Here is a 115,343-nt window from a genome sequence, read left to right as displayed (position 1 = left end):
CCGGAAATATATTTCACTTTCTGCGGTTTGCTGGTGAGCCTCCTCAGGCCTACAGGATTTAGGTTACGAAGGCGTTAAGGACGTATTAGTCGGGTTTGGCGGCGCTGGTCACAGGACGTGACCGTGTAGCCCACTTAACGCTGGAACCTAACTAAAATGCATTGTTTGTTTTGGAATTTAGCATTTTAGTTAGGTTCCAGCTTCTTTTTTTGAAAGTAAGAAAAGAGTCAGTTTGTTTACGTATATATTTTAAACTAAGGTATTCGATATCAAGCATAAGGCGTCATCGACGCTAGGACGACTTGATTTTTTATGACAATATAAAAGCATGGGTGCATGATATCCTTGAATAAGACATAATGTACACGATTACAGAGGGTTTTTCTAGAGGGTGTTGAATTGTATTCAGTTTCTAGAGGATTCAAACAAAATTACATTAATGAGGCTTGACTTTAGTATTGATGAAAGGGACAAACTCTAAATAAAGGTTTTTTATACTAAATATAGTATATAATAAATAAGCCGTTTTTCTTACAATAAAAATGAATGCGCTTACTAAATAAGAATAATCTATTATGCAAACGTTATCATACTGATGTATAAAAGACAGAAAGGGAGGGGATTGATCATAAATTTATATTACTAAAAAGTCATATGTCTTTGTTAAAGTGTGGTCAAGGAGTTGGCAAAAAAACGACTACCACATAATGCCTGAATTGCATGTTTACACTAAGTCTTTTTTAATCACCATCTACTGCGTGTTTTGTAAAATACTTGTTTGTTTCTTTTACCGCATAGCTATTGAAATGATTATGAAGAGGGGGATATGCCAATGAGAAAGTCTTGGTGCATTATTATTCTATTTATCGTTTCAGTTACCATGTTTGTTGGTTGCTCAATTAATAGTAATCCTCAAAAAACAGATAGTGAGGAAGGAAATGGTGAAACTGATCGTAACATTGGAAAACTTTTTGAAATAAGTCCAGATATTGAGGGAGAGATCAATTTTTGGACATGGACGCCTGATATATATGAGAAGGTAGTAGAAGCCTTCAATAAAGATTATCCAGACATCAAAGTGAATGTGATTGAAGTGGAATTTGGAGAATTACACGATAAGTTACAAACAACTTTAGCTGCAGGGAAAGGTTCTCCAGATGTATCACAAGTAGAACAAGGGCAATTTGCCAGATACTCAACTGGAGATTTATTAGAGGACTTGTTACAAGCTCCATATGATGCAGGGCAATATCAAGAACTTGTCTCTGATTATAATTGGGAACGCTGGAAATCAGTGGATGGGAAAAGACTTGTCGGAATGCCTTGGGATATTACGCCTGGGATTTTTTATTATCGAGAAGATATTTATGAACAAATGGGACTGCCAAGTGATCCCGAAGAGTTGGGGGAATATTTACGAGATAAGGACAATTTATTAAATGCAGCGCAAACTTTAGCAGCAAATGATATTTATATGTATGATTGGCAGGATCTACCAGCAGTTCAATATGGCGATTCAATCGGATATTTTGATTCTGATTATAACTGGGTCCGAAATAATGACAAGATGGTTGAACTATTCGATATTGTCAAACAAGGAATTCAAATTGGTTGGGCGCCACAGCTATCAGGACTTTTTTCAGATGAGGGAAAACAATTAATGAAACAAGGGAAAATTGCTTCCATTGCTATGGGGAGTTTTGGTGCTCGTGATTTGGAAGCAATTTTGCCTGAACAAGCTGGAAAATGGCGGGCAGCGAGAATGCCATTGGATGTGAATGTGGGACTTGGCGGGTCTTCATTTGTGATTCCTTCCCAAGGCGAAAATAAAGATGCATCATGGGCGTTTGTAGAATGGATCACGCTCTCAGAAGAATCATGGAAAGAATTTGTTGAACACTCGGTACAACCCTCTTTTTCACATATCATATCCTTGCCATGGTATCAGGAACATACAAATGAGTTTCTAGGTGATCAGGAAGATTATAAACTTTATAGTTCCATTGATGAAAATATCCCTGTTAGACGATTAACTCCTCTTGATGGGGCCGCGTGGGGTCATTATATTGATGGTCTTAATGAATCCATTGAAAATAACATTGACTCGAAAACGAGCTTAGACCAAATCGAAGAAAATGCCATGAAAGAGTTAGCGAGTGAGATTGATAAACTAAAAGAGGAAATGGAGAAAGCAGAATAATAGAAATAATACGGAGATGGAGGACTCTCGCTTTCACGGAGACCTCCATTTTATCGTTAACTATAATCCAGGTCCAAAAAAATCTGAAGCTGTTTTAATAGAACCTATTCATTAACACTTATTCCGAAAGAAGCCAGACCCTTCAAATAATCCGCAAGAGGGATAAGTGATAGTAGCTTACGCCATTCATAAGGGCCTCTTAACTTCACTTCCCCTCGTTATCTGATGTTCAATTTCTGTGTTTGTCGATTTCCAGCTTATTTATCCCGCGTTAACTGGCTGTAAGACCCCCACTTCAAGAATTCGTGGAAAACCTAGAATTGTAAGTGGGGGTCTTACAGCCAGTAAAAGCCCGATTTGTTCAACTACCAATCAGTGGGGGATGAAAGAAAACCCCCACTGATTGAAGTTTCACTTTATAGAAAACGGATAAAAACATTATTATAAACGTTATCCTTCCTCACAAACATAAAAAACTTGAATAGGAATGGAGAATTGAATAAAATGGATTAGATAGATGGCAATCAATTGAGGAATCACTAGTTCATCAACTATAATAATCGAATATGTAACCGATAACATATATTTTGCGGAATTAAGAGGAGACGATGGTATGCATAAAGTAACAATCAAAGATATAGCACGAGAATCGGGAGTTTCGACAGCAACTGTTTCTAGAGTACTCAGCAATAGAGGATATGCAAGCGAAGAAATAAAAGAAAAAGTACGTTCTGTAGCCGATCAATTAAATTATCAGCCTAATGCTATTGCAAGAAGTTTAAAGATGGATCGAACCAATACCATTGGAATTGTCATTCCAGATATATCAAACTCGTATTTTATGAAGATTTCCCGTGGAATTGAGGATACCTTAGCTGAAATAGGTTATAGCTTATTATTTGTTAGTGGTGATGAAAACTCGAATAAAGAGCAGAAAGTAATGAAAGTTTTACTGGAAAAACGCGTTGATGCCATTGTTCTAGCAACTTCCGGTGAAAACGAAGAAATTATTAAAAAAATTAACTATTCAGGTGTGCCGGTTATCCTTATCGATAGGAAATTGGAAAGTGATGAATTGGAATTAGATTTAATTGAAGAGGATAATGTTGAAGGAGCGTACCAGCTAACAAAATATTTAATCGACCAAGGCCATAAGAAAATAGGTATCGTCAACGGTTCTTTGGATGTTAGCACTGGCCGAGAAAGATATGTGGGATACAAAAAGGCGTTGATGGAATATAATTTGGAATTAGACAAAAATATGGTATTCAATGGCACTTTTACTGAAGAAGACGGTTCTAATGCCGTTTCCCATTTTCTACATAAATTGGAAAAACCGACAGCGATCCTATCGGTTAATAACACGATGACTTTTGGCGTGCTCTTGCAGTTAACAAAAATGGGATATACAATTCCAAATGATATGGTTGTTGCTTCATATGGTGAAGTGGAGGCAGCCCAGTTGTTAAGACCATCAGGGATAATTTATGTAAAACAACAACCTTATGAAATGGGTGTTCGAACTGGGGAAATTCTGATCGAACGATTATTAAATAAAAGACAAATTCCAACTCATAAAAAATTTAATCCAAAATTAATTATCACATAATTGGCAATGTATAATATTGCTCCCTTTTTTCATAGTAACGAAACGGAAAAGGGACCAAAGCTTTTTTAAAAAAAGAGCTTGATTTAAGATGTAGGGAACTTATTATGTGGTGAAGTTTCAAAGGCAGATTCCTATTTCTAAAACAATCATTGGCCAAAACCTCTCCTATTCGTAAAGAAAACAGGCGTTTTATCGTAACAGCGTGAAAGAGGGTTGACGGTGGAAGTAAGAAAGTTTACCGTGTGTGTAAACGATTACCATGAAAATCTATGAATATAATCTAATAATTTGCCATATTTATAATGATTAAGGGATCGATTTTTTTTGGTTAGAGACAGGAAAAATATCATAGGTAAACAGAAATTGTAAAAAGTAAATAAATGACTTGAAAAGGAGGATGATGTATAATATGATGGTGTAAACGATTACATAAACTCTTGTTTTTGAAAATGTTGATACACATTGATACAGAATTCTATGACTGGATTGTTTTCTAAATGATTTTTTTAAAAGAATCAAATTGAGAAATAGAATCGTAGTATATTGACTCGATCGTTTAGATAAAATATGACAGTTGAAACATTTTCTTGTAAATGTAATCGCTTTTTTAAAGACTAAAATATGATAATGGAGGAATGAAACCATGAGTGAATTTAATGGATTAGGGATGGGACTTGGTAATCTATCAAGAGTGTCAAAAGCGAAAACACGCTCTATCAGTGCAGAAAACTTTACTGGCGAAAAAGGGAAGGGAGCGATGGCTACAGAAGGAACAGGTGCTGGGCCGGCGCGAGAGCTTGGAAAAGGTTGGAAGGTATCCCCCTCAATAATGCTTCAACCAGGTAACACCGTGACATTGGCAGAAATTGAAGGACCTGGTGTGATTCAAAGCATGTGGATGACCTGCTTTCCCGCGCATTGGCGAAATACGATCATCCGTATGTATTGGGATGGAGAAGAAACACCTTCAGTCGAGGTACCATATGGGGACTTTTTCTGTAATGGCTGGTGTGAGCGAATCAATATCAATTCCTTGCCTATTTCCGTCAATCCAGCAGGTGGAATGAATGCCTATTGGGAGATGCCTTTTAGAAAATCGGCAAAAATCACCATTGAAAATAGAGATCACGTTGAATATCCGTTATATTACCAAATTAACTACGCTTTAACCGATATTCCTGAAGATATGGCTTATTTTCATGCTCAATGGAGAAGAAGTAATCCTGTTCAATATGAAGATGTTCATACATTAGTAGATGGTATTAAGGGCATAGGCCATTATGTAGGAACTTATCTTGCTTGGCAAGTGAATAGTAATGGTTGGTGGGGAGAGGGAGAAATCAAGTTTTATATGGACGGAGATAAAGAGTACCCGACCATAGTTAGCACTGGGACGGAGGATTACTTTGGAGGTGCTTGGAACTTTGAGCATCCCCAAGGTGAATACGGAACATTTTCAACGCCATTCCTTGGGTTACCGCAAGTCATCAAACCTGATGGCCTGTATCGTAGTCAACAGCGATTTGGGATGTACAGATGGCATATTATGGACCCAATTCGTTTTGAAGATGAGTTGAAAGTGACAATTCAAGCTTTAGGATGGCGCTCTGAAGGAAGATACCTTCCATTGCAGGATGATATTGCCTCAACCACCTTTTGGTATCAATTAGAGCCTCACGTGGAGTTTCCTAAACTTCCAAATAAGGATGAATTGGAAGTGATTTAAGTATAGAGAGAAAATAGAAATGTTGAAGATACTTAGTAGCTGGTTCACTCTTCAAAAAGAAAGCAATGGGGGCGGAACCTTCCCATTCGCCCTCACGAAGAATTCATCAACAAGCAATCTCAAAAGATAGGTAAGAGTCTTGCAAAAATAAAGTGTGGATATGATAAAAATAAGGATGGTGAATCCCTTCGAAACTTTACATAAAGTGTAAACGATTGCATATTTTGTTTGCATGTACTAAATAATAGACAAAGGACGTAGATGAATTGGATATACTTGTGATCGGTAGTTTTATGATGGATTTAGTTGTTCGCACTCCAAGAGTTCCAGAAAACGGTGAAACAATAATAGGAAAATCATTTTCTAGGTTTCCGGGAGGAAAAGGTGCCAATCAAGCTGTTTCCGCTGCTAGACTTGGCGGTAAAGTGACAATGGCTGGGAAATTAGGGGTCGATTTATTTGGAGATGAAGCGATCAAGACATTGAAAAAAGAAGATATCGATACGTCCTATATTCTTCGTGATGATGAACATCCTACAGGAGTCGGCTCAGTCACATTGGAGGAAAACGGACATAATCGAATTATTGTTGTTCCAGGGGCGAATTTAGCTTATGGAATTGAAGATTTGAACAAAATTCGCGAGCTTATTCGCAGATCAAAAGTTTTGGTTGTTCAATTGGAAATGGAACTAGAAATGATTCATAGAGCTATTTCCTATGCATATGAATATGAGATTCCGGTTATTTTAAACCCGGCACCTGCACAAAAACTAAGTGATGAATTGCTGAGAAAAGTCACCTATCTTACACCAAATGAAACAGAAATCGAGATCCTTACAGATATTAAAGTAACTACAAAAGAGGATGCCGAAAAAGCTGGGAAAGCTCTCTTAGAAAAAGGGGTTCAAACTACTATTATTACATTGGGTGAGCGTGGGGCATTTGTTGTAAGTCAAGATGGTTCATTTCATGTTTCGGGATTTCCAATGAAAGCATATGATACTGTTGCAGCAGGAGATGCTTTTAATGGAGCTCTTGCAGTTGGAGTGGCGCAGGGAAAGCCCATCCTTGAAGTTGTGAAACAGGCGAATGCAGCTGGTGCGTTAACAGTGACACGGGCAGGAGCAATACCTTCCTTACCTACTTTAAAAGAAATTGAGGCTTTTTCTAAGGAATTTCAATCGAGAACTTCCTAACTTTCTTTCAAAGGAAATAAATTAATGTAGAAAAAGAGTCCTTATTCTATAAGACAAAATTGTAAACAAAAATCTTGCTAGTGGGTTAGTTGGATTTCAGATCTTGGGACTAATTTTGCAGGCAGTGAAAAATAGTTGCAAATTGGTGGAATAAAGGAGGAGGTTGAAGAGTGGAATATCCAAAGTGGCTTCAAAAATGGGTTGCTTTCAATGAGGTACCATGCACTGTATGTATCACGGAAGAAGAAAGGGCTGGCCAACAAATTGCTCTATTGGAAGCAAAATGGGAACACCCTTCACAAGAGGTTCAGCGCATGCAAATCGATATGGTCGTAAACGACCCTAGAATAAACTGTGTTTGGAAGCCTCATTTATCCCCAGAAAAAAATATGGTAATTGGTGACTATGTGTTTCGCTCCCCTGCGATTATTTTTGAAAAGCTAAATAAACGGTTTGCTTTAATTCCAGATCTTGACTTTTTGGATACACAACGCAGAACTCCACACATAATGGATTTTGTTCAATCAGATAGAATGTTAACATATGGATTGGGACATTATGAAAAAACAAAGCATGTTTATCACACACGCATTGATCAGCCGATTAAGTTGGAAGAAGATCAGCTCTTGTTCCGTTTTTATTTGATAGAGTGGGAGGAGAGGGAAGGAAAGAGAAATGTTCAACCGGTTGTTGATTTTATCTGGGAAAAGTTCGGGGAAAAAAGGATGCGACAAAAGGACGGGGAATTTGATCGTTTACAAGAGCTGGAGGTTTTCGTAAAGCATACCTATGATTGGGCGTTTAAACGATGGGAAAAGATTGTTTGGCAGGAGTTTACATTCAATCAAACAAAGGTTGGTGGCTGTGTTTTTATCGTACGAGCTACTCAATCGCCCGGTCTTGGACAAGAAGAAAATTGGCGTGAAAGAAAGAGTTTGTGGAATCAAGCTTGGTTTTCAAGCTTAAGAAGTGCATATGGTTATAGGGTTTGGGGTGAAAAGTGGAATAATCAGGAGATGATTCAGAGAGCAGAAAAGGCGAAGAACTTTGCGCTTGCAGCTCCACAGACCGATGGACTGTTTCCATCTGTTTATTGGGCAGATGAAAATGGTAGTTTTGTACATGGGGTATGGGGACATTCTGATAGAAGACCTGAAAGCCATGATCACTATGGGCATTTATTGGATATGTCTTGGACATGTTTATGGATGTTAAAATGGTATTCTGATATTGAAAAAGACCCAAAACTCCTGAGCTATACAAAACGTTATGTTGAAAGATTATTGACATTGCAAAATTCGGATGGTAGTTTTCCAGCATGGGTTCATGAAGAAACGGGGTCAATCTCCCCATACTTGATCGACAGCCCAGAAACCTCTATGCATGTATGGCTTTTGACGAAATTGTATCGTATTACGATGGATGATAGGTATATAGAAGCTGCTAAAAAAGGAATGGCGTTTGTTATTAAACAAGTACTTTCGGAGGGGCGTTGGGAAGATTTCGAGTTGTATTGGTCATGTGCCAGGCAGTGGGATGGAAAAAGATATGGTGAAAAAGATCCTCGCAGTGGTTTATACAATCAATGTAGCTTTTCGATATATTGGACAGCTGAAGCGCTGAAAGAATTGTATAAGGTGACGAATGAACAACGATATTTACAAGTAGGAGAGAACGTGTTAGCTGAACTTTCTCTTTATCAGGCGATTTGGAATCCGAAATATTTGGATATACCAATGCTCGGTGGATTCGGTGTGATGACTTCCGATGATGAATGGAATGATGCTCGCCAAAGTTTATTTGCCCTTACGTATTTGGATTATTATGAGCTGACTGGAAAGCAAGCATACCAACTTAGGGGAATCTGGGCAATGAGAGCGTCGTTCTATTTAATGTATTGTCCGGAAAATCCACGCGTTATGAAGCAATATGAACAGACATTTCCTCATTTCGGTGAACAGGACTACGGCTTTGAAATGGAAAATGCCCATCATGGTGAAAATGATCAATTTCAACCAGGGGAATTTACGATATTTGATTGGGGAAATGGATCTGCCTCCGCCTCATTGGCCGAAATATTATTAAGGTAGATTTCCATTTTAGCAGGAAAGCTTAGCTATGCTTTGCTTTTGAATCTTGAAAGAGGGAGATGTTCAAGCTATGGATAACAGTGCTTATGTAACTGAAACAAGAGAAGAGATTGCAGAGAAATTTTTCCGCTTTACTTATAAAGGAATGCCTTATCGGTTATATGTACCTGAAAATTATCGGGAAAACCAATCCTACCCATTAGTATTATTTTTGCATGGCGGTGGAGAGAGAGGCAATGATAATGAATCCCATATTCTCTCGTCTGATGGAGCAGTGGTATGGGCAACAGCAGAAAATCAAGCGAAGTATAGCGCATTTGTCTTAGCCCCGCAATCCCGTAATCTGCCACATGGTGGTTTTGGTATAACGCGCAATCATCACAATCAAATAAATTTGAGCCGGCTTTTTGAACCAAGTGATGACTTGCTGATGGCGCATGAAATTTTACAATCTATTCGAGGGGAATTTTCAATTGATCCCAATCGTTTATACTGTACAGGGCTTTCTCAAGGCGGTTTCGGAACATATAATTTAAATATTCTTTTTCCAAAATTATTTGCTGCTATGGTGCCCATTGCTGGTGGAGGAGATCCGGAAAAGGCAAATGTGCTAGCTAAAAAGCCCCTATGGAATTTCCATGCAGAAGATGATGAGATTATACCCGTCTCTTATTCTAGGGAAATCATCGCAAGTATAAAAAGAGCGGGTGGAAATCCTCGTTACACCGAATATCCCGCACAACTTGGATATGGACACGGATCCTGGGTACCGACTTATGCTAGTAAAAAGATGGTGGAATGGATGTTTCAACAAGTGAAGATTGATGGATAGATGATAGAATATACCGTATTTTTGCCGTTTTATACTAAAAATAGTATATTAATAAGTTTATTCATTGAATATCATATTTTTTGTAAGTGATTACATTCCGGTCCTTAATGATCAGGCGTAAAAGGAGATGAATTAAAATGGTCCATCATAATCAAAAATCTGTATTAATTTATACAAACCCAGTAGGTGGAATGACTAATATTGGAGACCCTTATATTCTGAAGACAGATGATATGTATTATATGTATGCGACTTCCCAACCTGATGTTGGATTTAAGGTGTGGCAATCACCTAACTTAGTTGATTGGGAGGAAAAAGGGTTAGCCTATTCAATGGATGAGCAATCAGAAAAATGGGCAACTGGTGATTTTTGGGCGCCAGAAGTTATTCATTATGATAACCAGTATTATATGACGTATAGTGCTCGTAGTCTTGAAGGGTCCTTGAGAATTTCCATTGCTCGGAGTCCCCATCCTTTAGGACCTTTTATTGATATCAAGATAGATCTCATAAAATGGGCAGGTTCCTATATCGATGGACATCTATTTATTGAAGAGGATGGAACACCCTATTTTTATTATGTGAAAGACTGTTCAGAAAATATTATAAACGGAAAGCATATAAGCCAAATTTACGTTCAGCAGTTGAGCCGATCTTTAACTGAATGTTCAGGGGATGCAAAGCTAATACTTGAACCAGATAAGGAGTGGGAAGGGATCGATGACCATTTCCAGTGGAATGAAGGTCCTTTTTTATTAAAACATCAGGGCAAATATTATTTAATGTATTCAGCCCAATGTTTTGCCAGTCTAAATTATGCTATTGGCTATGCTGTGGCAGAGCATCCAATGGGACCATTCTATAAGGCAGATGAGAACCCTATTCTGGCAAAAGATTTAGCGAAGGGCGTTTCAGGACCAGGGCATAATAGTGTCACAATCGGTCCAGACGGTAAGACACTTTATATTGTATATCATATTCATACGGATGTTGAAAAACCGAGTGGAAATCGGCAAATGTGTATTGATCGCTTATTTTTTGTAGACGGAAAATTAAAAATAGACGGACCAACAGTTGATCAGCAACAGATTCAACTATAATAAGTCAAACGCGATAATAAGAAAAAGATGATCCACCGACAAGAGTATCCTCGACCACTTCTGAACGGAAAATTCATGCTCCTTTTACTTTCAAACAGATTTAAGTAGTATTCATGACTAATTCTTTTTGTGCTCATGTTTTGTATCAAAGAGTATTTTTCGTTCATGAAAATTGAGCAAACAAGGCCAATATTCTATATTATGGTCTGTTGATCGGCAATCTTGGGTCTAACATAAACGGTCATTTTGTCGGGGGGATACACTTGGTGATTATTTCTGTCTCATGAAAGCTGTATATGGATCTAATATTTTCACATGGATAACTGCTGAAATCAATGAATTATGAATTCGACAGAATTAATCGAGTCATCATGATAAGCTTTTAAAGTTATAAATGGCAAGATATTGCAAAAGAACTAGGTCCTTAAGCTAGGATGAGGCAAAACACAAGTAAGAAAATAAAAAATAATCAAAAAAGCATTGCTTTGGATATTCATATACGCTAATATAATAATAAATATATGTGTAAACGATTACAGTAATAAGTAAATTAAAAAATGAATTTAATTTTGCTTTATATAGGGGAGGTTAGTTTACTGTTTGTCTCTTTAATAAGGTAAAAGAAATCTATAATCTCGTAATTCAAGATGGAAATGGAGGGATTACGTGTTACAGCTACTTCGTAAGTATGCCATTAGCTTAACAGTCATTGTTCTACTTACGGCTACGGTCATCTATTGGATACAAACAAAAGGTTACAACGATACTGTGATGGAGGCAGTTGCTGAATATAATGATATTGAGGAACGATCGATTTTAGCTGAAGAGGATATTTCAGAATTATTAGAACCATCCGTTTATGAATATTATAAAGCGGCTGGAATAGAAGGGATCACGGATACGGAAGGTTTTGACTTGCGGATTCCCTCCAAAGAGTATTCTGATATGAGCAACGAGGGAGTCGAGATGATGAGTGATCTCGGAGAACCATTTGATAAAGCTGTTGCAATTATGGATGAAGAGGGATGGGTGGAATACCGTTTTAGTGTTCCAGAAGATGGTTACTATCAAATGGGCATGGATTATTATGCATTGCCAGGAAAGCGCTCCAATGTAGTAAGAAGTTTACAAGTAGATGGAGAATATCCTACTTTTCAAGCGAAGAAGTTAACATTTCAACGCATGTGGCAAGAAGAAGGTGAATCTTGGTATGACAATCAAGGCAATGAATTTAACCCTGCCCGAAAAGAACGATCAGGCTGGCAATATAAAGAGTTTAGAGATTCGGAAGCAAAAGTTGCAGAACCTCTTCGGTTTTACCTTACAAAGGGTGAGCATGTGATCCGGATTGAAGGGGTGCGTGAACCCGCTGCTATGGGAAATATTCATATTTTCTCACCCATCCATTACCCTACATATGAGGATGTCAAGGAAGAGTATGCAGAAAGAGGCTATCAGGAAACAAAAGGCGTTCAAATTAAATTGCAAGCGGAGGATTCAACGTTACGTTCTGATCCGACTTTAAAACGTGTCGAAGATCGGGAACCATCAACGGAGCCATTTGTTCAACATGCAATTGCCTTAAATACCTTTGGAGGGGATGGCTGGAGAAATGGAGAGCAATGGGCCGAGTGGAATTTTGAAATTGATGAAAGCGGTTTATATAATATCGGAACTCGGTTTGGCCAACACTTTTTAAACGGCATGCCGACAGAAAGGAAAATAACGATTGATGGTCAGTTACCATTTCAAGAGATGAACAGTGTTTTATTCCCATATAAAGCTGGCTGGCAAATGGAAGGCATAGGAACAGAAGAGGAGGATTATCTTTATTATTTCGAAGAGGGGTCACATACGATTCGCATGGAAGTACAGGTAGGGAGTATCGGTCCAATGCTTGAAGATATTCGCATAGTGACGAACAAGCTCTCTTTGTTGTATCGGGAAGTGATTCGGGTAACAGGTACAAGTCCAGATCCAAATATTGATTGGAACTTAGAGGACAGTGTTCCTAATTTAGTTCCACGTTTACATATTATGGCGCGAAATATCCATGATGTTGTGCAATCGTTCTACGATTTGGGAGTAGAAGAAGGCAGCTCCGATATTAGTACATTATTAGAAGTTCGTGACACGCTGATTGCGATGGCAGATAAACCTTCATCTATTCCAGGAAAATTAGAATCTATTAATGACATGCAATCACAATTAGGAACTTGGATTAATGGCTTGAGCTCCCAGAGTTTACTGCTTGATTATATTTTAATACAGTCACCGGATCAAGAGTGGCCAAAGGCCACCGCACCGTGGTATACAAAAATGAAAACGAGTACATTCGATTTAGCCGATTCATTTGTTCGGGACTACAACGGTGTAGGAAATGTATATGAGGATGAAAAAGTTTTAGATGTGTGGATTGCTCGCGGTCGGGATTGGGTGCAAATTATAAAACAAATGATTGATGAAGATTTTACAACTGAAACCGGGATTAAAGTAAATGTAAACTTAGTTCCATCGGGACAAATGGAAGTCTTGTTGCTTGCTAATACTTCGGGACTGACCCCTGACGTTGCATTAGGTGTAGAAGGGGAAACACCTATTGATTTTGCTGTGAGGAATGCCCTAGTGAATTTAAATGAATTTCCAGACTATGAGGAAGTCGCTGATCGATTTAGGCCTGGAGCACTGATTCCTTATAAATATAATGGCGGAGACTACGCCGTCCCGGAAAATCAAAACTTTAATATGCTTTTTTACCGCAAAGATATCATGATGGAATTAGGCATTTCGGAGGATGAAATACCAGATACATGGGAAGAAGTGATGGAATTAATCCCGCTTTTACAGCAAAACGGAATGGATTTTTATTATCCACATGCCCCTAATGATCCGAATGTGGCGGTTAATGAATTTGCACCATTTTTATTTCAACATAATGGAGATCTATATGATGAAGAAGGAATGAAATCAAAACTCGATTCTCCAGAAGCGTTAAAGGCCATGGAGATGTGGACAGAACTATTCACAAACTACAAGATTGAAAAGCAAGCTGATTTTTATAATCGTTTTCGTTCTGGAGAAATGCCGATTGGGGTAGCGGATTATTCTACTTATATTTTGCTTTCAACAGCCGCGCCTGAATTAACGGGCTGGTGGGATATGAAACCGCATCCAGGAATCGAGCAACCAGATGGTCAAATTAATCGTTCCACTGGAGGGTTAGGTCAAACTGGTATCATCTTTAAAGATTCTGAGATGAAAGAAGAGGCATGGGAATTTTTAAAATGGTGGACAAGTGCTGATGCCCAAGAAAGATTTGGGTCTGAACTAGAAGCATTACTTGGTGTGGAAGCACGCTGGAACACGGCGAATGTAGAGGCTTTAAGAAGACTTCCATGGGAACAAACTGATTTAGACGCGATTTTGGAGCAGTGGGAATGGTTTAGAGAAAGAGAAGTAGTGGTCGGTGGATATTTTACGACTCGTCATATCGCTAATATGTGGAATGAGATTGTCTTAAATGGAAAAATGGCGCGAGAAGCAGTAGAAGAAGGAGTGAGAGAAATCAATAAAGAACTCCGGAAAAAACGTGAAGAATTTGGATTGGAAACACCCCAACCTGAAAGTCACGATGAATAGGAGGGAAAGGAAAAATGCCTATGGATTCAGCGACAGCTAAAACAAATGGTGTTTCGATTGTAAAAGAACGATCGAATCATCAGCTTCCAATGGGAAAATGGCGAAAAACATGGCTAGAGATGAAAAGAAATAAAATTTCGTATTTTCTTTTAGCGCCTTTCCTTATATTCTTTACAACTTTTACGATTGTTCCAATTTTCACTTCGATTGGTCTTAGCTTTTCTTACTATAATATTGTGGAAAGCCCTAACTTTGTAGGATTGTCTAATTATCGCCTTCTCTTTGTAGATGATGATATATTTTTAAAAGCGATCGGAGTGACCTTTACTTTAGCCTTTGTAACAGGGCCAGTTGGATATATTATGTCCTTCTTTTTGGCTTGGCTTATTTCACAAGTGAAGCAAAAGTTTCGGTTCTTCTATACATTATGTTTCTATACTCCGTCGGTCACCAGTGCCGTTGCGATTTCTGTTGTCTGGTTATATTTCTTTGCCGGAGATCGAAAGGGGTTACTAAATCATACTTTAATCAAATTGGGAATTTTGAATGAACCGTATTTATTTTTACAAAACGTGGAATCGATTATTCCGGTGATTATCTTTGTGTCTTTGTGGATGAGTATGGGAATTGGTTTTCTTGCTTTCCTGGCTGGTTTGCAAAATGTTCCGAGAGAGTTATATGAGGCTGGGAAAATGGACGGGGTAAAATACCGTTGGCAAGAATTGTGGTATATTACCCTCCCGTCTGTCAAACCACAATTACTATTTGGTGCTGTGATGCAAGTGGTTAGCTCGCTGCAAATATTCGATGTGAGCACGCAATTGGTTGGTTTTCCTAGTCCATTGTATGCCGGGCATACAATCTTATCTCACTTACATGATTACGCTTTTATACGTTTTGAAATGGGGTATGCTTCAGCGATAGCAGTTGTATTATTCCTGATCATGCTTGGTCTAAATCGATTGATTTTTAGAACTCTAGGAGGGGAGGATTAAACGGATGAAAACAACCATTAAGCGAAAGGGAATAGACTGGGGCGGAATTTTCTTATATACATTTTTGACGATAGGCGGTTTGTTGTTTCTTTCGCCACTTGTTTATATGGCATCAACATCAGTAAAGCCGATTAGTGAATTATTTTTATTTCCGCCTAGATTTTTCCCGATTAATCCCACTTTAGTGAATTTCAGAGATCTATTTTTTATTACGGGGACTACAACTGTTCCCTTTTCACGATATATTTTCAATAGTGTACTTGTGACATCCGCTGTTGTGTTCTTCGGGGTTATTATTTCCGCCATGGCGGCCTATCCATTGGCGAAACACACGATGCCTTTTAAGAGTATGGTATTCAGCCTAATTGTTACGGCGTTAATGTTCTCTCCCGTAGTATTGCAGATCCCACAATATTTAATTATCAGCCGGTCTGGCATGATGAATACGTATTGGGCAATGATTTTACCAGGTTTAGCTGCTCCAGTAGGTATATTTCTAATGATTCAGTTTTTAAAGCAGATTCCCGATTCCCTTTTAGAGGCTGCCCGAATGGAGGGGGCTTCGGAATGGCGGATTCTTTGGACCATTGTTTTTCCTTTATTAAAACCAGCTGTAGCGACATTTGCGTTATTTAGTTTTATTCAGGCATGGAATGATCCCTATGCTTCGACGATGTATGCAACAAAAGACCAGCTTAAGACCATTCCATTTGCGATTACTTCCATCAGTGGGGGTGCTGGAGTCATTGCCCGTGTAGGGACATTGGCTGCTGCAAGCTTCTTAATGATTATTCCAACCATCTTCGTGTTTATTATCACCCAGCGAATGGTTTTGCAAACGATGGCTCATTCAGGGATGAAAGAGTAGGGGGTGGAGTTATTGAAATTTTCTTTATCCAAATGGATTTGCATCATTCCAGCTCTTGTTGCGATGTTCCTTTTTCCACTTGAAGGCTGGGCTCAAGAGGCATATGAAGGGTATATTTGGGATACTGAGGAGAGGGATGTCAGATCTATTAATGGTTATTTGCATGATGGCTCGATTGATGGAGCCTATCTACCTACAGGTTCATTCAATAGTCCTGAGGATATATTCATTGCTCCGGATGACTCCATCTATATAACCGATACTGGGAATAATCGCATTATCCACCTTGATGAGGAGAATGAATTGATCAAGGTGATTGGCGATATAGAGGGAGAAGGGATGTTAAATGGACCGAAAGGAGTCTTTGTGAAAGAAGATGGAATGGTATATGTAGCAGATACGAAAAACCAGAGGATTGCAATTTTTGACAAAAATGGAGAATTCCTAAAAGAACTAACAGCTCCAAGCAGCCCGCTACTTGGTGCAAAATTTTCCTATTCTCCTTCAAAATTGATCGTTGATAAAAGGGAGTATCTCTATGTTGTAAGTGAGGGGAATACCAAAGGACTTATGCAGATCGATAGCATGGGTGAATTTAAAGGTTTTTTTGGCTCCAATGATGTTCCATTTAGTTTGAAGAATTTAATTGTGAGACTGATTGCCACGGATGAACAAAAAGCAAAGTTACCTTCCGTTCGAGCGCTAGCTTATTCAAATTTAGCACAAGATAGTGAGGGATTCATTTATACAACAACTCTGGGGACTGATATTAATCAAATTAAAAGGCTATCTCCAGTTGGTGTTGATACACTAAATCAGGCAAATAACACTTATGGAGACTTAACAAGTTATGAAGGACCATTTAAAGTATCTTCCTTTGTTGATGTATCCATTAATGAAGATGGCCTTATAACGGCATTGAACTTAACATCAAGTCGAGTCTATCAATATGACAAGCTAGGGAATCTTTTATTCGTTTTTGGAGGGAATGGTGCACAGAATGGTGTGTTTACGACACCATCTAGTTTAGCGGAAAATTCAGAAGGAATTATTTACGTTGTCGATAAGGGACGAAATCGTGTCGATTTGTTTCGAACAACTCCTTTTGCCGATCGCGTTCATAAAGCGTCAAAATTATATGTCGATGGTCATTATGAAGAGGCAAAGGATATTTGGGAAGAAGTTATCCAATTAAATGGTAATTTTGATATTGCTTATCATGCTATTGGCAAAGCATTGTATAAAAATGAAGATTATAAGGATGCGATGTATTATTTTAAAATGGCGAACGCAAGAGAAGATTATTCTGAAGCATTTCGACTTTATCGAATTGAATTTGTTCGGGAACATTTTGCTTGGTTTTTCTCAGGTCTGATTGTCTTATTCATAGTTCTTCGTTATGGTATTCCAGCGATGATCCGACTGGTTAAGAAAAAAAACAACCCCAAAAGTAGAACAGAATCAGCGATGAAAGGGGAGGGGAGAGTATCATGACGACAGTAATTATGATGAAGCAGATTTTAATCCATCCATTAGATTTTTTTCATGATATTCAAGAGCCCAATCGTCTAAAGTGGTCCCAAGGCATTCTATTGATTTTTCTAACATTCCTAGCTAGGATGGGGTCTCTTTTATTAATAGGTTATCATTTCGAAACGCGGGAAGCGTATGAAATCTCTTATGGGCATGAATTGATCTGGATCGTTGTCCCTTGGCTCACATGGTGTATTGCGAATTGGAGTGTGAGTACGATTCTGGATGGGGAAGGGAAGTTCAAAGAACTCTTAATTGGGAGTGCATTTTGTCTGTCACCCTATATCCTCTTTATTATTCCGCTTACCCTTTTGACTAATATTTTAGCTCTTAGCGAAGATGCTGTTTATCTTGTCATGACAATGTTCATCTTTGCTTGGAGCGGCTTACTCATTTTAATCAAACTTAAGGTTCTTCATGACTTTGAAGTTGGTAAACTCATCTTTATTACATTTATTACCATATTAGCTGTTGGGATTATTTGGTTTCTAGGCATTCTACTATATGGATTACTAAGCCAGTTCGTGATCTTTTTCTTTGATATATTCAAAGAAATTCGCTTCAGAGTATAGGAGGTTTACATTTTGATTAAGGAACAGTTTGTAAGAGCATATCGAAAAAACATTATTTTGTTTATTGGTTGCATCATCATGATCAGTTTCTATCCTTTGAGCAGTTTAGCCGAAGTGGGGATCAATGAAAAGGAAGAGAACGAGGCAAGTACTGAGCTTACGGAAGAAGCCCAATCAAATGAGGAGAATGATTCGAATGCCGAAATGGGAAATTCTGAAGAGATGGTCAGTGAAGAGGAAGATTTTGATCAAATCGAGTGGCTTCCCAGCACTGCAAAGAAACAAGTGGCGGAAAATGAGAAATGGGAAATGTATATCGATGAAGGGAGTGGAAATATTCGCGTTGTAAATAAAGATTCAAATTATGAATGGTTTGGCGGACCACGAAAGTCAAAAAAGACTTTACCGAACAATATTGCGTATATGGATTCGCCTGTCTATATCTCATATACAGAAGGTTCAAGTATAACGAATACATATACGTTAAAAGAAAGTTCTACAACAATGGATATTACCATGATAGAGGATGGAGCGCGTGTGGACTTTGGCCTCGAAGACATCGATATTTTCTTCTCTGTTGAATACAAACTGACAGTTGATGGATTTGAAGCCTCTATTCCAGATGATTCAGTTAGAGAAGAAGGTGTGATTCGCCTGATAAGCTTAGAGCTCCTGCCTTTTTTTGGTGCGGCTTATGAAGGATTAGATGAAGGCGCTGTTTTTCTTCCAGATGGATCTGGTGGGCTAATGCAGGTAAGAAAAGAACATCCTCAATACTTTAGTGGCTATTCGGAACCGGTTTATGGTCCTGACCAAGCTTTTAATGAAGACAGTGGCGAAGTGCTAGCAAGCGGGTTAATCATCGCAGATGCGCCAAAGGAGAAAGTGGCTCTACCTGTTTACGGCATTTATCAAGCAGACAAAGGGTTTTTAGCGATAATTACGGAAGGGGAAGAAACCGCCAATATTAATGCAACGCCTGCCGGTATTCGAAATATTAATATGTACCGGGCTGGGGCAGAATTCTTTTATCGTAATCAAGATACAGTATTCATTGGTTCTTCAGGGGGTATTCCTTTATTCCAAGGAGAAAGAAACAAAGCTGACAGAACGATAAAATATGTTTTATTAGAAGACGAAGAAGCTGATTATGTTGGAATGGCAAAGGCATACCGTAATCATTTAATTGAGGAAGATGTACTGCAAAAACAAGAAGAAGATCAAATTCGACCCCTTTCGATTACCCTTGTAGGGGGAATTATGCGAGATGAGATTGTAGGATCCACCTTTATTGATATGACCACTTTTGAGCAGGTGAAAGAGATCATCGGTACATATGTTGATCAAGGGATTGATTCATTGAAGATTACATTGAAAGGCTGGTCTCAAAAAGGTATTTATGGAAATCAACCCAAACACTTTCCGGTTGAACGTAAGTTAGGGGGAAAGAAAAAATTAACTGATTTAGTTCAGTATGCTGAGAGTGTAGGTATTGATCTCTATCTCAATACAAACTATATAAGGCCCTATGCTAAAAGTAAAGGAGTATCTGCCTCGAAAGATGCCATCAGGGGGATTGACCGTGAAATAATGGAGAATTCAAATTACCATGTATCGAGTAGGGTGAGTAATTCTGATGAAATATTTTATTTAATGAACCCTGATAAAGCTATAGAAAATGCTAAGGGAGAAATAAAAAAATATCAAGATATAGGTATAACAGGAATTCACTTAGACCATATAGGAGAGCTATTATATTCAGATCAAGATCGAAATAAATTGACTAGTAGAAAAGACACGAAAGAAGTTTGGACCAATCTTTTGGATCAATTTGCGGATTCGATCGGAAAGGTTTCTGTTGATTATGGGTTTGCCTATGTGCTAGGACATGTAGATGGGATTCAGAAAATTCCGATGGACTCAAGTCATTTTGTTAATCTGGATGAAACGGTCCCTTTTTATCAAATGGTTATTCATGGATATATTCCTTATACTGGGAAGCCATCAAATTTACGAAATGATGAGCGTGTTGATTTATTACGAGCGATCGAATACGGGGCTAGTCCCAATTTTGAATTAACCTATAAATCTACAGATCATTTAAAAAGAACAATGGAAGACCGGTTATTTAGTTCGAGCTTCCACTTCTGGTTTGACCGCTCTATGGAAGAATATGATCGTTTTTTACAAGTAACTCAAGAAACCGCCGGGCAAATAATGATTGGACATGAAGAATTGGCTCGAAACGTCTATAAAACAACCTATGAAAATGGCACCGAAGTAATAGTGAATTATAATCGCAAGGCGAAAGAAATAGACGGGGTATTAATAGAGGGGCTTGACTATTTGGTGCAAAAAGGAAGGAGAAGTGAATCGTGAAACTCTCAATGAAGACTAGACATATACTTGAAGGCTATTCCTTTGTCTCTTTATGGATTGTTGGATTTTTTCTCTTTATGGCTGTCCCACTAGGACGATCCCTCTTTTATACATTTAATGATTTAAAACCGACAAAAGAAGGACTAGCAGCTACTTTTGTTGGCTTAAAAAATTATCGCCAAGCCTTTACAACCGATGTGCATTTTGTTCCCTTATTAACGGAAACAATGCAAGATCTTGTGACACATGTACCGTTGATTCTTATATTTTCTATGTTTAGTGCAGTCTTATTGAATCGCCAGACATTTGGCAGAACTTTTTTTAGAGGAGTTTTCTTTTTACCAGTCATTATTGCTTCAGGGGAGGCACTTCGAAAGTTGTTACAACAAGGTTCAGCTAATCTCCCAATCTTTACGAATTGGTCATTGTATCGCCAGCTGAATCATTTTATTCCGGAAGGCATCCTGGAACCACTTCTCAAGTATGCCGATTCCCTGACGCTTGTGATGTGGGATTCCGGCGTACAAATTTTAATTTTCCTAGCGGCATTACAAACCGTTTCCCCAGCCCTATATGAAGCAGCAAAGATGGATGGAGCGACAAGTTGGGAAACCTTTTGGAAAATTACCTTTCCCATGTTAATCCCGATGATTTTTGTGAATACATTGTTCACAATTGTGAATTCTTTTACCAATCCTGATAACGGAATTATGAATCATTTGTTACATACTGTCTTTGTATCGAATGATTATGCGTATGGATCTACCATTGGTTGGCTGTATTTTATCTTTATTTTTATCGTATTGGGAGTCGTGTTCCTGATATTCCGTAAAGGTTTGGCTGATAATTAAGGGAAGGGAGTGTCGTCTAATGAATATTCCGATTGTAGGTTCCATCCAACAATCCATACATGGGAAAATAACAGATGATAAAAAAGCTCTATATCTAAGAAGAACGAGAACATTTATAGGAAATATATTTTATTATTTATTGCTATTCAGTTTATCGTTTGTTTTTATTTATCCACTTATCTATATGATTTCTCAATCATTAATGCGGCCATCAGATGTAGCCGATGCAACTGTACAGTGGATTCCTAAGACTCTTGAATGGAATAATTATGTAGAAGCCTTTAAAGCAATCAATTATTGGAATGGCTTACTAAATAGTAGTTTAATTTCACTAGGTAGTGCTATCCTTCAGATTATAAGCTGTTCTTTTATTGGTTATGGGTTTGCCCGGTACAAATTTCCGTTAAAAGGTTTGTGGATGGGCTTACTGATCTTTACATTTCTAGTTCCGCCCACAACGCTTGTAGTGCCCCTCTATATTTTTTATAGTGATTTGGGCTGGATTGATACATTAATGCCATTTATTTTTCCTTCTGCGATGGGATTTGGATTAAAAGGCTCATTATTCGTGCTAATTTTTATTCAGTTTTATCGGGGGTTGCCAAAAGTTATGGAGGAAGCGGCTAGGATTGATGGTGCAGGGGCATTTCGTACCTACTGGACGATTATGTTTCCCTTGGCCAAGCCAGCCATGATTGTTGTATTTCTATTCTCGGTTGTCTGGCATTGGAATGATGTATTTCAACCGAATATGTATTTGTTGCTGCCAGATTTCTTTAATTTAGCACAGAACCTGGCGACATTTAATGGGAACGCAAACGCAGATGGCCTAGATGCTGTTGCTAGTCAAATTCAACAGAGCGAGGCGATAGGACTTGCTCCGACCTTAATGAATCAGATAATGGCGGCAGTAATGCTGACAATCTTGCCAATCCTGATTTTGTATTTATTTGTTCAACGTGCCTTTGTTCATGGGATAGAAAGATCAGGGATTGCTGGAGAGTAAACTTGCTAGAATGGAGGTGGTTTTTAAAAGTAAAAAATGTTTGGTCCAATGAGAAGGATGAACGAGGATTCTTCTACATTCATTCTTCTCCAATTGAAATATTTGAAGAGGTGGGGGAGAATCTTAACTTTTCAATTTTTTGAAATAATCGGTCGCAAAGCAAAAAGTTCATATAGGCACCACAACTAAAAATAATTAAAGCGAATGGTGGAATAAAGAACAGCACAGTTAATAATATAGTTCCCATTCCTATTAATACAAATGTAGTCGGAAAATAGACAAGTGAGACAATAAAGGAATTCTTTAGTATATCTCTGATTCTTACTTGATAATGTACCATAACTGGAAATAGATATATCGACATGAAGAGGTAGATTAATGAGATAAGAAATATGGGAATTAATGTGAATACGGCAATTCCCTTTTGGGTCTGCACAATGAGCAAATAATTAAAATAAAGTAATACACCAAAGGGGATCCAAAGTAATCCGACGATGAAGCTATCTTTAAAATTTCTTTTAAAATGAATAAAAAATGGTCGTATCACGGTTGTTTCATCCTTACGTTTCCATTGCCGAATGACACTGAACATCGCAGCGGTTGCTGGAAAAAAGGTAATAATAGGAATGCAAGTAATCACCCACAGGCTATTAAGAATAAACAAATTAGAGACTCGATCTAAAAAAAGATATATTTTATTATTGAATAACTTCAATGTTCATCACCTGACCTTATAGTGATATCATTATATAAATAGGGTATTTCCTTTTATCCCGCGTTAACTGGCTGTAAGACCCCCCACTTCAGGAATTCGTGGAAAACCTAGAATTGTAAGTGGGGGATCAACAGCCAGTAAAAGCCCGATTTGTTCAACTACCAATCAGTGGGGGATGAAAGAAAACCCCCACTGATTGAAGTTTCACTTTATCGAGAATAATGAAGGAGAAGGGAAAATTCGAGAAGATATGATATATGTGTAAACGATATCACAGTAATGTAAGCGGAGTCAATAGGGTGGAGAGGGACTTTTATATAGATTTTTTATTTTTGTGTTAGTCAGGGAAGTTCTTAAGGAGGTGTAGCCTGTCAATCGGTATTTCATTTATCTCGGTGTAGTCCGTCATAAAACTATCATTTCAAGACTATGAATCTTCAAAGAAGTCTGGATGGAGATAGTGGGCGCTAGCACTCCGATAAGTCTCATTAACTATCAGTTGGGGGTGAAAAAACTCTCACTGAAGCAGTCTCGCTTCAAAGGCTATCTATAAAAACAAAGGGGGAAATAGGTGTGAGTAAGAAGATTGGTATATTGATGTTTCTATTGTCTCTAACCTTGATTATTGCGGGGTGTTCGATCGGGAGCGGTTTGCCAACAGAAGAGGAAAATGAAAATAATGTAGATAATAGAGAAGAAGAAGCTGATACTTCAGAAATTACGTATACTCATGACACAGATTTGGAAGGAGAAATCGAATTTTGGTCATGGGATGAAATGTTTGAAGAAGTGATTGAAGAGTTTAATAAAGTGTATCCCAATATCAAGGTGAATTTAACTAATCTTGAATTGGGGGAATTACATGATAAATTGCATACAACCATTTCAGCCGGACGAGGTGCTCCTGATGCTGTGCATGTTGAACAAGCACAATTTCCAAGATTTCAATCTGAAGGGCTATTTGAAGATTTCTTACAACCGGAATACAATATTCAACGTTATCAGGATCTACAATCTGAATATAATTGGGAAAGATGGAAGTCTCCGGATGGAGAACGTCTATTAGGATTTCCTTGGGATCTTACAGCCGGTGTATTCTATTATCGAGAAGATATATATGAACAGATGGGACTGCCGACTGATCCTGAAGAGTTAGGAGAATGGCTTCAAGATCCTGAAAATGTATTGAACGCGGCTCAAACGTTAAAGGCAAATGATATTTATATGTATGAATTTAGAGATTCTCCAGCGATTCAATATGGAGATGAGACAGGATATTTTGACAGTGAACTGAATTATATGCGGAATGATGAAAGAATGATTGAACTTTTAGATTTTGTGAAACAAGGTGTTCAAATTGGCTGGGCCCCACAAATGTCTTTAATATTCAGTGATGAAGGACAACAACTTGTGAAACAAGGAAAGGCAGCTTCCTTTCCAGCAGGTACAAATGGTTCTCGTCATTTAGAAGATGCATTTCCAGAACAAGCAGGAAAGTGGAGAGTAACGAGAATGCCGATGGGTGTAAATGTAGGATTAGGTGGCTCTACGTTCTCGATCCCTTCACAAAGTGAAAACAAAGAAGCCGCTTGGGCATTCCTGGAATTTGCAAACTTCTCTGAAGAGGCATGGAAGGTTTATGTGGAGCATGCTGTGCAGCCAGGTTGGAAACATATTACCGCCCTTCCGTGGTATATAGAGCATACGAATGAATATTTAGGTGGACAACAAGACTATGCATTTTATGAAACCATTGTGGATGATATTCCTGTTCGCCGGTTAACACCTATAGATGCTCCTGCCTGGCCATTATATATTGATGATATTAATGAATCGATTGATAAGAACATTGATTCCAGAACAATTCTGGAACAGATTGAAGAAAATACCTTAAAACAACTTGCCCCAGAAATTAAGAAATTAAAAGAAGAATATGGGATAGAGTAAACCGTATTTAAAGCGACAATCCCTAAAGTTGAAAATCGCCAAAAAGGCTTCCTCGCCGCGTGGGTCTGGGTCTACTTGGACTTAAATCATGCAGGTATTGCGCCGGGACGGCGCTAACTAAGCCATTGATCCTTCCTGTGAGAGGCTTCGGCTGATGCTATTCGTGTCACCGGTTTTGGTGATTTTCATAGCCCTTATAGGACAACACCTTTTTTAGATTCTTTTATCTAAATATAAGGAAATCAAACAAGCAAAGTAACATAGATTTTTAAAAGGTTATTGAGCTTAATAGAAAAATTGTTATAATGCATATGGGTAAACGATTACACACAATAATATATTACAGGTTGAATGAGAGAGTGGTCTGGCTCTTAACTTTCATTCACTTGTATATCATTTAGTTAAAGGAGATAGGCTTATGTCTGCTTTATATGAAATTAAGAAAACGATTGCGATAGAAGCGTTAGCTCTTAGAGAACTATCAGAAAAGTTGGATAGTAATGTTGATGAAGCTTTTCGTCTCATTCAAAATTGTGGAGGAAAGGTGGTTGTAACTGGTGTCGGTAAATCTGGACATATTGGCAAGAAAGTTGCTGCAACTCTTGCAAGTACAGGAACACCCGCTTTTTTTGTCCACAGTACAGAAGGAGTACATGGCGATCTAGGTATGGTTGAGAGAAGTGATATCGTTCTCATGATTTCAAATAGCGGGGAAACAGAAGAAGTGCTAAGCTTGCTACCTTCACTAGAAAAAATGCAAGTAAAAAAAATAGCGATTACTAAAAACAAAGAATCTACATTGTCGAAGGCTTGTGATGTTGCATTGACTTATCAGTACGAAGCCGAAGCCGATCACCTCGGTTTAGCCCCAACGATCAGTACAACTCTTGTCCTCGTTATGATGGATGCACTAGCGGTTTCGCTCTGTAAAAATCGTAATTTTAAAAAAGAGGATTTTCATTTATACCATCCTGGGGGAAGTTTAGGCAAACAATTAAGCAAATGAACGATTGGTTTGACTTGATGAATATTATATAAAAAGGAGTAGAGATTATGAGTTTTATAGGAATATCTTTAAGAGATTTATATCGTGGGCGAGATGACAAGCGACAAAGACATTCTACCTATAATATAAAATGAAAAAAATGATTTGGATCTGGGCAAGCTTGTTGATTTCAATTGGGGCTATCCTTCTACTTGTGAACAAGGATATGCTTCCAGGTATCACACACTACAGGAAGCACCGGAAATGAATGAATAAGGAGGAAAGCACGGTCCAAGTCCCAAATCTGGGCCGTGCTTCTTGTCTAATGTCTGCATCAGCCAAAGATTAAGATGATCAGAAAATAGAGAACCATTGCGGCTAGTCCAATTGGAACACCAAATCGTGCCCATTCACGGCTTGTTATATTTAGTTTTCCCGCAGAGATAATATTCGGGATGTTTCCAGGAATGAGCATACCTCCACTAATCATAAGTCCAAGCAAAATCGCTTTAATGGTCGGCGGCTCCATAAGTGGGCTAATTTCTGCCGCGGCTAATGTCGCATTATCGAGGACAGCTGAAATCATATTAATCCAATAAAGCAGTAGCGGACTAAGGCCAAGTAAATACTTTTCGATAAAAGGTTCGAATCCAGCCCCAAGCAGGGTCAGACCCATAACAAAAAGGTAAATTTTAATTGCGCGGATAATGATTTCTCCATAACTTTCTACCTCAAGAGAACTAGAAAGTCCAGTTTGATCCTTGGCCGGCTTGACTAGCACAGCTGCAAGAATTCCAAAAATCAATACGGCAGGGATCACATTCGTTCCAATCAGTCGCATCAAGAAAAAGAAATCCTCACCAAGCTTGTTTGTCGCAATCGTGGATAAAGGTTCCCCCAATGGAGTTAAGGCGGACCCTAATCCGATGGAAAAGCAGGCTAACACGACAAGGCGAATTTCTGATTGGCGATCGAGACGGATTACACTTACGATAACAACGAGTACGATAGCGGCGATAATCGCTGTGATGATACTTGAAACCAAGCCAAGGATGATAACAATGATAGCTAGAAACAATCGGCTTGGAATTGCTCGGCTTAAGCCTAAAATTCCCTTCTCAATCGGTGACTGTAACCAACGAAATAATAAGCCGGCAATGAAAACAGCTAAAGTAATATGGATGGGATCTTCTAAAGCCTTAAAAAACAACGGACCATCAAGAACTTTACTAATAAACGCCGCTGCTAGTCCCATCAAAAATAAAAAGGCCTCCAAATTTTCCTCAACAGCTTTTACAGTAAACGGCAAAAACAAAACAAGCATTAATACAACAGTTAAACCAATAATAGTCACATTCAAAACTTTCAACCTTCTTTCGACAAATTCCGGGGTGTGCCAGGCACCTATATAAACAAATGATGTAAAAGCCTTTCTTTGTCATCAAAGAATTGCTTGAATAAAAGGTAGTGATTAGTATCCTCTAAGGTGGTTTCTTTGATTCCATCCTCTGAAAACTCGTAGATTGTAGAGTGAGGATAGGCCATGAGTAAGGGGGAATGAGTGGCAATGATAAATTGGGAATCTTGTTCCACTAATTCATGCATGCGTGATAACATCGATAATTGCCGTAAGGGAGATAAGGCTGCCTCAGGCTCGTCTAAAAGATAAATGCCTTGTCCTCTAAAGCGATTCAGAAATGTGGCGAAGAAGGATTCTCCATGTGATTGTTCATGCAGGGAAACACCACCGAACTGATTGATTATCTTAGGACCGGCAGTTGGATCGAGATCCAACTCTTCGATATTAGATGCTACGTTATAATAGCTTTCAGCTCTTAAGAAAAATCCATCCTTTGGTTTATGAACGCCCTTGATTAAACGTAAATATTGTTCAAGTGGTGAATGAGAGTCATAGGTGGAAAAATTAAAATTGAAGCTTCCACCTTCAGGATTAAATCCATAGGCGATTGCAATCGCCTCTATTAGAGTTGATTTCCCCATTCCGTTTTCACCAATTAGATAAGTGACTTGGGGGTGGAAAGGGAGCTCATTCAGTGCTTGAACAATAGGCAAATCAAAAGGGTATTTAGAATAAGATGGAATTTGCTCTTTCAGAATCTTAATTCTTTTTATGTACTGCGTAGATTTATTTAATAGCATCTTATCCACTCCCAAACTAAAAGATTTCACTTTTCTCTATTCTAACGAAAGAGAGGGGGGATTGTCATCTTTGCCAGTAGTTATATAGAACTCGGCCCGATTATTGGCATTCTGCGCCCGATTAGGGTCAGAGTTGGCCCGATAACGACCACCTTCCGCCCATTCATGATAATAAAATTCTTCCTAAAATAAAGGACTTTTCCATCTTTTGTCGAAATTTGTATTGAAATGATTTCTTAAGAAGGTGATATTTTGAGTATCATTAAAAAGAGAAGAGGAGATTCGGTCGAAAAAGAGAAGCTTACGGCTTTATTGCGGCGATTGCTAAAAAGTCATCCTAGTTGGTATCAAGTGGAAGCCAAGTTGGCCCGTTGCAATGCCGGCATTTATGGTGAACAGTCACTTGATTATTACATCTCTCACATCCTTCATGAAGACCTCTTTGTTTTTCAAAGTCTTCGTTTACCACTGCCAGACGGTTCCTACTATCAAATTGATTTTTTGCTTTTATCTCCTGAGACGATTATTCTTTTAGAAGCTAAAAATTTAAAAGGTCGTATTTTAATTGAAGAAAATCAATTGATAAGGAAGCTACCGGACCTCACTGAATCATTTTCTAATCCCATTCAGCAGGTATGTAACCAGCTCTTTCAATTAATGAGATTGCTTCACTGTTTTTCGTTTCCGATTCCCCCGACTGCTTCATTCGTAGTATTCACCCATCAATCATCCATTATTTTACCTAATCCCCATTATCCCGCTGTCGCAAAACAAGTTATTCGCCCGGATGCCATTAGACAAAGGGTTGATAATTTTTATCGACAGCATCTGAAAATAATTTTTACTAAGAGAGAAATGCTTCAACTATCGCGGGTGCTGATAAAGCTCCATACACCCGACAATCCAGACGTTATGAAAAAATATAAGGTGGATAAAGCTGAGCTTTTATCAGGGGTTTATTGTGAAGGATGCAGGAGCTTTTCTATTGTGAAAAAAAGGGTATGGATATGTCAAAGGTGTAAAAAAATCGATGATACCGCTCCTATTCACGCATTAATTGATTATTATTACTTAATTGGACCCGAAATTACAAATAGGGAATGTCGAAAATTTTTACAGATACCATCCAGTTCCATTGTTAAAAAATTTCTATCCACATTAGGCTTCAAAGTCTTAGGTAAAGGGAGAAATGCAAGATATCGACTTTGTATTAAAACATTAAAAGGACGGATATGAAGAAGATGTTATCATGGCCCAATTATCGGAATTCTTCGCCCGATAATCACCAAATTCCGCCCGATTACCTTCAACATTAGCCCGATTAACATTGCGCTAAAGATAAAGTTAGGGCATGGATAAATCAAAAAGGAATACGATGAAGAGAGAAGCAAACAATGAAAGGGGTACAGAGTATGGATATAAGAAATCCATTGAAAGCGGGAGATAAAATTGGACTTACTGCTCCTGCGGGTCCGACAGATGAAGAAAAGTTAAACAAGGGGATTTCTATTCTAAAAAGGCTCGGTTTTCAAGTGAGCGTTGGCTTGACATGCTATCAAAATGAGGGTGGATATTTAGCGGGGCCCGCCGCTATGCGTGCAAATGAATTAAATCAAATGTTTGCTGACCCTGATATCGATGCGATATTTTGCCTGCGCGGTGGGTATGGAGCCATGCAAATTCTTCCCTTTCTAAATTTTGAGATGATTGCCGATCATCCAAAGCTGCTGATTGGTTACAGTGATATCACGGCTCTACATATTGCCTTACAACAGAAAAGTAATCTTGTAACCATTCATGGTCCGATGCCTGCATCTGACCTGATTTCCGCATCCGAGTTTACGATTGAATCCATGCTTGCTGTTTTAACTAGTTCCCAATCTGTCGGGCGACTTGAAAATCCTCCTGGAGAAAAAGTCGAATGCCTTGTACCTGGAAACGCAACGGGAATGTTAACAGGAGGAAATTTAGCCTTAATTACCAGCTTACTTGGGACTCCATTTGAAATCAACACAAGGGGAAAGATACTGTTTTTAGAAGATGTAGGGGAGGAGCCTTATCGAATTGATCGTATGCTCACACAATTAGCGCTAGCAGGAAAATTTGCTGAAGCAGGAGGGATTATATTAGGAAGCTGGACCGATTGCCAATCAAGCAATCCCGACAGTTTTCAAGTAAAAGATTTATTTCGAAAAATAATTGCCCCATTTGGAAAACCAACTGTAATGAATGTAAGGGCAGGACATTGCGAGCCAACGGTTACGCTGCCACTTGGGATACCAGTTGTTTTACACGCACAAGAAGGAAAGCTTTCTTATTACCAATGATAAACTTGGTTATGAATTGAATATTGTGGGAATATACTATGGAGGATCAAACCCTACTTAGGAAAGGAGGCATCTCATGAATACCTTGTGGGTGATAGTAAATATTATCGTATTCCTACTTTTAATTGGGCTTTTATTTTATATGCAAAAAAGGCATTTTTCTTTTTCAAAGCGTGTTTTTTCTGCATTAGGTTTAGGTATTGTTCTTGGACTTTATATTCATCTTGTATTTGGGACGGATTCAAGTGTGACGGAACATTCGGTTGAGTGGTTTGATGTTGTTGGGAGCGGGTATATCTCCTTTTTGAAAATGATTGTTATGCCGCTTGTGTTTATTTCGATTGTGTCTGCTTTTACAAAATTAAAGCTGACAAGTAACTTAGGGAAAATTAGTGCCCTAGTGATCGGAATTTTGATCGGGACAACGGCCATTGCGGCAGCGATTGGGATTGCGACATCTTTAGGCTTCCAATTGGAAGGCATTGAGCTTGAAGCCGGAGAAGCAGAAGCGCAAAGAAATACACAGCTAGAACAAACGGTGGGGGATGTAGAAGGTATGACGATCCCGCAACAAATTGTTAGCTTGTTTCCACAAAACCCTTTTATGGAGTTAACAGGAGCAAGGCCAACCTCGACCATCGCTGTGGTAATTTTTGCGGCTATTATTGGGATAGCCTATTTAGGTGTAAAAAGAAAAGAACCAGAGCATGCTGATTTTTTCGCTAAAATTGTTGAAACGATCTACACGATTGTCATGAGAGTGGTCACATTAATCCTTCGTTTAACGCCTTATGGTGTTTTGGCGCTGATGGCAAAAGTAACCGCAACAAGTGATTATTCAGCAATTGTAAAGCTAGGGAAATTTGTGGCGGCTTCGTATGTGGCGATTATTGTTATGTTTATCGTCCATTTGCTTTTACTCCTATTGGCCGGTAAAAACCCGATCACCTATATTAAAAAGGTGATCCCTGTGTTGACCTTTGCTTTTACTTCTCGTTCAAGTGCAGGGACATTACCACTTAATATAAAAACACAGCATCAGGAATTGGGGGTTTCGGAGGGAATATCTAACTTTGCCGGTTCCTTCGGATTATCGATTGGACAAAATGGTTGCGCAGGTATTTATCCTGCTATGTTAGCAATTATGGTAGCCCCCACAGCAGGCGTCAATCCTCTTGATCCAGTGTTTCTTGGTACATTGGTGTTAATTGTGGCAATTAGCTCATTTGGAGTAGCAGGCGTCGGAGGAGGAGCGACTTTTGCTGCATTACTCGTCCTTTCGGCTCTAGATTTACCAATCGGAATCGTCGGTCTTTTAATTTCGGTTGAGCCACTAATTGATATGGGAAGAACAGCATTAAATGTAAGTGGAAGTATGACAGCGGGAGTATTGACAGGTAAAATAACCGGTGAATTAGATGACGATGTCTATAATCAACCAAAACAAAGCTTGCAAATATAAAGAAAAGCGCAAGGCGGTAGGAGCTAGATGCAAAATTCCCTGGATTCTCACGATTGAGAGCCAGGGAATTTTTTAAAAAGATAAGAAAGTATAAACTTTTCTTTAGGATTTGCTTTGGGACCGAGTGTTGGAGTTGTCCAGCTCCAGGCGCCATCGGCTCGAGGCTCGCAGGAGCGAGTCCATCGGCATTGCGCCAGGACGGCGCGAACTTAGCCGATGTTCTGCAAAATAACCTGAGCCAATAAAAGTCAAAACCGGACTTTTCTTGTCTCAGAACATTTGCTTGTCGGGGCTGAGCAAGGCGCTTGCGCTTTTCTTATTTCAGTTGTTTATCCATCCAAGAAGCATTGATGAGTCCCCCTATTAATAACACTGCAGCGGTAAAATAAAACCAAATCATCAACACAATCATATTGGCCATATAGCCATAAAGCTTTGTATAGCTGGCAAAATAGCTAACATAATAAGAGAAGCCAATCGTGACTGTTTGCCACCCCACTGTGGAGAAAATGGCCCCAGGCAGAGCATGAACAAAGCGAATTTTAGAACTTGGAACTGCTTTGTATAAAAGAAGAAAAAAGAAAAATAAATAGATAGAGCCTGTTCCCCATTTTACGAGTGTCCACCAATGATAAAAAGACGTTGGGAGATAGATATGGGCGACTAAGAAAACCCGACCAATTTCTTCTCCAATTGGAATCAATAGAGATACGGTCAAGGTAACCATCAGCCCCGCCGTTAAAATAAGATCCTTTCCTAAGGCGAGGAAAAAGGATTCTCCACGAACGACTCGATAGGCCTCATTCATTGATCGGACAAGCGCTTGAACAGCCATAGAAGCGATCCAAAAAGCTGCAAGTAAGCTAAAAGAAGCAAGTTTTGTCTGATTTCTACCGATAATGCCCATAATGTTATCTTCGATTAAAGTAAAGCTACCTTTTGGAATATAAGGCTCTAATATGGTGAGTACATCTTCCGACTGAACAGGAAACAGGCTTATAATCGCAAAGGAAAAGACCAAGAAAGGAAAAATGGCCAGCATAAAGTAGTATGCCATTAATGCAGATTGATCATGGAATCGTTCGATAAAGAATCGCTTAAATACAGATAAAACTACTTTCATTTCCTATCATCCCTCTGTTCATATCTCCTATTAGCTTTAGCTATTGAAGATCTTTCAAAACATAGGAGGCATAAAAAGACGTCGCTGAAGCCGATGATAATGAGGCCAACTATAAATTCTGCAAGTCGACTAAGCGTTGACTCGCAGAACAATCTTCCCCGCATTTTTATTCTGTTCCATATGCGCATGCGCTTTATTGGCGTCTGCCCAATCCCAAGTGGAATCGAGAATCGGTTTAATATCTCCAGAGGCAATTTTGGCGAAAGCGAAGCTGGATAAGTCTTGTGTTAATTGGATTTTCTTTTCCGGTGGTTGAGTTCGTAAGGCTGTCCCGATGACTTGAAGTCTTTTAGCCAAGAGTTTTCCGAGATCGACTTCTTTCACCTTTGATCCTCCCATTGTTCCGATAATAATCAGCTTTCCATCGAATCGCAAAGAGCGAATATTTTCCTCCCAATAATCTGCCCCAATAAAATCAAAGATAAGATCAACACCTTTATCCTCCGTAGCGGTTTTTACCTTTTCGGAGAAGGGGCCTTCCTTATAATCAATCGCATAATCAGCACCTAATGAAAGGCATAACTCTCTTTTTTCAGGTGTCCCAGCTGTTCCGATAATGTTTGCACCTTTCTCTTTTGCAAGTTGAATGGCAGCTGTTCCTACTCCGCTCGCCCCAGCATGAATTAGAATCGTTTGCCCTTTCTGCAAGTTACCAAGCCAAAACATATTTAAATAAGCAGTAAGAAAGACTTCTGGGATAGCGGCTGCTTGTTCAAAGGAAAGCCGTTCAGGAACTCGCATGCCCATATCTGCAGGGATAGAAACGTACTCTGCATAGCCCCCGCCAGGAAGTAAAGCGCAAACTCGATCTCCCTTTTTCCAATCAGTTACTTCAGCACCAAGTTCTTCGACAATCCCGCTCATTTCAAGGCCTAAAATAGGGGAAGCACCATGTGGAGGCGGATATAACCCGCGTTTTTGTAATAGATCTGCTCGATTCAAGGCAGTTGCTTTTACTTTCACAAGTATTTCATTGGGACCGATTTTAGGTTTCTCAAAATCCCCAATATATAATGATTGATCTTTCTCTTCGACTAAAATAGCCTTCATCATGATCACCTCAATCAATTATCTTCTCTCCATTATTCAAAAATAAACCTCGTCTATGTTATCGTATAAGAATGGATCTTTACTTACAAATATTTAATCTTTGCTAAAATTGTTTTAATAAAGTGGATTGCAAGTGAAGGACTTGCATTTTTTGAAGGTTTTACAGCCAGTTAATGCGAGATAAAGAAAGAGGTTTTGTTGAAATGAACCATAAGAACTTGGGGCGAGAATCTTCTATGCAAAGTTTATTGTTGATTCTCGGCATTGTTTTTATAGCTTTTAACTTGCGGCCGGCGATTACATCAGTCGGTCCCTTGATTGGGACGATCCGCGCCGATTTTGACATTTCCAATGGGGGTGCCGGAATGATTACAACTTTGCCTCTACTTGCATTTGCCTTGTTTTCGATCCTAGCGCCAATTATAGGAAAGAAGTGGGGGAATGAAACCACTATTTTTCTGAGCTTACTTGTGCTATTAATCGGAGTGCTTATTCGTTCTTCTGGAAATTTAAATCTTCTTTTTCTCGGTACAGCTTTTATTGGAGTTGGAATCGCAATCTGTAATGTTTTATTACCTGCGATCGTCAAGCACCGCTATCCTTATAAGGTAGGAATTATGACGAGTATTTATTCCACCTCGATGGGATTTTGTGCGGCAACAGCATCAGGATTAAGCATCCCATTAGCAAGAGGACTTGGTCTTGGCTGGCATAAAGCTTTACTTGTTTGGGGAATAATGGCCCTCATGGCTGCTATCATTTGGTTTCCCCAAGTATTAAAATTTGCTGGAAGACATGGGCGACAACCGGCCGGATTATCAATTACAAATATGTTTCGTTCTTCTATAGCATGGCAAGTTACTCTGTTTCTAGGCCTTCAATCGATCCTATTTTACGGACCCATCACGTGGCTCCCAGAAATATTAGTGAATAAGGGATTTAGTATTGCCGCATCAGGGTGGATGTTAAGCTTTATGCAATTTTGTAGTTTACCCGCCAATTTTATAACGCCTGTTTTGGCAGGGAAAATGAAAAATCAGCGCCCAATTGTCATGGTTGTCGGGGTATTTTACTTGGCTAGTCTTAGTGGACTGTTAATAGGCGGTAGTCCAGTCTTTCTTTCTATTTGTGTATTGCTTCTAGGGGTTGCCCAAGGTTCATGCATCAGTCTGGCCCTTACTTTATTTAGTTTGCGTGCTGCTGATTCGACACAGGCAGCACAACTATCAGGACTGGCGCAGTCGGTTGGCTATTTATTAGCCGCTATTAGCCCGATATTGATTGGCCTCTTATTTGATTATACCCATTCATGGACCATCCCATTATCTTTCCTTCTTATCATCGCTGTTGGAACCATTGTTGCGGGATTTGGAGCAGGGCGAGATGTATATGTGGGAGAAACCAGGCATGTATCAGATTAAATAAAGCGAAAATGTCATTAGGCTTTTCTGGATGATTGGGTCGGGATAAAAATTTACGATTATGTTAAAATGCCTCTAAGAGGAGAAGGTGATCATGTGAATAAAAGGGAAATTCTTTATAAAATTGAGGATTTAAAGGCGGATTATGTACGGTTGCAGCATGATTTAGAAAAACTTGAGTATGTGAAAGGGAACCTACACCCTTTGGAAAAGCAACTCGCTGAAATAGAAGTAGCGTTGCAAGAGTGGAATAAAAAATTGGATGAAGTGGAATAGGAATCATAGGGAGCTGACCTAAAGGCAACGGGATTCACTTATATTTTAGTAGTAATTTCACAACAATAATTACAAACGCTGTTGAGGTTAACCTTCAACAGCGTTTTCTAATGGTTTCCAATTAGGATCTTTTATTTCTCTGGAAAGTACTCGAAATAATGAAAGTAGTGTATGTATCAGTGAACCAATCCTTCAGTGATATTACAATACTAGCCATTTTTCGAAGCCATATTTAGAGGGATTTATTAGAAAGTGTCGAATAGTATTTCTATCTTGAAATTGAGGGGGTAATGTCCATGAAAAGTAGAATGAGTTTATTTGGGCACACATATAAGGGGATAACACGTGATTAGCCTCATTAAAACGTGTATCCCTTAAAAGCGAAAGGTTAAGCATTTTAAAAGGGAGCACGGAATGATCATCTTCCGTGGTTATAAATTGATTACACGGAGTGGAAAAAGATGGAAATGGATAAAAATATATCTAATGTCTTTGACTATAATGGTGATTATTATAAAGAAATTGGTGATTTTCTCCGGGGAAATTATTTGAAGTATGGCTATACTCAAGGGACAAAACAGGAAGTCGACTTTTTAGTTGAAATAATGGAGGTTCCGAGAAATGCTAGTATTCTGGATATTGGTTGTGGTCCGGGGCGCCATTGCTTAGAATTGGCCCGTCGGGGATACAATACAGTTGGGGTTGATATTTCTTCAGGATTTATCAATTATGCGAATAAAGTTGCAAAGAAACAACAGTTAAATTCAGAGTTTTTTGTTGCGGATGCTCGCGAGTTACATTACAATCAGCAGTTTGAAGGGGCTATATGTCTTTGTGAAGGTGCTTTCGGATTAGCTGGTAATGAAGAAAATCACCGTAAAATACTGAAAGGTGTTTATAATGCGTTAACTCCGAATGGGATTTTCGTTTTAACTGTTATTAATGCATTGAGTGCTGCTAGAAATCTAACTGATAACTGTGAATTTGATACGTATACTTGTACTAAAATTGATAAGGAAAAAATAATTAGTCCTGAAGGTGAAATGAAAGAGGTTCCAGTTTACACAACAGCTTTTACTTTTCGCGAATTAAAATATTTATTGGGAAGTGAAGGGTTTGAGGTAGATGCTGCATACGGTTGTTCAGCAGGGAATTTCAGCAAAAAGTCTTTAACAATCAATGATATCGAGATAATGATAATAGCACATCGGAAATAAGGCGAAACATACCGAGGTGTTAGCTTCCGTAATCCCCACTTCAAAGGTTATAGTCTTTGAAGTGGGGCATACGGACGATTGTATCCAGATAAAGTAGCTTTCAAAGTTTGGGGATTTTTCATCTCGCTTCTTTTATACAAAAGGCTTTTGTAACAGTATAGGAAAGTATAAATTTTGGTTAGTGCTTGATCCAGTTCCAGGCGCCATCGGCTCGAGGTCAAATAACCTGAGACAAAGAAAGGCAAAGAACGCCTTTCTTTGTCTCAGAACATTTGCTTGTCGCCGATAGGCGGGCGCCTTGCGCTTTTCTTGTTAAAGACTTTTTAAACTTGAAACGACTAAATTTCCGAAACTTTGAATATCCTTTATATGGTCAAAATCTTTATTTTCATATGGATATAAGCTATTGTACATCCTGACAGCGACTGCATTTAATTTAGGAATAACGGTGCAAGAACAACCCGAGGCTCCTAAAATTTGGTACGAACCCTCTGGTAAATCTGAACCTAATTCATCAAATTCACAGGAGACTGCGCTATCTTTTATCCACCAAAGAAAACCAAACTTTGGAAGTTGCTTGGGTAAAGTTTTAGGACTTTGAATGGATGTAGCAAGATCAAAAACTTCTCCCGCCAAAATCTGCCTTCCATCACTTAGCCCTTTGTTTAAATGAAAATTCCCCCATAACGCTAATTCTCTAGCACTTACGTATAAATTTCTTTCATCGCCAATATTTGATCCAATTCTTAATACTGGGTAGCTGTCAGGTGAATTTATATCGCACACTAAATTACTTTTACCTTCAGTAATCCATTCCGTATTTGTCCAATTTAAAGGTTTAAACACTCGATCTGTCAGTATTTCATTGACTGTTTTACCAGTAGCTTTGTGCAATATTTCTGCTAATAAATCTGGTCTTTTTCCCTCAATATTAGTTCCTAACTCAAACTTACGTTGCATGTTATCATTTTTAATTGTTAAACCCGTACAACGTGTCAATAGATGCCTAATAGTTGTTTCTCCAAGGATTTTTTTATCAAGTTTATCAAAATAGTCGCCTACTTTATCTTCAAGATGTAAGTAGCCTTCGTACACAGCTATTGCCATTGCTAAGCCAACATAAGTTACTCTTGTCGAATAAACATTAAACTGTGAAGAGTAATCTACTTTTTTTGCTCCTTTTTCAAAATGATGAGTGCCTGAATACCATTCATGTACAATCCTATTATCTTTCATAATTATCAATGCAGACCCGGATGCGTATATGTCTTGTTTTACTGTCTTGGTGTAGGCTGTTATATTTTTAAAAATATCTTTGTTTTGAACTAGCTCCATCGCTTATCGTTCCTTTCTTTATCCGAAGAACCTATAGTATAACTTCGTGAAATGCTCAAAATGACCTTCAATGTTATTTACTAAATGCTCGTATACTCGTAATTACGGTTGATATATTAAGATAATCATATTAAAATAGAATTAAAATTAAATTTCGATAATATGATTATATTAATAAAATTATAATTCGTACTTGAAGGGGGATGTGCATGACCTACATAATTGGCATTGATGCAGGTGGGACAAAAACAAGCGCGGTAATTTTGGATAAACAAAAGAATATTGTGTTTACAGTAGAAACAGGCTTCGGTAATCCGCAAGTTGATTATGAGCGGGCCTCCATTCATATATGGGAAGCCGTATCTGCTTGTCTGCAAAGTGAATTTGGGCACAAATGTAAGCAGATTGTGGCAGGTATTGCAGGAATTGAAGCGAAACATCATCGTGCTAAGCTTGAAAAGTTTTTTAAAAAAAGAACATCATTACCGGTCATTCTTGTCAACGATGCTGTTTTGGCATACCATGCCATGTTAGGAGAGGAAGATGGCATCTTAACAATTGCAGGTACTGGTTCAATTTCTTATGGACGGAACAAAGACAAGGAAGGTTATACCGGTGGCTGGGGACATCTTCTTGGTGATGGTGGAAGCGCTTATAACGTCGTAATTCAAGCCTTACACAGGATAACCTTGGAGGTGGATCAAGGATTGTCACATTCATCATTATCACAGACATTATTGCAGGAGATTGGCGTACAAGAGGCGGAAGGGATGAAAGAGTTCATCTATCAGGCTGCGAAAGGAGACATCGCCGCATTGTCGTTGACGATATTTAATGAAGCGGTGAATGGAGACAAGGAGGCTAAACAATATTTTTATCAGGCTGGCCAGCAATTAGCAGAGCAAACTGCTTATTTGCATAAACGATTAGCATTAGGCCGCCCATTAAAAATAGCTTGTAAAGGCTCATTACTAGAAAAAAATCACTATGTACAAACCGAATTTAAGGCCGGACTTTCAACAATTGTGGGGGATATAGAGTGGATCAGAAATGATAGCCCCTCTGCTACTGGTGCCGTGTCAGTTGCTTCTAAATACGGATATGAGAGGAAGTGAGATATGGTGACTCGATTAGCTGTAGGATTAATGTCAGGCACATCCATTGATGGGATTGATGCCGCGCTTGTAGAAATCAATGGCTCAGGACATGAAACTGAAATTGAATTACTGGATTTTATTACGATGCCCTATTCCAACAAAGATAGAGAGGATATTTTTCGCTGTATGGATCTCGAACATTCAGATGTTGCGTTAGTTTGCCATTTGAATTTTAGGCTAGGCTATTTATTCGCACAAGCTGTAAAAGAAGTCTGTACTCAAGCGGATGTTTCATTAACAGAAATAGATTTTATCGCTTCACATGGTCAAACTGTTTATCATCTCCCTCATAAAGATGGGGCTTATGAACGATCGACGTTGCAAATTGGCGAGCCAGCAGTGATTGCTTATGAAACAGGAATAACGGTGATCTCCAATTTTCGCTCCATGGATATGGCAGCTGGTGGAGAAGGAGCCCCTCTTGTTCCTTATACGGATTATCTTCTATATCAAAGTGATCAAAAGGGAGTTGCCTTACAAAATATTGGTGGGATAGGAAATGTGACGGCCATTCCAAAAGGAGGAAGGGTGGAAGATTTATTAGCATTTGATACAGGTCCTGGGAACATGGTTATTGATCAGATTTGCCAAATTGTAAAGGCTCAACCATTTGACGAAGGGGGGAAGTGGGCTGCTTCTGGCCAAGTAGATCATTCACTCGTGAATACTTGGATGGAGATGGACTTCTTTATGAAGCCACCTCCTAAGTCGACAGGACGGGAGCTATTTGGCCACACCTTTGTTGAAAAAATAATTCAAGAACACCAGCAGATGGAACCAAATGATCTGATTGCAACGGCAACCTATTTTACAGCCAGGTCGATTGCTGCTGCTTATCAAAAATTTATTCTTTCACAGTTTTCCATTAATGAAATGATTGTTGGCGGTGGAGGCAGTTTCAATAAAACTTTGCTTGCTTTTCTCCAGGGACTTTTACCAGGAATCGCCGTTCGTACCCAGGAAGAGCTTGGCTTTTCATCAGCAGCAAAAGAAGCGATTGCTTTTGCTATTCTTGGCAATGAAACGCTAAATCGTCAGCCTGCAAATGTACCTAAAGCCACAGGTGCTTCTCAATCTGTTGTTTTAGGCTCCATCACTTGGGGGAAATGAGAATAGGTTTGAAATAAATATACATTATATTTAAAATTATATTGAATTATGATTTCATTAATGATATTGTAAGATTCATAGAATTCAATCGATTGAATGGAACTAGTCGATCTTTAGTCGAAATAAGGTTACAAAACTAAGCATTACAGGAAGGCATTAACAACCTGATGACATAGGAGAGGCGTGTTGAAATGGAGATAAAGCTTTCGGAATTAATAACAGAACAGGTAAATGAAAATTCAAAAGATATTGACCAAATGTCTACTTTGCAAATGATACAACTTATGAATGATGAAGACAGGAAAATCATTACAGCAATCCAATCTGTAATGCCTGCAATCGCTGAAGCAACAGATCAGATTTACAATGCCTTGCAAAACGATGGGCGACTGTTCTATATAGGAGCAGGTAGTAGTGGAAGGTTGGGAGTTTTAGATGCAGCAGAGTGTCCGCCAACGTTTTATACCCAACCAGAAATGGTGCAAGGTATTATCGCAGGTGGCAATCAGGCAATGTTTGTAGCGGTTGAGGGAGCAGAAGATGATCTAGAAGGAGGAGCGCAAGATTTAAAGCAAAAAAATCTAACTTCTAAGGATATTGTAGTGGGTATTGCAGCAAGTGGCAGGACGCCTTATGTTATTGGCGCCCTCGAATATGCTCGATCTATTGGTGCCAAGACAATCGGCCTTACTTGTAATCATGGTGCACCCATCGGCACAATAGCTGACTATTCTATCGAAGTCATTGTCGGTCCTGAAGTGTTGACAGGTTCCACAAGATTAAAGGCCGCTACCGCCCATAAAATGGTCTTGAATATGTTCACAACCATTTCCATGATTAAAATGGGAAAAGCTTATGAGAACCTAATGATTGATGTTCAGCCAACAAACAGTAAATTAGTGGATAGAGCCAGGACCATCTTGATGACTATTACTGGGAAACCGTTTGAGGAAGCGACAAAGGCTTTGGAAGAAACAAATTTAAAAGTAAAACCAGCCATTGTCATGTTAGAGGCCGACGTTTCTAGCGAAGAAGCATTTCAATATATTGAGAAAGCAAATGGTTTTGTCAGGGAGGCGATTCAACTTGCTAAACGAAAACAAGCATTATGATAGAAATGGCTTATTAAGAGAAAAGGTGATCGATTTTCTCGAAGGAGAAATTGTAAATGAATATATCCCGGGGGCTGCGGTGTATATTGCAAAAGAAGGTCAAATGTTGGTCCAAGAAAGAGTTGGTGCAAGAACCTTGCATCCTTCTCCAAAACCGGTGGAAGAGGCAACGATTTATGATCTTGCTTCTCTAACAAAGATTTTGACAACGCTTCCATTGATGCTGAAACTTTTAGAAGAAGGAGCATTTCATTTACATGATCGGGTCTCACGTTTCATCCCCGACTTCGAAAAAAGGGGAAAGGGGGATGTCACGATTCAACATTTATTGACACATACCTCTGGATTACCAGCCCATCGGCCCTTTTATTTAGAATCACTTGATCCTAGGGGAGTGATCGAACGAATCTGTAACGAAAGCTTAGTTGAGGAAACTGGAAAAACAGTCATTTATAGTGATTTAGGATTTATTTTACTATCAGGAATTATTGAAACCATCACAGAACAATCATTTGTAAGTTTTGCCGAGCAATCGTTATTTCGCCCGTTAGAAATGCATGAAACGGGTTTTAATCTGCCTTTTGAAAAAGAGAGATTTGCGGCGACGGAGTATTCAGATAAATGCGAGGATTATAAATATGGAGTTGTCCATGATGAGAATGCAGAAGCGATGGGGGGAGTGAGTGGTCATGCCGGCTTATTCTCTACTCTCAATGATTTAATTAAATGGGCGACGATGATTGAAAACGATGGTGTATACAAGAAAAAGAGAATCATAACAAGTTCTGTCTTACGTTTAGCGAGGAAGAATTTTACCCCATTTGATCAGGAAGCGAGAGGGCTTGGATGGCAAATGCAGAGTGCAGGAACATTAGCCAGTGGTGATCTCTTATCCGACTATTCCTATGGGCATACGGGATATACTGGAACGAGTATTTGGTTTGATCCTGAAATAAAGCTAACAGTAATTTTATTAACAAATCGAGTGCATTCGAAAAATAAAAACGGAATTCTTCGGCTTAGACCAAGGCTGCATAATTTAATTGTATCCCATTTAGACAAGGAATTTGCTTAAGGTATGAGAGCATTATCGACTACTAAGCTTGGTTTAAATCTTATTTAAACAATAGAATCATTCAATATTTGAGGAGGGAAGTACATGTTTCAAAAGAAGTGGTGGGGGTTAGGGCTCGTTTTTCTACTTTTCGGCCTACTTATGGCTTGTAGCAACAAGGAAAGCGGGACGGGAGAAACAGATAATGGGAAGGGTGATGAGCAAGCTCAAGCGCAGGAACCAGAAGAGGTGACACTGACATTTGCTTATGGTTGGGGAGAAGATGCTTTTATTGAGCATTATAAGGACCCGGTAGAAAAGGCTTTGCCCCATATTAAGTTGGAGTGGGTAGATGCGAATGTTGGTCTTGTGGAACAAGTGGAGGAATTGCTGGCAAAAGGCACTGTTCCTGATATGTGGGTTGGTTCAGGTGCAGCGCAATTAAGAATTATGCAGAAATATGAGATGGATTATGCACTCGATGAATTATTTGCAAGTCATGACTATGATTGGGGACGAATAGATCCGAAAATAGAACAATTTGTTCGAAATCAAGTACATGATAAACAAATGTATATGATTCCTCTTTATCAAGGGGCTGACAGTCTCTATTACAACAAGGATATTTTTGATTTATTTGGAGTGAACTATCCGACAGACAATATGACATGGGATGAGGTACGGGAACTAGCAGCAAAGGTTACGGGAGAAAAGAATGGAAAAATGTACCGTGGTTTTGATATTAATTCACCACAAATGATGCTAGACCAACGGCAGGTGACCCATGTTGATCCGGAAACAAATGAAGTGTTGTTTTTAGAAGAACCGATTTACGCTGAATATGTAAAGTACTTGGAAAGCTTGTGGTCCATCCCAGATATATTACCTGAAGAAGATCCTGGGGATTATTTATATCAATGGGGAGCAAATTTCTTCGGTGATCATGATGTGGCAATGACGATTGCTTGGGACCGTTTTCCAAATGCGAAAGCCTATGAAGAACAAGGGTTAAATTGGGATATGGTGACAATGCCAGTTTGGGAGGATCAACCAACTATTATAACTCCCCCTGATGCCTATTACGTCTTCCCTTCTGAAACAACGGAACATCAAGAGGCTGTCTATGAAGTGTTAGAGTATTTCTTATCTGATGATTACCAAGAGTGGGCATCACGAAACCTAGGACGGACAACAGTGTTAGACAATCCGGATATTCAAGCAACACTTGCTTCTGAAATCGAAGGATTAGAGGATAAAAACTTGGAATCCATCTTTATTATGGATCGAAATCCTGGTCTTCCAGTAGAGGAAATAAGTCCATACGCTGGTTTAGACTATAATGCTTTGTATCGAGGTGTGCAAGATTTTGCTTCACTGGATACAGATGTTAACACCTTTTTAAGAGAAATGACAGAAAAAACAGAGGAAAATATCAGAAAAGCAATGGAGACTGAATAAATCTATGATTTTCCCCCGAATTGCGATCAATTTGCAAGCGGGGGATCCATTTTTTAACTAAACGAGGAATTTGGATTGATCAGATAGATTTAAGAAGCCAAGCTTAATTAAGGCAAGGAGGAATAAGGAATTGAAATTGGGCGTTGAAGTACTTTTAACAGATGAACGAAAGCGGCTGGAGGGAAAACGAATTGGCTTAGTGACCAATCCAACTGGTATTGATCAACAGCTTCGATCAACGATTGACCGTTTGCATGAAGAATTTGAATTACGCGCACTATTTGCTCCTGAGCATGGCATACGGGGAGATGAAGATGAAGGGAAGCCGATTGATACGTTTATTGATGTGCGGACCGGTCTCTCTGTGTATAGTTTATACGGAAAGGAGAGAAAGCCATCATCCGAAATCCTTAACGAACTTGATGTTATGGTTCTAGATCTGCAAGATATTGGGTCGCGATATTATACGTATATTTATACAATGGCTCATGTGATGGAAGCATGTGGAGAAGCCGGCATTCCCATGCTTGTTTTGGATCGCCCCAACCCGATTGGAGGCAAGCAGGTAGAAGGAAATTACCTCAATTTAAAGGGATCTTCCACGTTTGTCGATCAACTTCGAATTCCCAATCGCCATGGCCTAACAATTGGAGAACTTGCGCTGCTTTTTGCACATGAGTATGGTCTAATATGTGATGTTGAAGTAGTGCCCATGGAGGGGTGGAAGCGAGATATGTATTTTGATGATACAGGTTATATTTGGGTTCCACCATCTCCGAATACAACAGGCTTAAATATGTGTTTGTTATACCCGGGGACATGTTTGATCGAGGGGTTAAATCTTTCAGAGGGAAGAGGAACGGCATTTCCATTCGAATACATCGGTGCTCCCTTTTTAGATGCAGCACAGTTAGCAAACGAATTTAATTCTCGTTCATTACCAGGAGTGATTGCCCGCCCAACGACATTCATCCCTGCCAAACAAAAGCATGCTGGGAAGTTATGTTCAGGTGTGCAATTACATGTGATCGATCGGCATATTTTTGAACCTCTTTACGCTGGACTTGTCCTGATTGAGCAGATTGTGAAGCTAGCTTCGAAGGATGTGCAATTTTTACAAAATGCAAACAGGTATGCACTCGATAATCTATCCCGGACAGATCAGGTACGGAAACATGTGCTAAATGAAACCGTTCATAGCCTTTGGGGAGAATTTCAGCAGGAAGCAGAAGCGTTTCAAAAACTAAGTACCCGTTATCATTTGTATTCTTAAGTGATTTCCCCCGAATTAACTCGTAGTAAGCCCCCCACTTCCAGAATTGTAAGTGGGGGATGAAAAAACACTTTATTTTGCTGATTTTCGATTGAGAAATTTAGTGTAGCAAGCAAGAGAGAACACTAAATTCATATATTCGAGGCCTATTCAAAAAACCTCTTTTTATCCTCCTCTCTTACTTTTCATGTATATCTACCAAAATATTCGGAAAATCCACTCGTTTTCTAAAACTATTAATGAAACCGCAATATAAATTCGATGTTTTAATGTTTATTCGTGTTTTTCTAAAAATATAAATCATCATCTATCGAAAAATTTAATTGTAGCAAAGTATTTTTTGAATAATTGTTTCAATGTATGATATTAAAAAACAACAAAATATATTAAAATATAAAATTATATTTCATTTTCTGCCTAATTATGCTATTCTTTAATAAGAGATGTAATGGGCTAGCATAGTTAGTTCCTTTTTGTTTTTATGTAAGCGTATAATCCGCTGGGCCTGAAATAAGAAGGAGATGATTTCTAAATTTTATCGGCGATAGGTTATTTGGAGAATAGGTGTTAGTTAGCTTGTTATTTAAATATGAAGTTAGTCTTTACAGTATCAAGGAGGTTTCTCATGAAAATCAAAATCTTTTTATTTGGATGGGTCGTTTTGCTGGTGTTACTAGCTTCATGCAGCAATAACGTTGAAAAGGACAATGGGAAAGTGGATGAAGAAGCGCTCAAAAATGTGAACGAAACAGGTTTTCCGATTGTGGAGGAACCGATCACTTTAAAAATGTTTACAGGTAAATCTGCGCAAAATGCTAACTCAGATTGGAATGATATTTTAATTTGGAACAAGTATTCCGAAATGACCAATATCGAGCTTAATTGGGAACAGCAGATTCAAACCGATTCCCTGGAAGAAAAGCGTAATCTTGCACTAGCCGGAGGTAATTTGCCGGATGTATTCTTCCTTTCCTCCATGCCAACATTGGATCTTTATAAATATGGAAAACAAGGGACTTTTGTAAAACTGAATGATTTAATTGATCAATATGCCCCAAATCTGAACAAGCTTATGGAAGAGAATCCTGAAATTAAAAAAGGGATCACATTCCCTGACGGCAATATCTATTCGCTTCCATCCTTGGTTTCACCAGACTTTTTATCTGTTCGTGTCGCAAGCAGACCTTGGTTTAGCAAAGAAGTCCTTAATGATGTAGGAATGGAAGTTCCGGAAACGACAGATGAATTCTATCAATTCTTAAAAGATGCTAAAGAAAAAACTGATAAAGTTCCTTACGGTGGAACAAGTATGGACGAATTGGTTGGGTGGCTAGAAGGCTCATTTGGAGTAGCGAATAGAGGAGTTAGAAATGAAAATATTGATGTAGACCCAAATGATCCCGATAAAGTCAGGTTTTACACGACATCTGATGATTACAAAGCGTTGCTCGAATATATGCATACATTGTACAGCGAAAAATTGATCGAACAAAATATTTTTTCCATCGAATGGGGGCAATATTTGGGGAATGCAGCAGAGAAAAAATATGCTAGCACGGTATTTTACGATCCTGTAGAACTTTTCGGCAAAGAAGTCGGCAGTGATTACGACAGTGCTGCTGCCTTAAAAGGTCCTAACGGAAATCAGTCGTTTACTAAAGTGGCACCAATGGTCTCCAGTATTGGAAGTTTTGTTATTACTAAAGAAAATCCAAATCCTGCCGCTACTGTGAGATGGATGGATTATTTCTACAGTGATGAAGGAGCAAGACTTTATTATATGGGAGTTGAAGGTGAAACGTACGAAAAAACAGCAGATGGCAAGTATGAATACGTCGATAAAATCAAAAATCCAGCTGAAGGTTTAACGATGGAACAAGAAATTGCTAAACATCTCACCTGGTTGGGCGGTGTACAAGGGATCATTAAGGAAGATTATTTTCAAGGATCGGAGAACGCGCCAGCCTCCCTTGAAGCAGCTAAGAAAATTGAACCATATGTTGCAGACGAAATCTGGCCAGCATTTTTGTATACAGAGGAAGAAAACAAATTTCTAGCATCTGCCGGAACAGATATTAGCAAATATGTTACGGAAATGACGGACAAATTTATCTCTGGTGATGAACCACTTTCAAAATGGGATGAGTATGTCAAAACAATTGAAACCATGGGGCTGGATAAATATATGGAGATTCAACAAGCAGCCTATGATCGATATAAGAAAGAATAATTTAGTCCTTATTCAAATGTAAAAAAGGGTAATCCAAAGAGGGGGATTCTCGGATAAAGCGAGATTACCTTAAAGGGTGCTTGCGGGCTGTTGCACCTGAAGTATGAATATAAAAAAGAAAGGAGTTGTCAATAATCAGATGAACCAACAGCACCGTTTGCATGGAAATGACATGACAACTATAGGCTCAAATCAAAAGAAAAGCGGATTAAAGCGAAGAAAAATTAAAAGAAATTGGCAATTGTACGTTTTATTAGCTCCAGCTTTAGTATATTTTCTTGTTTTTAAGTATTATCCGATGTATGGATTGCAAATCGCTTTTAAAAAATTTGTCGCATCAAAAGGGATATTAGGTAGTGAGTGGGTTGGATTGGAGCATTTTACGAGATTTTTCCAGTCACATTATTTTTGGGATCTTATTAAGAACACATTAGGTATTAGTCTATACCAATTATTGTTATTTCCAATTTCGATCATTGTCGCCTTATCTTTAAATGAACTCCGAGATGGCAGATTTAAAAAAATAGCACAAACGGTTACGTATGCACCACATTTCATATCAGTCGTTGTTTTTGTTGGCATGATTATTGCCTTTCTCAACCCGATCACTGGAATCGTAAACAATATTATCCAGTTTTTCGGATTTGCACCGATTAATTTTATGACAGAACCATCATGGTTTAAAACCATTTTCGTTTTTTCTAATGAATGGCAAAATCTTGGGTGGGGAGCAATCATTTATTTGGCAGCGCTCGCAGGTGTGGATACAGAACTACATGAAGCAGCGAAGGTAGATGGTGCATCTAGGCTGCAACGAATATGGCATATTAATATTCCATGGATTTTACCAACGATTATTATTCTACTAATTTTAAATATGGGTAACTTTATGTCCGTTGGTTTTGAAAAAATCCTATTAATGCAAAATCCACTAAATCTGGAATCTTCCCAAGTAATTCAAACCTATGTGTATGAAGCGGGTTTATTAAACGGCCAGTATAGTTATTCAACAGCAGTTGGTTTATTTAATTCAGTTATTAATTTTGCTATTCTCATAACCTTTAATAGGCTGGCTAGAAGAACGGGGACAAGCCTATGGTAAAGGAGCATCGATATGGAAATTAAACAAGCAAAGACGGATCGGATTTTTGATATTTGTAATAAAATCCTAGTTTGGTTTTTCATTATCATTATAATGTATCCGCTTATATACATTGTAAGTGCCTCTATCAGTGACCCTTCTTTTGTAAACTCAGGCCAAATGTGGTTATGGCCAAAAGGGATTACTTTTGAAGGCTTTCAGCGTGTATTTCAAAATACCGACATTTGGATCGGGTATCGCAACACCATTTTCTATACATTGCTAGGCACCTTTATTAATTTAGCCGTTACATTACCGGCAGCATATGCACTTTCTAGGCAAGAATTGATTGGAAAAAAGGTTATCATGGCATTGTTTGTGTTTACTATGTTTTTTGAAGGTGGGTTAATTCCTACTTACTTGCTTGTCAGGGATTTAAGCATGGTCAACACGATTTGGGCGTTAGTCATTCCGAGTGCAGCCGCGATGTGGAATATTATCGTCACTATGACTTTCTTTAAGGTGACAATTCCAAAAGGATTGGAAGAAGCGGCTGAAATGGATGGGGCTTCCCAATTCAGGACATTCTTTCAAATCGTTTTACCATTATCAGCACCAATTATTGCTGTAATGGCATTGTTTTATGGGGTTGGGCATTGGAATCAATATTTTGGTGCAATGATCTACCTTTCTGATGAAAAGTTATTTCCATTGCAATTATTTTTAAGGAAGATTTTGATTCAGCAACAAATGACGGCAGATATGATGATGCAAAGTGGGAGTGCAGAAGCCTTAAGTGAGCATGCAAGGATTGCAGATATTATTAAATACGCTGTCATGATTGTATCAGCTGCTCCATTATTAATCGTGTATCCTTTCCTACAACGTTTTTTCTTAAAAGGTGTTCTAATAGGCTCCATAAAAGGATAACGAAGGGGGTGAACGAATACATTTCAAAAGCTGCCATCAGTGTGTGGGGCTTATGGACGATATAGCACACTGAGATAAATTATTACGGGGGGAAATTGAATGAAGAAAAAGGCATTATTTTTCCTGACGGTACTTTTAATTAGTACGGTCTTCATAGTAGGGTGTGCCAAAAATGAAACAAAGAAGGATGCGGACAACGACGAAAATTTCAATGAAACAGGTTATCCCATTGTTAAGGAACCTATTACACTAACGATGATGGGGCAAAGTTCACCTGTTCAACCTGACTGGAAAGACATGGGTTTTTTCAAAGAAATGAATGAGATGACGAATATTGATTTTGAATTTAAAACCTCGCCTGCAGATGATTATAAACAAAAGAAACAGCTGGCCTTTGCTAGTATGGAATTACCAGATGTATTTTATGGAGCTGAGTTGACTTCAGCGGAAGAAGTGAGTTATGGAACTCAAGAAATGTTAATTCCGTTAGAGGATTTGATTGATCAATACGCTCCAAACTTAAAAAAGGTGATGGAGGAGCATCCAGATATTAAGCCATCGATTACGGCACCTGATGGACATATTTATGCATTGCCTGGATTGGACACAACAACCCAATCGAAAACGCCGATTATGTGGATGAATCAACCATGGATGAAGGAGATTGACGCGAAAACTCCAGAGACAGTTGATGATTTATACAAACTGTTAAAGGATTTTAAAGAAAAAGATCCTGGGGATGTAGGAGAAGCTATTCCATTAACGGCCAATTCACCAGCAGATCTGCGGGTTGGAATTCTTCCTAACTTTGGTGTTATCCAGACAGATGGGATTTTTCAAAAAGATGGTAAGGTCGATTATGCATTTACACAAGAAGGGTTTAAAGAATATATCAGCTTTATGAATAAGCTGTATAACGAAAAATTATTAGATAATGATATGTTTTCCCATACATGGGAGCAATTTGTTGCAAAAGGCCCTAAGGTGGGCATCTACTCGACGTGGCCGATTGTGATGCTTGGATTTGAGGATCCTTCGGAAGCGTTGAAGTATCCACCATTACCTCCATTGACAAGTGCGGTCAATGATAAAAAACTTACGATTGAAATGCCGGAAGTTCGCAGGGGAAGAGCAGCGATTACAAGTGAGAATAAATATCCTGAGGCGACAATGCGCTGGTTGGATTATGCATACTCAGAGGAAGGTTCCATTCTTTCAAGACTTGGGATTGAGGGCGAATCTTATGAATGGAATGAGGATAAAACAAAATGGACGTTATTATCAAAGGACGGTTTAAGTACAACGGAAACAAACTCTCAATATGCTCCTGGGGTAGGAACGAATGTCCCAATGGTGTTAAGCGAAGAAATCTTTGGTAAGGAAGACAATCCAACGATTCACGAAATTAATAAAAATCTGGCAAATGAACTTTTGCCTCATGCTGAAATGCCGTATCCGCTTGTATATTTTACGGAAGACGAGCAGGACAGGATCAATACATTAAAGCCAGATATTGATACGTATTTTGAACAGATGGAGGCAAAATTCATCACTGGGGCAGAATCGATTGAAACGGGCTGGGATAAATATATCGAAACACTTGAAGGACTAGGCATCGATGAGTATGTAAAAATTCATCAAGATGCATACGATCGTTGGGCAGAAGAGAAGTAAGGACCGCTCAACTATGTTCTATGGGACTTAAAAGGAGGAAATGAATGATGTTGACATACCGACATTATCAATCAGGTGATGAAAAAGGGATTGTAAAATTATGGAATGAAAGTTTATGGAAAGATCCTATCACCCCCAAACGCTTTCGCAATCTCGTACTCTTGGATGCAAATTTTGATCCAAAAGGCATGTTGCTAGCATTTGAAAATGATCAATTAATTGGATGCGTATATACTGTAAGGAGATTACTGCCAATGTTTGGCACTGATTTGGAAGCAGATAATGGCTGGATCCCATTCTTTTTTGTCGATAAGGATTCTCGTAAATCCGGTGTGGGGACAAAGTTGATGGAAGAGGCTTTTAACTTTTTGAAAAAAAACGAGCGGAAAACTGTATTTTTCGCTTCTTATGCACCGAACTACATTATGCCTGGTATTGATGAAGAGGCTTACCCTGAGGCGTATCAGTTTTTGCAAGCAGAAGGATTTACGAAACTGTATTCCCCGGTTGCGATGGATCGCAATCTCGTTGATTTTAAAATCTCAGAAAATATCAAAGAGCTTATTAAACAAAGAGAGAATGAAGGCTATTCCTTTTCGCTTGCTGAAGATAAAGACTTGTATGAAGTCATTCAGTTTGCAAACTTGAAGTTCAATCCAGATTGGGGGCGTGCAATCAGAGAAGGTGTCTTGCAAGGTCTACCAATGGAACATATCCTTGTTGCTAGAAATGGCGAAAAAGTAGTAGGATTTTGTATTTTTGGTGGCTATGAAGGTGTGCCAGATCGATTTGGTCCATTTGGCGTGGATCCAGATGAACAAGGAAAAGGGCTGGGGAAAATACTCTTAAATCTGTGTTTAAAACAAATGAAAGCGCAAAGCTTGCATGGTGCTTGGTTCCTTTGGACTGGAGAGAAAAGCGCAGCCGGTTATCTTTATAAGAAAACAGGATTCGAAATCACTCGTACCTTTCATGTTATGAAAAAAGATATTAACTAAACTCTTATTTATATTATCTTAAGGAGGAAACATTTATGAAACTAGCGTTAGTAGGAGCCCATTGTGGAGATGTAGAACTGCAGGCGGGTGCAATTGCCCATAAGTATGCAAAGGCGGGTCATGAAGTTACTTTTGTTCATTTAACAGCAGGAGAAAAGGGAAATCCACCTCATATTTCGGTTGAAGAATACCGTAAACAAAAAATAAAAGAATCTGAAAAGGTTGCGGAAATTCTTGGGGTACAGACGATCACACTGGATTATAAGGACGCAGAGCTTACTTTTAATGACGAGATTGTGACACATGTGGCAACCTTATTAAGAAAGATCAAACCGAATGTAGTGATTACCCATTGGGAAAATAGCATCCATTCCGATCATTCTCTTTGTTATAAAATTGTCCAAGCAGCACAATTAAAAGCTGGCCTTCCCGGGTTTGACCTTGATGGATTAGCCCCCCATTATTACGGAATTTATCACAGTGAGAATTGGGAAGATATGGAGGGATATGTACCTGATATTTATGTCGATGTTTCAGAGGAATTCGACACTTATTTAGAAGCGCTGACTCACTATTGGTTTATTATGAATTCCTCCTCTTTCCGCTATCATGATTATTACAAAGCATTAGGAACAGTACGAGGGTGTGTCAATCGGACACAGTATGCGCAAACGCTAAAATTCCCTACTGGGTCTAACGTTCGAAAAGGTGGCAGTATCCCAGGATATGAACTTTAAGAATAGGATTAAGCAAAAGAGGATGGTGAGAGAATGAAAATCGGCTTAGATGTATTTTTAGAAAAAGAATATCAAGCTTTTAAAGAGAAGCGAATGGGCTTATTAACGAATTTAACAGGAGTAAATGAGAAGCTTGTTCCTGCCATTGACTTGTTTCATGACCACCAAGACATTCAGTTGACGGCTTTGTATGGCCCTGAACATGGGATACGTGGAGATGCAAAAGAAGGAGAAGAAGTAGAATCCTCCATCGATCCATACACAGGTCTACCTGTATACAGCTTATACGGGGCATCGAAAAAGCCAAGTAAGGAGATGCTTGACCCTGTCGATGTTATTGTATTTGATCTCCAAGATATTGGGTCAAGGTATTACACATATATTTACTCGATGGCCTATGTCATGGAAGCGTGTGCTGAATATGGTAATGAATTTGTTGTTCTCGATCGTCCGAATCCTATTTCAGGTACTTCCATTGAAGGGAATTTAGTGGAGGAAGATGTGCGCTCATTTGTTGGACTTTATCCTATACCGAATCGACATGGGCTAACGGTCGGTGAAATCGCACAATTTTATAAGCATGAAATGGGGATTGATTGTGAAGTAACTGTTATAGAAATGGAAGGATGGAAGAGGCAATTTTACTATGATGAAACCGACTTATTTTGGGTGCCATCTTCACCGAATACAACTGGACTTGATATGACAATTCTTTATCCAGGTACATGCTTAATTGAGGGAACCAATATCTCGGAAGGAAGAGGCACAACAAAGCCGTTTGAATATATAGGAGCTCCTTATATTGATGGTTATCAATTGGCAAAAGCCTTCAATCAGAAACAACTACCAGGTGTTTTAGCTCGTCCAGTTTCCTATGTACCGAATGTACAAAAATATCAAGGCGAAGTTTGTGAAGGGGTACAATTGCATATCGTTGATCGTAAATCCCTATTTTCTTTGCAAGCAGGCTTAACGATTATAGAGCTGATTGCGGAAATGTATCCACATGATTTTCAATTCAGACATCAAAATGGTAAGTGTTTTTTCGATCTACTAGCTGGAACCAAAAAGCTGCGTGATATTATTATGCAGGGGAAAACAAAAGAGTTTCTCGAAGGATGCCAAGTTCAAGTAGAACAGTTCCAAAAGCAAAGAGAACCATATCTTCTGTATAAATAAGAACTTTCATCTGGTGGGGGAACGGGGGGAGACACTCAAGCAAATCGTAGTTGCCAGAAAAGGAGAGAAAATGGTAGGATCTTGTATATACAGTCTTTGCGAGGAAAAAAATTGAGTTAGGGTTGAATGCCATGTCATATGCAACAGGTGGATTAGTAATGCTTTCTGAAATGCTTGCAAAATTGCCCCCTTCAGAAAGAAAAATTGCTTCATATATGTTGGAAAATCCTAGAGAGTCCATTTCTTTGACAGCAAGTGAATTAGGGAAGAGGAGTTCTACTAGTAGTGCAGCGGTGATTCGGTTATGTAAATCCCTCGATTTAACAGGATTACAAGAATTAAAGTTACGCATAGCTGGAGATTTACAGAAAGAGCCAACTTCAGAATTCCGGGACATCGAACCGAATGAATCTATGTACTCAATTATTGAAAAAATGACATCAAATAGTATCCAAACACTAAAAGAAACAGCTGAACTGTTAAGTCCAGAAGAACTATCTAAAGCAATCAAAGCCATTGAGAACGCATCGACAATTCATCTTTTTGGTGTAGGTGCTTCCTTTATAAGTGCAGAGGATGCTCAACAGAAATTTCTAAGGATTAATAAAAATGCTCTTGCTTTTAATGATCTGCATATGGCCGCTACCGTTGTAGCCAATGCGGGAAAAAACGATGTTGTCATAGGTATTTCTTTTTCAGGTGGTACCCATGAAGTGGCAAAAATTCTTGAATTGGCAAATAAACAAGGGGCAACAACCATTAGTTTGACAAAATATGGTTCATCGATTGTCTCAGAACAGGCAGATATACGCCTGTACATTTCAGCAACAAAGGAGCCTACTTTTCGAAGTGGCGCTACCTCATCTCGAATTGCCCAGCTCCATGCAATCGATATCTTATTTATGTGTGTCGCTTCCCAGCAATATAAAGAAGCGATCGCCTCTATTGATGAAACAAGGGAAGCAATTGATTTTATAAAAAAAGGTCAACCATCCCGCACGCGGAAGAGAGAAGAATAAAGGCATCACTGGAAAGCACAAAGTCAAAACGGATCTTGGTGTTGAACCTATCGCTAGTGTCTAACCTCTCGAGACCCAATAACCTCAAATCTGAGAAGAAATAGATCGCCCTTCGCAGATTTGGGGTTATTTGCATATCAAGAAAGCACAAAAGTTGGTTTGTAGAGAGGGCTATAAGCACAAAATCAGATCGAAACGCGGAAAAGTGATACATAGGAGGGTTCTATGGACACAAAACTAGGTTGAAACGCGAAAAAATGGTACATAGAGGGGTTCTATGAACACAAAATCAGATTGAAATGCAGAAAACTGGTGCGTAGAGAGTTCTACAAACACAAAATCAGGTTGAAACGCGGAAAACTGGTACGTAGAGGGTTCTACGCGCACAAAATCAGGATGAAAAGCAGGAAACTGGTACGTAGAAGGTTCTATGGACACAAATCAGGATGAAATGAAGAAAAGGAGTTCATGGATTAGATTTCAGTACCAAACAAACTTTGCTTTCTCAAATTACGTAACTCATCATTTATTCGTTTCCCAAGTCTCTAACTAAGGACAGTGGAGAACGGGGCTCGCAGCAGTGAAGTCCAATGGCGTGTTTTACGAGGTTGTGTCCTTTACTGAGTCACAATAGTTTGATAATCACCTTCTGTTTTTTCCCTATGATCTATCACTAATTTGTCGGCTGATGGGAAAAAGTTCTAAGGTGAATGTCAGAATTACATTTTATTGCATAGGCTAGAGTGGAGGAAGCTCATCAGAAGGAGATGATGAAATGAGCGGAAATATTTTGCGCTATTTTGCAGGAGGGAATACAGCCAAGGGTTTCTACAGTCTATACGATTCAAATTTGGCGAATGTCGAGAGGGTTTTATTATTGACTGGGAAATCACAAAATGAAAAATCGGCGATAATGGAACAGCTTGTAAATAAATGGAAAGATCAAGCAAGTTTGATTGAGATCATTCACCGAGCAAACCATCCTGATCAGGTCGAAGGTTTTATTATTCGTGAGGAAGGCTTTGCGATAATTGATGCAGATCCGCCTCGTATAATAGGTGAAGAGTGTGTTGGGCCTCAATGGGAAACCATTGATCTTGAGCAAGAAGAGAGTACATTAAAATTAGAAGAGAACCAAGAAATAATAGATTCCTTACAAGAAAAAATAAGTGAACAATATGCAAAAACATATGCGGCATATGAAAAAGCCCTTCGTATACATGATGATTGGGAAGACATTTACATTGGAAAAATGGACTTCACTAAAGCTAATCAAGTAACAAAAGATCTTCTAACCACTCTATTTCAAGATGCGAAAAATACAACCACTAAAAAAACGACGATATTACGGCGTTTCTTAGGAGCAGCAACACCAGTAGGAGCTGTTGATTTTGTAGATAATATTACCGCAGGTTTGCAAAAACGCTATTTTCTGAAAGGAAGAGCGGGAACAGGAAAATCAACTTTACTAAAAAAAGTTGTCGCAGAAGCTGAAAACCGTGGGTATGATATAGAGATTTATCAATGTGGGTTTGATCCAGAAAGCCTTGATATGGTCTTGATTCGGGAACTAAGTTGGGCGGTTTTTGATAGTACGGCCCCGCATGAATATTTTCCTGATCGTCCCGGAGACTCCATTATTGATATGTATGAGCTTACGATCGCACCGGGAACAGATGAGACTTTTGCAGGGGAAATTGCCCATATTGAAGGAAAGTATCGGGAACAAATGCAGCGAGGGAAAAGTCACTTGGCAGAAGCAAAGGAATTACAAGATCAGTTAGAAGATTTATATGCCAAATGCATCGATCGTTCACGCAGCAATAATATTTACCACGAATTAGAACAAACTCTATCATTATAGTGAAATGGAAAAGGGGCGTTTTGACTATGCAACAGAGTCAAAACGCCCTTATTTTGTATTCAACCTCTCTGCCACCGAAGTCCCCACTGATGACAGTATCGCTTTATACAAAGCATTACTGTATTAATAATAACAAGTCTTCAGTTGCATCAGCAATTTGCTCCTCTTTTAAATCATGTAAATCAACACTGACAATATAGTGTACATCATCGATTGTCGCAATATGCAAGCTGATATCTTGAAAGTGATAACCAAAATAAAGGGAAATCTTCTCCTCTATCTTTTTTGTCCATTTTATCCCGCATTAACGGGCAGTAATACCCCCACTCTCAAGGCTTTAGAGAATACGGAGAAGCATAGGTGGGGGATATACTGCCGTAAAAGCCCGATTGGTTCAACTAACAATCAGTGGGAGATGAAAGCAGACTAAGTACGCGACATCCTGTCGCAACGTCTGCACTAGCACGTCCTGTGCGTCGAAAAACCCCCACTGATTGAAGGTTCACTTTATAAATGGAGTAGGGATTATAATAAATGCCTTACCATACCTGTTGTTCAAAAAGGAATATTTTCTAATTAGCTGGTTTAGAAATAAACTTGACTTGATTGGAATCCTTTTGGTTGTGCTTATTTTTTTAGATTGGAGATATCCAGATTTTGGCTTTTTTGTTATTAGAATTTCTTGTTGTTCCAAGTAATTAATAATATGGATATATGAATCATCCAAAAGTTTATTCTCATAATTATAATCAAATTCTTGCAAAATTGTCTTTTTCAAATTGAATAATTCTAAAAAGAACTCTCCATTTTCCTGCTTTGTTAAGTGCACTTCTTCAAACAGTTGCTCAAAATAGCCGAAATCAAATTGAGCAGCTTCTTTTTCATTCATAAGGTAGCTTATATTGAAATGATAAACATAGTCACTTCTGTTAATATTGTATCTTTGCTGTAAGTACAATTGAAACATATCGTTTAACAGCAAGGGTTTGTAATCTTTCACCATTATATCTCTCCTCGTGTAATATGTTCTGGAGGCTAGGATATCTCATTTTCAGTGTGTGAGCGTGTTTTCCGATATTGACTGGGTGTTAAGCCCGTATGCTTTTTAAACATCCTGTTAAATGAATTCAGGTTTTGGTAGCCTACTTTACGAGCAATTTCGTTGATCCTCCAATCAGTCTCCACTAAATGAATCATCGCCTTTTCGATCCGAACTTGATTGACATAATCTAAAAAATTAATTGCCGTTTTTTCTTTAAAATAGGTGGATAAATATCCGCCGGAGATATTCATTTGCTTTGCTACGGTGTCTAAGGTTAACTCACTGGCATAATTTATTTGAATATAGTTTTTGACACTCGCGATTACATCATGTTGTTCATTCTTAGATTGTTTTATTTGATCGCAGGCCTCATGGATAAGTTGATGAAAATAGTCTTTTAATTTCTGCACAGAATAGATAAATGAATCCTCTTTTGCACGTAAAGCATCTGCATGAAGATGAAGACTTTGTATAATTTGAATGGTTTCTTGAAAAACCGCTTCTTTAAACATCATATAACTAACCGTTGGGGCTGCTTTTTTCTCCATCTTTTCAATCATCTGATCTAGTAAACGCGTGACCTCCTCAGCATTCCCTTCCATCAAATGGGTATGAAGTTGCTTTCTATAGGAAGGTGATGGGGAATAATCTTTTGGAAGTTGCCCCGTTTCATAGCAAAGGGTGGTTTCACTATAGAATGGGCGATATTTAGAAACCTCTTGCACCTTTTCATAGGCAGTGGTAAGCTCGGCTGCTTGAGTATGAAGTGAACTCACTGTCATCGTAAGGAAATAATAATCTTTGTCTCCTTGAGCAGCCTGCTGAATAGTCTCCAATATCTCACTTAGCCTATTTTCATGCTCATAAAAATAAATAATCGAAAGAATCTCATTTCTTTCAATTTGAAAGGTGTAGACAGACTTTTGAAAAGCATTTGTCATCATGATCTTTACATATTCCATTAAGTGTTGAATCGTCTTATCCTCATCTAGCTTTTCCTTGAAAAACCGTTCCTTAAAGGTTGGTTGTATAAGGACAATGCGATAAGGTTGTTTCTTTTCTTCGAGCTCCTTCAATTCTTGAAAATCCGCGTGCATTTTTTTCATCATATTAATATAGGCATAATACCGAAGTAATGTTCTTTTTTCTGTTAAGTCCTCGTGTATTTCTTTATTGGCCTCTAATAATAACTGGACATGCTCCTGAATAAGCTCAAACTCGTTTATATGTTTTAACGATAAACTGCTTTCATTTGATGGTTTCATTAATTCAAAGATTCGCCTTACTGGATTATTAAACTTTTTGGTAAAGAAGTAAGAGACACTAATCGCGATCAGTAAAGTCACAAATAAAATGATCGTTAATGTAATATTCATCTTTGATATATGAGAGAGAATATTTGCCGCAGGTATGACGTTCACATAGGTGAACTCATGCTCCAAACCTTTCGAATAAAAATAATAGTTCTTGTCCGTTTTAACCCAATCCTTGTCAGCTGGAAGGGAGGGAATGGACCCATCTTGAATGGATGAAGAAGTAAATAAAGGGACCCCTTCATCATCAAGAATAAGGAAATGATGATTGATCGATTGGTGGAAGTCATCAATCATTCTGTCAATGTCTAGGAAGCCAATCATAATGATATCTGGCATCAGCTTGTTTTTTACAACGATCGGCATAACGTTTTTGCTTTTACGAAAAACGGGATCATCCTTTGTAAAAGTAGCAGTCTGATAAAATTTAGTCCCATTTAAATCCTTGAACTGTGTTTTCCAGAATTCATAAGGATAGGCATCACTAGAATAGAAGTCAGCAAAGACTTTATTAGGTGAGGCTCCCCGGTCTTGGCCAAATACCATGTTATGATTCCGGTCCCATAATAATAGATTGTCAAAGTATAATGAGTCATCTGTTTGGAGATTGAATAAATCCTTAATTATTTGGTTGGCCGCTGCGTAGTCTAAATCCTCGTTAGACAATGCTTTTAAATCATCTTGTAAATAAAAGCGGGTCATGCTGTTGTACGCTTTATTAAAATGATGTTCAAAGTCTTTTGTGGTGCGAATTAAATTATTCGTATTATAGACAATGATTTCCTGTTGAATCGCTCTCTTAAAATAACTAAAAGAGAGAAGCGTAAAGGAGATAAATAATAATATGACCACCATAAAGCTGGAGAATAATTTAAAAAAGATAGACTTTCTATTAAACCTCTGCAAGTAACGTTGCAATAGCGTTTCCCCCTATACTAGTCAATTTTACATAAACTTCACTATTTTTCAGATATATAGAAATGCGTGAACCTTTCTAAAAAGAGCCGATTGACGAAAGCTCGTCCTAATCATTACTATTTGTGTAAATATTCGACAAGCTTTTGAAAATTGTCGAAATTGAAAGATCAAATGCTCAACCAATTAAAAAGGAAGTGACATAAGTAAATGGAGAGTATTGAAAAAACAAGCTCAGAATCAATCGCCAAGCCTGAATTTATGGGAAGGCCACCTCAAAAAAACGTTTGGAAAAGAATCTGGAAAGAACGGTACCTCACCTTGCTCCTTCTTCCAGGCCTCATTTATTTTATCGTGTATAAGTATATACCGATGGCTGGAAATATCATAGCCTTTCAAGATTATAGTGCCTTTAAGGGTTTTTGGGATAGTGAGTGGGTAGGCTTACAGCATTTTAAAACGATCTTTGCTGATAAAGAAGTGATACGGGTCCTATGGAATACAATCTATCTATCATTCCTACAAATTGTTTTTGCATTTCCCATCTCTATTGTTTTGGCTTTGATGCTGAATGAAGTTCGAAGTAGTGTTTTTAAAAGGGTTGTACAATCCATCGTCTATCTCCCCCATTTTTTATCCTGGGTTGTCGTGATCGGAATTGTAACCGTTGTACTAAAGTCAAATGGTATTGTGAATTCCTTTTTAGGAAGCGTTTTCGGTATGGAGCCGATCGGATTTTTGCAAGAACCAGCTTGGTTTATGCCGCTTATTGTATTAGAGGTGATTTGGAAGGAGTCTGGCTGGGGGACGATTATTTTCTTAGCTGCTTTATCAGGCATAAGCCCAACATTATATGAGGCCGCATCTGTTGATGGAGCAGGGCGATTACGGAAAATCTGGCATATTACATTACCGGCACTAAAAAGTACGATCATTATTTTGCTTATTTTACGACTGGGCAGTGTGTTGGATGTTGGATTTGAACAAATCTATCTTATGCTTACTCCATTCACAATGGAAGTAGGAAATGTTTTAGATACGTTTGTGTATTATAAGGGGATTCAAAACTCTGACTTTAGCTTTGCTACAGCAGTTGGTTTATTTAAATCGGTTGTTGGCTTTATTCTTATCGTTGGTGCCAACCGTCTAGCGAAGCGATTTGGTGAAGAAGGCGTTTACTAGAAAGGAAGTGATTACATGGAAGATCGTACACTATTAAGCAGAATTGGCGACGGGATAAACATCTTTTTCCTTATTCTCATTGCAGCAGCCATGCTATTTCCGTTTTATTATATGTTTGTTGTGTCATTTGCCACTTATGAAGAGTTTGTCAATACAGATTTATTACTTTTTCCAAAAGAATGGGTGTTAGATGCCTACGAATATATTTTGAGCTCGAAGGAATTTATGCGCTCTTTATGGGTGACCATTTATGTGACTGTCATTGGTACCTTTGTAAGCTTATTGATTACAGCCATGATGGCTTATGCCCTTTCTCGGAATATATTGGGGCAGAAGGTTTATTTGTTTCTAATTCTCTTTACCTTTGTGTTTAGTGCTGGAATGATTCCAAACTATATGATTGTTCAAGCCACGGGTTTAATGGATTCTTTATGGGCTTTAATTATTCCGACAGCGATCAATGCGTTTAATTTAATCGTGATGCGGCAGTTTTTCCTTAACTTACCGAATGACCTAACAGAGGCAGCAATTATTGATGGAGCCAATGATCTGCAAATTTTTATCAAGCTCATGCTGCCATTATCGAAGCCTGCTTTAGCTGCATTTGGATTATTCTATGCTGTTGGTTTGTGGAACTCATATTTTACGGCCTTACTTTATTTAAGTGAACCTGCTAAATGGACGGTACAAGTGGTATTAAGACAGATTGTGATTTTGAATCAAGCAAGTAATATTTTAGATCCTGCCATGAATGTAGGAGATGGAAAAAATCCTCCTCCAGCAGAAACTATTGGCATGGCAGCAATCTTAATTTCAACAATCCCAATACTATTAGTCTATCCATTTCTACAAAAACATTTTGCAAAAGGGGTGATGCTCGGATCAGTCAAAGAATAGTGCAAGGAAATGGATGACAATGAAAACATAAGGAGGAAGATGTGCATGAAAAAATATCTATTTATTTTCATTTCAGTATTGCTTTTAGCAGGTGTCTTAAGTGCTTGTTCATCAGGAAAAAAGGAAACGGGTTCTTCCGCAAGTAAAGATGGGGAAGTGGCGATTTCTTGGTTTGATGGTACATGGGAAAGACCAGTGCCTGAACCAGATAGTGAAGGTGTAAAAAAGTTAAATGAAAAGTTTGCTGTGAATTTCAAACCACAATACATTCCTTGGGATACATATGAAGAAAAATTATCTGTTAAAATGGCTTCCGGTGATATCCCTGATGTAGTAGGAACAGAAGGACCAGATGTGAATTTTATGAAATGGGCAGGTCAAGGGGCGTTCCTCCCGTTAAATGATTATATTGACAAGTATGAAAGACTTTCTGTCATTCCTGAGCAAGTATGGGATGCGGTAAGCTTAGACGGAAATATTTATGGTATTCCAGTGTGGTTTCCGCCAAATGGTGGCAAGAAACCACTTATTCGTCAAGACTGGTTAGATAATCTTGGGCTTGAGATGCCGACCAATTACGAAGAGCTAAAAGAGGTCGCGATCGCCTTTGCAACAGAGGACCCAGATGGGAATGGAAAAGATGATACAGTCGGACTTGGATTGGCGAAGGATATCGTGTACGATCCAGCGATGGGAACATATTGGAGTTCAAGCAGCTGGTATCATAAAAATGACGAGGGCCAATTAATTCCTGGGTGGATTTCTGAAGGGAATAAAGACAAAATTACCTTTTTACATGAGCTTTCTAAAGCGGGAGCGCTTGATAAGGATTGGGCAGTCAAACCTTATAGTGATGTTTTCAAAGATTTTAATGCCAATAAAGTAGGCATTTGGTATGAACAGCCTGGAATTGAAAAAGGAGCACAACCGATTAATTTAGATATTCCGACGCTGAGAAAGACCGCACCAGAAGCTGAAGTGGTGCCGATTCCAGCCTTTGAGGCACCTGATGGAAGTCGAGGAATTTCCTCTGCCTCTCCATTTTATCGAATGTGGTCCATAAGTGCAGATTTAAAAGATGATCCAGAAAAGGTTGAAAAAATATTGGAAATGATCGATTATATGCAAATATATGTAGCAGCTGAAGACCAGACGCCTGATAACGAATACTTTGACTGGAGCTGGGGTGGAGAAGGAAAAGGCTACGAAATAGTCGATGGTGTCCCGCAGAAAACAGAAGAGTATCCTAAATATGCTCCACTCGCTTATATTCCTAAAGAAAGTGGATGGACAGAAGACAATAAATCAATGGAAGAGTATGCTACACACTCGAAAGCTGAGGAAGCAAAGGAATTCAATAAAAAGTTAGTTGAGGTGTTAAACGAAACAGATCTATATGTAAGTCCAATGAATCGAATTCATTCTGATGTCTACAATAATAAAATGTCTGAATTAAATGAGTTTGCAACAAATGAATTAACAAAAATGATCGTAGGTCAAAGGCCGGTTGCTGATTGGGACCAATTTGTAGAGGAATATTTGGCACGTGGTGGACAAGAGGTCATTGATGATGTGAACACAATAATAGATGAAGCAGGTATCGAAGGAGAATGGGAAAAGGCAAATAAGGAATAAAGTGAAACTTCAATCAGTGGGGGTTTTCCTTCATCCCCCGCTGATTAGTAAGGATCAAAGGCTAAATTCGCAACATCCTGTTGCAACGCCTTTGTGACCTGCGTCCTGCAGGCCTGAACAAATCGGGCTTTTACTGGCTGTTGATCCCCCACTTACAATTCTATGTTTTTCCACGAATTCTTGAAATGGGGGTCTTACAGCCAGTTAATGCGGGATAAAAATACATCATTTAAGATACCCCTACCCAATAGGAAATCATCGAGGTAGGGGATCTTTGTTTCACAACTAAAACTTAAAAAACAAATATATATGTTCCCCTATTATTATTCTTCATAACATGTTAAAATAAACTAACTGGTAATGACCACGTGATGTGGTACAATGAAGGAGAATCATAATGCAGAAAGACAATCGATTGCCCTTATATTATCAATTAATGGATATCCTTGTAGGAAAGATTGAGTCAGGTGATTTAAAAGAACATGATCGCCTTCCGTCAGAGCGAGAACTATGCGAGATGTATGATGTTAGTCGTACAACGGTTAGGCAAGCTATGCAGGAGCTAGAGAAGGAACATTTCATTTATAAACAGCATGGAAAAGGGACGTTTGTTTCTCCAAAAATTATCGATCAAAGCCTGGTCAAGTTTTACAGCTTTACCGAAGAAATGAAAAAGATTAATAAAGTCCCCTCTACAAAAGTTTTGGCCTTTGAAAAGGTTGATTGTGAGGGGAAGTTGGCAATCAAGATGAGGTTGCCAGAAGGGGAGAAAATCTATAAAGTTACACGTCTTAGATTAGCAGATGATATCCCCATGCTTTATGAAATCTCTTATCTCCCAGTAAGTAAGTTCCCAGATTTACAAGAAGAAACATTGAAAAAACAACCTATGTATACCATTTTCCGCGATTTATATCATGTTCAATTAACGAAAGCGAATGAACGCTTCCGAGCAGTACCTACGACAAAGGAAGAAGCAGAGCTTTTGCAAATTAGCCAGGATGAGCCTAGTTTATTAATTGAAAGGCTCACCTTTGAACATGAGATGGTTGTAGAGTATACCTCTACGATCGCGAGAGGGGATAAATTTACCTACTCAGTAGAGCTAAACTAGCACTGAGTAGTGTTAGCATTATCTGGTCATGACAACATTACATGAGAGGAAGGATATAAATTGGGAAATTATTCTAAAGAAATACCCCACACGAGAAGGGAAATTGAACAGCAGCCAGAGCTATGGATAAAAACAGTCAAGCAAATGTCTGAGGAAAAGGAGAAAATGGAGCAATTTCTCCATGCCATTGAAAAAAAGCATTCACATGCACGTGTTATTTTTACAGGTGCGGGGACTAGCGCCTTTATTGGGGAAACTATTTATCCATATGTCAGGAGAGCGATCAGAAATAAGGGGTGGGAGTCTGAGGCTATTTCCACAACGAATTTAACTGCCAATCCGTATTTATTTTTAGATAAAGAGATTCCAACCATTATGGTTTCCTTTGCTCGTTCGGGCAACAGTCCAGAGAGTGTGGCTGCAGTGGAATTAGCAGAAAAGCTTGTCGATGAGTTCTATGAAATTACGATTACGTGTAATCAAGATGGAGCACTTGCGAAAAGGAAACAAGGGGAAGATCGCCAACTTGTTCTTATTCTTCCTGAAGAATCGAATGATAAGGGATTAGCGATGACAAGCAGTTATTCCACAATGGTTTTAACAGCTTTATATTTATTCAGTGAAGATAAAACGAGTTTTGCAGAGACGATATTGGATGTTTCTTCTGCAGGAAAAGGAATGCTACAGGAATGTGCCGACTTTATTCCGAGATTGCTAGAAACAAAGTTTTCTCGAATTGTTTATCTTGGTTCAGGTGTATTCGAAGGATTATCGAGGGAGTCAGCATTGAAGTTCTTAGAGTTAACTGGAGGACGCTTCCCAACGATGTTTGATACATCCTTAGGTTTTCGTCATGGTCCTAAGTCGATTTTAAGCTCTGGTACAATGGTAGTTGTTTATGTATCTAACCATCCTTATACAAGAAAATATGACCTTGATATTTTGAAGGAAATCTATTCGACGGAAGAAAGAGGAAAGCTTGTCGTTATTTCTGGGAAACAAGATGCTGAAGTGGAAGAATATAGCGATTATCAAATCACAATTCCTCTAGCTGATAAAGAAGATATTGCTCTTGCATTCCCGTATGTAATTTTCGCTCAGTTATTTGCTTATGAAACATCACTTCATAGTGGCATCTCACCAGATAATCCGTCCCCAACAGGTGTGATTAGTCGGGTTGTCCAAGGTGTTCAAATTTATCCTTTTGAGGGGGAAAACTAAGATGGTGAAGTCAACAATGAATCTTTTTCAACGAGCTCAAGAAGGGAAATATGCCGTCCCTGCTTTCAATGTTCATAATTTGGAGATTACAAAGGCTGTTTTAGAAACGGCTCAGGAAATGCAATCCCCAGTCCTTTTGGCCGCGACACCTGGAACGGTTAAATATGTGGGAGAGGAATTTTTGATTGGCATAATGGAAGCGGCGAGAAAGAAGTATAGCATCCCGTTTGAGCTTCATTTAGACCATCATGAAAATGTAGACGATATTAAGAGAATGATTGATATGGGTGTAGGATCTGTGATGATTGATGCAAGTCATCATCCCTTTGAAGAGAACATTGCTATTGTCAAAGATATTGTCGATTATGCTCGACCAAAGGGAGTTCTTGTTGAAGCAGAGCTTGGTCGTTTAAGTGGGATAGAAGATGATATGAGTGTAGATGAGAAGGATGCAATTTATACGAATCCGGACCAAGCGCAGGAATTTGTTGAACGCACCGGTATTGATACTTTGGCAGTGGCGATTGGAACTGCACATGGTTTATATAAGGGTGAACCTAAATTAGACTTGGAGCGTTTGGGAGAAATTCGTGAGGTAGTAGATATCCCACTTGTTCTTCATGGCGCTTCTGGCATCCCGGACGCCTTGGTCCATGAAACGATTGGTTTGGGCATTTGCAAAGTGAATGTCGCAACAGAATTAAAGAACGCCTATGTTGCTGGATTAAGAAACTATTTATCCGCTCATGCCACTGAAAACGACCCACGCAAATATTTTAGTGAAGCCATTGATGATCTAAAAAAAGTGGTTGAGAGTAAAATTCGAATGTGCCAAAGTGCACAGAAAGCGTAGGGTAAAAGCATGATTGTGACGGTCACCTTAAACCCAGCAGTAGATATTGCTTACAAGGTGAACCATTTCCAAATTGGTCATGGGCACCGTGTAGAGCCTGGAAGTAAAACAGCAGGTGGCAAGGGCCTCAATGTATCTCGTGTCTTAAAGAAATTAGGTGAAAGCCCTGTTTGTACTGGTTTTTTAGGTGGGAATAGTGGCGAGTGGATTGTTGATCAGCTTAGACAAGAAGAGCTGGATCATGCTTTTATCGAAATAAAAGGTGAGACAAGAACCTGTCTTGCGTTGCTAGATGAAGAAGCGGGGACACAAACAGAGTTAATGGAAAAGGGCCCAATTGTGTCAGAAGAGGAACAGGAAGAATTTGAGGAAGTTTTAAAAGAGCTGATGAGTGAAGCGGGGATGATTATTGCTTCGGGAAGCCTGGCCTCTGGTATTCCAGCTTCTTATTATCAGACAATATGTGAATGGGCCCATACGGCAAACATCCCTGTTTTATTAGATACAAGTGGGGATGCTCTCACAAAAGGGATTGAGGGGAAGCCATTCCTGATTAAGCCAAATAAAGAAGAACTCTGTAAATATATGAATCAAGCAGATTTAACGGTGAATGAGATGGTCGCTGCGGCTAAAAAAATATGTACCCAAGGTGTACAGTATGTCCTTGTATCACTTGGAAAAGAAGGAGCCCTTCTAGTAGGGGAGGATCTTTTTCTAAAGGCTGAGATCCCTACTGTCCAGGTTGTTAATGCTGTTGGCTCTGGTGACAGCATGGTGGCAGGAATGGCTTACGCTTTACAGAAGAAATATTCAATTGAAGATTGTCTGAAATGGGCCTGTGCATGTGGGACAGCCAATGCGATGGAGCAAGGGACAGGAACCGTCCATCCTCATATTGTGCAAGAATTAATGGAGAAAATCCAAATTATTCAAAAGGAAAAAGCGTAAAATCTTTTTCCTTTAAGAAATATGTAAGCCATTACTTGATCAAAGTAGGGTGAGTAAATAGAAGCCAGTGAACAAAATAAGTTCAAGTATAGGGGGAAAAAAACAGATGTTGCAATTTCAATTGACAGATTCATTGGAAAAGGTTTTTCCAAAAAAACAACCACGAGTGTGGGAGAAAAAAAGAATCAGCCTTTTTCAAAGGGAGCAATATTCTTTTCAAATAGCCTACCAATATGAGGGAGCAGAAGCCAAAGTGGTTCAACTCCAAGTAGAAGCTGGCGGAGTGGATATAACGCTTAGTCAGGTGAAAAAGGTACCTTCTGAACTACCAGCCTATCCGGATCGACATGATGACAATTATTTATCAATAGAACCAGGGTTATATCCTGACCTGCTAGAGCCGATTATAGACAATCAAATAGACTTAGAGACAGATGGTTGGAATGCGATATGGGTTGATATTCAGCCAGAACAGCAAACTTCGGGAAATCAAGCAGTCAAGCTCAAGGTGTTAGACGGAACAGACTTGCTTTATGAAGAAGAGGTGGATATATTTATTTATCCTTATGAACTTCCAAAGCAAACGTTGATCCACACGGAATGGTTTCATGCGGACTGCTTGGCTGATTATTATCAGGTAGACGTTTTCTCTGAGAAGCATTGGGAAGCGATCGAGAAGTTTATTCAAACTGCTGGAGAAAATGGTACCAATATGATCCTAACTCCTATCTTTACACCCCCGTTAGATACAGAAGTAGGGGGAGAAAGAACAACGATTCAATTAGTGCAAATGGAGTATGAAAATGGAACATATACATTTAATTTTTCTTTATTAAAAAGATGGATAGAAATATGTGAACGCCATCAAATTGAGTATCTGGAAATCGCTCATCTCTTTACACAATGGGGCGCCGAATTTACACCAAAGATTGTCGTAAAGGAAAATGGGGCATTAACGAAAAAGTTCGGTTGGCATGTGAAAGCTGATAGTGAAGAATATCGGGAGTTCCTCCATGCCTTTTTACCAGAACTAACATCATTTTTACAAGAGAATTGGCAACAGGATAAAGTCTATTTCCATATCTCAGATGAGCCAGGAGAAGCCCATCTTCCTATGTATGCAAAGGCCAAAGAGATTGTTGCACCTTATTTGAAAGATTTCCATATGATTGATGCTTTAAGTAATTATCAATTTTATGAGCAAGGCGTTGTCGCTAAGCCTGTTGTCGCCTCTAATCATATCGAGCCTTTTATAGAGCATCAGGTTCCGGGACTGTGGACGTATTATTGTTGTTCGCAAAATATCGATGTAAGTAACCGATTTATGGCCATGCCATCTGCACGAAATCGTATTATCGCGACACAATTATTTAAATATGATATCGAAGGATTTTTGCAATGGGGATATAACTTCTATAATAGTCAATTTTCTAAAAAGGCCATTAATCCTTATGAAGTGACGGATGCGGGAAAAGGATTTCCTTCAGGTGATGCCTTTCTTGTGTATCCGGGAGAAAATGGGGAGGCGTATCCTTCAATTCGTTTAAGAGTATTTTATCAAGCTTTGCAGGACTTACGAGCGTTCAAGTGGCTTGCAGAATTAGAAGGAAAAGAAGAAGTTCTTCGTAAAATAGAGAAGCAAGGTGAAATTAGTTTTAAAAAATATCCACAAGAGTCTAGCTATCTATTTGATTTACGTGAAGAAGTGAATCAATCAATTGGAAAAGCCTTAAATCGAGTGGAAAATGGAAGCTAAGCAGTGGCGTGGCGGCTGCCTATCTGGGCGTAATATATTTGTGAACTGCTTCCAAGCAGGAAGTTTTCATATAGTTTTAAGTGCAATTTTTTTAAAAAAGAGGAGTGAAAGGTATGAAACAGGTAAGAATGGGAATCATTGGAGCGGGGTTAAGAAGTGGAATTGCCAAAAATTGGCACGACCCTAATGGAGAATCAATTGTTGTAGCAGCAGCTGATGTGTCAGAAGAGAGATTGGAAAAGTTCAAGCAAGAAATTAATCCGGATGCATTTGTAACGACGGACTACCGAGAATTACTTAAGCAAGAGGATATTGATGCTGTCGCCGTTTTATCGCCTGACTTCTTACATGAAGAGCATGCTGTCGCCGCCTTGAAAGCAGGCAAGCATGTGTATTGCGAAAAGCCGCTGGCGATTACAGTGGAAGGCTGTGACCGGATTATTGAAACAGCCAATGAAACAGGAAAACATTTGATGGTTGGCTTTAATATGCGTTATATGAGCATGTTTCAAACAATGAAAGGCATTGTCGACTCCGGGGTGATCGGTGATATTAAAGCGGTGTGGGTACGTCATTTTGTTGGGTTTGGCGGTTATTTCTACTATCATGATTGGCACGGTTTGAGCCGAAATACGACCTCTTTGCTCTTGCAAAAAGGCTCTCATGATTTGGATGTGATTCATTGGATTACAGGAAAATATACAAAGAGAGTTTCAGCTTTCGGCAGCCTAGATTTCTTTGGGGGAGATAAGCCAAATACACTTACATGTCCAGAATGTGATATCAAGGACACTTGTACAGAGTATAGTCCCCATACATTGACGGAATGTGCTTTCCGTGAGGAAATTGATGTAGAAGATAATAATATGTTAATCATGGAGTTAGAAGGCGGCATTAAGGCTTCGTATTTACAGTGTCATTTTACTCCTGATTATCAACGAAACTATGTCTTTATTGGCACAAAAGGGAGAATGGAAAACTCCGAATTAGAAGGAAAAGTCTATGTAAAAACAAGAAAATCAAATTCTTGGAATGAACTTAGTGACCAAACCTATGACATTAAAAAAGAGCAAGGCAGTCATGGCGGGGCAGACCCTAAAATTACCAAAGACTTCATCAATTTAGTTTTACACGATCAACAACCATTAACCTCTCCTGTTGCAGGAAGAATGAGCGTGGCGGTAGGCTGCGCGGCAACGGAATCAATTCGTTCAGGTGGAAAGGTTATGGAAATTACAAAGAGCCCTGTTATTAACGAGTTATTAGAGGAAAGTAAATAACGGTAGACTTTTAGTGGAGGTGTATTATACCCTCCACTAGTTGCTTTGTTACTATGCGTGTGACAAAAGTGATCACTCTTGATTGCTAAGAAGAGCCTCCCTTTTTTTATAAAATAGCTTGTGCAATCCAGAGCTAACCGTTAAAATACTCTGTATTCATTCAATCTGGGGAGAGATAAACCAACTATGCATGAAAAAGCCGTGAATAAGAGTCCTGTCATTATTATCGCAATCATTACGGCGATTAGTATTCTTGGAAATGAAATGTTGTTAATTGTTATGCCCATTTATTGGGAGTTTTTTGGGTTAACCGCATTATGGCAGGTAGGAATTATTTTATCTATTAATCGGATTATTCGGATACCGATTAATTCCGTTGTGGGCTGGTGTTACCAAAGAATTAGCAAAAGGACTGGGGTACTGATCGCAGTAGTTCTGGCGATTATATCAACCTATTCATATGGGACCCTTAAAGGTTTTTGGCTTTTACTAATTATGCGAATCCTTTGGGGGATTTCTTGGTCTCTACTCCGTTTAGGCGGCTATTTAACCGTTCTTTCCTCGAGCAATCGACAAACGAGAGGACAATTAATCGGTCTTTACAATGGACTTTGGGGATTGGGGACACTTATTGGCATGTTAATTGGTGGTCTATTCGCCGACTTGATTGGTATCAAATGGATTACGACAGTTTTTGCTATACTGGGCGTCTTGACTCTACCCTTTGCAGTTCGATTTGTTCCAAATAGTTTAAGTGAAGTAGATACTAAGCGTCCCACAGATGGAAAAGTGTCGATTCTAAAAAATAAACAGCAACTAAAAATATTATTTAATGGGTTGCTAGTTGCTTTGATTGTTTACGGCATATTCTTTTCAACGATTAGCAAACTAATGGAATATCAAATGAATCAGAACTTTATCATTTTAGGCTTTTCTTTAGGAGCAGCAGCAGTTGCCGGAATTGTCCAATCCGTTAAATTGGGAACAGATCCCTTTACTGCCCCTTTAATCGGAAGATTGTCAGACGGAAAAATGGGGCGCATACCTATGCTTTTATTCGCTTATATCTTAGGCGCAATTCTCTTTGTATTTATACCGCTATCAATGCCGTTCCCGCTTTTTTTAATCCTAATCTTTGCTTTCCAATTAGTGGCAACTATTTTTATTACAACAAGTGATTCTCTCGCAGCAGACGCAGCGAACGGCCCAGCTTCCGTTAAAATGATGACTCACTATACATTGGTTGTGGATCTTGGTTCTGCCTTAGGACCATTAATTAGTTTTTTCGTGCTGGATTTTATTGGAATTAAATGGCTGTATTGGATTACCAGTCTGTTATTATTAGTCACCTTTATTTATTGGGTTATAACACTCCGTTATCAAAAAAGGTCGAAGGTGGCGGAAACGTTCTAATTGCCTATTTAACTAAACACTATAACCGCTCCTTTTCATTTTACCTATTGACATAAATGAAAAGGAGCGGTTATAGTGTAATAGCAGCTAAGTTTTCAGTATTTTTAAAAATGTAAGCGCTGTATAACCTTAATGTAAGATTATTAAGGAAACAACTCTACTAAAAAGGGGGATGCAATGGGAGAAAATTTTTTCGGATTATGTGGTCATGACATCATGTTGAGTTCCATAGGATAATTGTAGCCTTAAATGTTGCGAGAAAACTAGAAAGCAGAACGTTTCACCCTTCAATTACCCATAATATAGCATAAGGTTTATTATTGTATTTATTTCTTAGTCACAAAGCATCTCATTTCTAACTAAAATATGGCGTTTCTCCGCAGTGCAAGTGATGAACAGAAGGGTCTGCCAAAATAGAAAAGTCTTTCATTCTACAAATAGTACAAGTGAAGGACTGCAAGAATAGCTTCGATTGCTGATGATTCCAGATATTATGGCCTCAGTATTGGTATCAGTGAAATTTGATGGGCTGTTTATCGTAATTGTTATGAAGCGCTTACAAAATATTGATTTGAGAAAATGGTATCAGATCTTATTTTAAAGGAAGGGGATAGGGAAAAGAGTCGATCAACTGGTCATGAGGTCATGCTTAGTATAAAGGGAAGCTTTTAAAAGAAGCATAACCGATCATTATCGTTATACCAAGCTAGAAAATAAACTGGTGATGTATGGGGGATAGAACAATGAGGAAGAAAAATTATACCATCTTGTTTGTCACTGTAATTAGTTTATTATTGATATTCACGGCATGTTCGAATGATGCAAAAAGAGTTGCAGGCACAAGCAAAAAGGGGGATGACAACGATGATATTGAAAAAGTTGAGGAAGTAACCATAAGAGTAGCGATACCGTTAAGTGAAGAATACTTTGATGGAAGATTTGGCGAAGTTGATAAAAAGTTGGAAAATATTAAACTCGAGTACGTTCCTTATGGAAATTCAGCAGAATCTTTACAAGAATTTTTTTCGAAAAAACAGAGTCCCGACATTATTATTGGTGATTATCCACCCATCAAAGAGCTTGACATCGGTTATCCACTCGATGACCTAATTGAACAACATAATTTTGATTTGGATGCTCTCGATCCCTCGTTAGTTTCTTTTATGCGTTCATTGGATGATGAAGGCAGAATGGTAGGTTTCCCCGATGGAACGTCATTTTATGGACTTTACTACAATAAAGATGTTTTCGATAAATTTGGAAAGGAATACCCGGATCCTGATATTCCGATGACTTGGAATGAGCTGATGGAATTAGCCAAAGAAATGACAAGAGAATTGGGTGGCGATCAATATATTGGTCTTCAAGAAGGGCCTTCAGGTGCACTGGGTGAACTAGCTGCCCGAAGTACCAACCCTGATACAGGAGAAGTTTTAGTAGAAAATGACCCGGCGTTTAAGAAGTATTTTGATTTAATAGAAGCCTATTACAACATTCCTGACATAGATAGTCCTGATCTATCTGACAACCCATTTGTTGAAGAGAGGACAGCGGCGATGTATATCGGAACAAACAACTATTTTGCCTGGGGATGGGGGAATCCAGATCCGGAGATGATTAAAAATATTGATTTGGCACCAGTCCCAGTATGGGAAGATCAACCTAATACAACACCTGCAAAAAATGCATGGCCAATGGTCATCGCCGATTATAGTGAACATAAAGAAGAAGCCTTTCAAGTGTTGACAACCTATTTAGACTCCGAAATTCAAATCGGAATGGCTAAAACAATGATGTTACAAACGCCTTTAGTAGATCCCGAAGTGCTCAAATATTATGGTTCGGATGTCCCTACATATGAAGGGAAAAATATCGAAGCATACTTTTTTGGTGAAGCGGCTCAATATGAAGGTAGGCAAAGCAATTGGGATGATTATGTTGACATTGACGAAGCAGAACGAAAGATTAGGGAAGATAAAGTTGATGTTGTAACAGTTTTAAGAGAATTAGCGGAAGAGTCGGAAGGAAAAATTAAAAGCGCAATGGCGGAACAATAAACTATTTTATAACTTATGTGGTAGTGACATCATGTTAAGTAAAAAAGAGAATCATAATTTTCTATATTTAACTACCATATTGCTTCTGTCTTAAGTGAGGAAAAATGTTAAAAGAATTATCTGGATTTTTTAAAATTCCCAACTGTTTATCATAAGGATGTTATTGATTTATTTGGAGAGGATTATCCTGATCCACTGATACCGATGACATGGCGAGAAGTAATGGATTTGGCTAGGAAAATGACGAAGGAGCAAGACGGTACTCAATATATCGGTCTAGCAGGGATGAGTTCCTTTGCTTTAAATCAATTCGCCCCGACGGCTACAGATCCCGATACTGGTGAAGTGTTAATTAACAAAAATGATGCCTATAAGAAGTATTTTGATTTGATTGAGGAATTTTATAATATTCCTGGAATTAAAGAAGAGGAAGATCTTGCCAATACTTTCCCTGAAAAGCGAGCTGCCATGACAATCGCTACAAATACAGGCTTGACTTGGCTTGCAGGAGACGATCCAAAGCCAATTGATTTAGTGCCATTTCCTGTGTGGGCAGATCAGCCAACAATCGGTCCGATCGCTGGGACTACACCAATGATTATTACAAACTATAGTGAAAATAAAGAAATGGCGCTTGAAGTGATAAAGGCTTACTTTACTCCGAATATTCTTCTTTCTCAGGTTCGTTCGGGAGGAACTGTTCCACCTGTAGCTGACCCTGAGTTGCACAAACAATATGCTGCAGAGGTTGAAATATATAAAGGAAAGAACCTAGACGCTTATTATGTATTAGAACGTGAGACTCCTGAAGGGCGTGTAAGTCGTTGGGATGACTATGTTGATCTTGTTAGTGCAGAAGAAGCGATTAAGGAAGGGGAAGATGTTGTAACCGCTTTAAGGAAGTTAGAAGAAGAATCAGTCTCGAAGATAAAAGAAGCAATGGCTACGAATTAAAAAGGTGGATTTCAATAGGTTATTAAAACTGCCAGATAAAGAGGGTTATAGCCGACATGCTGAGATCTATTTCAACAAATAACAGGTTAGGTAAAAAAGTTATTCCAAAAAACAGGGGGGGATTTGTAAAGTGAGAATCGATCGTTTTCGTATAAAAAAATTTTGGATGTTCAGTCTTTTAGTCATATTGATCTTCGGTACGGCTTGCAGTAAAGAAGGGAATGGATCTGCGGATGCATCTGAACCAAATATGAATAATGATACAGTGGCGGAAGAAGTTCCTGAAATTGATATGGATCAACCGATTACCTTAAAAATCAATGATTGGCGTGGAGAAGATGTATTCAACGAGGCTATTAAAGAGCCTGTTGAGGAAGCATTTCCAAATGTGACATTGGAACTTATCCCAATAATGCCTTATAAAAGTAGTTTTGAAGAGGAATTTGCGAGCAATAATATTCCTGATATTGTAATGGGACCTGACTTTCGTTACATTCCTGTTATAAAGGATGTTGAGCTTGCGTATGATATGACGGAGTTGATTGAAAAATACGGTTTTGAAAATATTGATCGTTTTGATCAAAATTTCCTTGATCAAATCCGCGCTTTTTCAGAGAGTAAAGAGGAACTGTGGGGAATTCCTTATATGCACAATAAGGCTGCCTTGCACTATAATAAAGATATTTTTGATTTATTCAGTGTCGATTATCCAACTGATGATATGACTTATGATGAGATAATTGAGCTTGCTGCTAAAGTAACAGGAGAAAGAAATGGTACTTATTATACTGGAATGGTAATGCCGTCTGCGGATCGCTATTTATTTCCGCCTTTAGGTATTACATTGGTGAATCCTGATACAGATGAACCACAATTCAGCACCATTCCAGAGATAAAAGATATTTTAGAAACTTATAAAAAAGTAAATGAATTCCAAGAAGGGGATCCGCTTCATGGAGATGATGCGATTGATCAATTTATTGCAGAACAAACATTAGCCATGGTTCCAATGTATTTCCTTGGACTAGATTGGACAGGACTACTCGAAGCACAGGAACAGGGAATGAATTGGGATATTGCCACATTTCCCAAATGGAAGGATCAAGGCGATGTATCCGCATTTTCGGACGGTTATTGGGTAGGAGTCACTTCAGCAAGTGAACACAAAGAACAGGCTTTTAAAGTGATTGAATTTTTATTAAGCGATGAACAGGTGGCCCATAAGATACGTTATCCAGAGGAATCAGTCTATACGGATGAACAATTTTTCTCGATGTCTGAAGATCTTCGTAATCCTTTATTAGCAGACCAAAACATGGAATCCCTATATAAATATCCTGCACCCCCAGCGCCAGATGGCCGGTCTAAATATGAAGAAATTGCGAAGACAGTTTTAAGTGAACAATTGAATGAGTTTTTAACATCAGATAAAGATGTCAATACCTTTTTACGAGAACTTCAGGAAGAAACTGAAAATCGAATAAAAGATGCAAAAGCCCAACAATAAACATAAAAATAGACAGTTAGTTTATTGAACGAAGGAGATTTTGGATCCTTCTTTTTTTTGTTGAACATGTCCTTTATGTATGGACATTTTTTTATTAAGTGGTATATTATGTGTATAAGACAATATTAAGTAGTGATAATTGTGTTTTTGGAGAGAACACATGTATTTTTAGTAGGGTGGAAGAGAAATAAATAATGAACAATAGGAGGGATTAGCATGACGAGTCAGAACCTAAATCAATTTTTAACAAAGAATTTGGAAGAATTGCATGAACAAGGTCTCTATAACGAAATCGATGTTGTCGAAAGTCCGAATGGACCGATAATCCAACTTAATGGTAAAAAGTTAATCAATTTGTCCTCTAATAACTATTTAGGGCTTGCTACAGATGAACGTTTAAAGGAAGTAGCGATTGAAGCGATTAATGAGTGGGGTGTAGGCGCAGGGGCTGTTCGGACCATTAATGGAACTTTAACGATTCATACGAAGCTGGAGGAAAGATTAGCTGCATTTAAAGGAACAGAAGCAGCGATTGCGTATCAATCTGGATTTAACTGTAATATGGCAGCGATTTCAGCAGTAATGGATAAGCATGATGCGATATTATCTGATGAATTAAATCACGCTTCCATTATTGATGGATGCCGCTTATCAAAGGCAAAAATTATTCGAGTAAACCATTCAGATATGGATGATTTACGTCAAAAGGCAAGAGAAGCAAAGGAATCTGGTCAATATAATAAGATCATGGTTATTACTGACGGGGTCTTTTCTATGGACGGAGATATTGCCAAACTACCAGAGATTGTGGAGATTGCGGAAGAATATGATCTTATTACCTATGTTGATGATGCCCATGGATCAGGTGTACTTGGAGCTGGAGCTGGAACTGTTAAGCATTTTGGCTTACAAGAACAGGTCGATTTTCAAATGGGTACACTTTCCAAAGCGATTGGGGTAGTCGGTGGCTATGTAGCTGGAAAAAAAGAATTGATTGATTGGTTAAAGGTCCGTTCACGTCCTTTCTTGTTTTCTACAGCTGTTACCCCTGCAGATGCTGTTGCTGCTACAAAGGCGATTGAGGTATTAATGGATAGCAAAGAGTTAAATGAACGGCTGTGGGCAAACGGCGATTATTTGAAAAAGGGACTGAAGGATTTAGGCTTTGATATTGGGCATAGTGAAACACCTATTACTCCTTGTGTGATTGGGGATGAAAAAAGGACTCAGCAATTCAGTAAAAGACTTTTCGAAGAAGGGGTATATGCGAAATCAATTGTTTTTCCTACCGTTCCAAAAGGAACAGGCCGCGTTCGAAATATGCCAACAGCAGCTCACACAAAGGAAATGCTTGATCAGGCAATTGCGATTTATAAGCAGGTTGGAAAGGAAATGGGTATCATCTAAACGAACTGCTCAGGGGGAAGCTTGCATGAAAAAAATTTTAGTTACCGGTGCACTTGGTCAAATCGGAACTGAGTTAGTCATTTTCTTAAGAAATCTTTACGGAAAAAATAATGTAATTGCGACCGATATTCGTAGCAGTGAAACAAATATAGCGACAAACTCAGGACCATTTGCGATCTTAGATGTTACCGATGGAGAAAAAATGTTGCAAATAGCAAAACGTGAAAAGGTAGATGTTATCATCCATCTAGCTGCTATGTTATCGGCCGTTGCGGAGCAAAAGCCACTTGCCGCATGGCATTTAAATATGAACGGCTTACTAAATGCGCTTGAAACAGCAAGAGAACTGGATATTCAATTATTTATACCAAGCTCTATCGGCGCTTTTGGTTCCTCGACTCCAAAAGAACGGACTCCACAGATTACCATTCAACGCCCTGGAACGATGTATGGAGTGAACAAAGTGGCAGGAGAACTATTATGTGATTATTATCATACGAAGTATGGAGTGGATACGCGAGGTGTCCGTTTTCCTGGACTGATCTCTTTTATGGCACCTCCCGGGGGCGGCACAACTGATTATGCAGTGGACATTTATCATGCGGCCATTGCGAAAGGAAGATACGAGTCATTTATTGCAAAAGGGACTTATATGGATATGATGTATATGCCTGATGCTCTCCAAGGGGTTGTCCAGTTAATGGAGGCGAATCCAGAAAAATTAAAACATCGCAATGCCTATAATATTACAGCGATGAGCCTTGATCCAGAGTCGATTGCGACAGAGATTCGTAAACATATCCCTACATTTGTTCTGGACTACAAGGTAGAGGCGATCCGGCAGGCAATTGCTGAGAGTTGGCCGAACTCTGTTGATGATTCCATTGCACGCGAAGAATGGGGTTTTTCTGCAAAATATAATTTGGAGAGTATGACAGCTGATATGCTAGAGAAACTTCGTGGCACAAAAGCAAGAGCAAAATAGATAGATTAAGCTGAAGGCTATTTGATGAAAGTAGAAACAAATAGCCTTTAGGTCATTTTGCACAAAAGCACTAGTATTCATAGTTATTTACTCCTGTTTTACCCTAATGGGATTGCAATCACACAAATATTAAAATATATTTTATGTAAGCGTTTTACAAACATGAAAAGGAGGAGTGTGTAAGGATATTATTTTATCTGGTAATGACATCACAACGTCATGTGAGTCAAAGTGAATCATCATTATTGCTTCTCAGGTTATGACATCATGTTTATTTTTATAAGATAAGAAAGTCTTAAAATTGCTTTAAGGCTGGGCAGTTGTTGTCCAGCTCCAGGCGCCATCGGCTCTAGGTCAAATAACCTGAGCCAATGAAAGGCAAAGAACGCCTTTCTCTGTCTCAGAACATTTGCTTGTCGCCGATAGGCGGGCGGCTTGCGCTTTTCTTATAAGATAAGAAAGTATAAAATTTTGGCTAGTGTTTTGATCTAGCTCCAGCGCCTAGCCCCTCGAGGTCAAATAACCTGAGCCAATAAAAGTCAAAACCGGACTTTTATTGGCTCAGAACATTTGCTTGTCGGGGCTGAGCAAGGCGCTTGCGCTTTTCTTATAATCATTGGAGGGGTTTTTTTGAGGAAAAAATGGATGAACATGATTTTAGCTGGGAGTTTAGTCGGGTGTATATCCCCACTCGTGATGTTAGATGCGAATGCCTCTACTCAAACATCCGCGAAAAAAGGTTCGATATCAGTAACTGAGTTAGAAGAGCTCCAAAAGGATCTTGACATATTTTATGATGGTTTGGATGGCTTTCCTGTTTATTCGAGTTCACATTCAGGTGGAATCAGTGCGATCGGTAAGAGTGCTTTTGTTGTTGCTGTTAATCCAGATTCTGTTCCTTTTGTTGGAGCGGCAAGATATGGGCAGGGAAAAGTAGTAGCCGCAGGTTTGAGTGAATACTTTGATTTTTCAGCCTCTGATGAGATTAATACGAAGGTATTAAGCAATATTTTGAAATGGGTTACAGATATTGATCATGAAAACCCCACATATTCAACCTATGCCCAAGCTTTAAAGGGAGAGGAAGAAATCACGATGGTGACGAATCGAGAGATACCCGTGAATGAGGATTTACCCATTCAGATGGAATATGTGGCAGATTTTCTATCGGTAGACCTTGATCCATTGGAACATCAAGTTGCTTTCGTTAATAACTTTCATCAACCTCTCTCGGACGAAGAAGTCCAGGCTTTGCTACACTATGTTAAGGAAGGTGGAGCCGTCATCTTTGGAGAAAAGGGTTGGGTGATGGAAGGACATCCTAAAGAATGGATGGCAAAGGAAAATAGCACCCCCAGACTTACAGATTATGGCATACAAACATTTCTAAATGAAGTAGGTCTTTCTCTCACAAATATTATTGCGACCACTAAGACAGAGACTTATCCACAAATGAAAATAGAAAAAATCCAAAATTATTTTGTCCCAACTCTTATTAAGAATGCAAAAGCGATTGAAGAGGGAACCATAGATCCTAGCACCCTTAATATTGGTTCGGATGAAGCAAGCCCCGATAAAAAGAAGGAGATTATTGCTCAAGTTGTGAGTGCAACAATTGGTAGTTTGATAGAGGAACATCCTCTTCTTGAACAGATGAAAAATGACTTAACAGAATTTGAGGTCAGATGGCCATTTGTAAAAAGTGATTATCCCTATTCTAGTTCGCTATTGGCCTATCAGGTCAGTGCTGCTTCTTTGGATGTTAATGGGGAAAAATCACCTTATGCTAATCACTTCCCTGGAGCTGTATCTCAAGATGCAGATATAATTGACAATAAAGAAGTTGTCGTTGATTTTGATTATGCTGATTTAAGTTATTTACGGATGGGTTATCCACCAGGTACTTGGATGAGTACAGAGCTCTATGCCCCAGCTGGGGAAATCATCACGATTGACGTACCGGAAGGAGTCGAAGATTTGTATGTCCAAGTTGGTTCACATACCGATGTTTTAACTGGAAAACCAACATGGAGCCGGATGCCAATCGTTGCTTTGCAACAGAAGCTTGAGCCAGGGGGAAATCAGATTAAAAGTCCTTACGGTGGATTAATTTATCTCATTCCGAAAACAGCCAAGTCAGGATTTACAGCCCCAATCGAAATTAGCGGTGCTGTTTCCACTCCAACCTTTGTTAAGGGGGAAACGACAAATGAGGAATGGCATCGTACAGTTAAGAATAATCCAGCTCCATGGGGAGAACTAATTGGAGAACACGTAATTTTTACATTACCTAAAGAAACGCTGCTGGAATTGGAAAACCCTACAGAAATAATTGAGCATTGGGATCAAGTAACGGCAAGTTATGATGAATTTGTTGGGATTGATCCAGCATTGCCGTTACCACATAAAGGATTGGACAGGCCACATCGTTATGTTGCAGATGTACAAATCAGTGCTGGATATATGCATGCTGGATATCCAATTATGATTCCGATTGATCCAGCCGCCTCTCACGTAGTGGACCCTGAGCTAGCCTTGGAACGGGGATGGGGATTCTGGCATGAAATGGGTCATGAGTATCAACAAAATGCCTGGAAATGGGGAGACCTTACTGAAGTCTCTGTTAATATTTATACCCTTTATATTCAAGAGAAGTTTACCGATGTACAAAGATTGATTGAGAAGAGTGATGATGGGAAATCTCATTACGATCGTGCCTTGGAATTTGTTGCTGATCCTTCCACAACTAAAAAATACACAGATCTCGAACTGATGGATCAACTTGTTTTCTTTAAGCAACTTCAGCTTGCCTTTGGCTGGGATTTCTATACAGATCTGCATATTGCTTATCGTGAAATGGATGAAAAGGAACTGCCATCAACAGATCAGGAGAAGAAAGATCTGCTTCTTTATATGGCATCGAAGCAATCAGGTTACAACTTGGTTTCCCTTTTCCAAAGATGGGGTTGGAGTATTACGGATAATGGGCAAGCAAAAGTAGATGCCTTGGATTTACCGGATCCTGAAGTAGCGATTTGGGAATTACGAGAATCGAATGTTGAAGATGCTTCGGCCTCACTACTTCTGGACACACTTGATTCCTATCAAGCAAACTTGCCTGAAAGAGTGTACCATCCATTATCCGTTCATCTAAAATCTGTGGAGCATTTCGAAGACAAGGGTGAGTCAGAAAAGGTAGTCAAACATATGGATGGCTTTAAGCAGCTATTGGATGACCAAAAGGAAAAAGAAGTTATTCCCGAATATGCTTATAACATTTTAAAAAGCAATGCGAATTCCTTGATTAAAAAATGGCAATAACTTAAGGCTTCTATCAGCGGGGCTTCATCTCACACTTAAACTTATATGGAGTCCCGTAGTCTTGAGATGGGGATTTTCTGAATAAAAAGTTATTTAAAAGGAGAAGAGGAATGGTTGTAAAAAGAATTACACAAGTTTGTCTTGTTTTCCTAATAATCAGTTCCGTTGCATTTTCTGTCAGTGCAGAAAAGCGGGAACATGTAACAAAAAAAGTAAATTCTACTTCGGATTCTCCTATCAAACTAACAGAAAATCTACAAGGAGATTTAGCGATGTTTTATCAGGATTTACAAGGAATGCCCGTTTATTCAGGCGGTGGGGTGGCTGCGATTGGAACAGAAACTTTCCCAGTCTTATCCCCAGAAGCCATTTCGGCGGTTGCGGCCGCTCGCTACGGTAAAGGTCGTGTAGTTGTTACTGGAAGTAATCGGTATTTTGATCTATCCCAGCCTCATGAAAATGACAACGGAATTTTTGCTCGAAATATTCTGTTGTGGCTAACGGATGAAGGGGGCTCGAACAATGGAGGTGGAGAGGGTTACACGAATCGCTATGAGGAGGCTCTTCGTTCAGGAGATAAGAAGATTAGGTTAGTAACAACTTTAACTAATTTTTCAGTGAACTCAGCTCTGCCGATAGAGGTAATAAAGGTAGATAATTGGACTTCAGCAAGTTTGGATCCCGAGAATGAGACGGTTGCCCTTATTGATGGTTCCATGATGGAAGAGGATATCTCTTCTCTAAATCAATATATTGAAAATGGGGGAGCGGCCGTTGTAATTGAAAATGGAAGTTCTTTAGTAGGGATCACGAGAGATACTCCGCTTGAAAGAAGATTACTTGTTGGAAATTATAGGGGAGCAAGATTAGGCGAACATTTTGCTGTTCAAAAATTATTGAACCAAGTGGGTCTATCTTTATTAAATTCAGGGGTATCTGCTTATAATACGCCTACAGTCATGACAGAGGACAAGGCTTATAATCACCACTTGCTCAACCGACTTCATGAAGCACAAGCATTAGAAAATGGCAGCATCACGCTTGATGAGATCGAAATAGGAGCTGCTGATGCAGATGATAATCAGAAACAGAAATTATTGTCAGATGTGGTGATTGAAGCATTAGAAAGCCTGTCTTCTGAATCAGATCTGTATACGTGGGCGGCCCAAGAATCGGAAGAACTGGAGCCGGCAACATTTCCGATGAAAAGGCAAGAGAATCCATACAAAAATGCTTTGTACAATTTCCAATTTAGTCATTTTACGCTTGATGAAGATAATACAAAGTCGCTTTACGCCGATGATTTTCCTGGTAAAGTTGCAGAGGATGCGAAGGTTATTAATGGAAAGGAAATCGGGGTTGACTTTGATTTCCCGGACACAATGTATACTCGGGCCTTACCAAACAAAAATTGGATAAGTACTGGATTGTATGCAGCCCCTGGAACGATAGTTGAGTTAGAAGTTCCTTCTGATACGGAAAATCTAACGGTTCAAATTGGCTCACATGATGATGATCTCAGTGGACTTGGTGAATGGAAAAGAGCACCACTTGTAGTCCATCATAAAAAACTTGCTCCAGGTATTAACCGGGTCAGTAGTCCATACGGTGGCATGATCTATCTGATCCCGATGAAGCCGAAAGAAGATACACAAGTAAAAGTGAAGATAAGCGGTGCTGTCCAAGCTCCTTATTACGAATTAGGGAAAACGACGAAGGAAGAATGGGACCAGATGCGAAAGACTTTGTCTACACCATTTGCGGAATTAAAATCGGATCGTATTAATCTAGTGGTTCCCTCGAAAGTGATAAAGGAGTTGGAAAATCCCGAAGAATTAATGAAGACATGGGATTCAATTGTTTTACATTATGATGAGTTAGCTGGTCTATCTCCTGATAAAGCGATGCCGAATCAGGCACATCAACTTTCTTATTATTATGTAACAGATCGACAAATTAAAGGTGGAGCCATGCATGCGGGTTATCCGATTATGTTAACAGACAATCTTGCAGAACAATTGGTCGATGTTGACTATCTTACAACGAAAGCCTGGGGATTCTGGCATGAGTTAGGTCATGAATACGAGCAAAGACCATGGCTGTTTGGAGATGCCAATGAAGTCCTTACCAATATCTATTCATTATATATACAGGAACAATTCGGAAATCCGTCTGAGCTGCTTACCAAAACGGACGGGAAGGACTATTTTGAACACGCATTTGATTATTTAAACAGTGAAAATCCCGATAAGAAATACGGCGATAATGGCCACTATGAACAACTCGTTTTATTTAGCCAACTTCAGCTTGCTTTTGGCTGGGATCTGTTTACAGATTTACACACTCATTATCGTGAAATGGCTGACGATCAATTACCAAATACGAATCAAGAGAAAATTGATGAATTTGTCGTGGCAGCATCAAAATATTCTGGCCGCAATCTGCTTGCATTTTTCGATAGATGGGTAATTGGTCATTCTGATGTTGCGGAGCAAAGAGTAGAGGAAATGAATCTACCTGAACCAGAGATCGACATTTGGACATTGAGAACTTGGAATCCGGGAGAGGTTGCACCTACTGAAATCATTCTTGATCTCGATGAATTGCACCTTAATCGAACTAATTTAGGAGCAACAGTTCAAGCAAAAGTATTGCCTGAAAACGCGGTGAAAGATATCAAATGGACAAGCAGTGATTCAACTGTTGCAACAGTAAGCAACAATGGATATGTTTCGGCTATATCAGAAGGATCTGCAGTCATAACGGCGGAAAGTGTAAGGGATCCTAATGTCAGTGCGGAAATAACGGTAACAGTTGAAGATATGGAGGGGCTTAACATCCCGATTGCTGATGCGTATGTCAAAGATGGGGGTTCAGCTAATACCAATTTTGGCAGTGATCCTTTGTTATCGGTCAAAAGTGATATAGCCGGATTTGCACGGAGATCATATCTGAAATTCAACACGAATCAGATCGATCATGATCATGTTGAATCTGCTGTACTAAGGCTCTATGCGGAATCTGTCAATAGTGAACCAGAAAGAATAATCGACGTCTATATTACGGATCATCAATGGAATGAGTCATCCATCACGTGGAATAACGCACCTGAAGGTTCGGAACTATTAGCTAGTACCAGTGTTACGGAAGAAGGAGAATGGTATGAATTTGATTTGACAGAGTATTTTAAGTCAAATGAATTAAATGAAACCGCTTCTTTTCTTATTATGAATCCTGGACCTCATTCACAGAAGAATGATGTTGCTTTTACATCAAGAGAAGGAGAGGGAAACAGCCCTGAACTGATAGTTAAATTGGATCAAGAACCTGATCCCGTAGTGAGTGCTAAAAGTGTAAAAGAGCTGGTGAAACAATTAGAGAAATCCGGAGATTTTTCAAATGCCGATGCTCCCCACTCTTTAAATCTACATTTAACAGCTGTGAATCAATTTGAAGATCAAGAGAAAGGTAAAAAAGTAGTAAAGCATATGGAAAGCTTTAAACAATTACTAGATAAGCAGCAGGAAAATAATTTGCTTTCTGACTATGCATACGATCTTTTGAAGTCCAACTCCGAGTCTTTAATTCAAAAATGGAAATAAGGTTTTAAATTGGAACCCTGTGATAGCAAACTGGTTCTATCACAGGGAGTTCCAATTTACTTTTGAAAAATGGGATATGGGGTGCTGAATTTGAAAAAAGCATTTATCTTTATTCTGACCGTGGGGTTGGTTGTAAGTATGTTTTTACCAAGGGACAAAATCTATGCTGCTGAAGGAGAAGAGGCAGAATCGCAAAGCTATGAGAAAATGCGATTGAAATGGTTTAATCGTTTGACGGGAAATGATCAGTTTAATCCGGATGATCCACATACAGCTGCATATGTTGAGAATTTAGTTTCAAAAGTGAAAAACGGTCAGCAAACAGGCTATTGGGACAAGCTGAATCGTTCCAAAGATCGTAATCACCTGTGGAGTGATTTAACGAGTGCGAGTGATTCAGCCGATGTCTCAAACAATTATTATCGTTTAAGGGATATGGCCTACGCTTATGTCATGAAAGGTTCTGAACTATATCAAAATAAGGAACTTCGTGAGGATATTATCAATGGGTTAGATTGGATGTATGCTAACCGCTACAACGAAAACCAGTCTCAATATGGAAATTGGTGGAACTGGGAAATTGGCGCTCCTGCAGCATTGAAGGATTTGTTGGTCTTGATGTATGACGATCTGACTGAATCGCAACAGGCGGACTATATCAAGGCGATTGACAATTTTGTACCGAATTCCACTGATCGGGTTCGTTTTCCAGGAGTGATCGAAACAGGAGCGAATCGGACGGATAAAGCCCTGATTGTAAGTGTTAGAGGAATCGTTGGAAAAAATGGTGATAAGATTGCTGAAGCTCGCGATGCGCTAAGTCGAGAATTTAAGTATACAACAAGTGGTGATGGGTTTTATCAGGATGGTTCTTTTATTCAACATGATCATGTCCCCTATACAGGGAGCTATGGCTCCGTATTAGTAGATGGACTTTCTAATCTGTTGTACCTTTTACGGGAAACACCGTGGGAAGTCACCGATCCGAATGCTAGCAATGTCTATCATTGGGCAAAGGATTCCTTTGCACCTTTAATATATAAAGGGGCGATGATGGATATGGTGAGGGGACGGGCTATTTCCAGGCAAAATTCCAGCGATCATACGACAGGGCGAACGATTACGCTAAGTCTCCTTCGTTTATCGGAAGGTCTTCCACCTGAACAAGCCATGGAAATAAAAAGCATGGCGAAGGAATGGATTCAAGCGGATACAACTTTTAGTGACTATTTCGAAGGTCTTAATATTTATGATGTCATCCTTGCTAAAAACCTCATGAACGATGGCAGTATCGAACCACGCGGCGAATTTTCGCAGAATCAGATATTTGCGGCAATGGATCGGGCTGTTCATCACAGGCCGGAATTTGCATTTGGGGTAAGTATGTCGTCTAAGCGGATTTCCAGTATGGAGATGGGGACACATAGTGGAGCTGAAAATACAAAAGGTTGGCATACGGGTTACGGAATGACCTATTTGTATAATAACGATCTTAAACAATACAGTAATGATTATTGGCCCACAGTTGACATGTTTCGTCTCGCTGGAACAACGACAGACGGAGCAAAGGGAAGTCCACTTGAATCATGGTCACCTTATTTTAGCTCAAAGACATGGGTAGGCGGTTCCAACATGGATGGGGTATTTGGAGCTGCGGGAATGGAGTTTGATCTTGAGAATAGCACGCTAACAGGTAAAAAATCCTGGTTTATGTTTGATGATGAGATTGTTGCAGTAGGTTCGGGGATTACGGGAAATGATGACCGAAAGGCAGAAACGATTATTGAAAATCGACAGTTGCAGGATAATGGTGAGAATCGCTTGATTGTAAATGGGGAAACAAAACCAAAAGAATCTGGATGGCAGGAAACAATGGATCAAGTCAAGTGGGCTCATTTACAAGGGAATGTAGCCAATTCAGACATTGGTTATTTCTTTCCTGAAGATTCTACAGTTTCCGCTTTGCGTGAGGCGAGAACTGGTTCTTGGTCTGATATTAATGTTGATGGTTCCAAAGATCCGGTAACGCGACATTATCTAAGTCTAGCTTTTGATCATGGAGTGAATCCTGATGGAGCTGATTATGAGTATGTCTTACTTCCGGGAAAAAGTTCAGAAGAAACAAAGCAATATGCGAAAAACTCGGATATTACGATTCTTGAAAACAGTGTGAAGGCGCATGCAGTAAAAAAAGACAAACTAGGTATTTTGGCAGCAAACTTTTTCGAATCTACTCCACATAATGTTGATTTTATCCGTTCATACGGGCCTGCTTCGGTCATAGTACAGGAAAAGGGAGATGAATTAACCTTATCGGTATCAGATCCGACACAAACCCAAAGTAAAATCAAACTGGATCTAGGCAAAGTTAGCCGAGAGGTTATCAGTCAAGATGATACGATCAAGGTGTCGGATCAGGAAACATATACGGAAGTGGACGTAAATGTATCTGGTTCAATAGGGAAAACACATACGCTGAAATTAAAAATTGATGAAAATGCTGGAAAGCTTCCTGAAGAGATTTTACCTGCTGAAATTGTTCTTGATCAGGATGAATTACATCTTAACTCTAAAAACTTAGGTGTGGCGGTTCATGCACAAGTATTACCAGAAAATACGTGGGTAAAAGAAATCAAATGGTCAAGCAGTGATCCCTCCATTGCTACGGTAAATGATAATGGATATGTATCGGCAGTATCAGAGGGAACCGCGATTATAACAGCAGAAAGCATTAGAGATTCCAATGTAAGAGCACAATTATCGGTAAAAGTTGAAGAAATGGAAGGGTTTCATATTCCATTTGCAGATGCTTATGTACAAAGTGGAGGGTCTGCAAATACAAATTTTGGAAGCGCTCCTTCATTAGTTGTCAAAAGTGATGTATCTGGCTATGGACGCAAATCATATTTGAAATTCGATGTGGGTCAGATAGAGCGTGATAAGCTTGAGTCTGTTGTTTTGAGACTATATGCAAACGGCGTCAATAGTGACCCAGAGAGGACAATCAACCTTTATGCAACGGATCATCAATGGGAGGAGTCCGGCATCACATGGAATAACGCTCCTGAGGAGTCAGAACTTCTATCTAGTGTTACCGTTACAAAGGCAGAGGAATGGTATGAATTTGATTTGACAGAGTATTTTAAGGTAAATGAAGTAGGTGAGATTATCTCCTTCCTTGCCATGAACCCGGGGCCAAATACACAGAAAAACGATGTTTCTTTTACCTCAAGGGAAGGGGATGAAAACAAGCCACAGCTTATTGTCAGCTCGATTCAAGAACCTGAGGCAAGTGCTCCCAGTATAAAACGTTTAGTTGAGCAATTGGCAGAGAAAGGGGAATTTGCAGATGATCAAGTTCCTCATGCGTTAAAGCAACATTTAACAGCCGTGGGTCATTTTGAAGAACAAGAGAAAGCAGCCAAAGTGGTCAAACATATGATCAGCTTTAAGCTTTTGCTCGATCAATATAAAGAAGAAAAGCAGTTATCGGAAACTGCCTATCATCTTCTTAAGAAAAATGCCAATCGTTTAATAGCAGAATGGCAATAAAGAAATTCACAAAGACATGATGGAGGGAGGAAGAGGAATGAGGGACGGAAAGATAACAAGGAAGGAGCAAAATGGTCAGAAAACTGGAATGAGGTTTTTTATAAAGTTGCTCGCATTACTTTATTTGTTCTTTTTGAATGTTTCGCTCCTTACGACTCTGACGAAGGCCTCTTTTCATGATGTTGTGAACATGGAAGGCAATCTCTCAGCTGATGTGTTATTTTCAGATCAAGAGGATACAGAACATGAACAAGAAAGCAAAGAGGTAGACAGTCACGATTCATATACGGAAGAGAACAAGGAATTAGATGAAGATGAAAAAGAGGCTGATTCAAATTCTGTAGGTGATCGTGTTGATGAAGAGACGGAGTCTGAAAGCGGTGAAGATAGCAATCAATCTACTAATCTTGAAAACATAGAGGAGCAGGAGTCACTGCCGAATGATCCGAAGTCTTCCGATGAGGGAGCGAACCCGTCATCGACCGACTCGATGTCAAAACTCGAATCAACGTCAAAACCCGATTCAGAGGACTTGAACTCCACGTCCAACAGCGAAGATTCGCTGGCGAATGATTCGAAGTCAACATCGGATACTGAGGTAGACAATGAGGATTTAGAATTGGAGCTCAACAATAAATAGCATTGGAGTGATGGGGAAGAATGAAAAAAATCCTCAAATGGTTGAATCAAATTGTGAGTATTCTATTGATCGTGCTACTCATAAGTATGGTCTTTATCATCATCGCCTCTAGATCTGCCGGAGGAGAACCAAGCCTGTTTGGCTATCAATTGAAAGCGGTGTTATCTGGTTCTATGGAGCCAGAATTAAAGACAGGATCCATTATTTTGGTTCAACAAACGGAAGATACAACAAATTTTGCAAAAAACGATGTAATTACATTTCGCACAAACGAGAACATCCTGATTACCCACAGAGTCATCGAAATGGAAAATAATGGGGAACAATATCTGACCCAAGGTGATGCGAACAACGCGCCGGATGTCGAACCGGTAATGGCCCAAAATGTGGTAGGGAAATATTCAGGATTCACCGTTCCGTATGTTGGTTATGCCTTGCAATTTATGAATACAAAACAAGGGGCGGTTTTACTCTTAATGATTCCGGGGCTCCTGTTCCTAGGACATGCCTTTTTCACAATCTGGCGTGCTCTTAAGTCAATTGAAACAGTAAAAAAGCCATCTTTAGAAGAATAATAGTGCTCAATGGTAGGCACATCCCTTATTTAGGGGATGTTCATATAAATAAACAAGGGGAGGAAAATGGAGATGGATATTAAAAAACAGTTAGGTATGGGGTTAATGTCAGCAGTACTTGGGGTTACATTATTAGCGGGAGGCACATACGCTTATTTTAGCGACAGTGTAGAGACGAATAATACATTTGCGGCGGGAACTTTGGATCTTGCAGTAGCTCCTACGGAAATTATTAATGTAGATGAGATGAAGCCTGGGGACTCCTTCATTCGTGACTTCGAATTGCAAAATAACGGTACACTTGATATTGGAAAAGTTTTGCTTGAAACTGACTATGCAGTGGATGATGCACAAGGCGATAATACGGAAGACTTTGGCGAACACATCCAGGTTGAGTTTTTGTATAATGCGGACAAGCTAGACGAGGTCATTTATGAAACAACTTTAGCCGAATTGAAAGATATGAAACCTGAAGCTGTGAATGAACATGTCTTTTACCCAATATTGGGCGAGAAAGGCTTACCTGTTGGTGATATTGATGATCTTGTGGTGAAATTCAACTTTATAGATAATGGAGAAGACCAAAACCAATTCCAAGGGGACTCTATTAATCTGACTTGGACATTCAATGCTCAGCAATCAGAGGGTGAACAAAGATAATGTAAAAAATATAGTGCCTGGTTCCTCTAGTCAACAGGAGGGCCAGGCGTTTTAGTAATCTGTAAATATGAGAAAACGGGAGGAACGTGATGAATAAAATTTTCTCTACTTCTTTGGCATGTATATTATGTAGTTTGTTCTCATTTGTTATTCAGGAGGCGAATGCAGAAGAGACTCAAAGAGAAAACTTGCTCAAAAATAGTAGTTTTGAAAAAATAATTGAGACTGAAGAGAATATATGGAAAAACAATGTGGAACCTGAGGACTGGGATGTATGGATTCCAAGTGGAAATCCTACATTAATGATTGATTCAGATATATATTATGATGGCAATCAGTCTATCCGAATAGATGCTGAAGCAACTAGTCGAGCAGATGTTTTACAAGATGTGCCTATTAAGTCTGGAACGAATTACAAGTTCAACGTTTGGACTAGAACCAATCAAGTAAAGGCTTCTGGTGGAGGAGTATATGTTAGAACGCAGTATCTAGATATGAATGGGAAAAAGATTAGTGATGGGCCGAGTACAACTAGATTAACGGGTAACCATGACTGGACTTTATTAGGGATGAATATAGCGGCCCCTGAGAATGCAAAAACATTGCGAATTGAGCTTTTTCTTGAAACAGCGACTGGGACTGTTTGGTTTGATCAGACAAGTCTTGAGGAGACTGATGAAATATTTCTAACAGGATTTGAATTAGAGAAAGATTTTATATCTTTGAAAAAAGGGGATAAAGCTCAATTAACTCCCATTTTTAAACCAGCAAATGTTACAGATAAAACGGTACATTGGGAATCGTCCAATCCTAGTATCGTATCAGTCGATGAAAAAGGTGAAATACATGCAAAAGAATATGGCAATGCAACTATTAAGGCAACAACTCGTGACGGGGATCATAAAGCGGAAGCCTTTGTTAGTGTGGAGTCAGATTCCATGCTAGAAGCATATGATACTATTCGTTTGAATTGGTTGAATAAACTTACGGGGAATCTTCAATTTAACTCTAATGATCCCGATATGGTCGACTATATTACAGATTTGGAAGATCGTCTTACAAACTCCGAACAGACGGGCCGTTGGGATACAATGAATAAAGCAGCGGATCGTACCTACTTATGGGAGCATTTACAAAGCACAACAGACTCTAGTCAAATCTCAACAGCCTACGGGATTATCAGAGATATGGCTCGGGCTTATTCTACGGAAGCATCCAATTTGTATCAAAATGAGCGGCTAAAGGAAGACATTCTCGGGGCTTTAGAGTGGATGTATGATAATCGCTATAATGAACATAAAAATGAATACGGAAACTGGTGGGATTGGGAAATCGGCACGCCTCAAATTTTAAATAATATTGTGGTGCTGATGTATAACGATTTACCGCAGGCTCATATTGATCAATATATGAGGACAGTTGATCGCTTTGTCCCAGATCCAACGAAAAGAGAAGCGAACAAGAATGTGACTGAAACAGGTGCGAATTTATTAGATAAGGCTCTTGTTGTGACATTGAGAGGGATCATTGGTAAAAATGGAGCAAAGGTGAGTCAGGGTAGCGAATCGATGGAAAATGAGTTTCTTTATGTAGAACAAGGAGAAGGTGTTTACGAAGACGGCTCACTTGTGCAACATACGAATATTGCCTATACCGGAAGCTATGGTGCGGTTTGGATGAACCGAGCTGCAGATATGCTATATTTACTCAACAATACGCCATGGGATTTGGCAGACTCTAATATTCATCATGTCTATGATTGGGTATCAGATTCCTTTGAACCACTCATCTATCAAGGTGCAATGATGGATATGGTTCGCGGACGAGCTATTTCTAGAGAAAATGAGCGTGATTATCAAAGTGGAAAAGGAACCGTTCTTAGCATTCTTCGTTTGTCTGCTTCAGCACCAGCAGAAAAACAAAAAGCGATGAGGGAAATGGTCAAGGAATGGTTGGACAATTCAATCAATGATAATGTTGTGCAAGGATTGTCCGTTTATGAAATTGAGCTAGTCAAATCACTGATGGATGACTCTTCGATTCAACCAAGAGGAGAATTAATTAAGAATCAAGTGTTTGCGGGAATGGCACGAGCTGTTCATCTTCGCCCTCAATTTGGCTTTGGTATAAGTATGTTTTCAGACCGAATCTCGGCATTTGAATACGGCAATGGCGAAAATAAAAAAGGGTGGTATACGGGTGCAGGGATGACTTATTTATACAATGCTGATCTGACTCAGTATAATGATGATTATTGGCCAACGATTGATAGCGAGCGCTTGCCAGGTACAACGACAGATCATTCAAAAGGAATATTAGGAGCTTGGAAGTCCTATTTAAATCCGAAAAATTGGGTTGGAGGCGCCTCATTAGATAATTTATATGGAGCGGCCGGTATGGATTTTGCAATGTCAGGCTTAACAGAAAGTACATTACAAGGCAAAAAGTCTTGGTTTATGTTTGATGATGAAATCGTTGCTATGGGGTCAGATATTAGCAGCTCAGATAACCGCCAAGTGGAAACAATTATTGAGAATCGGCTACTAAAAGATAGTGGGGACAATCAGGTAGTCATGAACGGAGAAGAAAAATCAAAACAGTTAGGTTGGTCAGAGAAAGTCAATCAAGTGAAGTGGGCTCATTTAGAAGGCAATGTGACGAATGCGGATATTGGCTACTATTTTCCAGAAACGTCTGAAGTGTCTGCTTTACGTGAAGCTAGAACAGGTTCGTGGAATGATATTAATGATAGTGGTTCAAAAAAATCAATTACGAGAAACTATCTCAGTCTATCATTTGAGCATGGGGCTAACCCTAAGAATGAAGCATATTCTTATGTTCTTTTGCCGAGTAAATCTGTAAAAGAAATAGAGGATTACAGCCAAAAACCAGATGTTATGATATTGAATCAAACATCAGCAGTGCATGCGGTAAAAGAACAACATCTCGGTATTACGGCAGCCAACTTCTGGGAAGGAAATGTAACTACCGACATTCTCCGTTCTCATCAACCCGCTTCTGTGCTGGTAAGGGAAGAAGGAGATGAATTGACCCTTTCGGTATCAGATCCAACCCACGGGCAGGATAAAATTGTGATAGATCTTGGAAAGATCGGCTTATCTGTCATTGACCAGGATAAGACAGTGACTGTTGCTCACATGTCACCCTATACTAAAGTAGAATTTGATGTATCAAATTCAATTGGGAAAACCCATACAGTGAAGTTTAAATATAAGCAAAATATTGAAGTGAAGGATCTGAGAAATCTGGTTGAACAGTTTGAGAAGGAAGGAGCATTTAAGAGTGACGATATTGTTGGTTCTTTACAATTGCATTTAACAGCAATTGGTCAATTTGAACAAAAGGAAGCAACCGCAAAAGTGGAGAAACATCTGGAAGGTCTCCAAACATTATTAAACCATCATAAAGAAAATAAAACGATCAGCAACTATGCATACAACACACTTCATGCGGCCGCAAATTCATATTAAGTGCCTGGCACGCCCCGGAATATGTCGAATCTATCTTACCGACAAAAACGGGGAGGTGCCAGGTACTTCCTTTTTTTGATATACTGTTCTTATCATTCAATTGGGGGAATTTTTCATTGTTAACCAAAGGGAAAGAGATATTGCAAACTCATTTTGGGTATAGTCAATTCCGAGTAGGTCAGGAGGAGATTATTCAAAAGGTTTTAACGGGAAAGGATACGCTAGCGATTATGCCGACAGGTGGAGGGAAATCGATTTGTTATCAAGTCCCTGCCATGATGTTACCTGGGGTTACGATCGTCATTTCTCCGTTGATTTCCTTAATGAAAGATCAGGTCGATGCCCTAGAGAAGGCAGGGATTCCTTCAACCTATATTAATAGCACTGTTTCGAATGAAGAGATGAATCAGCGGCTTGCAGATATTTATAATGGTGAATACAAACTCGTCTATATTGCACCTGAGAGATTAGAAGTAGCTTCCTTTAGAAGGATTATGGATGGAATCCATATCTCTTGTCTAGCGATTGATGAGGCACATTGTATTTCTCAATGGGGTCATGATTTTCGTCCTAGCTACTTACAAATTAAAAACTTAATTCATGATATTCAGCCAAAGCCAACTGTGCTGGCTTTAACTGCAACTGCGACTCCACAAGTTCAGCAAGATATTTGTGCACTTCTTCGTATTGAACAAGAAAATGTGGTGATGACAGGGTTTGAACGCGAAAACCTTCATTTTCAAGTGGTAAAAGGCCAGGATCGCGATCGTTTTTTATTGGAGTATATAGAAAAGAACCGTGGACAATCAGGAATTATTTATGCGGCGACAAGAAAAGAAGTCGATCGTTTGTATCAGTTGTTAAATAAAAGGGGTATTACTACAGGGAGATATCATGCAGGTTTATCAGAAGCAAATCGAAATGAGCAGCAGGAGCGGTTTTTATATGATGATGTGACAGTAATGATTGCGACCAATGCTTTCGGAATGGGAATTAACAAATCTAATGTTCGTTTTGTCGTCCACTATCATATCCCAAGAAATATGGAATCGTATTATCAAGAGGCTGGAAGAGCGGGAAGAGACGGAGAAGAAAGTGATTGTATTCTCTTATTTTCACCGCAGGATACGCATATTCAATCTTTCTTAATTGAACAATCAGATATGGATGAATTACGAAAAGAGAATGAATATGGAAAGTTAAGGAAAATGGTCGCTTATGGACATACGGAGTCTTGCTTACAGCAATACATACTTCACTATTTTGGGGAGGAAAACCCACCGGAATGTGGAAAATGTGGAAATTGTATTGATGAGCGTGAACACATTGATGTGACACGAGATGCTCAGAAGGTTTTTTCCTGTATCCGTAGGATGAAGGAACGATTTGGCAAAACGATGGTTGCCCAAGTGTTAACAGGGTCAGCAAATCAAAAAGTGAAAAATTTTGGTTTTCAGAATCTATCTACCTACGGAATTATGAAAGAAAAATCGCAAAAAGATGTGAATGAGTTTATTGATTTCTTAACAGCGGAGGGCTATTTAAAGCCAACGGATGGAACCTATCCTATCCTAATGCTGACTGAAAGAGCGGGTGAAATTCTCAAAGGCAATGAGCTTGTTTACCAGAAAGAAAAGGTTCAAATCTCTAAGGTTGTGGAAGATAATGAATTGTTTGAACGTCTTCGTCAATTAAGAAGGGATATTGCGGAAGAGGAGAAAGTTCCTCCCTATATTATTTTCTCTGATGTGACATTAAGAGAGATGAGTGGGAAATTACCGTTAAATAATGAAGAACTAATGCAAATCAAAGGGGTCGGGGATCGAAAATTAGAAGCTTATGGCCCTCAATTCCTAGAGGCGATTCAACAATACTGTGACGAAAAAGGGATCGAAAGAGAAACTTTCTCCATGCCTATCATTGAAAAGAAAGTCACTTCACAATCCTCCAAAGAAGCAAGTCATCATACGACCTACCAATTATTACAAGGTGGGAAGGAAATTGCAGAGATTGCAGCAGAGCGGGGGCTTTCTGAAAGAACAGTAGAAGGACATATTATAAAATGTGATCAAGAGGGGATGGCCGTTTCATGGGACCAATTTATTCCGACAGCTTTTGAATCACTGATTAAACAAGCGGTTGAACAAGCCGAAACCACAAGGTTAACGCCGATTAAAGAACAATTACCAGAAGAAGTTAGCTTTTTTATGATTCGAGCTTATCTACAAAAAACTCAAAGCGTAAATGAATGAAAGAGACAGGGACATAATTATTTTTATCAAAGAAAAAAACGAACGGATAGGTGCATATACTCCCGCTCTGGAAATATACTTCGCTTTCTGCGGGCGAGTGGCAAGTCTCTTCAGGCTTCGCCTTCCGGGGGCTTGCCGAACTCTCACTTCCCGCAGGAGTCTACGTATATTTCCTCCGCTAAGGTAATGCATTTCCGTCCTTGCTGTTTTAAATATGTCCCAGCCTCTTTCTTTTCTAAAAAATAAGATGAGCGATTCCCGTAATGATCGGTAAAGTAATAATTGTCCTTAGAAGGAAAATCACGATTAAATCCTTCATATTCACAGGGATTTTGGAACCGATCAGCAGTCCGCCAACTTCAGACATATAAATAAGCTGTGTAACAGAAACACCAGCAATAACAAAGCGGGTCATATCAGATTCAATCCCCTCTGCTAGGATGGATGGAAGAAACATATCGGCAAAACCAACAACAAAAGTCTGGGAAGCTGCCTGAGCTTCAGGAATGCCTAGTACTTGTAAGATTGGAATAAACGGAAGTCCTAACCATTGGAAAATGGGTGTGTATTCTGCAATGATAAGTGCCAGGGTTCCGAGTGCCATCACGACCGGTGTGACTCCCATCCACATATCGATAATGTTTTTACAACCATCTGAAAGAAACTTTTTCACGCTGCTACTTTTCTTTGCTTGAATCTGTGCTTGTTCCAAGCCATAGCCCAATCGACTATATCCATCTGGGATAAGCTCGGACGTATGATCCTGTTCTTTTCCATTTGCATACGTATTTTCTTTCTTAGATAGTGGCCAGATGCGTGGTAAAATAATTGCTGCGACAACACCTGACAAGGTAATGGCAAAATAATATGGAACAAAATAGTTCATTAAACCCACTTGCTTTAAGACGACAATACTAAAAGTGATCGAAACAACGGAGAAGGTTGTGCCAATAATTGCTGCTTCCCGTTTTGTATAATGGCCTTCTTCATATTGTTTACTAGTCAATAATACACCTATTGTCCCGTCTCCTAGCCATGAGGCTAAAGCATCGATGGAAGACCGACCAGGTAATTTAAAAATAGGTCGCATAATCTTTGTCATTATAGCCCCGAATAGCTCTAACAGACCAAAGTTTAATAATAGCGGTAATAATAAGCCAGCAAATAAAAATACCCCGAAAAGAACCGGCAATAAATCAAATAACAAATTGGCCCCCGTAGCATCAGACCAGACTGCCTCAAAGCCGATCTGAAAATAGACCATAACAGAGAAGATAAAAGCTAATATTCTAACGATCACCCAGATAGGATGGACATCAAATAAATTTGTAAAGAAGGGAGAGTTTTTTATAAACCCTGGTTTAATTGTCTTTGCAAGGATGGTGCCAATAAAAGTAAATAGAAGAATCCAAACCATAATAGCTGGAATAATCGGCCCGATTAAATCCTGGATAAGATCCGATAAAACAGCAATTGCAATCGTCACGCCTTCAGAAGAAGGAATGGGGATCATAAAAAGAAAAATACCAATTAAAGATGGAATTAAAAATAATAAAAAATTGCCTAACGAAAAAGTTTTCTTATTCAAAACGTTCACCTTTCATATCTATAAATTCACTTGTCTATTCTAGTGTATATTTATAAAAAAATCCACATTATTATACTGGCAGTATTTGGAAACCTAGGAGGGAAGCGTAGCTTTTGGCTGAATTTTTGCATTGGTCCTATAAATTCGCTATGATTATTTTGACTAGAAGGTTTAAAGGAGCTTGAAATATGGTAAAGTGTATTGCATCAGATATGGATGGAACATTATTAAATTCACAAGGAATGATTAGTGAGAATAATAAGCAAGCGATCGAATTAGCGAAAGAAAAAGGGATTGAATTCTTAGTTGCAACGGGTCGATCTTGGGAAGAAGCGCGCTACGTATTAGATAAAGAAGGAATCGATTGTGCGGTTATTTGTGTGAATGGGGCAGAGATCCGCTCAAGAAAAGGAGACATCCTCTATTCCATCGGGCTTGATGGGGCAACAGCTGAAAAGGTGGCCCAGGTATTTGACGAAGTCGGTATGTATTATGAATTATATACACCTGAAGGAACGCTGTCAGCTGATGAAGCATTGGGTGTTCAATCCCTTGTCGATATATATCATACAGCGAATCCTTCAGAGGATATAGATAAAATTCGTGATTCTGTAAAAAGAAGATTTACACATAGTTCCCTGCGAATTGTCGATCAATATAAAAAAATCTTTCAAGCAAAGGACTGTCAAATATACAAATTCCTCGCTTTTTCTATGAATGAAGACTTATTACTCAAAGTGAGCGAGCGATTGAAAGACATTGAAGGAATTGAAGTAACTTCCTCGGGGCGCCATAACATAGAAATAGGTCATCGCGAAGCACAAAAAGGAATTGCTTTGAAAAGGTGGACGGAAATATTAGGGATCTCCCTTCAAGATACAATGGCGATCGGGGATAATTATAATGATCTTTCCATGTTTGAAAGAGTTGGCCATTCCTTTGCAATGGGAAATGCAGAACCTGCGATTAAAGAGGTGTGTCGGTATACGACAGATACAAATTTAGAAGATGGCGTAGCCAAGGCAATAAAAAAGTTAATAGGGTGAATCTAGCTTCATACACAGGATATCAAAGGAATATAATCAGTTAAATGAGGGTCTCCAAATGGAAGGGAACGGGAAATCGAAGTAAGGGAGCTCGAAGCTTTCAGCATACTTGTAGGGAGCGGCGTCTTTAGCCGCTCCTTTACAAAAAAAGCGCTTACCTATCTTAGGTAAAAATTGTTTCCCATCCTTGAGTGAGACAAGTAGAAAGGTAAGGTGACTTATATGAATCTAGCAGAAATATTAGCTGTTAGTGTATTTGTCGTTTTTGCACTAATTTTAATTGTGGCTGTTGTGATGGTGGTGTGGATTTATTTTCTAGACGCACGTCAAAAAGAGCATTCGGTGTTACGGAATTATCCTGTTCTTGGAAATGTCCGCTATTTCTTTGAAAATATTGGACCTGAAATGCGCCAGTATTTATTCGCAAACAATCGCGAAGGAATGCCGTTCTCGAGACATCAATATCAAAATGTTGTAAAGTCGGGGAAATATAAAGATCGCGTTCATGCTTTTGGGTCTGAGAGAGACTTTGAAAAACCAGGATTCTACATACGAAATGCAATTTTTCCAAAATTGAAAGAGGAACTGCGCATCGATCAAGAGAAAAAAATACAAACAAAAATGTATAAGATCGATCATGAAGGATTATTTAATCGCAAAGAACATCGGGAAGCCGCTGTTGTTGAACCGTATTTGCTAGCGGAAAAAGATGCTGTGATCTTAGGTGAGCATACATGTCGACAACCATTCAAAGCGAAAGGTTTAATCGGACAGTCTGCTATGAGCTATGGCTCACTGGGAAAAAACGCCATTACCACACTCTCAAAAGGATTGGGAATGGCAGGAGGTACATGGATGAATACAGGAGAGGGCGGACTCTCTCCACATCATCTAGCTGGTGATACAGATATTATCATGCAAATCGGCCCTGCCTTTTTTGGAGTTCGAACGATGGAAGGGGTTTTTTCTTGGGAACAATTTAAAAGGAAAAGTGAAATCAAACAAGTAAAGGCTTTTGAGCTAAAATTAGCCCAAGGTGCCAAAACACGTGGGGGTCATATTCTAGGCGAAAAAGTAACACCAGAAATCGCTGAAATACGAGGGGTTACACCTTGGGAGACTATTGATAGTCCCAATCGCTTTCCTGAATATGATTGTCCAGAGAGTTTATTGAAATTTGTTGAGGAGCTGCGAGAAGCTGGGGGAAAACCTGTTGGAATCAAGATTGTCATTGGTTCCAAAGAGGAAGCAGAAGAATTTGTTCGCGAGATGGCTAAACTAAGAACATTTCCTGATTTTATCACCATCGATGGTGCGGAAGGAGGAACAGGGGCAACCTTTCAAGAGCTGTCCGACGCAGCAGGATTACCGCTATTCTCTGCGTTGCCATTATTAGATTCGATGTTGAAGAAATATGGAGTTCGTGATCGTCTCAAAATCATCGCCTCTGGCAAACTAGTAACCCCTGATATGATCGCCTACGCTCTTTGCCTAGGTGCAGATCTCGTGAATACAGCTAGAGGGATGATGATTTCAGTCGGCTGTATTATGGCACAGGTTTGTCATAATAATACTTGTCCTGTTGGTGTTGCGACTACAGATCCCAAAAAGGAAAAGGCATTAGTGATTGAAGAGAAAATGTATCGAGTGACAAATTATATTGTTTCATTAAGAGAAGGTTTGTTTGATCTCGCTGCGGCAGCTGGCATTGCCTCGCCAACAGAGTTTACAGAAGAACATCTGATGTATCGTAATTCATCTGGACAATTAATGTCAGGGGAAGAGTATAAGAAAAGTATGCTTGTCTTACCACCAGAGTTAGTACAAGAAGGAGCCTCTTAAGGGAAGGCTGTCCATGAATCATACCATGTATGACCCATGAGACAGCTTCTTTTCTTAGCATTCTTAGACAGCCACTGGTTCGGTTGCTTTCAGTTGGTGGTAGATCAACAAATCACGGTTGTACTGTGCGGTATAAGTTAATAGACTGTGAAATTCTACTTCTTCCATGATTGTTGGATCTACAATTTGATATGTTTGATTCAAGCGTCGCGCGTTAAGCCAGGCTGCTTCTTCAAAAACATACTTCATTTCATGGTCTTCAATATCCCATTGAAAGAGCTCAATATTTTTACTTCTCTTCGAGTAGGAATGAGCTTTTTTTATTTGATAAATGTGATAGGATTTTGAGATAGAAGCATATAAAGAATCACGGTCAAGAGAGTGTCCTAATTCATGAAGTGTTAGAGCTTGAATAAAGGCTTTAAATGGAAGCGATTCGTCCATCTCTTTATGAGATTGAATGGAACGTGTGGGGTTAAAAGAAATAACATCGTCTAAGAAGTTATAACTCATATTTATCCCTGTAGATCGTTGTTTAATCGGCATGAATAAATGGACTCTTTCCATTACTTCTTGTATCCAGGCGTTTATTTGTTTACAAAGATTTGTATGATTCAATTTTTCCCCTCTTTTAAAATAGTGTGCGAGTCACAATAATGGGCCACAACGGTTTTTTATATTGTATTCTACTCTTTATTATAATATAAGATGGTCTTTTTGCACTAAGTAAAATCAAAAATTACTGGAAAAATCTGTAATAAATAATGAAATGAGATGGGATATATGAATATTTTAATTGTTGAAGATGATAAAACCATTGCGTCAGGATTAGAATACTCACTCAAGCAGGAACAATTTACAACAACACTTTGCTATGATGCCACCTCTGCGAAAAGCATATTGGCAGAAAAACGTCATGAAATTGATTTATGTCTGTTCGATTTATCCTTGCCAGATGGGAGTGGCTATGAATTATGTGAGCTGGCTAAGCAAGGGGCTGATCTTCCCGTCATATTTTTAACGGCGATTGATGATGAAGTCAATGTCGTGATGGGGCTTGATATGGGCGCAGATGATTATGTTACAAAACCATTCCGGATACGTGAATTACTATCTCGAATTAAGTCCGTATTACGGCGGTATCAGAAACAGCCAAAGTCAACTTCATTTGTAGATATTGAAAATATCCGTATTCATCTTCTTGAAGGAAAAGTATATAAAAATGGCGAGGAAGTTGTTCTAACGGCGTTGGAATACCGATTATTATTAATCTTTGCCAATCACCTTGGACAAGTTCTATCACGTAATCAGCTCTTAGAGCAAATCTGGGATGTGGCTGGTGATTTTGTGAATGATAATACGTTAACTGTTTATATTAAAAGACTGCGAGAAAAATTAGAAGATGACCCACAAAAACCAAAAATGATTAAAACCATTCGTGGTTTGGGATATAAGGTCGGGGATTAAAGATGCTTCGTAATCGTGAAATTCAAATTTTACTCAGTGTGATGGGCTGTATCAGTGTCATCGCGGTTATAATTGGGAGCTTTATTTCTCTGGCTTCAGCGCTCATCATCCTCGTAACAGGCCTTCTATTAATAGGATGCAGTTTTATTCATACGCGTTGGAGATATCGGGAAATAGAGAAATTATCACAGTATTTACGAAAAATTAGTGCAGGTGATTACTCTTTAGATGTTCGCGATAATCGAGAAGGTGAATTAAGTATCCTAAAAAACGAAATATATAAAGTGACCCTGATGTTATCGGAACAAGGGTCCCTTTTACGAGGGGATAAAGTACGCTTGACGAATGCCGTTTCGGATATCTCTCATCAACTAAAAACGCCGATCACTTCTATGACCGTAATGGCAGATTTATTAAGTGATGATGATTTGCCTTTAGAAAAACGAAAAGAATTTGTTCATAATATCCAAGTCCAGCTAGAGCGAATTGAATGGCTCGTATCTTCGTTATTGAAACTAGCGAAAATTGATGCGGGTACGGTGATCTTTAAGAAGGACCCAGTCAATGTAGAAGAATTGATTCAAAAGGCCTTAAAACCTGTGCTCATCCCATTGGATATTAAAGCACAAACCGTTTCTGTTACAGGAGAATCACAGGTGACCTTTAAAGGCGATCTTAATTGGTCGGTGGAAGCTCTAATTAATATTTTGAAAAATTGTGTGGAACATACGGGGATTGGGGGAGCCATTACAATTTCTTATGGAGAAAACGCACTTTTCACGGAAATAGTTATTACCGATAATGGGAAAGGCATTATGAAGGAAGATTTGCCTTATATCTTTAAACGCTTCTACAAAGGTAAAACGGGAAATGAAGAGAGTGCTGGCATTGGTCTGGCCATGGCTCATAGCATTATTACCAGCCAAAATGGCTCCATTGATGTGCAGAGTAAGGTAGGAAAAGGGACTAAATTTCATATAAAAATGTACAAGCAGGTTATATAAAGAGGATTCCTGTAAAAAGAAATGTAGAGGAAGCCCATAAAGAAGTGAAGAAACCCATAAGAAAGTAGAGAAGCCCATAAAAGGTGTTGGGAACTCATAAAGAAGTAGAGATAGCCCATAAAAGGTGTTGGGAACTCATAAGAAGTAGAGAAGCCCATAATGAATCATAACTACCTCATTCTTACGTTTCAAATCGCAAACGAAAGTGACGAATTTGTCACTTACTAGTCACTTGAGAGTCATTTTAGATAGATAGACTAGACTTAACAGTTAAATTGATGGAGGTTTTACAGTGGAAATTTTAAAAATCGAGCATCTATCTAAAATGTATGGAAAAGGGGAAACAGCTGTGAAGGCGTTGGACGATGTTTCTTTTTCCATTAACAAGGGCGAATTTGTGGCAATTATTGGACCATCGGGTTCTGGAAAATCGACTCTTTTGCATCTGCTTGGCGGTGTGGATCGCCCATCAAGTGGGAAGGTTTTTGTTGACAATACCGATATTTATGATTTGAATGAAACGCAATTGGCAATTTTTAGACGAAGGCAGATTGGACTCATTTATCAGTTTTATAATTTAATCCCAGTGCTTACGGTTGAAGAAAATATTACGTTGCCATTATTACTAGACGGTCATAAAGTAGATCCGAAAAAATTGGACGATGTTGTCAAAAGTCTAGGGTTAGAACAACGATTAAACCATTTACCTAATCAGCTTTCTGGTGGACAGCAACAAAGGGTTTCGATTGGGAGAGCTTTAATTTGTAATCCTGCTCTTATGCTGGCGGATGAGCCAACAGGAAACTTAGATAGTAAGAACAGTAGTGAAATCATCGATCTTTTAAAAATGTTTAATAAAACATATAAACAAACGCTCGTTGTGATTACGCATGATGAGCAGATTGCCCTACAGGCGGATCGGGTGATTGCGATTGAAGATGGGAGCATCACCAAAGATGAGGTGGTTCGTCCATGAATATTGTCAACAAACTGACAATCAGACATTTAAAGCAGAATAAACGGCGAACCCTTGTAACTATTTTTGGTGTGATTATTTCAGTTGCCATGCTTACCGCTGTAGCGACGATCGGCGTTTCATTTATGGATTTGTTGAAGCGGCAATCGATAGCTGATGAAGGAAACTGGCATGTTTTTTATTCTGATTTGAATGAAAAACAGCTCGAAGCAGTGCAACAGGATCCGAACACAAAAGACGTTGTTTTATCAAAGGATCGTGGTTATGCTCTTTTGGAAGAAGGTGAGGATCCGTACAAGCCTTATTTATTTATAAAAGAATACAATGAGAAAGGTTTTGAACAATTCCCGATTGAATTAAGTTCCGGGCGTTTCCCGCAAAAGACGAATGAGATTGTGGTGTCGGATGAAATAAATCAGGAAGCTGGCTTGGACTATAAAATTGGGGATATTCTTAAGCTTGATGTAGGAGAGCGATATGCTTTTGATGAAGAAATCAATGATCCAATGGATCAATCATTTTCCTTTATGACTGATGAAAACGGGGGGCCAGCAGAGGAATTCAAAAAGACAGGAACAATGGAATATACTGTGGTGGGTACAATGAAACGTCCTACATGGGAACAACCTTGGTCACCAGGGTACACTGTCCTTTCCTATCTTGATAAAGAGAAAGTAAAGGAAGTCAATGCATTTATCGTATTAAAAAAACTAAAGGGTTCTCTTTTTGATGATACAAAGAAGTTCGCGGAAGCTAATAAAATTGATGATGATCAATATGGATTCAATTATAATCTTCTACAATATTCAGGTGTCATTAAAAACGGAGGCATGCGTACGACGCTTTATTCTTTGTCAGCGATTATTATGGCGATCATTATTGTTGGATCTGTTTCCCTCATTTACAATGCCTTTGCCATTTCTGTATCGGAGCGTTCGAGGCATTTGGGGATGCTGTCAAGTGTTGGAGCCACAAGACAACAGAAGAGAAATTCCGTCTTTTTTGAAGGAGCGGTAATTGGGCTGATCAGTATTCCCTTGGGGATTATCGCTGGGCTTATTGGGATGGGGATTACCTTTATGTTCATCAATAAGATGATTCAAGGTGCTCTTAGCGTCAGTGAGAAACTAGAGGTGACGGTTACGGCCGGTTCCATTCTAGTTGCTGTGCTTGTCTCCATTTTAACGATTTTTATCTCTACTTTTATTCCGGCAAGAAGAGCGTCACGCGTTTCGGCCATCGATGCAATTCGCCAAACAGCGGATGTTAAATTAACGGGAAAAGCAGTTAAAACATCCAAGCTTGTTCGGAAGTTTTTCGGATTTGAAGCGGAAATTGGCTTGAAAAATTTGAAGCGCAATAAACGGAGATACCAAGCGACTGTTTTTTCTCTTGTCATTAGTATAGTTCTATTTTTATCTGTCTCTTATTTTACAGATAATCTGAAGAAGTCTCTTGAACTTTCCCAAGATGGCCTGGATTATGACATATCGATTGACTTAGGCCATGAAGGGGATGAGCAGCTTGTCCAATCGATTATAGCGATGGATGAAGTAACGGAATATAATGTCATAAAGGATGCTGCTAGTAAGAGTGTCACCTCTTGGATAGATAAAGATATGGCAGCAGAGCAGCTGAAGACAGAGGAAGAGTTTAAAGAGCAGTTTAAAGATGGTAAATTTCCATATTATGTTATCCTATATGCTCTAAATGATGAGAGCCTAAAAACTTATGCTGAGCAAGTGGGAGCGAATTATGAACAACTGAAAAATAGCATATCTGCGATTGCGATCGATACGATTCAATATGAGGATGCTGAAGCAGGGAGGTATGTTGAGACAAAAAACATTTACGCAAAGGCTGGGACCAAACTAAGTTTGAATATAGGAGATTGGGAAACAGAGAAAGAAGAAAAATCAGACCAAATTACCATTGCAACATTGACAAATCAACAACCAATGGGAGTATTCTCCGGTGCTGGTGGAATTGATAATCTGGTTTTGATCATCTCAGAATCTACCTTGAATCAGTTGGGCGATGGGGTCCTAGTAGAGGGGGGAAATAATGAATCTCTTTACTTAAGAAGTGATGATCCTCTGGACACCCAGAAAAAAATTGAAGAAATCGAAGAGGTACGGCATGCTATCTACAATGTCTATCAAAATAGACAGGGAGAAGAGCAACTAATCATACTTATGTCCGTCTTTACGTATGGTTTTATTACCCTAATCACATTGATTTCCATTGCCAATATTTTAAATACCATTTCGACGAGCATCTCACTGAGAAAACGTGAATTTGCGATGCTGAAATCAATGGGAATGACGCCAAAAGGTTTTAATAAAATGATTAATTATGAAAGTATCTTTTACGGAATCAAAGCATTGTTATATGGACTTCCGATTAGTATTGCGATTATGTATCTCATGTATCGGGCATTGATGAATAGTTTTGATTATGTCTTTACGCTTCCATGGTTAAGTCTGTTATATGTAGTAGTAGCTGTTTTCCTCATTGTAGGTATTGCGATGTTATATTCTAGTGCCAAAGTGAAAAAGGAAAATATTATTGATGCGTTAAAGCAGGAAAATATTTAATGGAAGGAGCTCTCTGTCTAAACGACAGGGGGCTTTTTCAAATGGGAATGAAACTAATGCTAGCATTAGCACGTAATAAGTACTGGTGGTGATAAAATGAGTCATATCGTTAAAAAGTGGACAGAGAGAATAAGTAATGCTTGGGCATTACAAGATTTTCAATTAAAAAGTGCAACCATTCGAAGAGAGGTTTCACCTATTCAAACAACAGAATACCGAATTGGAATAGAATGGTTTCCTCCAGGAACAGCGATGATCGATGATCTGAATCCACCGGGGACCGTGTATGCTGAGGTAAATTTGACTTTGGATTTACTTACAAGCTTTATTGTTGTACAAAATGCGGATCTTCGAAAAAAACCTTTACCTCTATCTAGCACTAAACAAAAAGATGTTGTAGCTTGGATACAGGAAAATACAGGACTACAACAAAAGGTAGATTATGAATTAGAACGAGAAGAACAAGGGGAAAATGGCTTTGAGTATTTCTTTACTTCAAGATTAGCTGGAAGGAAAATTTCTCCGGGAGGTTATCTGGAAGTTAAGGTAAACGGTGAAGGCGTGATCGTTTTCTTTACATTGTCTGGATTCTTTTCGAAGTTTTATCCAAAAATCCAGGTCGAGGCAGCAAGTGAAAAAGAACCAAGAAATATTGAAGAATGGAAAAATCAACAGGTCATTCTGTTTGGCACTTTAAAGGAAAATGGTTACCAGCTCCTTTATGGAGTGGAGGAAGCCTTTCTGGATGATGAGGAAGAAAGATTCGTACTTGAATGGTCGAATGAAAAAACGATACAAAAAATACCTAGATCAGAACATCAGCTTGGTAAACTTTGGGAATGTTTTAGAAAGTCGCATATTATTTCGGAGGATGAGATGGATGTTTCTGTTCCACATCCCGATGCCATCCCGATTTCACAAGATGAGAGAGAAGCATGTTTCCAGGTTATAACCGATTACATGAGGATGCACCGACCAAATGAAAGTGGGAAGTGGGTGGTAGAAAGGCTTGAACGTCAGCATGGAATGATAGAAGCAAGCGTTAGCCCTATATCGACTCTTGATCGGATCATGGACAAATTCAAATTCGTTTACGATTCAAAAGATAAAGGTATAATCGAGATATTAAATAAACGTGAATTGTTTGAGGAACTGGTAGATTCTTCTATACCGAAGCCGCAGGTGACAAAAGAGGAGGCAACAGCTATCCTCAACCAAGATATCTTCTTTGAACCCTATTATTTATATGACATAAAACACAAGAGGCTAAAGTCAACTTGGATGATTGATTGTCACATGTTTGTGGATGCGCAAACTGGCAAAAAGCTATGGGAATAGCATGACTTTACTTTAGATAAAAGCTTGATTACTGCATAAATTGAAACGGGCTTTAACATATAAAGTGGCAAAGATAAAAGTGTTTTCACAAAAGAAAAAAACGAACTAGTATGATGCATATACTCGCTCCGGAAATATACTTCGCTTTCCGCGGGCGAGTGGCAAGATTCCTCAGGCTTTGCCTTTCGGGATCTTGCCGAACTCTCACTTCCCGCAGGAGTCTACGTATATTTCTTCCGCTAAGATAATACATCGTTTCGTCTTTGGAGCTTAATATTTTAGTTATGTCCCAACCTATTTTATAAAACCTTGTCCCGATCCCAAGGATATGTCCAAAAGCGTTCTGTTAGAAAGTGCTCTGGTAATCCTGTTTTTTCCTGAGCCATTTGCTTTTCTAGATCTGCCAACATCCATACCGTTTGTGAAAGATGAGCTTTTAGTGCCCAAAATTTCCGTTCAGACACGGCACTAATATCGTGTTTGATATCAGGTCCGCCAATTTCAGCTTCATGGTTTTTCGCAAAGGCAACACAGTGAAGCTTTGGACGACTTTCTTTAGGCAGTCTACGAACTGCGCGAACGACTGCACGACCAGTTGCTTCATGATCCGGATGAACCGAATATCCAGGGTAGAAGGAGATTACTAAAGAAGGATTCAATTCCTCAATTAGATTAAAGACAAGATTAGTCAACTCTTCATCTGGGATAAATTCTAATGTTTTATCACGATAGCCCATCATTCGTAAGTCGGTGACACCCATTGCGTCTGCAGAAGCCTGTAGTTCCTTTTTACGGATTTCTGGAAGGGATTCCCTTGTGGCAAAAGGAGGATTCCCTAAATTTCTCCCCATTTCCCCGAGAGTAAGGCAGGCATAAGTAACAGGTGTACCATTTTGTATATGACTGGCCATCGTTCCAGAGACACCAAAGGCCTCATCATCTGGATGCGGGAATACAACTAAAACGTGACGTTCTTTTTCCATATGGAGCAACCCCTTTCTATTAGTGTGTGTTCAAAAAGGAGGATAAAAAGGACCAAGAAGTTCGAGGCGGCGCAGCCTTGAGCAGCGGAATGTATGTTTTTAGATACATGAGCAGCAGAAAGGCAAGCCAACGAAGAATTCCGAAGTGTCATTTTTACCGGACTTTTTGAACATCCTCTATCAAGATTTAAATGGTGTTTTACTAATTTCTAAAGCAACAGCTAGCTTCCCATCATATCCATGGCCTGCAAGCAGTAATCTTCCTTCATTATCTAACTCGAAATGGGTAAGACCTTCTGCATAAATCCAGCCAATCGCTAGCTTTAGACCGATCCGATAGGGCCCATCTCCGACAATTTTGCCATATTCGTAACAAACTTCAGCATTGCGAATATACGCCCCAGCTGAAAAAAATGTTTCGTCATTATGGGAGGCATAGGCTCCGTTGGTTGTTTCTAAATGTATGTAAACTTGTTCTGTCGCAAAAGTATTGATTAATTGTTGGACTTCATCGATACGAATCTTCTCCACAATATAACCTCCTTTCTAAATTATTATTTTACTACTAGGAAAGGAAAATTACGAAAAATAAGTGTTGGCACTTATTCTACCTAGAAAGCTTCTCCTCAATTGGCCAATTATTTTCTCGCGCTTTTTTCGCAATATGAAAGAAAAAAATGAGAACAATCGAGGTTCCGATCAAACTACCTATCCAAGAAGTTGTCACCGGCAAATGGAAACCAATTTTTGCCTGCAAAATATAAGTGAAAACCATGATAAGCATAAACGTTCCAGGGATGAGTGAGATCCAGTAATTTTTTCGCGCAATATATAAATACATTGCACCAATGAATAAAGTGATCACAGCAGTCGATTGATTTGCCCAGCTAAAATATCTCCACAACAGGTTGAAATCGACTTTGGTTAGCAGAAAGGCAATAGTAAATAAAGGAAAGGCAACCCATAAGCGGCTAGAAAATTTTCTTTGCGCTAAACCTAAATATTCGGCAATAATCATACGAGCGCTACGAAAAGCTGTGTCCCCAGATGTAATGGGAAGGATAACCACTCCAAGTACAGCGAGTGTCCCACCTATTGCGCCAAGCAGAGAGGTCGAAACTTTATTGACAACCGCTCCTGGTCCACCTGTTGCTAAAAGGTCATTCAATTCACCAGGATCAAATAAGCTCATCGCTGCGGCTGCCCAAATCATCGCAATCACTCCTTCGGCAATCATCATCCCATAAAATATTTTCCTGCCTTGGCTTTCTTTTTGTATAGTACGGGAAATAATCGGGGTTTGCGTAGCATGGAATCCTGATAAGGCTCCACATGTAATAGTAAAAAATAAAAGTGGAAAGATCGGTGTCTGTTTAGGGTGAAGGTTTGTCAAGGACAACTCCGGAATCGGAGCTCTAGTGATGATAAGTCCAACGCCGACACCAATTGCACTTAGGATTAGCAGCGCACCGAAAAATGGATACAATCGTCCGATGATTTGATCGATCGGTAAAAGGGCAGCAAGGATATAATAACTAAAAATAATAAAAACAATCATTCCCAATGCAATCTTTCCATCCATTAAAACATGCAGTAGACTAGCAGGTGTGATAACAAAAACAGTCCCTACCAATAAAAGCAGCAGAACAGCTAACACATGAACAAGATATTTCATTGTTTGTCCTAAAAATTTGCTCGCTAATGCGGGCAAATGAGCGCCGCGATTGCGAATAGAAATCATCCCTATTAAATAATCATGAACCGCCCCGGCAAAAATAGATCCAATCACAATCCAAACAAAGGCAACAGGCCCGTATAAAGCTCCCATAATCGGACCGAAAATGGGGCCTGTCCCCGCAATATTTAGCAATTGGATTAAAGCATTTTTGGATGAGTTCATTGGCATGTAGTCGACCCCATCATGATTGACAAATGCAGGAGTAGGACGACTATGTTTGATGCCGAATATCTTCTCAACAATCTTTCCATATGTAAAGTACCCTAGAATTAAAAGAATGATTCCTCCTAAAAAGGTCTGCATTTTTACTTCCCCCATTGAATCTTTTGCTTCCAATGTTATTCTAGTAAAAGAAGATTTAGAACAATAGGGGATGATTTGTTGGGAATGAATAAAGCTGATCGTATAAGAGTGTACGATGGAATAGAGGAGTTACAAACAAAAGAGCTAACCAGGAGCCTAAGTAAAGATGAAAGACAAGGATTAGACGATTTATATGAAGAAGTATGGGAAAAGGATCGATTAGACTGTAAGCAAAGTTTACAGGAAAGTTATATCAATCTTTTTGCATTCCCTAATGGAACCTTCGTGGATGAACCTGTTAAATATGGGTTAATGGATCGGCTTTTGCAAAGGGAAAGACCCGAGTTTTATCGAAGTTAGTGAGGAAGAAGATTTGCATGAAGATCGGTGGCAGTTTTCTTTTACATTAGAAGTACGTGAATTAATGGAGCAAGCAGGTCTTGGGAGGGAATAGCCGTAAATGCTGCCAGTGACTGTGGGAAGCAATCTAGAGGATGTGCTTAAAAAAGAGGAAGTTACATGGTTGCAGCAGCTGCCAAAACCATTTTGGTGCCACATGAAAATGGTTGAAACCGCGGAATTGGAAAGATTGGCTGCTGATCACAGTGAAGATATGCTAGATGCAATTAAATGGCTAAAAGAATTATGGAGAGAAGGGTATTAAATCTATGGGGACGCCATTGATTTGTTTTATTTTTCATAGTGCTTTTCTTAAAAAAAGTAAGGATCTGTCCACGTCCTATGGGGCACGGAAGTCAGCACATTCTGCTCAAGCCCTAAAACGCCCAGAAAAGAAGAATTCCCTTTTCTGGGCAAGTTTTTATTTCTCTGTATTTTCTTCAAATGTAAAATGGGCACCATGCATGATAGGTCCAACATATTCATTTAGCTTCCATCCATGTTGGATAGCGGCTGTCACAAAGTTTTTGGCAGAAATGACGGAATCCTTGACTGATTTTCCTTTCGCTAGGTTCGCAGTAATCGCAGCAGCGAAAGTGCAACCAGCCCCATGGTTATAGGTTGTTTCTAGTTTATCTGATTCAAGTAGGGTAAAGTCATGACCGTCATAGAAAAGGTCGATTGCTTTGTCATGTGCTAGCGCTTTTCCACCTTTTACGACAACATTTTTTGCCCCTAGCTCATGAATTTTCACAGCGGCTTCCTTCATCCCATCAATGGTTTTGACAGGACCTGTTTGTGCTAATTGTCCAGCTTCAAATAGGTTTGGCGTTACAATTAAAGCCCGTGGGACAAGAAGCTCACGCATTGCATCCGTATTTTCCGGTTGTAAAACCTCATCCTCGCCCTTACATACCATTACAGGATCAATCACGACATTCTCTAATGCATGTTCATCCAATTTTTGAGCACCTAACTCAATAATTTCAACAGAACCGAGCATCCCTGTTTTCATAGCATCGATCCCAACTGATAGAATTGTGTTTAATTGCTTTTCTACTGTATCAACATCTATTGGAAAGACATCATGGCTCCAGCTATTGTTTGGATCCATTGTGACGATAGATGTTAAAGCATTCATACCGTACACGCCATATTCTTGGAATGTTTTTAAATCAGCCTGGATTCCAGCTCCACCACTTGAATCCGAGCCAGCAAGAGTTAAAACTTTTTTCATGACCATTTCTTTTTCCTCCTAGCTCATAAAGAATGTTTCTTTTTAGGATATACCAATTGATTTGAAAATAAAAGATATTTATTTTTTGGCCCATTTAATTTAGAAAGACGCTGTGTAAAGAGTCACCCAGCTTCTATTGTTCAGCATCAAATGGCTATTGTCGATGCCTGTACTGTATGGGAGTACATTTGTTATATCTTCGGAATAGGCGGCCAAAGTAGTTGATATTGCAAAAGCCAACAGCATCAGATATATCTGTAATCGTTAGACTATGATCGTCAAGCAGTTTCTTGGACTTTTTGATGCGATATTTATTGACGAATTCAGTGAATGTTCCTCCCGTCTGTTTCTTGAATATTCTGCAAAAATGAGATGGACTCATGTTAGTAATAGAGGCTATTTCTTCTAGGGTAATTTTTTCATGGTAATGCTGTTCTACATAATGAATGATTTGATTGAGCAAATTAATATTCCGTTTATCAGCTTTCACACTTCGGCTAGATTTCTCGTTAGATGAATAAAGTCTAGCTAATGCCGTTGTGATGACGAAGATGTATGCTTTTATAGCTATTGCATGACCGACTTTTTGTCCTTTATATTCCTCAACAATGCCTTGTAATGGTTCTAAAAACATCTGATAATTGGCGTCAGCTGGTTTTAATACTGGCGGCGGTAATAAGTGAGTAATCAAGAAATTGTTATT

85 protein-coding genes (1 of these 85 cut by a window edge) are annotated in these 115,343 nt (G+C 39.0%); 70 read left to right on the top strand and 15 right to left on the bottom strand.

Features of this window, described 5'->3' with window-relative positions:
* Positions 1 to 832: 832 nt before the first annotated feature.
* From IPU53_RS01360 to IPU53_RS01290, 15 genes are all read left to right on the top strand, one after another.
* Positions 833 to 2,200 (top strand): ABC transporter substrate-binding protein, encoded by a 1,368-nt coding sequence (locus IPU53_RS01360; RefSeq protein ID WP_207446667.1) that lies wholly within the window; start codon positions 833 to 835, stop codon positions 2,198 to 2,200.
* A 613-nt stretch (positions 2,201 to 2,813) separates the two neighbouring features.
* Positions 2,814 to 3,809, top strand: a complete 996-nt coding sequence (locus IPU53_RS01355; protein ID WP_207446665.1) for a LacI family DNA-binding transcriptional regulator — start codon at positions 2,814 to 2,816, stop codon at positions 3,807 to 3,809.
* 643 nt (positions 3,810 to 4,452) lie between these two features.
* Positions 4,453 to 5,535, top strand: a complete 1,083-nt coding sequence (locus IPU53_RS01350; RefSeq protein ID WP_207446663.1) for a glycoside hydrolase family 172 protein — start codon at positions 4,453 to 4,455, stop codon at positions 5,533 to 5,535.
* Between the two features lie 266 nt (positions 5,536 to 5,801).
* Complete coding sequence (rbsK, locus tag IPU53_RS01345) at positions 5,802 to 6,731, top strand: ribokinase (RefSeq protein ID WP_207446661.1); 930 nt, start codon at positions 5,802 to 5,804, stop codon at positions 6,729 to 6,731.
* A gap of 170 nt (positions 6,732 to 6,901) precedes the next feature.
* Positions 6,902 to 8,821 (top strand): hypothetical protein, encoded by a 1,920-nt coding sequence (locus IPU53_RS01340; RefSeq protein WP_207446659.1) that lies wholly within the window; start codon positions 6,902 to 6,904, stop codon positions 8,819 to 8,821.
* 70 nt (positions 8,822 to 8,891) lie between these two features.
* On the top strand, positions 8,892 to 9,653 hold the full coding sequence (locus IPU53_RS01335) for an alpha/beta hydrolase-fold protein (RefSeq protein ID WP_207446657.1): 762 nt from the start codon (positions 8,892 to 8,894) through the stop codon (positions 9,651 to 9,653).
* Positions 9,654 to 9,790: 137 nt separating this feature from the next.
* Entirely contained in the window at positions 9,791 to 10,753 is a 963-nt protein-coding gene (locus IPU53_RS01330; RefSeq protein ID WP_207446655.1) for a glycoside hydrolase family 43 protein, read from the top strand.
* A 666-nt stretch (positions 10,754 to 11,419) separates the two neighbouring features.
* Positions 11,420 to 14,392, top strand: a complete 2,973-nt coding sequence (locus IPU53_RS25420) for an extracellular solute-binding protein (protein ID WP_207446653.1) — start codon at positions 11,420 to 11,422, stop codon at positions 14,390 to 14,392.
* A gap of 14 nt (positions 14,393 to 14,406) precedes the next feature.
* On the top strand, positions 14,407 to 15,387 hold the full coding sequence (locus tag IPU53_RS01320) for a carbohydrate ABC transporter permease (protein ID WP_242697982.1): 981 nt from the start codon (positions 14,407 to 14,409) through the stop codon (positions 15,385 to 15,387).
* Positions 15,388 to 15,391: 4 nt separating this feature from the next.
* Positions 15,392 to 16,255, top strand: a complete 864-nt coding sequence (locus IPU53_RS01315; protein ID WP_207446646.1) for a carbohydrate ABC transporter permease — start codon at positions 15,392 to 15,394, stop codon at positions 16,253 to 16,255.
* Positions 16,256 to 16,267: 12 nt separating this feature from the next.
* Positions 16,268 to 17,749, top strand: a complete 1,482-nt coding sequence (locus IPU53_RS01310; RefSeq protein ID WP_207446645.1) for a hypothetical protein — start codon at positions 16,268 to 16,270, stop codon at positions 17,747 to 17,749.
* Positions 17,746 to 18,360, top strand: coding sequence for a YIP1 family protein (locus IPU53_RS01305; RefSeq protein WP_207446644.1), 615 nt, complete (start codon positions 17,746 to 17,748; stop codon positions 18,358 to 18,360). Before IPU53_RS01310 ends, IPU53_RS01305 begins: the two co-directional genes overlap by 4 nt.
* Before the next feature lie 12 nt (positions 18,361 to 18,372).
* The gene (locus IPU53_RS01300) at positions 18,373 to 20,739 is read left to right on the top strand and encodes a DUF5696 domain-containing protein (RefSeq protein ID WP_207446643.1); all 2,367 of its coding nucleotides are present in this window, start codon (positions 18,373 to 18,375) and stop codon (positions 20,737 to 20,739) included.
* A complete protein-coding gene (locus tag IPU53_RS25415) occupies positions 20,736 to 21,590 on the top strand; it encodes a carbohydrate ABC transporter permease (RefSeq protein WP_207446642.1) in 855 nt (284 codons plus the stop codon). Before IPU53_RS01300 ends, IPU53_RS25415 begins: the two co-directional genes overlap by 4 nt.
* Before the next feature lie 19 nt (positions 21,591 to 21,609).
* Positions 21,610 to 22,596, top strand: a complete 987-nt coding sequence (locus IPU53_RS01290; RefSeq protein ID WP_207446640.1) for a carbohydrate ABC transporter permease — start codon at positions 21,610 to 21,612, stop codon at positions 22,594 to 22,596.
* A gap of 79 nt (positions 22,597 to 22,675) precedes the next feature.
* Here IPU53_RS01290 and IPU53_RS01285 read toward each other — a convergent pair whose 3' ends face one another.
* Complete coding sequence (locus IPU53_RS01285) at positions 22,676 to 23,311, bottom strand: YesL family protein (RefSeq protein WP_207446638.1); 636 nt, start codon at positions 23,309 to 23,311, stop codon at positions 22,676 to 22,678.
* Between the two features lie 573 nt (positions 23,312 to 23,884).
* Here IPU53_RS01285 and IPU53_RS01280 point away from each other — a divergent pair.
* Together IPU53_RS01280 and IPU53_RS01275 are read left to right on the top strand one after the other, a co-directional pair.
* Positions 23,885 to 25,258 carry an ABC transporter substrate-binding protein gene (locus tag IPU53_RS01280; protein WP_207446636.1) on the top strand — a complete coding sequence of 458 codons (1,374 nt, stop codon included), beginning with the start codon at positions 23,885 to 23,887 and terminating at the stop codon, positions 25,256 to 25,258.
* Between the two features lie 418 nt (positions 25,259 to 25,676).
* Positions 25,677 to 26,264 (top strand): KpsF/GutQ family sugar-phosphate isomerase, encoded by a 588-nt coding sequence (locus tag IPU53_RS01275; protein ID WP_207446629.1) that lies wholly within the window; start codon positions 25,677 to 25,679, stop codon positions 26,262 to 26,264.
* A gap of 313 nt (positions 26,265 to 26,577) precedes the next feature.
* Here the strand turns inward: IPU53_RS01275 and IPU53_RS01270 are convergent, their stop codons facing one another.
* Entirely contained in the window at positions 26,578 to 27,603 is a 1,026-nt protein-coding gene (locus IPU53_RS01270) for a DUF1646 family protein (RefSeq protein WP_278253219.1), read from the bottom strand.
* 44 nt (positions 27,604 to 27,647) lie between these two features.
* On the bottom strand, positions 27,648 to 28,403 hold the full coding sequence (locus tag IPU53_RS01265) for an AAA family ATPase (protein WP_207446627.1): 756 nt from the start codon (positions 28,401 to 28,403) through the stop codon (positions 27,648 to 27,650).
* Positions 28,404 to 28,655: 252 nt separating this feature from the next.
* On the opposite strand from IPU53_RS01265, the gene IPU53_RS01260 reads away from it, so the two are divergent.
* The 3 genes from IPU53_RS01260 (at position 28,656) to IPU53_RS01250 (ending at position 32,192) form a co-directional block, all read left to right on the top strand.
* Positions 28,656 to 29,639: a nuclease-related domain-containing protein gene (locus IPU53_RS01260; RefSeq protein ID WP_207446625.1), complete on the top strand. Its 984-nt coding sequence runs from the start codon at positions 28,656 to 28,658 to the stop codon at positions 29,637 to 29,639.
* 176 nt (positions 29,640 to 29,815) lie between these two features.
* Positions 29,816 to 30,730, top strand: coding sequence for a S66 peptidase family protein (locus IPU53_RS01255; protein ID WP_207446624.1), 915 nt, complete (start codon positions 29,816 to 29,818; stop codon positions 30,728 to 30,730).
* Between the two features lie 76 nt (positions 30,731 to 30,806).
* Positions 30,807 to 32,192, top strand: coding sequence for an L-cystine transporter (locus IPU53_RS01250; RefSeq protein WP_207446622.1), 1,386 nt, complete (start codon positions 30,807 to 30,809; stop codon positions 32,190 to 32,192).
* 316 nt (positions 32,193 to 32,508) lie between these two features.
* On the opposite strand, the gene IPU53_RS01245 is transcribed toward IPU53_RS01250, so the two are convergent.
* Both IPU53_RS01245 and IPU53_RS01240 read right to left on the bottom strand, forming a co-directional pair.
* A complete protein-coding gene (locus tag IPU53_RS01245) occupies positions 32,509 to 33,315 on the bottom strand; it encodes a YihY/virulence factor BrkB family protein (protein WP_207446620.1) in 807 nt (268 codons plus the stop codon).
* Between the two features lie 129 nt (positions 33,316 to 33,444).
* The gene (locus tag IPU53_RS01240; RefSeq protein ID WP_313886428.1) at positions 33,445 to 34,434 is read right to left on the bottom strand and encodes an NAD(P)H-quinone oxidoreductase; all 990 of its coding nucleotides are present in this window, start codon (positions 34,432 to 34,434) and stop codon (positions 33,445 to 33,447) included.
* A gap of 194 nt (positions 34,435 to 34,628) precedes the next feature.
* On the opposite strand from IPU53_RS01240, the gene IPU53_RS01235 reads away from it, so the two are divergent.
* The 3 genes from IPU53_RS01235 to IPU53_RS01225 all read left to right on the top strand — a co-directional run bounded on the left by IPU53_RS01235 (position 34,629) and on the right by IPU53_RS01225 (position 37,339).
* A complete protein-coding gene (locus tag IPU53_RS01235) occupies positions 34,629 to 35,846 on the top strand; it encodes a CynX/NimT family MFS transporter (RefSeq protein WP_207446618.1) in 1,218 nt (405 codons plus the stop codon).
* A 96-nt stretch (positions 35,847 to 35,942) separates the two neighbouring features.
* Positions 35,943 to 36,122 (top strand): SE1832 family protein, encoded by a 180-nt coding sequence (locus tag IPU53_RS01230; RefSeq protein ID WP_207446615.1) that lies wholly within the window; start codon positions 35,943 to 35,945, stop codon positions 36,120 to 36,122.
* Between the two features lie 461 nt (positions 36,123 to 36,583).
* Complete coding sequence (locus tag IPU53_RS01225; protein WP_207446613.1) at positions 36,584 to 37,339, top strand: class I SAM-dependent methyltransferase; 756 nt, start codon at positions 36,584 to 36,586, stop codon at positions 37,337 to 37,339.
* Between the two features lie 312 nt (positions 37,340 to 37,651).
* Here the strand turns inward: IPU53_RS01225 and IPU53_RS01220 are convergent, their stop codons facing one another.
* Positions 37,652 to 38,674: a serine hydrolase domain-containing protein gene (locus IPU53_RS01220; RefSeq protein ID WP_207446611.1), complete on the bottom strand. Its 1,023-nt coding sequence runs from the start codon at positions 38,672 to 38,674 to the stop codon at positions 37,652 to 37,654.
* A 209-nt stretch (positions 38,675 to 38,883) separates the two neighbouring features.
* On the opposite strand from IPU53_RS01220, the gene IPU53_RS01215 reads away from it, so the two are divergent.
* The 15 genes from IPU53_RS01215 (at position 38,884) to IPU53_RS01145 (ending at position 57,550) form a co-directional block, all read left to right on the top strand.
* On the top strand, positions 38,884 to 39,789 hold the full coding sequence (locus IPU53_RS01215) for a BadF/BadG/BcrA/BcrD ATPase family protein (RefSeq protein WP_207446609.1): 906 nt from the start codon (positions 38,884 to 38,886) through the stop codon (positions 39,787 to 39,789).
* A 3-nt stretch (positions 39,790 to 39,792) separates the two neighbouring features.
* On the top strand, positions 39,793 to 40,941 hold the full coding sequence (gene anmK / locus IPU53_RS01210; RefSeq protein WP_207446607.1) for an anhydro-N-acetylmuramic acid kinase AnmK: 1,149 nt from the start codon (positions 39,793 to 39,795) through the stop codon (positions 40,939 to 40,941).
* 191 nt (positions 40,942 to 41,132) lie between these two features.
* Positions 41,133 to 42,053 (top strand): N-acetylmuramic acid 6-phosphate etherase, encoded by a 921-nt coding sequence (murQ, locus tag IPU53_RS01205; protein WP_207446605.1) that lies wholly within the window; start codon positions 41,133 to 41,135, stop codon positions 42,051 to 42,053.
* Positions 42,028 to 43,128 carry a serine hydrolase domain-containing protein gene (locus IPU53_RS01200; RefSeq protein ID WP_242697981.1) on the top strand — a complete coding sequence of 367 codons (1,101 nt, stop codon included), beginning with the start codon at positions 42,028 to 42,030 and terminating at the stop codon, positions 43,126 to 43,128. Before murQ ends, IPU53_RS01200 begins: the two co-directional genes overlap by 26 nt.
* Before the next feature lie 84 nt (positions 43,129 to 43,212).
* Positions 43,213 to 44,565 (top strand): ABC transporter substrate-binding protein, encoded by a 1,353-nt coding sequence (locus IPU53_RS01195; protein WP_207446596.1) that lies wholly within the window; start codon positions 43,213 to 43,215, stop codon positions 44,563 to 44,565.
* A gap of 130 nt (positions 44,566 to 44,695) precedes the next feature.
* Positions 44,696 to 45,838, top strand: coding sequence for an exo-beta-N-acetylmuramidase NamZ family protein (locus IPU53_RS01190; RefSeq protein ID WP_207446594.1), 1,143 nt, complete (start codon positions 44,696 to 44,698; stop codon positions 45,836 to 45,838).
* Positions 45,839 to 46,463: 625 nt separating this feature from the next.
* Complete coding sequence (locus IPU53_RS01185) at positions 46,464 to 48,068, top strand: extracellular solute-binding protein (RefSeq protein ID WP_207446592.1); 1,605 nt, start codon at positions 46,464 to 46,466, stop codon at positions 48,066 to 48,068.
* Between the two features lie 172 nt (positions 48,069 to 48,240).
* A complete protein-coding gene (locus IPU53_RS01180) occupies positions 48,241 to 49,170 on the top strand; it encodes an ABC transporter permease (RefSeq protein ID WP_207446956.1) in 930 nt (309 codons plus the stop codon).
* A gap of 12 nt (positions 49,171 to 49,182) precedes the next feature.
* Complete coding sequence (locus IPU53_RS01175) at positions 49,183 to 50,079, top strand: carbohydrate ABC transporter permease (RefSeq protein WP_242697980.1); 897 nt, start codon at positions 49,183 to 49,185, stop codon at positions 50,077 to 50,079.
* A 99-nt stretch (positions 50,080 to 50,178) separates the two neighbouring features.
* On the top strand, positions 50,179 to 51,753 hold the full coding sequence (locus IPU53_RS01170) for an extracellular solute-binding protein (protein ID WP_207446584.1): 1,575 nt from the start codon (positions 50,179 to 50,181) through the stop codon (positions 51,751 to 51,753).
* A gap of 47 nt (positions 51,754 to 51,800) precedes the next feature.
* Positions 51,801 to 52,751: a GNAT family N-acetyltransferase gene (locus IPU53_RS01165; RefSeq protein ID WP_207446952.1), complete on the top strand. Its 951-nt coding sequence runs from the start codon at positions 51,801 to 51,803 to the stop codon at positions 52,749 to 52,751.
* A gap of 35 nt (positions 52,752 to 52,786) precedes the next feature.
* Positions 52,787 to 53,488, top strand: a complete 702-nt coding sequence (locus tag IPU53_RS01160) for a PIG-L deacetylase family protein (RefSeq protein WP_207446582.1) — start codon at positions 52,787 to 52,789, stop codon at positions 53,486 to 53,488.
* A 33-nt stretch (positions 53,489 to 53,521) separates the two neighbouring features.
* Positions 53,522 to 54,667 carry an exo-beta-N-acetylmuramidase NamZ family protein gene (locus IPU53_RS01155; RefSeq protein WP_207446575.1) on the top strand — a complete coding sequence of 382 codons (1,146 nt, stop codon included), beginning with the start codon at positions 53,522 to 53,524 and terminating at the stop codon, positions 54,665 to 54,667.
* Positions 54,668 to 54,798: 131 nt separating this feature from the next.
* Complete coding sequence (locus IPU53_RS01150) at positions 54,799 to 55,686, top strand: MurR/RpiR family transcriptional regulator (RefSeq protein ID WP_207446574.1); 888 nt, start codon at positions 54,799 to 54,801, stop codon at positions 55,684 to 55,686.
* A 775-nt stretch (positions 55,687 to 56,461) separates the two neighbouring features.
* Positions 56,462 to 57,550, top strand: coding sequence for a hypothetical protein (locus tag IPU53_RS01145; protein ID WP_207446573.1), 1,089 nt, complete (start codon positions 56,462 to 56,464; stop codon positions 57,548 to 57,550).
* A 502-nt stretch (positions 57,551 to 58,052) separates the two neighbouring features.
* Here IPU53_RS01145 and IPU53_RS01140 read toward each other — a convergent pair.
* Both IPU53_RS01140 and IPU53_RS01135 read right to left on the bottom strand, forming a co-directional pair.
* Complete coding sequence (locus IPU53_RS01140; protein WP_207446572.1) at positions 58,053 to 58,553, bottom strand: hypothetical protein; 501 nt, start codon at positions 58,551 to 58,553, stop codon at positions 58,053 to 58,055.
* Between the two features lie 32 nt (positions 58,554 to 58,585).
* Complete coding sequence (locus tag IPU53_RS01135) at positions 58,586 to 60,823, bottom strand: helix-turn-helix domain-containing protein (RefSeq protein ID WP_207446571.1); 2,238 nt, start codon at positions 60,821 to 60,823, stop codon at positions 58,586 to 58,588.
* Positions 60,824 to 61,081: 258 nt separating this feature from the next.
* Here IPU53_RS01135 and IPU53_RS01130 point away from each other — a divergent pair, with 258 nt between their 5' ends.
* The 23 genes from IPU53_RS01130 (at position 61,082) to recQ (ending at position 98,122) form a co-directional block, all read left to right on the top strand.
* Positions 61,082 to 62,002: an ABC transporter permease gene (locus tag IPU53_RS01130; protein WP_242697997.1), complete on the top strand. Its 921-nt coding sequence runs from the start codon at positions 61,082 to 61,084 to the stop codon at positions 62,000 to 62,002.
* Between the two features lie 15 nt (positions 62,003 to 62,017).
* Complete coding sequence (locus IPU53_RS01125; protein ID WP_207446567.1) at positions 62,018 to 62,899, top strand: carbohydrate ABC transporter permease; 882 nt, start codon at positions 62,018 to 62,020, stop codon at positions 62,897 to 62,899.
* 45 nt (positions 62,900 to 62,944) lie between these two features.
* Positions 62,945 to 64,534: an extracellular solute-binding protein gene (locus tag IPU53_RS01120; RefSeq protein WP_207446565.1), complete on the top strand. Its 1,590-nt coding sequence runs from the start codon at positions 62,945 to 62,947 to the stop codon at positions 64,532 to 64,534.
* Positions 64,535 to 64,931: 397 nt separating this feature from the next.
* Entirely contained in the window at positions 64,932 to 65,648 is a 717-nt protein-coding gene (locus IPU53_RS01115; protein ID WP_242697979.1) for a GntR family transcriptional regulator, read from the top strand.
* A 60-nt stretch (positions 65,649 to 65,708) separates the two neighbouring features.
* Entirely contained in the window at positions 65,709 to 66,869 is a 1,161-nt protein-coding gene (locus tag IPU53_RS01110; protein ID WP_207446563.1) for an SIS domain-containing protein, read from the top strand.
* A gap of 1 nt (position 66,870) precedes the next feature.
* Positions 66,871 to 67,722, top strand: coding sequence for a tagatose-bisphosphate aldolase subunit GatY (gene gatY / locus IPU53_RS01105; protein WP_207446561.1), 852 nt, complete (start codon positions 66,871 to 66,873; stop codon positions 67,720 to 67,722).
* Positions 67,723 to 67,731: 9 nt separating this feature from the next.
* Positions 67,732 to 68,670 carry a 1-phosphofructokinase gene (gene pfkB / locus IPU53_RS01100; protein WP_207446559.1) on the top strand — a complete coding sequence of 313 codons (939 nt, stop codon included), beginning with the start codon at positions 67,732 to 67,734 and terminating at the stop codon, positions 68,668 to 68,670.
* A 106-nt stretch (positions 68,671 to 68,776) separates the two neighbouring features.
* Positions 68,777 to 70,426, top strand: coding sequence for a DUF4091 domain-containing protein (locus IPU53_RS01095; protein ID WP_207446557.1), 1,650 nt, complete (start codon positions 68,777 to 68,779; stop codon positions 70,424 to 70,426).
* A gap of 113 nt (positions 70,427 to 70,539) precedes the next feature.
* Entirely contained in the window at positions 70,540 to 71,706 is a 1,167-nt protein-coding gene (locus IPU53_RS01090; protein WP_207446555.1) for a Gfo/Idh/MocA family protein, read from the top strand.
* Positions 71,707 to 71,892: 186 nt separating this feature from the next.
* Entirely contained in the window at positions 71,893 to 73,119 is a 1,227-nt protein-coding gene (locus IPU53_RS01085; protein WP_207446553.1) for an MFS transporter, read from the top strand.
* A 743-nt stretch (positions 73,120 to 73,862) separates the two neighbouring features.
* Entirely contained in the window at positions 73,863 to 75,176 is a 1,314-nt protein-coding gene (locus tag IPU53_RS01080) for an ABC transporter substrate-binding protein (protein ID WP_207446551.1), read from the top strand.
* A gap of 120 nt (positions 75,177 to 75,296) precedes the next feature.
* The gene (locus IPU53_RS01075; RefSeq protein WP_278253223.1) at positions 75,297 to 76,130 is read left to right on the top strand and encodes an extracellular solute-binding protein; all 834 of its coding nucleotides are present in this window, start codon (positions 75,297 to 75,299) and stop codon (positions 76,128 to 76,130) included.
* Positions 76,131 to 76,260: 130 nt separating this feature from the next.
* Positions 76,261 to 77,637 carry an ABC transporter substrate-binding protein gene (locus IPU53_RS01070; protein WP_207446543.1) on the top strand — a complete coding sequence of 459 codons (1,377 nt, stop codon included), beginning with the start codon at positions 76,261 to 76,263 and terminating at the stop codon, positions 77,635 to 77,637.
* Positions 77,638 to 77,853: 216 nt separating this feature from the next.
* On the top strand, positions 77,854 to 79,044 hold the full coding sequence (locus tag IPU53_RS01065) for a glycine C-acetyltransferase (protein WP_207446539.1): 1,191 nt from the start codon (positions 77,854 to 77,856) through the stop codon (positions 79,042 to 79,044).
* A 25-nt stretch (positions 79,045 to 79,069) separates the two neighbouring features.
* Entirely contained in the window at positions 79,070 to 80,029 is a 960-nt protein-coding gene (locus tag IPU53_RS01060; RefSeq protein WP_207446537.1) for an L-threonine 3-dehydrogenase, read from the top strand.
* Between the two features lie 630 nt (positions 80,030 to 80,659).
* On the top strand, positions 80,660 to 83,350 hold the full coding sequence (locus IPU53_RS01055) for a M60 family metallopeptidase (protein ID WP_207446535.1): 2,691 nt from the start codon (positions 80,660 to 80,662) through the stop codon (positions 83,348 to 83,350).
* Between the two features lie 110 nt (positions 83,351 to 83,460).
* Positions 83,461 to 86,952 (top strand): M60 family metallopeptidase, encoded by a 3,492-nt coding sequence (locus IPU53_RS01050; protein WP_207446527.1) that lies wholly within the window; start codon positions 83,461 to 83,463, stop codon positions 86,950 to 86,952.
* Positions 86,953 to 87,042: 90 nt separating this feature from the next.
* Entirely contained in the window at positions 87,043 to 90,504 is a 3,462-nt protein-coding gene (locus IPU53_RS01045) for a polysaccharide lyase family 8 super-sandwich domain-containing protein (protein WP_207446517.1), read from the top strand.
* Between the two features lie 37 nt (positions 90,505 to 90,541).
* Positions 90,542 to 91,144: a hypothetical protein gene (locus IPU53_RS01040; protein ID WP_207446510.1), complete on the top strand. Its 603-nt coding sequence runs from the start codon at positions 90,542 to 90,544 to the stop codon at positions 91,142 to 91,144.
* A gap of 20 nt (positions 91,145 to 91,164) precedes the next feature.
* Positions 91,165 to 91,719, top strand: a complete 555-nt coding sequence (gene sipW, locus IPU53_RS01035; protein ID WP_207446507.1) for a signal peptidase I SipW — start codon at positions 91,165 to 91,167, stop codon at positions 91,717 to 91,719.
* A 72-nt stretch (positions 91,720 to 91,791) separates the two neighbouring features.
* Positions 91,792 to 92,379: a CalY family protein gene (locus tag IPU53_RS01030; RefSeq protein ID WP_207446505.1), complete on the top strand. Its 588-nt coding sequence runs from the start codon at positions 91,792 to 91,794 to the stop codon at positions 92,377 to 92,379.
* Between the two features lie 89 nt (positions 92,380 to 92,468).
* On the top strand, positions 92,469 to 95,870 hold the full coding sequence (locus tag IPU53_RS01025) for a polysaccharide lyase family 8 super-sandwich domain-containing protein (RefSeq protein ID WP_207446503.1): 3,402 nt from the start codon (positions 92,469 to 92,471) through the stop codon (positions 95,868 to 95,870).
* Positions 95,871 to 95,986: 116 nt separating this feature from the next.
* Complete coding sequence (gene recQ, locus IPU53_RS01020) at positions 95,987 to 98,122, top strand: DNA helicase RecQ (protein WP_207446501.1); 2,136 nt, start codon at positions 95,987 to 95,989, stop codon at positions 98,120 to 98,122.
* Between the two features lie 235 nt (positions 98,123 to 98,357).
* Here recQ and IPU53_RS01015 read toward each other — a convergent pair whose 3' ends face one another.
* Entirely contained in the window at positions 98,358 to 99,635 is a 1,278-nt protein-coding gene (locus tag IPU53_RS01015; protein ID WP_207446949.1) for a YjiH family protein, read from the bottom strand.
* Between the two features lie 263 nt (positions 99,636 to 99,898).
* On the opposite strand from IPU53_RS01015, the gene IPU53_RS01010 reads away from it, so the two are divergent.
* The gene (locus IPU53_RS01010) at positions 99,899 to 100,756 is read left to right on the top strand and encodes a Cof-type HAD-IIB family hydrolase (RefSeq protein ID WP_207446499.1); all 858 of its coding nucleotides are present in this window, start codon (positions 99,899 to 99,901) and stop codon (positions 100,754 to 100,756) included.
* 222 nt (positions 100,757 to 100,978) lie between these two features.
* Positions 100,979 to 102,598 (top strand): FMN-binding glutamate synthase family protein, encoded by a 1,620-nt coding sequence (locus tag IPU53_RS01005; RefSeq protein WP_207446498.1) that lies wholly within the window; start codon positions 100,979 to 100,981, stop codon positions 102,596 to 102,598.
* 63 nt (positions 102,599 to 102,661) lie between these two features.
* Here the strand turns inward: IPU53_RS01005 and IPU53_RS01000 are convergent, their stop codons facing one another.
* Positions 102,662 to 103,216 carry a hypothetical protein gene (locus tag IPU53_RS01000; RefSeq protein WP_207446497.1) on the bottom strand — a complete coding sequence of 185 codons (555 nt, stop codon included), beginning with the start codon at positions 103,214 to 103,216 and terminating at the stop codon, positions 102,662 to 102,664.
* A 165-nt stretch (positions 103,217 to 103,381) separates the two neighbouring features.
* Between IPU53_RS01000 and IPU53_RS00995 the strand changes: the two genes are divergently transcribed.
* From IPU53_RS00995 to IPU53_RS00975, 5 genes are all read left to right on the top strand, one after another.
* Positions 103,382 to 104,065: a response regulator transcription factor gene (locus IPU53_RS00995; RefSeq protein WP_207446496.1), complete on the top strand. Its 684-nt coding sequence runs from the start codon at positions 103,382 to 103,384 to the stop codon at positions 104,063 to 104,065.
* A gap of 2 nt (positions 104,066 to 104,067) precedes the next feature.
* A complete protein-coding gene (locus IPU53_RS00990; protein ID WP_207446495.1) occupies positions 104,068 to 105,069 on the top strand; it encodes a sensor histidine kinase in 1,002 nt (333 codons plus the stop codon).
* 292 nt (positions 105,070 to 105,361) lie between these two features.
* Complete coding sequence (locus IPU53_RS00985) at positions 105,362 to 106,045, top strand: ABC transporter ATP-binding protein (protein ID WP_207446494.1); 684 nt, start codon at positions 105,362 to 105,364, stop codon at positions 106,043 to 106,045.
* Entirely contained in the window at positions 106,042 to 108,642 is a 2,601-nt protein-coding gene (locus tag IPU53_RS00980; protein WP_207446493.1) for an ABC transporter permease, read from the top strand. Before IPU53_RS00985 ends, IPU53_RS00980 begins: the two co-directional genes overlap by 4 nt.
* A gap of 96 nt (positions 108,643 to 108,738) precedes the next feature.
* A complete protein-coding gene (locus IPU53_RS00975; RefSeq protein ID WP_207446492.1) occupies positions 108,739 to 109,980 on the top strand; it encodes a hypothetical protein in 1,242 nt (413 codons plus the stop codon).
* A gap of 299 nt (positions 109,981 to 110,279) precedes the next feature.
* On the opposite strand, the gene bshB2 is transcribed toward IPU53_RS00975, so the two are convergent.
* The 3 genes from bshB2 to IPU53_RS00960 form a co-directional block, all read right to left on the bottom strand.
* Complete coding sequence (gene bshB2 / locus IPU53_RS00970) at positions 110,280 to 110,963, bottom strand: bacillithiol biosynthesis deacetylase BshB2 (RefSeq protein WP_207446491.1); 684 nt, start codon at positions 110,961 to 110,963, stop codon at positions 110,280 to 110,282.
* 180 nt (positions 110,964 to 111,143) lie between these two features.
* On the bottom strand, positions 111,144 to 111,494 hold the full coding sequence (locus IPU53_RS00965; protein ID WP_207446489.1) for a YojF family protein: 351 nt from the start codon (positions 111,492 to 111,494) through the stop codon (positions 111,144 to 111,146).
* Positions 111,495 to 111,570: 76 nt separating this feature from the next.
* Positions 111,571 to 113,004 carry a carbon starvation CstA family protein gene (locus tag IPU53_RS00960; RefSeq protein ID WP_207446487.1) on the bottom strand — a complete coding sequence of 478 codons (1,434 nt, stop codon included), beginning with the start codon at positions 113,002 to 113,004 and terminating at the stop codon, positions 111,571 to 111,573.
* Positions 113,005 to 113,082: 78 nt separating this feature from the next.
* Here IPU53_RS00960 and IPU53_RS00955 point away from each other — a divergent pair, with 78 nt between their 5' ends.
* Positions 113,083 to 113,364 carry a hypothetical protein gene (locus tag IPU53_RS00955; protein ID WP_207446485.1) on the top strand — a complete coding sequence of 94 codons (282 nt, stop codon included), beginning with the start codon at positions 113,083 to 113,085 and terminating at the stop codon, positions 113,362 to 113,364.
* Between the two features lie 100 nt (positions 113,365 to 113,464).
* Positions 113,465 to 113,668: a hypothetical protein gene (locus tag IPU53_RS00950; protein WP_207446483.1), complete on the top strand. Its 204-nt coding sequence runs from the start codon at positions 113,465 to 113,467 to the stop codon at positions 113,666 to 113,668.
* A gap of 156 nt (positions 113,669 to 113,824) precedes the next feature.
* Here IPU53_RS00950 and pdxK read toward each other — a convergent pair whose 3' ends face one another.
* Positions 113,825 to 114,646, bottom strand: coding sequence for a pyridoxine/pyridoxal/pyridoxamine kinase (pdxK, locus tag IPU53_RS00945; RefSeq protein ID WP_207446481.1), 822 nt, complete (start codon positions 114,644 to 114,646; stop codon positions 113,825 to 113,827).
* A 148-nt stretch (positions 114,647 to 114,794) separates the two neighbouring features.
* Positions 114,795 to 115,343, bottom strand: the 3' portion of a protein-coding gene (locus tag IPU53_RS00940; protein ID WP_207446473.1) for an AraC family transcriptional regulator. 327 nt of this gene lie beyond the right edge of the window; 549 of the gene's 876 nt are visible here — the last part of the coding sequence; its start codon lies beyond the right edge, outside the window; its stop codon occupies positions 114,795 to 114,797.

The sequence above is a fragment of the Bacillus sp. SD088 genome (genome assembly GCF_017355205.1).
Taxonomy (GTDB): Bacteria; Bacillota; Bacilli; order Bacillales; family Bacillaceae_C; genus Lederbergia.
This window is presented reverse-complemented; position numbering and strand designations above follow the sequence as displayed.

Bases quoted from the DNA above. Each gene is read 5' to 3' on its own strand.
- IPU53_RS01220 (WP_207446611.1), bottom strand. From the start codon at position 38,674: ATGGAGCTAGTTCAAAACAAAGATATTTTTAAAAATATAACAGCCTAC.
- IPU53_RS01080 (WP_207446551.1), top strand. From the start codon at position 73,863: ATGAGGAAGAAAAATTATACCATCTTGTTTGTCACTGTAATTAGTTTA.
- IPU53_RS01120 (WP_207446565.1), top strand. From the start codon at position 62,945: ATGAAAAAATATCTATTTATTTTCATTTCAGTATTGCTTTTAGCAGGT.
- IPU53_RS01185 (WP_207446592.1), top strand. From the start codon at position 46,464: ATGAAAATCAAAATCTTTTTATTTGGATGGGTCGTTTTGCTGGTGTTA.
- anmK (WP_207446607.1), top strand. From the start codon at position 39,793: ATGGTGACTCGATTAGCTGTAGGATTAATGTCAGGCACATCCATTGAT.
- sipW (WP_207446507.1), top strand. From the start codon at position 91,165: ATGAAAAAAATCCTCAAATGGTTGAATCAAATTGTGAGTATTCTATTG.
- IPU53_RS01060 (WP_207446537.1), top strand. From the start codon at position 79,070: ATGAAAAAAATTTTAGTTACCGGTGCACTTGGTCAAATCGGAACTGAG.
- IPU53_RS01030 (WP_207446505.1), top strand. From the start codon at position 91,792: ATGGATATTAAAAAACAGTTAGGTATGGGGTTAATGTCAGCAGTACTT.
- IPU53_RS01095 (WP_207446557.1), top strand. From the start codon at position 68,777: ATGTTGCAATTTCAATTGACAGATTCATTGGAAAAGGTTTTTCCAAAA.
- IPU53_RS01355 (WP_207446665.1), top strand. From the start codon at position 2,814: ATGCATAAAGTAACAATCAAAGATATAGCACGAGAATCGGGAGTTTCG.
- IPU53_RS01255 (WP_207446624.1), top strand. From the start codon at position 29,816: ATGGATATAAGAAATCCATTGAAAGCGGGAGATAAAATTGGACTTACT.
- IPU53_RS01165 (WP_207446952.1), top strand. From the start codon at position 51,801: ATGTTGACATACCGACATTATCAATCAGGTGATGAAAAAGGGATTGTA.
- IPU53_RS01160 (WP_207446582.1), top strand. From the start codon at position 52,787: ATGAAACTAGCGTTAGTAGGAGCCCATTGTGGAGATGTAGAACTGCAG.
- gatY (WP_207446561.1), top strand. From the start codon at position 66,871: ATGGTGAAGTCAACAATGAATCTTTTTCAACGAGCTCAAGAAGGGAAA.
- IPU53_RS01215 (WP_207446609.1), top strand. From the start codon at position 38,884: ATGACCTACATAATTGGCATTGATGCAGGTGGGACAAAAACAAGCGCG.
- IPU53_RS01265 (WP_207446627.1), bottom strand. From the start codon at position 28,403: ATGCTATTAAATAAATCTACGCAGTACATAAAAAGAATTAAGATTCTG.
- IPU53_RS01170 (WP_207446584.1), top strand. From the start codon at position 50,179: ATGAAGAAAAAGGCATTATTTTTCCTGACGGTACTTTTAATTAGTACG.
- IPU53_RS01335 (WP_207446657.1), top strand. From the start codon at position 8,892: ATGGATAACAGTGCTTATGTAACTGAAACAAGAGAAGAGATTGCAGAG.
- IPU53_RS00990 (WP_207446495.1), top strand. From the start codon at position 104,068: ATGCTTCGTAATCGTGAAATTCAAATTTTACTCAGTGTGATGGGCTGT.
- IPU53_RS01025 (WP_207446503.1), top strand. From the start codon at position 92,469: ATGAATAAAATTTTCTCTACTTCTTTGGCATGTATATTATGTAGTTTG.
- IPU53_RS01180 (WP_207446956.1), top strand. From the start codon at position 48,241: ATGACAACTATAGGCTCAAATCAAAAGAAAAGCGGATTAAAGCGAAGA.
- IPU53_RS01145 (WP_207446573.1), top strand. From the start codon at position 56,462: ATGAGCGGAAATATTTTGCGCTATTTTGCAGGAGGGAATACAGCCAAG.
- IPU53_RS01320 (WP_242697982.1), top strand. From the start codon at position 14,407: ATGCCTATGGATTCAGCGACAGCTAAAACAAATGGTGTTTCGATTGTA.
- IPU53_RS01350 (WP_207446663.1), top strand. From the start codon at position 4,453: ATGAGTGAATTTAATGGATTAGGGATGGGACTTGGTAATCTATCAAGA.
- IPU53_RS01225 (WP_207446613.1), top strand. From the start codon at position 36,584: ATGGAAATGGATAAAAATATATCTAATGTCTTTGACTATAATGGTGAT.
- IPU53_RS01005 (WP_207446498.1), top strand. From the start codon at position 100,979: ATGAATCTAGCAGAAATATTAGCTGTTAGTGTATTTGTCGTTTTTGCA.
- IPU53_RS01235 (WP_207446618.1), top strand. From the start codon at position 34,629: ATGAACCATAAGAACTTGGGGCGAGAATCTTCTATGCAAAGTTTATTG.
- IPU53_RS01065 (WP_207446539.1), top strand. From the start codon at position 77,854: ATGACGAGTCAGAACCTAAATCAATTTTTAACAAAGAATTTGGAAGAA.
- pfkB (WP_207446559.1), top strand. From the start codon at position 67,732: ATGATTGTGACGGTCACCTTAAACCCAGCAGTAGATATTGCTTACAAG.
- IPU53_RS00995 (WP_207446496.1), top strand. From the start codon at position 103,382: ATGAATATTTTAATTGTTGAAGATGATAAAACCATTGCGTCAGGATTA.
- IPU53_RS00980 (WP_207446493.1), top strand. From the start codon at position 106,042: ATGAATATTGTCAACAAACTGACAATCAGACATTTAAAGCAGAATAAA.
- IPU53_RS01330 (WP_207446655.1), top strand. From the start codon at position 9,791: ATGGTCCATCATAATCAAAAATCTGTATTAATTTATACAAACCCAGTA.
- IPU53_RS01130 (WP_242697997.1), top strand. From the start codon at position 61,082: ATGGGAAGGCCACCTCAAAAAAACGTTTGGAAAAGAATCTGGAAAGAA.
- IPU53_RS01305 (WP_207446644.1), top strand. From the start codon at position 17,746: ATGACGACAGTAATTATGATGAAGCAGATTTTAATCCATCCATTAGAT.
- IPU53_RS01275 (WP_207446629.1), top strand. From the start codon at position 25,677: ATGTCTGCTTTATATGAAATTAAGAAAACGATTGCGATAGAAGCGTTA.
- IPU53_RS01040 (WP_207446510.1), top strand. From the start codon at position 90,542: ATGAGGGACGGAAAGATAACAAGGAAGGAGCAAAATGGTCAGAAAACT.
- IPU53_RS01195 (WP_207446596.1), top strand. From the start codon at position 43,213: ATGTTTCAAAAGAAGTGGTGGGGGTTAGGGCTCGTTTTTCTACTTTTC.
- IPU53_RS01010 (WP_207446499.1), top strand. From the start codon at position 99,899: ATGGTAAAGTGTATTGCATCAGATATGGATGGAACATTATTAAATTCA.
- IPU53_RS01090 (WP_207446555.1), top strand. From the start codon at position 70,540: ATGAAACAGGTAAGAATGGGAATCATTGGAGCGGGGTTAAGAAGTGGA.
- IPU53_RS01175 (WP_242697980.1), top strand. From the start codon at position 49,183: ATGGAAATTAAACAAGCAAAGACGGATCGGATTTTTGATATTTGTAAT.
- IPU53_RS01140 (WP_207446572.1), bottom strand. From the start codon at position 58,553: ATGGTGAAAGATTACAAACCCTTGCTGTTAAACGATATGTTTCAATTG.
- IPU53_RS00960 (WP_207446487.1), bottom strand. From the start codon at position 113,004: ATGCAGACCTTTTTAGGAGGAATCATTCTTTTAATTCTAGGGTACTTT.
- IPU53_RS01115 (WP_242697979.1), top strand. From the start codon at position 64,932: ATGCAGAAAGACAATCGATTGCCCTTATATTATCAATTAATGGATATC.
- IPU53_RS00975 (WP_207446492.1), top strand. From the start codon at position 108,739: ATGAGTCATATCGTTAAAAAGTGGACAGAGAGAATAAGTAATGCTTGG.
- IPU53_RS01015 (WP_207446949.1), bottom strand. From the start codon at position 99,635: ATGATCCCCATTCCTTCTTCTGAAGGCGTGACGATTGCAATTGCTGTT.
- IPU53_RS01050 (WP_207446527.1), top strand. From the start codon at position 83,461: ATGGTTGTAAAAAGAATTACACAAGTTTGTCTTGTTTTCCTAATAATC.
- IPU53_RS01290 (WP_207446640.1), top strand. From the start codon at position 21,610: ATGAATATTCCGATTGTAGGTTCCATCCAACAATCCATACATGGGAAA.
- bshB2 (WP_207446491.1), bottom strand. From the start codon at position 110,963: ATGGAAAAAGAACGTCACGTTTTAGTTGTATTCCCGCATCCAGATGAT.
- IPU53_RS01155 (WP_207446575.1), top strand. From the start codon at position 53,522: ATGAAAATCGGCTTAGATGTATTTTTAGAAAAAGAATATCAAGCTTTT.
- IPU53_RS01360 (WP_207446667.1), top strand. From the start codon at position 833: ATGAGAAAGTCTTGGTGCATTATTATTCTATTTATCGTTTCAGTTACC.
- IPU53_RS01085 (WP_207446553.1), top strand. From the start codon at position 71,893: ATGCATGAAAAAGCCGTGAATAAGAGTCCTGTCATTATTATCGCAATC.
- IPU53_RS01150 (WP_207446574.1), top strand. From the start codon at position 54,799: ATGTCATATGCAACAGGTGGATTAGTAATGCTTTCTGAAATGCTTGCA.
- IPU53_RS01315 (WP_207446646.1), top strand. From the start codon at position 15,392: ATGAAAACAACCATTAAGCGAAAGGGAATAGACTGGGGCGGAATTTTC.
- IPU53_RS01125 (WP_207446567.1), top strand. From the start codon at position 62,018: ATGGAAGATCGTACACTATTAAGCAGAATTGGCGACGGGATAAACATC.
- murQ (WP_207446605.1), top strand. From the start codon at position 41,133: ATGGAGATAAAGCTTTCGGAATTAATAACAGAACAGGTAAATGAAAAT.
- IPU53_RS01250 (WP_207446622.1), top strand. From the start codon at position 30,807: ATGAATACCTTGTGGGTGATAGTAAATATTATCGTATTCCTACTTTTA.
- IPU53_RS01245 (WP_207446620.1), bottom strand. From the start codon at position 33,315: ATGAAAGTAGTTTTATCTGTATTTAAGCGATTCTTTATCGAACGATTC.
- IPU53_RS00950 (WP_207446483.1), top strand. From the start codon at position 113,465: ATGCTGCCAGTGACTGTGGGAAGCAATCTAGAGGATGTGCTTAAAAAA.
- pdxK (WP_207446481.1), bottom strand. From the start codon at position 114,646: ATGGTCATGAAAAAAGTTTTAACTCTTGCTGGCTCGGATTCAAGTGGT.